This is a genomic window from Psychrobacter sp. ANT_WB68 (assembly GCF_008369115.1).
Classification (GTDB): domain Bacteria; phylum Pseudomonadota; class Gammaproteobacteria; order Pseudomonadales; family Moraxellaceae; genus Psychrobacter.
Genome location: NZ_VOAZ01000001.1, coordinates 980,418 through 1,095,760, shown reverse-complemented (window position 1 = coordinate 1,095,760; position 115,343 = coordinate 980,418). Strand labels below are relative to the sequence as shown.

Below are 115,343 nucleotides of genomic sequence, written 5' to 3'. Positions count from 1 at the left end.
TGACGTGCAAAGCCAATCCGATTTTCAGTATTGGTCAACTCATCCATCAACTCTTTAATCATACTATCCGCTTTTAGCTCAGGATACGCTTCCACCACTGCTGAGAATTGACCTAATGCTTTAGATAACATCCCTTCTGCCTTGGCAAACAGCGCCATGTGTTCAAGCGAATCTGGCTGATGCTTGCTAGAATCCTGCAGACTTTGAGCATGATTACGCGCACTAATCACGCTTGTTAGCGTTTCTTCTTCGTGCGCTAAATAACGCTTGGCTGTCTCAACCAAATTTGGAATTAAATCATGACGACGTTTTAGTTGTACATCTATCTGTGCAAAGCCATTTTTCGCTTGGTTGCGGGCACGCACCAGCTTATTAAAAACGGATACCCCAAAGACCACGACCAATACAGCCACTGCAATGAAGAGCCAAACAAACATTTTCATAAACAGATCCCAAAACGTTTCGTATTAATAATTGATGTTATTGTTAATAAAGGTTACTACATTGTATTTTAACCCATATTTATGGCTCAAAGTTTAAAATCGGGCGAATTGGAGGCGAAAAAAAAGTCCTTTACTATTAAGGACTTATTATTAATATTTAATGACCAAGACTATAGAGAATAGCTATCATCAAATTTTAGGCAAAAAAAAGCGACTCCATCAGTCAGCGTGTTTGATATAGTTTGCAACAGCCTGATAGACCTTGCAACACCACGTGATTATAGGGTTTTTAACTGACTGCTATTGCATACTGTTCCAAACTGTTGCAGTCTATGTCAAATCAAGTGGTAATCAAACGGTAATCGAAATGGCTAACCAAAAATTAAAAGAGGCTGGTATTAAAACCGACTCACAAATCAAGCAAGCTATCAAAGAGCATGACAGCGGCGATGAGGTTTACGCCATCCAAGGATATAAAGGACTGAATCTTTATATTCGAGATAATAAGACTACTACATTTCGCCATCGATTTACCAGTCCTGTCACGGGTAAGCGTAAAAACTTCACTCTGGGCGCCTATCCTGTTTTTACACTCGAGCAAGCCCGTGATATGTACCGCAATAATTTATCATTGCTAGCTGGCGGTATTGATCCCGTATTCCATCATCAAGATGCGCACAATAAAAAGCGAGCTATGCCAACCTTTAGCGAGTTGGCTGAAGAGTGGCTACAATCACAAATAGCGTCAAAACAGTTTGAACATCGTACTATCGAGCAAAAGCGCACGCACATCGCTTATGCTGCAGCATATATCGGGCGCATGCCTATTGATCATATTAAAACGCCTGACGTATTAAGGGCAATTAAAGATATTGAGCGCAAGACGATACCAACTGCTAAGCGCGTGCGCGGCGTCTGTCAGCGTATTTTTGCGCTCGCTATTGGTCAAGGCTATATTGACAACAATCCTGCTATTGCCGTTGCAGACTTAATGTTGCCAAAGCCAAAAACTGAGCACCATCATGCCATCATTGAGCCGGTAGCGTTTGGTCAGTTGCTGCGTGATATAGATAGTGTGACTGATTTTTATGGACACGCTCAGAACATATTAAAGCTGCAATCAATGCTATTTCAGCGCAGCGGTGATATGTGCACCATGCGTTGGGACGCTATCGACTTTGACGCTAAGACTTGGACGTTTAGTCCACAGAAAACAGGCAATAGAGCTGATATGGTCGCTAGTCTAGTAGTGCCATTGCCAACACAAGCTATCGAGCTATTACGAGCATTACATGAGCAAACAGGTCACACTGATTATGTGTTTTATAACAAGAGGCGTAAAGAAAAGTTTGAGCATCAGCAACAGCTTAATAAGTTTCTTTGGCGTTTGGGCTATAAAGACGTTCACACGCCCCACGGTTTTCGTGCGTCTGCTCGAACACTAATGGTTGAGCAATTAGATGTCAGCGAGACATTGATAGAGTTACAGTTAGGTCATAACGTGCGCGACGCTAATGGACGTGCCTATAATCGTGTGACAATGATTGATAAGCGTAGAGACATGATGCAAGCTTGGGCGGATTATCTTGATAGCCTCAAATTTTAAGCAAAAAAAATAAGCCGCCCAATTAAGGACGGGCTTTTATTACTCACTTTCTTTTATTGGCTTGCTCGATTGCTCGTAAGCTGTTGCTAATTCGGTCAGCCGTTTCTGCCATTCCAATATATTGAGTTGAGCACTCTTTGAGTAAGTTTCCTGTTGTTCTGGAATACTCAATTCTAAAGTTGGCATCGGCGGCGGCTGTATCACTGAGTTTGTCGATAGTCTTTGACAAGCTGGCAACAGAATCACGGGCGCTAGCAGCATCAGCAATGATAACCTGCTCACGTTTTTTAGCTTCATTAACTGCTTGTATAGTCTGTTCATAAGCCTGCCTCTCAATATCACGCGCCGTTTCAACATAGCTTGCTTTAAGCGTGGTTAGTTGTAATTCGTGATCGCTTTTCATTAGCGCAATCGTGCTATGTGACTGCCGCAATAAATAAGCGGTAAATACTAGCAACATCGATAAAACGCCAATGACGATATACTTCCAATATCGGGCGAGTAAGATTAGATTCATTTACCAGCCCTCGCTCTTAGCTTTGGCATAAGCTGCTGCTAACTTATTGTCGTAGTCGTTGCGCTGATAATCCTGACCGTTATAACCACGGGCAAACGCCGCCCAATTCTTAGCGCGTAACGCTGCATCTAGCTTATTAACCTGAATGTATCGACACGCCGCTATGAGTTGCTGCCCCTCTGATTCATACATCTTGGTCACAAAGTCGCGTATTGATTCATAACCTAGCGACTGCCAGTTAAAGCCCATCACCTGAGCAAAGCCCCATGATGCTGATTCGTGCGCTGCTTCCCAATTAAGGTTTGCCGCTATTCTTAACTTGTCATACTGTGGGCGCTCATTATACGCACCGCTTGATTTGTGGCAAACATCAGGGTATTTCGCCACCATTTCATTGCGCTTAGTTATCCAATCAATCTTAGTTAGCGCTTGATAATACTTGTGGCGCTCAAATAATATCTTTGGTGTACCGTCTTTATTAAAACCGCCCTTTGGTGATTCAATGTCGGATAACGCTTTAATCATTGCCGCTTCGACATTGATTGCTGCCGCCGCCGCTCGAATATCATCATTCGTTACCCGAGGTGGATTAGATTTAGGTGTTAGTAAAACGTTGTCGGGCTTGGCATCGCTATTAGCTAATATATCAACTGCTTTGCCCGTGTTATCAATTAGATTCTGCACTGCTCGCAATGAGCCGCCGCCAAAGTCACCATCAATCTTATCTGAGTAATAACCTGCTGCTGCTAGTGCTGTTTGCGCTTGTATTACGTGTGTTCTCGCCATATTCCACCCCAAAAAAAGCCCTAATTAAAGGGCTGTATTATTATTTAGTTCTATATCGCCATAGCGCTTTAAAAGATACGGACTTAGGCATTGTTAACTGTTTGATATAAAGTAAGTTATTGATGAGCATAATCAATCTAAAGAGCACGGTTGCAAAAACCGGTATGTGTCCCGTGCCCCAATCAGCCCATAAAAGTAGCAACCAACCGAACGAATATAGGTTTAATTTAGCGATACATATAGACCCTTGAGTATTTACCTTGCGTGTCAACATGACAATTAAACATGTTAGCAACCCTAGCATTGGCAAAGCATAATTAACCGTGCTTAACATTTAACACCTCCTGATAGTCAGGGTTTGAAACTAAGCTGGCGTTGAGCTCGGCTTTCAATTGCGGCAGTACGACAAATGACGCGACTACGCTTGTCAAAACTATGGTGAGCAGTTTTGTTGCGTGCTCAGTAATTAAATCCAAAGCAACCCCTAAAAATTTAACAGCGCGCTGTGCAATAAGGTCAATAACCGCATCTTGCAATTCTTTATTATTAAGCAGTCGCATACAGACATACGTTAAAATTGTGCCGGACAGGCCACCAAAAAACGATGTCACCATCATTAAACCCACGCTTGGCTCACGAATAATTGTCGGTAGAACCACAAACGATACAACCAAGCCCACAGCGATTGCCGTTGTCAACTTGCTTGCTGTTGTACCTCGCGCGCGCATATAGTCTGTTGTCAGTGAGATAAAAGCGCCTAGAAAAGTCAAGACCACCATTGCGGTAAAAAAAATCCACAACGGCAGCTGTAAGTAAAAAAAGGCATGGGTCTGCCCTAATTGTGCGCTGATACCTGCTGCGCTCGCGGCAGTACCAGCAGCAGACAGCGTGAGTAATTGTGCTGTCTTAAAAGCTGCAATATTATGCGGCATCACGCCTCCTCAAAATTTGAACATAAAAAAACCACTCAAAAGAGTGGCTATTGACCTGATAACGCCTTACTTTCTTGTAGCTGCTTAACGAACGCATTAAACAGCGCTTCTTGCGATTCCGGTATAGTTGCATTGACTGTGCCAGTGTTTGACCTTAGCTCTACTACTATGGTTTTTACTGGTGCGTTATTCTGAGAAGCTGCCGCCGTGTTCCCACCTGAGGGATTAAAGCGATTATTGATAGAACCGTCCTTGTCCGCTGCCTTTAATCGCGCCACCTCATTGATTAACTCTTGGCTTGGCGCTGACGTTGTATTGCTAGTAGAGCTGCCACTTTTACTTCGTCTATATTTCATATTGTTAGCCGAAAAACTCTCAGCCTGTTTGTCAACAGCAGCACTGACGCGATTCATATCACGAGCATAATCTGCCATGCTCGACCATTTGAAACCATCTACAAAGCCCATGCTCCTCATAAGCTTTTGATAAGATTCATCAGTGCTATCTGCTGTGCCGCTTAGAGTGTTTAAGGCGCCAATCTTATCTTTAATACCCTCTGTTACTCGTTGCATTACCGCGAGGCTGGCGCTTTCACTCTTAATATTTTCATCGGTTGCAAACTTAGCGTTCCATGTGGCGGTTGACTGTTCTTTTCTAGCAGCCGTATTTTCTCTGATGGCACCTGTGTTTGTATTAGCTACGTTAGCATTGCCATCTAGCGCCAATGTATGCTTGTTTATCGCATCAGACGCAAGTTCGGCCGCCTCAGCGCCACCTTTCATACCTGCTTGCAATATCTTTTGCTGCTCAGCTGTGATAACTGATGACAAGCCATAATGCTTAGTGACTTCATTGAGTGCGTCAAACTCTTCTTTGGTTTTAGCAGCGTTTAAACCCTCGGCAAATAGTGCCGATAGCAACTTGGCTTTCTCAGTAGCGTTATACGTGCTTTCTGCGACTGACTTAGCGCCGTTAGCAATCAAATCAAACGTCTGCTGCGTCTTGGTATTAACGCCATTTAAGTTTTGCTGGACATCAATATTAAGGGCTGAAAATGTACCCTCGATAGCTGCGCGCACTTTCTCGGCTTGCTGTTCAGCTTCCGTGCCCATTTCTTTAATAGAAACTTTGGCTTTTTCAACAGCCTCTTGCGATTTGCCGCCTAAATCACCCGTACCAGCAATCAGGCGATTTATCAACTCAGAACCAACAACTGCCTCTTGGCCTGTCTCAATGATATTCTCAAGCAAGGCGGCAAACTGTTCTGGGGCTGCCATACCATCAATTAACTCTGAGACGTTTTTGCGTATCTGATTAGTTGAGTCGCCTGTCTCTTTACTAGCATCTTCTGCCGCCCTTACAATATCACCAAAGGCGTCTACGGTTTTATTGCCCGCCGTAACCATAGCATTGGCTGTTTCGCCTGCCTTACCCGCTATAGAATCAAACGACTTGTTAATACTTATGCCAGCTTTAGCAATCCCATCAGTACCATAATCTCTAAAAGCCTCGGCAGCCGCTAGAGCACCGCCTAGCCCTGCTGATAGCCTATCTGCCGCCTCTGTAGATATGCCGAAAAACTTAGCGACACTACTACCTCCGTCAACTACCAGTTTAATAATTTCGGCAAAGACAGTGACAACCATCGACATCGCTACGCCGATAGCGAGAAAACCGGCTTTTAAACCATTAGCCGCAATACTCAGCGCTTGGAACGCACCATTAGCCGCGACACTGATACCGCGCAAGCTCTCTAAACTACTACCAACCTTATCAATGACGGCGGCCATATCTATGTTTTTGATAAAATCAACAATATAGACCGTTGCCTCAGTGAACACCTCTCCAATACTAGCGCCTAGCTGCTCAATCTTACCTGAGTCTATCAGCTCACCGATTACCGCCCCAATATCCTTAAATGCTTGTGATAGCGGCTCTAGTATCGGCTCGCCTATCGTATCTTTGACCGACTGCCAAACACTATCTAAACTTGCAAACGCGCCTTGCCATGTATTATTCATGATCTCAGCTTGTTCTGCTGCGGCACCACCAGCATTATTTAGTTTTTCTGTCAGCTCATCAAGTGCGGGCATACCTTGCGATAGCAGCGCTTTAAATGCTGGGCCTGCTTCTAAGCCAAGCGCATTAATTGCTTTTTGACCTTTATCGCCCGATTCTGAAAGCTGTCTAATCGCCTCGTTAAAATCATTGGTTGTGATGCCAATATTTGCAAGCTCGCGCTTAAATGTTGAGGCGCTATTGCCAAACTGCGACAAGATACCATTAAGCGCCGTACCCGCTCGACTGGCATCAACACCAGCATCAGCAAACTTACCAATATAAGCGGCTGTTTCCTCTAACGTAAGCCCTAGCGCGTTTGCAGTTGGCGCAGCGTAGGATAATGCAGCACCTAGTCCTGATACGTCAGTGTTAGCACTTGCCGAGGCTTTAGCAAGTACGTCAGCGACACGCGCTGATTCGCTAAACTCCAATCCCATACCTTGCACAGCTTTGGTAACAAAACCTGCTGCTTCCGATAACCCCAATGCGTTACCTTGCGCCAATGCTAAGACAGACGGAATTGTCTCAAGTGCTTGTTCGGTATTAAGACCTGCACGGGCTAATATCTCAAAGCCTTCGGCGGCTTGCGTAGCGTTATAACGTGTTGACTTGCCAAGATCAACAGACGCCTCTTTGATGCGGTCCATCTGTTCGACCGTTGCACCAGACACCGCTTGTACCGTTGCGAGTTGCTGCTCAAAATCAGACGCGCCTTTTACTGCATCAGATAAAAACCCAGCCACTTTAAATGTCGCAAAGCCTACACCAAGCGCCGCCAGTGCCACTCCTACCTTGCCGATAGCGGAGTTTGCCCTATCAAGCCCTAAAGTGTCGGACGCAAAATTGATGATGTAATCTAAATCAGCCATAGCCTTCTCGCTTTACTGTGGGCAATAAAAAACCCTCACAATGGAGGGTGTGTTTGTTCGAGTTCATTAAACTAAAAAAATAAGACTAAGTTGCTGATAAATATATTGTTATTACCAATAAAAAATCACCACTTAGCCACCGCATCAATGCAAGCTAAATAATTGGTTAGCGCAAACTCCCTGATCGCGTCTTCTTTGTACTTATCAGTACTAAAGTTCGGTTGACGATAAGCATCCGTAATTATTGCAGTGTACATCTTATTGATTTTTACCGCTGCATCGCTGCCATTATTTGAAGAATCAAGCGCCGCTAAGGCTGTCTGAATAGGTACGCCGTTAAGCCGTGCTTTCATTGCGGTTTCTGAAACAGAAGTCACGGAATCGCAAATCTGTTTCTTTGATGCATCAATACTTTCTTTATTAGCTGTATATTTACTGTTTGACGCCTCACGTTTTTCTTTGTTAGCGGCATTAACAATCTCTTTATTGGAGGCGGCCAGTTCAGAATCAGGCACACCTTGTGCCTGACTATCAATAGGCGCTTCAACCGTAACAGGCTGTTGAGCTACTGGCTGCGGAATACTAGCGCGTAAAGCCTCTGTTTCAGCCATACGGGCAGCGCGAGCCTTCTCGGACTGTGCGCTGCTATAGTAATTAAAACCAATAATAACTATTAGTGCTATTGCTGCTATGATTACTATCTTTTTGATGTCCATAATTTCTCTAATAAAGGTGTATTTAGTTAACACAAAAGAACTATTAAGTTTAAGGCTTCATTCTATTAATGTCATAACCTGAGAAATCAAATTCAAACTCTGCATCTGGCAATCCAACAAGTGGAACGGTAATAGATGCCTTGCCTGACGACTTAATCGCCTTTATCAGCTTTTCCATATCTCCTAATGCAAAGCTGTTATCGCTAAATACGCCATTAATGCTTTGGCGGACGCGGTAAATACCACTTGTGCTACCGTTCTTCTTATACCGCAGTTGGCAACTAGTCACGCAATCAGTATCGGCAAACAAGACTGTGATCTTTAGATAGTCTTTTGCTTCTCCCTGACTATCCACAAAATTATGTATCTGCACGGTCATGAGCGCGTTATTGTACTCATTAGATGTGGGGATGGTATTCAATGAATTAATATTGGCAAACCGTGATGTACCTACTTGATTATATTCCCAAAGAGACTCCTGGTCGGGATTGCCGGGCTGATTATTATCCGAGCCATTACTACCAATGCCGCCCATACCCTCTCGCGCTGCGTCCATATCATCATAACCACCGCCGCAAGCACTTAACGCCAATGCTAATCCTACCGCTACCAGTTTTTTCATAGCCAAACACTCGATAAAGTTATATTTACCCAACCTTAACCGATTGGTGAGATTTGAGCAATACTGTCGAGTCCTTCACCACCATCTAATTGACTGAATAAATCCACCCATGACGAATAAGAATAGTATAAACACCAATGCGTTGATTAATCTTCTCACTGTCCGCGAGCTTTCATATCTGTCGAGCATCTTAGCCACCCATTCACCTAAATCTATGTTAAAATTCATCTACGTTGTTCTCCTAAATTGCGCTTAGGGGTTCAAATAAAAAAGCCCACCGGTTACAGCCGATGGGCTTTTTGCTTGTCTGCCCACTGTATGTGAGCAATATATTTAAATTGTCAAAAACTTGCGAACCTTACAGGGGTGTCGCTCTAAACCTCAATCTCCACATAAGTTAAATTAGGCGCATCGCTTACTATTTGACCGTCAGCAATAAAAACCTTGCTGCCTATCTCGTAAGCGGCGCTTGATTGTACGATGGTATTACCGCCACCTTGCATGGTGACGGTATAGTTTGAGCCTTGCCTATCAATGACAGTCGCTAATTGCTTAGCGCCCCGCTCAGTGACGTTTTTGAATAGCTGCCATAAGTTACCACTAGCCACCTGTCACCTCCTTGTCAAAATGACGCTCAACATCAATAGACTGTTCAATCTCTAATGCTCGATTACTTGATAGACGACCTGTGATAGTCGTACCTCTGACCATACCCACCCACGATTCACCATCATTCACGCCAATCAAAGTAGATGGCTTTAATACGCCAATATCAGTATGCAGCGGCATTGATATACCGATGTTACCGATATCTCCCGTATCGCTTAATATCATCTTGCCGCGGCTAATAGCGGCGGCTGTATCGGTCATTAAGTCGCTCGTTACCATTGGCGGCTGATACCCTCCGCTTGTGCCTGTGCGCTTGATTAACGCACCGATGCCGTTATCATTCTCGCCGTATAAAGTCACGCCATTATAACCAGGCTTATTGACACGTCCACGACTGCGGCTGGTGATAAGCGACATTGGCAAGTTAATGCTAGGCGTTTGCGCTGCCCATTCCCATGATGGGATTGGATAGTGTGCTAATACGTGCAAAACATCAGCACTCATATCCGCATTGATAAAGCCACCTGCTGCCTCGGCTATCCATTGCAAGCTATTGATGGGCGTTTTGCCTGTGTAGCTGTAAGTATTGGCTGGAATATTCCAACCGTTTACTCCTGCAAGCTGCCAGTCAAGCGTAAAGCCTGACGGTACGCCACTGCGGTTTAATTCCGCATCAGCTATCTGCCTTGCGCTCATAGCTGTGTCAAACTTAAAGCCGCGTTGTGTCGCGTATGGGTGCGCTAATAGCATAGCGCGTGACTTGCCTTTGATGGTTAAGCTACTTTCACCAAACGATACGCTGTCATCACAACTATCAAGTACAAAGCGCCATAGGTTGCCGTTACAAGTAAAGTCCACGCCAATACGCTGCTCATGTGCCGTATCGACTTTTGATAGCTCAGAGAGTGGCACAGTGGCACTAAACGACCATGTATAGCTATTGCTATCAATTCCCACGGTAAAGGCTAATAACTTAATCTCACGCCCATCATCTGAGCGCACTAATGACACACTGTTTGTCACAAATATGACTCCTGTAGATGGTAAAGGCTCGGGCTGCTCATTGTTGTGATAGCAGATAGTGCCAAAATTCAGATTGGTACTTGGCAACCACTTACAAGCAAAATGCAGATTTGTTGATCTATCAAACGTTTCATCGGGTATCAAATTGCCATGACAGCCAATCCACGGCGGTAATTTTGCAAACTCAATCAACTGCTCAAAGCTGCAACCTGATAGCTTAGCGTACTGGCTATCAGTTGATAACTTGCGGGCTAATAACTCGCTATACTCACCTTTAATTTGTCGCTCAGCTTGGCGTTTAAGCATAGCCTCAAAGCCGTACCACTGACTTTGACCAACCAACCTTGCATCTTCATTTTTTAGCGTATTTTTACTTGCTATAAACGTCTGATATTCTGCTAATTGATTGCTGCTAGTACCAACAAGTTTTGCGGATTCGGTTAATATCTGCTCACTACTTACCAGTTTGGTATTAGCCTCAAACTGCACTTGATTATCCGTACCTATCAGCCTTGATTGCTGCCAATCTGTATTGATATTGGTTGTTAGTTTATCGTTACTCTCGAACTGACCTTGCTTGCTGATGCCCTGTAATTTAGCGTTTTGCATATCACTAGATATATCGCCGATCAAGCCTCTAAATACATTTGAATCGTAATAAATAGAGCTTGCGACAACACCTGTTAAATCATGGTAAACATCACCACTTGCATTGACCGTATTAGGCTCAATCGTAGAATCACCAACACTGCCAAAATTAAGATCAGCACTTGAGTTATCCCAAAGCTGCTCAAAATTTAAGTTAGGATTTGGGATAAAATCAGACATTAAGCGCCTCTATATAGTGATTGATAATGCCTGTATATTCAGATAACCACCCGCTTGCACAGACGGCTTGTCTAGCATCAAATCCACGCCGACCTCCAAATCTAAAGCGGTTGCAGAGCCTATTATCAAGTGAGCGACTGTTGGTATGCCTGACTGCAATATCAACGCCTTTGGTATCGTATTAAATACTAATTTTCCACTAACAATGCTGTATTGCATAGGGGTTGATAGTGGCAAAGATACAAGCTCATTAACCCCATTAGTGACAGACAACCTAGCACCTCTAGTGTTAGCGTCAGCAACTAAGCCTTGCCACATCTGCTGCTTGCCGTACCCTCTTATATTCATGTCGTCATACCTGATTTAAGCCCATCCTGAATAGCGGCGTTATACGTGCGATTAGGGTGTATTGATACCGCATAATACTCACGCCCTGCATCTAATCCATCAAACCTATAAGCGCCTAAGCTGCTTGACCATGTGCGCTGCATTAATTTGTGAGTCATGCGGTCGTATAACAAAACCTCTGCTTTTAAGGGCATCTTTGAATCGCCTGACTTGCCCTGTGTTACTAATCCGCTCAGACTTCCTGACTCGTCGGCACTAAAGACGTTTAAATAATCACTACCATTTACGTCATTAATGTTTAGTTTTTTGAGGTTAACATCAAAATAAGTTAGGCTAGTGGGGTTTTTTATCGGGAAACTGCACTCGATATGTTGATGCGTCTCAAGTGAATTGAATGAGTCACCTGCCTGTATATCAAAGCTTGTCCAACGCTCATTGGGTGCGCCCTCAATATCCGCTTTCATAGCCAAACCAAAACTGACAAGCTCCTGCGGCTCGTCAAACTGGTAGTAGAACCAAAAGTTGCGAGCGTGACCTGAGTTTGGTATGTATCTTGATGACACAATACCAACAACACCATCTAATAAGCTGTCTTTAGGAAAGTTAAGCCCCAAAGCGCTATCATCCCACTGGTTTTTCATTGTGAGCTTAGTGATGTCCGTTGCTCTACCAGTCGTGGTAACAAAATCAACCTCACCAAAAGTAAGGGCGTCATAAATATAACCGGTCTGACAGACTATGTTGTTTATACAAAAGCACTTAAAAGCTGCCATTTTTAACCCCTTAACTCAAATGCAAAGAATGAGGTCATGCCTTCATTATGATAGTTAGCACCTAAAATTAAATACTTGCCTTGCTGCTTATTGAGTACCGCCTTATTGTTGTAAGTCCATCTGTTATTTATCCATTTAATAGTTGGCAATGTGCCACGTATGCCGCTATTTGTTTTGACGTAAATATCATGCAGGATAATACTGTTATCAGGCTTATTAGGGGATGGTAAATTGTCACTGCGTCCACTTACCTGCTGATTATTACCTGTGTTTAAGCTAAATAGCCCGCAAGGCTCGTGCGTATTACCAATGCCCGTGTAATCACGCAAAATAAATTTACCGCTTGTGTCTAGTGACTTCCACTGGCAGTTTGCCGAATTTAGACCAGTAGGGAAGTATTCGCCATTAGCATTAGCAGGTCTCAGTCCGTCAGTTGCAGATAAAAAGCAATTAAAGCTATCAACGTTACTTACTGAGTTGATAGGTGTGAAGGCATAAGTGGCACGGCCATTGCTATTTGTTATTTTTGCCCAAAAGTAAAAACAACTATCATCGCCGACAAGCTCCCACTCAAGGCTCGGTGATTGCCCTGTTGTTGACTGCTCTTTTAGATAAGGGCTTGTCTCGACACCGTGATACCACTTAGCCCAGCCGTAAACACCTGACGCGCCTGTCACGCCGTTGCCTTGCTCATTAGTATTCGTATTGTTTGGCGCTGTAGGGGCTTTTGCGAACGAGCCAAAATTATCAATATCAACCATATATTCAGCTATGGTGATACGCGCAAACTTAGCCCATGTTGTGTCGTAACCTGCAGGTAGTGAGTTATCGACACGCAACACAAAGCGGTTTTTAGTAGTGTCCTTTGCTGTAAACACTGATTTATTTACGCCTGTAAACTTCTCAGTCCAGCCTAGCGGTGCAGTTTTAAGAGTCATCATGCCGGTTGCCGAGGTGATACCAACAACATTAACTGTGATTGTTGTCGTAGTAGCTGATAAAACACGGTGCTCAGTATTAAAAGCTACTTGGTCTGCTCCGCTAATAGCAACCACCTGATGCTCAATAAAGCCATGATTGCTGCCTAGTGTGATAGTGGCTATACCGTCTGCAATCACTACAGACGACACTTGCTGCTCATTAAAGCCATTAAGCAAACAGCCTTTTAATACACTTAACAAGCTACCCCACTCACTAGCAAGATTGGGCGCGCCTTTCATCGTGCTATAAAAAAACTTAGTAAGCATTATTCGCCCCTATCTCTGTCAATGTTGGCGTGATAGCCAATCGTAAAGTCGTAATTATCTTGGCTTGAGCCTTGATGCTGCTGAATCGCATTACCGATCCAAACTGGATACTTAGCCGCACCCGTATTAAACCGCACCACGTTATTAGCCGACCAACCAATGCCCCATGCGCCTTGCGGTATCGTAAAGTATGGCTGTGCTGTCATAGGGTTAAGTGGCGCTGTAATCTCAGCCGTTGAGCCTGTGCCAATCTCACCAACCGTTTCACCGATAATTCTAAACGTGGTAGCAGTGGTAAAGACCAGTGCCCAGCGTTCTTCAATCGCATCACGATTAGTCACCACGATAGGATTGTTGGTTGTTTGTAGTTGTGACGTTGCAGCATCACCGATAAGCGTATTACTAAAAATACTTGTCCACGACTTTTGGCTAAACGTGTTAAACGCTCTCGCTTGCATATCACCAGCTAATAGCATTGAGCTAAAGACGGCTGCTGTGCTGTAGCCATGCGTAATAGGCGTTGATAGCGTCACACGACCTGATATGTCAGTCTCAATCACTAGTGCAATATCCATAATGCGATATTTAGCGGTTAAAGGTGCTGTTAATCCTGTCATCACAAACGCGCTATTTAGCTTCAACGTACCTGCATCTAAGTCAATATCTAGGTAATCAAAATTAACTTTTTTACCGGTACTATCAACAACATTGACATCAGATAAACGCTCAAACCCTAAATCAAAAACATTACCGGCCGCATTGGTTGGTAGCTGCATCATCTTAAGCTCAGTTATCGCAATGCTGTCACCTTTACGCACAAATGGCACACGACCATCACTAGGCAAGCGCACGGGATCAAGTCCGATAAGCTCTTTATCAAGGGGCAAATAGCTGTATGCAATCGCGTTATATCTAACCGTATTGGGTTTAATATAAATCGGCTTATTGATGTAATTCACGCCGTCAGCAATATAAGTATTATCGGCGTCATACCAAGGCTCGCTTGCAATATCAGGATAATCAGCTACTCTTAGCTTTTCAAAAAAGTAAATAACCACTACGCCAAGCTTGTAATCAACAAAGCCATGTGCGTATTGACTACCAGTAATATTTCCCTGTGGGTCTGTCGATAGCGTCAAAGCCGTACCGTTCAACAGCTCGACACTCACAGACAAAGAGTTTTCTTTTAACGGCGCTACTGGTGTTTTGAATACCATATTAAACACGGGCACATCATTAGAGCCGCGCAGCATCGATTCTAATTGCACCAAATTTGTTTTGTTAGCATCCCAGTTCGACAAAGCAATCAAGCCTGACAAATAATCAATTGTGCCAACGCTTGCCGCGTTGCGCTTTATCTGCCCAAAGCCATCAGTTAATCTTGCACCGAACGCTTGCATCAGCACCGAACCGTTTACAATAGGGTCGGCAACCGATGACGGCATATTGATAAACAAACTGCCCGTTTTAACCACCTTGTTTGCGGCCTCAGTGGTATTAACCGTGTTCGCTCTAAGGGTCATCTGAACATTTTTGCTACTAAACTCTCTGTTTTTTAGAGTTGCCTTAAATCCATTCATTTTATACCCTTATTTATCTGTAGCTGCTTGTGTATAAGACCTGTCCATCGATTTGAACATATGATGAATTAGCGGATAATGTGAAGCTAATATTACCGGCTGCCAAATTAACGCTACTGCTCACTAAGACAACCTTAAATGGTGACGGGCTTTGACCTGCAAGTGATAATGATGTTGAGTTAATATTAAGCGTTGCTGTTACCTCGCCTCCGCCCAATATCACCTCAACCGTACCACCCAATATCGCCTCACCTGCTGAAATCGTGCCGCTATAATTACCAATGCCGTTGTAACCGTTAGGCTCGCTTTTGCTAACCGACTTTGTGCCGCCCGCTATAATCTTGTTGTACGTCAGCGTGAAATCAGTGCCAACTTCGACGGTCGTATTAGGTGCAATCACAATCACGTTACCTAATAAATAACCCGTTGCATCACCTGTTATTACGCCATTACTAAGCACCGCCGAACCTGTTGACCAAGTGATAGTAATATTGCCTTTTGGCATATCAGCGCCTAACGATAGCTTGTGGTAGGCTTTGGGTAATGTCGTTGCAGGATATTGCGTGTTACCTAAATCAACGCCAAAGCTATAAGTGATATAACTGCCAGCATCAGGTATCGCCTCAGTGCTTAACAATACTGTTTTGCCCTGTATCGTACCGCGACCGTTACCGCCGTCATCTACAAGCAAGCCACGCCCATTATCATGTACTAGGTAGTTATTCCCCTGAACCGTATAGGATATTTTTAGACTGTTAGGCGTAGGCTCAGATATAAGCTCTCTAACAAAGTTATAACCTGCATTATCACCGACTATCTGATAATCCGTTTGTGCAACACTAACTACTTCGCTAGCAGGTTTATAACTACCTGTAATTGCTTGCTGACCTAATGGCGCATTGCTATACCATGTGACCTGACCAGTGCCGTAGTTAATTGACGCATAAGCAACACCGCTAGACGCGACTAACTCATTATTAATATCAGTAAGCGTTAAGCTGCCCAATGTTAAGCTAAGCGTACCGGCTGACACGCCTGACGATAAGTTAAACGCCGTGTTAGCGGCGACCGTTACCGACTGATTAACCGCAATAACGCCATTACCACGTGCCTGTGTTGTGATTTGATTGGCTGCATCTAGCTGTAGCAGTGGTGTTTCTACCTGTGTGCTTGGCACAACTTGCGTATAGATTGAATCAAGCTTTACCTGACGGCTTGTCATTGCTGTCACCGGCTCAGCCAATCGGCTTGCGCTGTAGTATTTAGCAGCATCAGCCACGCGCGCCTCACGCAAAATAGCGCGTCTATTAGTGTTGGCATTTTGGTAAAACTCAGGAACGGTTAAGCCATTGAATGTTTTGGTTAGCGTATCGCCAAACTCAATCGTCACCACTGTACGTGTTACTGTCTCGCTCACAGTGCGTTGAAATCTACGCTCAACAACATCAACTTTAAGCGGTCTAAGGTATTGATAAAATTCGTCTGATTGCCCCTCGTTTTGCACGATAACCAAGGGCTGACCAACAGCAGGAACTTGATCGCCTTTATCAAGTGAGATTTGAATAACACGTTGACCAGTTAACTGTGTCTCTAATACGTGCCCCGCCCACTTTGAGCCAAAAGCCAGATAGCTTTCAATCTTGTTTTGAGCATCAACCCGTCTATCTGCAAAGCTGCTCGCTTTAAAGGCAAAGACGCTGATATTTGGGTTTTCAGGTAATTCAGTAAACAGCATACGCACTGCTTGCAACAATTCAGCGTTGGCGGTCTTTACTGCTAGCGATACTTTACGCAGACGCACACGACCGATTAAGCGGTCAATATCCGACACATCAGGGAATAAGTTATTTGATACGCCATCGATGACAGCGATACCCGTTGGTAAGCCGCCGCCATCAGGTGTATCAGCCATAATCTCGGACTTTAATATCTCTAAATCGTTTTGAGTAATCGCCATTGTCATCATCCGTCAAATTTTAGGCATTAAAAAACCCACTATATGAGTGGGCTGTGGTTCTGCTGATTGTTATTGTTATGTGCTCGGTATCTCTAAAAACTTAAGTGTCACAATAAATAGGTCGTCCAGTGATGGGCTAATAAACTCTTTAACGGGTCTGGCATTGATAGCCTCGCCTGTCGTGTCAAACATGACTTTTACGCGCTTAACTTGACCATCTGCTCGATAATCAAGCCAAAAGGTTGCGCCTAACTTGTCACGCTCTGCTTTGAGCGCATTGACCGTACTACGAGTTAAAAACCCCATATCGCTAGGCGCTTGCATAGTGTATGGTCTGCCAGCCTTTCGGATTGACTGCTCAACAATCATAGTGCCGTCTAATGCGTACTTAGTGCTTGATACTAGCGATGACCAATCATGCTCATCGCTAGGATATAACTCATCGTCAAGCTCAATAACAGCATTGGTGATGGTATTAGTGAGCTTGGTGTCCATGAGTTATCCTTATGGTGTTTTGATAATGTTGATAATGCGGCCATAACCATCTAGCAGACTGCCATCTGATTGCACTTGATCTTGTACGATAAGCGCCGTACCGCCAAATGATAGCTCGCCAACTTCTTCATTAATAAATTGCATTGAGTTATCAGTTTTTGGGCTGTAACGATACAATTCAAACGACATTGGGTCACCACCGAACGCATCAACACCTTTGAAGAATACATAGTATTCAGCGTTATCAGGCATTGAAAAGAACTCAGATACGCTAATCTCGCCCTCGGTATAACTGGCTTTGAATGGCCCCGTAAACGTTGCCAAGTCTTTAAACGTAATAACGCCATAGTCAGCATCTAACGTGTAGTTAGTGCCCTCTACCAATGGCGCGTCTGCACTATCTTTAATGGTTAGCAGTGATACATTAACACCGTTTAGTTTGACTGACTCACCGGTTAACGCTGTGGCAACCACTTCATCGACAACCGTGTCAATGCCCTTAGTGATTAGCTCAGCACCAAATGCCAATGCTACGTCTGCCGGTACAAGCTCGTTAGTGGTAGCTGATAGCTCGACGGTGCGACCAGTCGTTAAGATTTTGGCATCTGCACGTTTACCGGTCTTAGTTTCTTTGATGGTGGTGCTTTCAGTAGATACGCTTAGCTCAACTGACGTTTGGTTGCCAAGTTCGCGGATTGTGGTGCGCTTGCCATCTACAATACGCGCAATCATCAGCGAGCCTTGTAGCGACTTAAAGTGTTCATTTCTAGCCATGGTATTTTCTCTCTTAATTAGATTTTGCGTAAAATTTCAAACATAAATGGAAAATATGCGAATCCGCTATCGCTGCCATTGGTCACTGGTGAGGCTGTTTTATCAAAGCGACCATAACCTTTTAGCTCTGGATTAAATCCCATCATGCAATCGTGTAGCTGCATGATGTAAGGGTCTGCTAGTGCTCTAATGCTATGGGTATCGACAGACTGAGCGCATGTATCATTGATTTTCAAGACGACTAGCCATTGGTCGTACTGGATTGACTTGGTGCGATTATCACGCCCTACCTGTTCGCTAAAGCGTTCGCCATACCAGATAAGACTGACCGATGGCGCGTTATTGCGATTATCAAGCATCTCCTCGATGCTAAAAGGCGTATCAACATCGATAAGCCCATCGACATTGGTTTTTATATGATCGACCAGTATCGGCTCAACGGCGAAATACTCTAAGGTACTCATACGACCATTGCCCCCGATCTGAAACTGGTGTCGTAAAAATCACCTGTTTTATCAATAACATTGCCTTCATCATCAATCAAAGCCAATTTGCCCGCTGCTATTTTATCGAGCCACAAAACAAGATTTTTATAATCCTCATTAACATCATCAGGGCGCTTGTTTTTAAATAGCTTATAGCGAGCAACCAAAGCGCAAGCATCTTTTAAGGAGCTTGGTATCGTTGCCAGTGGCAAGTAATCGGACACATAGCTGTTGATGTACCTTGTGGCATCAGCGATGCGCGTGACAGTCGCATCAGGGTCTTTAATGTTACGCTCAAGACCTGCGATGTCGTCCTCGCCGTATCTATTCACTAAATCGTCTCTAGTAATCATTATTTCACCCTATATGTTATTGCCTGGCGCATTTGACCTGTATCAATCAGCGGCTTACTTGACCCTTTACGAGCGATAGTAGAGGCTGCTAATGGCGTAAATTGAGCCGTAACCATATACTTTTGTATGTCAGCCACAGCCATCACGCCAATTGTTTGCCATGTATTATTGAGCGATTGCTTACGTCTGATAATAGGCGTGATTTGTTTGCCAGCATACGCAAGATACTTTTTGCGATTGGCCTTAAGTGACGGCTCGATAAACGGACGTTTTGGCACACCTAAACCCAGCTCATGAATAGCCGCTAAGTCTTTTAGTGCAATCGGTCTAGCTGCCTTACTTGTGATAGACGGCTTGTGCATAGCGCCATCAAGATAGCCCACCTCAATTTTGCTAGTAAAATTTCTAGCTGTTGAGCGTATGCGGTCAAGCAAGCCATTATCGCGCCGCGTTACCGATGTGCTAATCATGACTTATCTTTAGCATCAGCCTTTGCTTTAGGTGCTGGCGTCAAATCAGGATTAACCACGGTTTTAGTCGTGGCTTTATCGACTACCAAAGCGCCGTTTGCGAATAGCTTGGCGCCGATGCCGTTTGCTTTAACTTTAGCAAGTTGGTCATCTGCTAACTCGATAGCTTCACCTTTTTTAAAGGCAATATCTGCTACCGTGTAGCTGTCATGTGCGCCCACGTATTTAACCTTTGTCATTTTTAGCTCCTGCTTTCTCAGTTGCTTTAGATTCAACGATAGTGCTGTCATCTAAAAACGCCTTACTAAAAGAATCTGCTTTAAACGCCTTTAATTGCTCAGCGTTTAGTTCGGTTTCAACGCCTTTTTCAAACAAGACACCCGCAACTCTTAACGAGCGATTAGCACCGTTATATGTAAACTTACTCATTGCTTTACCCTCAAATTTTGGACAATAAAAAAGCGCCTTAATAGACGCTTAATTATCGTTTTGTTTAGGTTTTCTTAGTATCGTAATAACGCATTGAGTCAACACGTTTGAGCCATACGCCTTGATAGGTGTATGAACCTGGTACGAATAAATCAAAGCCTTTAGCTTGAGCTGACAAGAATTGTAGTTCTTGCGGAATACGCATCTCAATGCAGTTAGGGTTTTTGTTGTACGATACGATACGGTCAGCAGCAGCAGTGCCCACGCCATTACCACGGCGATTGGCGGTGATTTCAATCTGCTTGCCTTCAAGTGCTGCTTCGTTATTCTCACGAATGTACTTGATAAGCGGTGTTTCATTGGTAGCTGAAACGGTACGACCTGCCAACTCACGCGCAATGGTAGTCGGTAAAATAACCGTGTTGATTGCCACATCGCTATCGAACGCAGACGCATCAGCACTGTCATAAATAATCGTGTTGATTAAATCCATGATAGCCGCTACTGGTGCAGTCGCAAAGTCAAGAGTTCGAGTATCTAGCGCAACGCCATCTTGGTTATAGAAACCCTTAACACCTGTAGCAGCTTCACCATTCCAAGCAACCTTGCTCATGTGACGCTCAAAACCCATCTGAGCCGCGGCGATTTTGTCAGCTTCAAGATTAATACCCATAGCCATAGCGGTTGCAATCTCATGGATTGAATACTGATAACCGATAGCGCCCATCTTGGTAGGTAATGACACTTCATCGAATACGACTTCGGCAAGTGGAATATCCATGCCAGTACCGCTAAACGCTTGACCTTCACCAACGCCTTGCTTACGTTGCAAGCTGTGTGATGTGCCAACTACTGCACTAATATTGTTGTTAACTGGAATATATTTAGCATACTCCATCAATTCGGCCATCTGCGGTGTCATGCCGTTAATGTTTTCTACTTGCACCATTAGACGCGCTAACGATTCAAGATTGAACGCATCGCCAACTTGGGCTTGGATGTGGTCTGCTACGGGTTTTAAACGTAGCATCATGTGTTGTAATTTATTCATTCTTTAAACTCCCAAGATTTCAATAACGGTTAGGTTTTGGCTGCCTACCGATGGACTAGCAAAGCGCATACCCTCAACGGCTGTGGCGGTCGCTGTGATTTTTCCATCAGTAGTAGCACCAACAACAGTAGTTAGGTCGGTAATCTTGGCAACAGATGGCGACCAGATTTTACCTTTAACCATAACTGGCACAACATCACCTTTTTTATAGCTGTCAACTGGACCATAAAGCACGACAATACCGACATAACCAGCGCCTACGTTTTGAACCGTGGTGCAGCCTTTTTTGTCAGCAGTTAGATAAACAACCGAACCATCGACCACTGGATAACTAGGGTCAATCATTAACGGCAAGCTTAATACCTCTTCTGGCATTGATTTAACGCGCATACCTGCAACAGCAATGGCGTCATCGCCTTTTAGTAATGGTGTCATTATTTAGCTCCTTCCCACATTTTGGTTTTATCAAATGGCTTTTCTACACCATCGGCTACGTTTTTATCGTTTAGACCGTTTAAGGCGCTATCAGCAGCAATGACTTGCTTACTATCAGCAGTCGCAAGCAATGCCTTGAACGCCGTATCAATAGCTGATTGATCAGCATCTACCACACTGTCACCAACAATAGCCTTGACTAAGTTGTCATCAGCTTTTGCGGTAATCACATCGCGGCGGATTTGCTCAGATGATTTACCATCGGTCACAATCTTATCGTTTAGCTTTTTGGCATTGCTGATGGTTGCCACACGGTCAGCGACTAATGATTCGATTTGCTCAGTTGTGATCTGCTTAGCTTCTAACTCAGTGCTAAGCTCTGTTAGTGCCGCATTATCAGCTACCAATTTATCAATGGTCGCTTGTGTCGCTGTCAGCTCAGATAAGCTAAACGCTTGGTCGCCCACTTTAAGCTCGCTACCTTTTAGTGCGTCAAGCTCTTGGCTTTGCGCTGTGATGGCTTGTGCAAGCGTCGTGTTATCGCCCACATCAAACTCTAAGTTACCGATTTTTACTTTCATGCTCTTTGCCTCTGGATTAATTACTGTTTGTCTATCGCCTATTTTGCAGTCATCGCCGCATCTGCCCTCACGGACAACAGCAACATGGTCAGCAACCATGCTTACCCATTGCCCGTGATATGCCTGTCCTGTCTCAGTGCTGCCCGCTGTCATATCTAATTCAGCGGCATAGCCTAAAGATATTTGCTTACTATCCTCATATTCGATAGCCTCAATCGCCCACTTATCCTTGATGGTCAAATCAGCAATCAGATAGCCGTTATCAGCTCGCACATTCTTAGCGATACCGATAACGTGTTCTTTGTAATTGTCACTGGTTAGCTGATTACCTTTTGGGTGTTGCATGACCACATCAGACGCGGTAAAGCCGTCTATCACTGGTTGACCAAATAGCACATCAGGCGGCGTGTAGATATTGATAATGTCGGTTGCCTCATAGCCGTCAACAATGCCAAGCTCACCTGCGTAATACTCTTTAACCATTGGCTTAGCGAGCGTTACGTCTTTACAAATCATAAAACCTTGCGGCGTTTTGATACGGCTTGTCGGCTTTAAGTCGATGACTTGATTAATGCGTATTTTCATAATTAGCGCCCATAAAAAAGCCGCTCAATTAAGGCGGCTCGTTATCGTTTTCACTAGATGACAGCTCGTCACTAGCTTTGATTTTTCTGTCCATGTATATCAGTAGGCGCTCAGCGAGCAGCAGCAGTATTAACCTCATGGCATTACTCCATCAAGAAATCCAAATCAGGAATAGCAGTGCATCGGCATTGAATAGCTTGCCCGGGGTGTCCGTCAATTGTTGGCGTATCCCATGCGATTCTGTCACCATCCCATCGTCTATGCCTATCCCTTACGCGCTCGTCATGGCTCGTTGACCAAAAGTAATGTGTAATGCCTAGCGATTGCTGTCTAATCTGTGACAGTCGGCTGTTAATCTTGCCTAACTGGTCACGCGCTATCAGCTTTGCCCTGCTCTTAGTCACGCCCTCAATCTTTAGTAAGTCATCGGCTAAGGTAGCATTAAGCGTACCTGCTTGTAGGCTTGCCATGACCGCCTGTTCTACCCTATCGAGATATTGCTGTGGTATAGAGTTAATCAGCGCTATGTTAGCCGCTACCGCTTCATCTACCGCCTCTTTGAGTACGTTATCACTCATTAAGCCGCTAAAGTCGATACCTGTTTTGCTAAGTATCATCGCGCTTAATTGACCGTCTGAGACTTGACCTTGCTTGCTCACCACTGTTTGAGCCAATGCGCTAGCAATTCCTGACACTTTAGCTTTGACCGTATTAGCTGTCTTACTAAATGCGGTCTTAAAGTCACTGAACAGGCTATCATTTACTATGCGCTTGCTATCACCAACACTAGGCTGCTCAATTAATGGCATGAGCGCCTTTACTGTCTCAGTGTGCATATCATCAACGATAGAGAGCAATGCCCTTGTATAGTCAAGCTCTAGCTTACGTGAGACATAAACAGGACGCGCTTTAGCCTTACGACCTCGTTTACGCTTACTCTGTTGCTGTATTAGCGGCTTTAACTGGTTTAACATCGTCTAGCTCCGCATTAAAGTTAAGACCGCTTAGCAGCGCGATATGCTCGTCATCAATCACCGTATAAGTATCTTGCTCGACAAGCTGCTTAGCCACATGAGCCTCGGTGATAATGCCATTTTCAAGATACTTAATATCACGCTCAGCATTGTTTTTCTCAATCTCGCTCAACGTCTTCTCGTCAATCTGCCATAGCGGGCTAAATATCAAAGTAATATCTTCATTAGGCAATAGATAACCGCCAATCATATTAAGCAGCTTTTGCAACACTGGACGCAGATAATCACGCTGATAACTGCCTACTGTGTCGTAGTAGTTTTTTAAGTCATGCTCACCAGTAGCACTAAGCCCAGATGGTGAACGCCCAAACAATATCGTATAAGGTATGTCTGCCGCGCCTGATAACTGAATGGCAAACTCTTGCATCAAATCAGGCAAGCCACTAAAGTTGTAGGACTTACTTTGAAAATCTTCTTCTTTATCCAATAACACTGTACCGTTATTGCCCTTAAGCATACCGACCAATGCGAACCGCTTAATAATGGATTCTGAGTTTTGCTGAATCTGATTAGCCAAATCGGGCGTTTTGATAATATCAATCTTAGCCTCATGGACTAATGATGCAGCGTTTTCATTGACACTTGCAAAACGGATCAGCTCAGCATCTATCAATGGCTGCAATACGCTTTCACCATCTGACCATTTAATCTCAATGATACGGCTGTGATGGATAATCTCAGTACCAGTCGAACCAATACCTTTTTGTAGTCGATAATAGACAGGTTTGTCATAACAACCGCCCGCCTCTGACGCAGGGCGCATCTCACTACCGGCAGCTAATTGCGATACTGACAGTGTGGTGATGTAGCTTAAGCCTTTAGCGGTATTGATAGGCGTACTAAGCGCCATGTTGTCAGCAGTGGCCAATAAGATGTAAGACTTACCATGCAATCGTGATAAGCGCATAGCTCTGCTTAAATGCACATCAAGTTTAAGCCTGTCTAGCTCAGTATCTAACTTTTTTAGCTCTTTGCCCGCGATACCGCCAAAGTAATAACCTTGACGCATCATGTCCTGTACTGGCTTATCGACAATCTTCGACGCTGTGGCATTGGACTTGTATATATTATCAAGCTCAAATGTCGTTTTAGGCACATGCCAAGCAAACGTATCATGACTCGCTTTGTCTCTACTGGTGCCAAGCTTGCTCACTAGATTAACCAGTGTGCTGTCAGCAATGTTCATTAGTTTATTTAGCATAAAGTTATCTCTTAGCCTACAACGTCAAAGACGGATTTTTTACCCCTGCCAATATGCGGCTCAATGCCGTATCGCAAGCTGTCTGCAAAATGGTTATCAAGGTCTAAAGGTATCGCTGTGATTTCATCAAACTTATCTTTCTTAAAGCTGTATGCGGTCAATTCAGCTTTACAGTCCTCGGCGTCAGGATGTATAACAATTTCATCAAACGACTGTAGTTGAGCGATACCATCTTCAACACAGCCTTTCCACTTCTTACAACCTTTGATAAGTGGTATGGGGTTGTCTTTATCGTGCTTAACCTTACTGATGGTTTCAGGTCGTGAATTATCGGCTCGGCTGGTGTATTGCTTGATTTTAGGTACATGCTTAATCAGCCACTCGGCAGTATCATCAAGCTCAAGACCTACCTTTTTAGCAGCATTTCGAATGTATAGCGTATTACCTTTTACGTAGCTCTCAGTGACCGCGTTAGGGTCATTACTAAAACCCCAGTCAATACCGATCAGTGGATCGCCGTAACTCTCGTCAACCTCAAATTCTCTAGTAACGAGTTTTTTAGCTAAGATACTCGCTTCGGTAATCTGTAGAAAACTGCCTTTCCATATCCACGCATAACGCCCAGCGTCGCCTTTAGCATCGCGCTGTCTTTGCCGTTCAAGTGAAGGAGGAAACCACGGATTGTCTGTGTACTGAATATCAATGACTAACTTGCGCTCGTCACTCTTAGCGACAAACTCTTGATATGTAGGATCATCTTCAAAACGTGGGTTAAATACTACATAGATACGTACAGCGCCATAACGAGGTGTTGGCAGTAAGATATCCCAGCTATTTTGTGATACGTTCTCAGCCTCATCAACCAAAACGACGCGTAGTTTGTTGATTGATTTAATGCTAGTAATATTTGATTTTAGACCCGCAAAAATGAACTCAGCGCCTGTCTTGATATTTGTTATTGAGGTATTAAGCACCTTAAAGTCTTTACTTAATCCCTTATCCTCAATGTAACTAACTAGCATTGAGTAAATACTATCACTTACGGATTTTTGTATTTCACGGCAACATAGGATTACACCGTCATCGATATAACTCTCCAAGATACCAATAGCTGCCAACGCTTGAGACTTGGCAGCGCCACGACCACCTTTCCACACGATAATGTCATAAATAGCTTGCGACAGATTACTGAATGCAGGTAGTAGTTTATTCGGTACTGTCACCTGATGCGCTGTGGTCATCGGGCGACACTCCTACAATATTAAAAACAGGCTTCATCGAACCATCTTCCGACACATGATTGACCGTATCTTTAAACATACCCAAATGTCGTGCCACATTCTCCAAAGCTTTCATTCGGTCCGCTGTTTGTATCTCAATGCCAAACTTCGTTTCTTTGGCACCTTGGTAAAGTAGCTTTGCGGCTGGTGATAGCTTGGTAGTATCTGCAATATGCACATGTGGCGAACCTTCACCCCTACACATTTGGCAGTCAGGATTGGGGTCGCGGGTTGGATCTATATCACGGCTGTCGTCGTTATCGTTATCGTCATCGTCGAGGCTTATTGTGTCGCCGTAGCAATATCCACAAGCAACACGGCGCACACTAGACAGCTCGTTATAGTCAGCGTTAGCAATCTCCCACCATTTTATTAACACTTGGTCTTGGGTGATGTGCATGCGCTTACGTCTGTTAGCGATGGCCTCATCAATTGCGTCAGTGATACGTGTATCTTGTGCCAGTCTATAGGCTTGCTGTGCTGCTCGCTTTGGACTATAACCTGCCCTGATTGCTGCCTCTTGACCATTAAAATCAATGATATATTCATCAACAAACATCTGCATCATTGGCGTGAGCGTTTTAGCTTTTGACATGCTCACCTCCAATCAGCGAGTGTAAAAAATGCCCGGACCATTCAAGGCGGGGCAAAAGTGTTATTTAGTATGTGGTGCGCCCACAGAGAAGCGAACTCAGACCACTACACCCCCTGTGTAGTGCGTGACCATCTGCGCTATAGGCACTTATTTCTTTTCACAAAACTCAATCTTATCTACAAAACCTTGCGCTCCGACTACACCTCTATTTGCTCTATCTCGCAAGAAGTTAAGCCAGTAGTCTTTACCGCTTGGCATCGTCGCCTCTTGATAGTAATCATAGGCCTGTTGGTTGGTCAGCTCACACATAGCAATCCCTTGCCAAAATTTTGATGTAAAAAAGCCCGATATCGGATTTCCGGCATCGGGCAAAAAGGTGCTATCAACTCGTATCATCATCACATGCAAATCAGATAGTCATTGATAGCTCATCGTATGTTGCAGTCGTCATCTGCTAGCGGGTTCTCGTTGGCATGTGCTGACTGTGACTAAATCAATCAGGCATAAAAAAAGCCCTATCGTTAGATAAGGCTCACTGCTATAACTCTACTTCTATTTTTTTAAACTTTGAATCTCTTAAGAACAAATCGATAGCGGTATTATATTTCGTCGTCGCCATCATTATTCGCTGCTTGCGCCTATGGTGAGCCAAGCTAGTCTCATAGCTACTATCGGCTAAGCATGCATCGATATTTTCTTTTTTCAGCTTATTAATAATATCAGCTTGCTTTGAGCAATAGCGTTCAACTATTCGTTGGATCATTAAGACCTCAGTGTAAAAAAGCGAAAGAACCGGAGAAGTGTCTTTCGCTGATAACTTGTTTGGCTTTATTTACAACTTACGCCAGTGTAGGAAATATATCACTAACTGTCAGCGAGGGTCAAGTTATGTTTAGACCTGACTTATTTCTTTTACAGTTAACTCCGTATCACCTTTAGTTACATTACATGATACGGTCAAACCAGGAATAAGCATTACCGTGTAATTTCCTGATAGCACAGCCGCACTAATTTTATTTTTGGCTGTATTAACCCATCCAATCTTGGAACTAACCGTGTTTAGGCCATCATGCATTTTTTCTAACTGGCTGGTTGCTAGAGAACTAAAAGCTATCATCGTAATCTCTCCCCTGTAACTTGTAGTGTCTTATGATCATTACTGGTTACACTAACAAATAAGTATCTTCTTACAGAGTCCTCTGAGATTTCGAAAAAACTCTTATTTCGATTTGCCTCTTCTAGCATTTCTTTTAGTTCGCTTAGTAACCAATGTACGCTAGGTACTCTTTCATCACTATGCATTCTATATTTGTAGCTGTGCTCTTTACCTTCCTCACGCGTTATAATCTCAACAATTAGATCTTCATAATCGTGATTATTGTGACTCCTAGTAACAACATCTAAATTATAAGTGAGAATTTCACTGCCATTAATATTTAACTTATTCATAATAAACACCTCAAAATTTTTAAAAAACTTTAATCGTGTCTTATATAAAAATTGCAAGGGCAAACTAGTTATTTAATTTAAATCGATACTTAGCAACATCATCATTCACTAGCTGTACCAACCCTTCTAAATCATCAAGCATCTTGTCTTGATAGCCGGTCCATAACTGACGATAGCTATTAGCTGGTACTTTTATCCCACTAAACAGCAATCGCCCCTCAACCGTATAGATAGTCCATAAATTATATAACTCAAAATGCAGTGTCATACGTGCTACAAGAGACGATAACTCCTCTAAGGTATGCTTACCGCCCCTAGGTGATTCACGACCATCTACGACGCATCTGTCGAACATCTTAAGCGCAAGATACTCTACAACCATGTCAAATGATTCTGACCAGTCCCATAATTCGTTATCACCCCAAACTAACAAAGACGCCAGCGCTTTAGCGTGACGACTCTCGATCAATCCAATAGCTGCTGATTTATCCTCCCAGTTCACTTCAGGAGGCAATCCGCCTTGTCCAATATCAAACTTTACGGTCTTGGCGCCTAGTCCTTGTTTGAGCCATTCGCCGCTGAGTAACTCTAAGCGTGGACTGGTACCGAATCTTTTAGCTAGTAAGTTGGTCATTTTGAGCCCTCAATTTAATTTATCGATATACTTTTTTATACGTTGTTATCTACCAAAAACAATCATGGCCGCATCCCTGCTGTGCTCATTCGTTCTGCCTTCCCACTTGGTTATTCGCTTAAAGTCTTCCGCTGATTTCTTAAGGCCCTTACCCATCGGTTTAACGAATACCACCTCGTAATCATGTTCTTTGCACCAATCTTCCCAAATCTTGGCATCACGCTTAACGCTGCCGGCACCCTGTAATCTTGCTTGAGTGGCTTTCGTCTTACCGTTGAAGCCAATCCACTGACGCGCATCTTCGATGTATAGCTTGGTTGTTTGATACGGATAAGCGGTTAGTATCTTGCGCATAGCCTTGGTGATTGTCATCGACTCTACAGATTGCAGCTTTCCGTCTTGCCAAACTGCTATGCCAGTATTAACTCCAGTATCGATTCCAATTTTTGCAATGGTCACAACCCTACCCCTTAATAATTTGCTCAAAACTCTTACGGCTCATCGTTTCTTTGGTGCCGTCCGTGTAGGTGATCATGACGGTCTGCGATGTTATCCATTCTTCGCGCTTTACCACTTTGTCGTTGAATCTGTTTGTTTTCATGCTCTGACCTTCCCAATCAAATAAACCAAAAGTAAAAATATCGGTAATGCTAAAACATAGGTTCCCGCCACTCTCTCGTACCACGTAAACCTAACCGAAGCTGCCGTAACTCTTGTTGCTAGATACGCCAAACTTGTGTACCTGTAGACCAAGAAGTAAGAACAAACAAAGTGAGCAATCATTAATCCTGTGACTAGGTCATTCATACCTTGACCACCGCTTTACAGCGCTCAACATCCCATTCAACACCTTTGTTCTCACTCATTATGAAGTTGGATGCCTCGCCTATCGCTTTCCACAGCGTATGCACTGTGTCGGGCTTCTTCATTCTTGCTACGGCCTGTATCGGCTTGCTAAATCCGACCTCGTACATAAAAACCTCAATACGGAATAATCGCGCTTTCTTCATCACCTGCCGCCCTTGTGTCGCCCAATGACCGGTAAATACAGTTGCCGCTTTCATATCCTCAAACGTTTCCTTGTTAAGCGGTACTTGCATAAACCCTTTTTTCGTTGTCTTAAACGGCTTCTTGGCCTCTTCTTCGTTAAGCCATTCAAAGTTTGATAGGTCCAGTAAGGCGAAGGCGTGTTTTAAGTCGTTTTCTAGATTGCTCATACCGCCTCCTGCATCTGGTTTAATAATCTGTCGTATGCTTCGTCCTGCATTTCCCCTGGCGTTTGATACTGCTTGATGTAATCGTAAGTCTGCTGAACACCCATACCAGGCAATGGCTCTCTCCAAAGACCGTTTACAATCACTGATGTATTAGGATCCTGCTTGGCCTGCTTCGTTGGTTTACTGTGACTGGGATGGTACGAGTCATCTGCTGCAGGCTTAGTGGTCTTGGTCCAGTCTTCGTCGTCGATGTTGAATCTTGGTGTAGCTGCTGATTGAGCTTTAATTTTTTGCTGACGGATGTAATCACGCTTGATCCATTCTGTGAGCAAGTCCTTGCGTCTGCCTTCGGTTCTGACGTATGAACCTTCGATCTCTCTTTCAGCGTAGTAATTTTTAAATTTAATTAACTGGTGATCGTAGTCTGCTTGACTGATTGCTGGTACTGGTGGTGCTCCTAGCATGAGCATGGCGTTAATTTCTGTGAGCTCTGGGTGAACCCAATCTGCAATCGAATCAATTACTGAAAAATCACTCGCGCTATTATTATTACTATTAGATGGTTTATGGTTATTGGTTAATGGTTCTTGGTTAGGGTTATTTTGGCTTTCCAGTGGCAACCCATCAGTAACCGACTGGGTTATTTCTGGGTTATTCTTACGAGGTCTACCGCCTTTTTTACCGTTTTCACGGTTTTTCTGAGCATTGCCATGGTATTTAGTGATCTCGCAATCTATGCGTTTATGCTTAAAACCGTCATCACATTCATAAAAGAAGTCATCTAAGACGTTTTTAAGCATGTTTTCGTGTTCTGGGTTATCCAACATTAACCGACGCATAACCCACTGGGTTTTTTTAGGTATTGGCTTTTCATCCATGTAATAGAGGTCTATCAGCATGCGATAGATGTAATGCTCCATCGGTTTTAGGTGCTGAGTATCTTTACGATAGTCTTTGATATTAAAGCTGTAATAGTGCATCACACTGCCTCCAATTCTCTTGCTCGTTCTTGCTGTAATAGTTTGGCTATCTGAGTGACCCCTGAAGTGGTGAACCTAACCTTGGGCGCTGTACGGTCACGACCATCACCACCAACGAAGCAAGATAGTTTCTGTGTGACAAATCCCTGATCAATGCGATGTGAATAGGCGTTTAAGGCGCCTGAATGATCTCGATACATAAAGCGTGCACTCATAGGTTTATCTGGATTAGTGCACCAGGCTACAAACTCGTTCTGACCCATGCCTACCGCTTTTGCTGTCTCACGAATACCGGTTGAGCCTTTTGAGTGGCTGATAGCATCTAACGCAGCGGCTTTAGGCTGTAATAGCTGGATTTGAGCGTTGGCCTGCTCTTTTGCTTCCTCACTCATTACCAGTGCTTTTAGCGCTGATAAGTAGTCTTGTGGCAGCGCAACTGCTAGTGCCGCGGCTTGCTGTTCTAGTTCTGCCCAACGACGGTTTATGCGAATGCGCAAGTTTCTGTTGTAGCCAGTCATCAGATCAATAGTTTGCTCTTTGGTTAGTAGGAACTCCCTGTAGGTCTGACCGTTATCTGCTGTGTAAAACGACTCTCCAATTATGGATAGTGATTCTTGAGCAAGGGTTTCATTAAGCAGCTCGATATCGCGGATGACATGACCATGTTGCTTATCTGTTAACTTTGCTATTTCACGACTGCTCATCGTTTTGTTTGTTGTTTGCATCATCTGAATATTCATCGTATAATTTCCTTCTTAGTAAGCGTTTTAAGTAGTGAACCCATTTCAGTTAGAGCTGATTTGGGTTTTTTATTGCTTGTCTAACTTATAATGCGTTGTACGCGTACCAGCTTTAATGTTTTCAATTGCATAACCTAACTGCCTTGCTTCGTAGATCATCACTTCTAAATACTTGCGTGATAGCGGCCAGTCCGATACCTGGTAAACACCTTCTGATTTAAGTTGGTCCAAAACCTGCTGACCTTTAGCCGTTGGCATTTCTGTTCTAACTTTAGGTCTGCCAACACTTCTTTTGATTGTCTTTTTACTAACCACGTCTTACTCCTTTGGCCTTCCTTACAGCCCTTGCTTGCTGCGCTAATACGATTTGCTTAGTCTTCTTGCTGTAGTGATTGCTGTTGCAGTAAAGACCTGTGTTGTCGAGTGCTGTGAGTTGTTTGATACCGATGTTTTTATCAAACCATTTAATAGCTGATTCATTTATTGACATGACCTACCCCGCAAAATGAATTAGTGTGTAAATAGCGATTGCTGCACAAGTGATTATAAAAATGATTTCTTTCATGCTGTGCCAAAACTGCATATTTACCGACTGCTTGCGGTTGTTTTCATCGTCGATTGTTTTGCGATTCATAGCTCTTAAATCGTCTTGCTTGTTCTGTTCGATGGTTCGCGCTAATTCGATACTTGCTGTGCGTTCATTGAATTTCATCGTCATCACCCTTGTTCTTATCTCGTTTTGATTGCAGTTGGTAATCAGAGGTGGTCCAGTCAATCATTGGATCGACACTTGAAGCGCTGTTTGATTTACGCTGCTTCTGTATCATCTCAGCGTGGCGGTCTGCTTCATCATTCGCTCTTTCATCAAAATCGGTTGTCATAAAGCACCTCTTGGCTGATACGTACCTTCAGCGATTTGCATAGCAGCATCTGCATGTAAAAAATCATCAACATCTAATGACCGATTCATTCCCAGCTTTGCGAGTCCGTAAAGCCAACTCACGTGGTTTTGGTCATAGCATTTCATATCTTTATCAACGACTTTTAAGCCGGTAGCTGCTAATAAATGGCAAAGCCTTTCTATGTCGCTATGTTTGGCAGTGCCATGCGGCTGCTTCATCTTTGTAATAGTGCTGCTATCAACGCCGATGCAATCAGCTACAACCAGTTGCCCGGTAGCATCAATAGCCTGCAATATCTGAGCTTGCATGTTGCGTGACCATGCGGCTTGCTCAAGCGATAATTGCGTTATGGATTTGGTGGTCATGGTTAGGCTTCCTCTGGTTGTTGTTCAGCTTCGCGCTTATCGATAATTTCTTTAATTTGATACTCTCGAAGCTCAGGGATTTTTTCATCATCCCATTGCGAAATGGCAGGATGTTTGATACCAAGCATTCGAGCGAGCTCATTAACGGAACCATTGGCAACTTTGAGCGCCTCATTCTTAGTCATAATAGTTACCTTTTTTCTTAATAAAGTAAGTTAAGTTACCTATTAAAGCACAGAAAACTTACCTTATCAAGTGGTAAGATAAGTTACTTATACTGCAGGGGGAGTTATGAATACTTTAGGTCAAAGACTGCTTGGACTTCGGAAGGAAAAGAAGCTTTCACGCGAAGCATTGGGAGCCAAAATAGGCGTGTCAAAAACAGCCATTAAGAACTGGGAAGATGATGGAAATGCGCCAAAATTAGAATATCTACAATTATTATCTGATTATTTTAAATGCAGTGTTGAATACCTAACTGACGGTACTGGTGATGGCGATAACTTTAAAAAAATACAAGAAAAACCAGTTAGACGTGCACCAGTTTTAAACTACGTTCAAGCAGGTGAGTTTTGCGAGTACCATGATGAGGCCATATCTGACGAGTTTGAACCTGTCATAGGTGATGCTGGTGATAATGTCTATTGGATAGTACTTGAAGGCGATAGCATGGAGCCTGACTTTAAATCAGGTGAGCTTGTACTTATTGATCCTGATATGCAGCCCAACCCTGCCGATTATGTGATCGCTTTGCGGAAAGGTGAAAAGAAAGTTACTTTCAAAAAATGGCGTCCACGTGGTTTCGATGAAAACACAGGTGCGGAATATTCACAGCTAATACCATCCAATGAAAACTATCCAATTATTGATAGTCGTTTCACTCCTTTTTCAATTTGCGGTGTTGCAGTACAGCGCAATCAAATATTGAGAAAAGCATGAAACCATACGAATACCACTGGATCTGCCACTTCCTAAAATTTGCCAAGCCAGTCGACACGCTACCATTGGGATGGTGCGTGTATCGTGAGGCGCTGGATTGGGATTGATAAAGGGAGCTTTAAGGTGAATAAATTATTATTAGCAGTATTACTGATACTACCAATGACCACAATCGCTGAAAACTGGCTAAATATATCTGAAGAAGATGAGTCTCCTTATTATTTTGATAAAGATAGCATAAAGAGTCGTTATAACCCTGACGGGGATCTGATCGTTAGTATGTGGACAATGTACCCAAGCGAACACCCTATCATGGAAGGCACCGTAGCTAATCAAATGCTTAATTATGCTAATTGTAGTGACATGAGCCTGAAGCATGCTGAAATGTTGGAACTTGATAGCGATGGAAATATCTTGTGGAGACTTTCACAGTTTAAAAATAAAGTAGATTTATCCTCAGTTATGCCATTGGATTATTACTATCCTAAATCAAGCAGCGAATATAGTTTGAATTTAGAGGTAATGTGCAATAAAGCTACGATAGAACTAGGTTTTGAGAATGCTAATTCCTGATATTTACAAAACGTCTAGAGAGATAGTTTTATGAAGAAAATACTTATGGTTATCGCAGTACTGCCTATTTTATCTTGTAGCAGCAATCCTAATAGTGAGCCTAAATACGGCGACTCAGGTTTGCCGAGTAACTGTCGTTCATACATTCAAGTTAGCGTAGATGCTTGGCGTGCTGGCGAATATGAAACAGAAGAAACTATGAATGCGATAGAAAGAAACTGTGGAATGTATGGCAATCTATGGGATGAGTGATAAATTTTGTATTTTACTAGACATCAAAGCGCCATACTAATCAATTTGCCCAGGTGGTTAATTAGCCTAGCAGCTCTCTCTATAGCTGCATGCGCACCCGTGCAAGAGGATAATCATAGCTCTGACTTTGTGACAGTGAATGAAAGTGATTGGTATGGCAAATACTATACGGCCTACCCGTTTACCGTATCGGGCGAGATTTCATGCGTTATTCACCCAGAGTATGGACCTGCTATATATTTCTATCCTATTGGTTTTACCGATGAATCTTATGTCGGTACGCCACTTAACAAAGCAGCTGCAGAAGCTGTAAAGCATGGTGGCATGACACCAAACGTGCCTTATAGCGTCAAGAAAGGTGCTGATTTGAGTGAGGCTAGAGAGGTTGGGCTGCGGGTGTGTGATGAGCAGATGGATAAGATTGAGGGTATGTGAGGCACTGGATTGCGATTAACACAAGGATGCAATTATGAAGAGAGCTTTGATATTTGGAGTTATTCTGGCATCAACAGCTGCTAGTTCTGTTGACTGGGTTGATTTAGGCAAGACTGCTGACAAAGAAGTTCAGATTTTCTTGGATTATGATTCTGTCAAAAGACAGAATATTACGGTCTATGGAGGCGCTAGTAGTTTTAGAAGCGCAAAAGAAAAACCAAAATATATTTCAGCTATATTTCAGTCAACATATATCAACAGGAACCCATTAAGAAAGAAAGGTTTTTACTATTCAAAAGAACAATGGTTTATATCATGTGAAGACCAAAATTATTTTGTTAAGGCTCGTATAGTTTATGGGTTTAAAGATGAGGTAATGGAGAGCTGGCAATCACCTAAAGGAACGCTATCAGAGTCTGACTTCTCTTATGCGTTTCCTGAAACTCTGGCTGGTAATAACGTCGAAACAGCTTGTGGTGCAATAGTACTGAAAGAGATTGATAGCACTGAAAGTTATGAAGAGTATCTACAAAAATATATTTATGATGAATAGTGTTCAGTACCAACGGATTGTCGGCTTAAGCGAAGCTAGAGAGATTGGGTTGAGAGCGTGTGAGGCTTTGAATTGGGATTAGATTTAAGTTAAATATTTATTTTTAAGTGTTTATAAAATGAGTCATTCCTTAATGTCTCATATTCTTTTGGCTTTTTTTGTGAGGTATGAATGACTGATTTAATTGAGAATAATAGAGAGTTTTTTACATCTTATAGAGTTCGCTTTACAGTAGAAAATCCAGTACCTGTTAATATCGTTATCGATTCTCTAAGAGCGCATGAAAGACTGATAAAAAGGTCAGGAAAGTTCTTAGAGAGCGTGTATGATGGATTGCATATCACTGCTACCACTGTTTATGTTGAAGAGATAGTAGATGGCAGTTGGGTGGTTGATTTTTTAGTAAAATATGTCGTAGGTGAGGAAAATGAAGAGCAGTTCCGCCAATTGGTCGAGAACGTCCTTGGAGATAATGAGAAAATGAGAACTGCTGTCGCTGTGGCGGTTGGGGCATTACTGAGTGCAGGTATAATATCTGCATATAATGCCTCTACGCCTGATGCAGTTGCTGCACCTGCTATAGAAGCTCATAACTCTGTTGTTATTCAGGCAGCTGGAGATATTAATATTCCTGCAGAAAAGGTACAGGAATTTATTGAAAAAAATAAAGATAATAAACAGGTGGTAAAAGATACCATCGATGCATTAAAACCCGCCTCAGTAACACCGGGGAGTATGATGGAGGTGCAAGGGATTCCTGTTAGTCTGACGATGAGCAGTGAAGCAATTGAATCATTGCCTGCTGACATGTCATTCATTCCACCAAACGAGCAAGACAAAACCTATGACAGTATAGATATTTATATCTCAGCTAGTGATGAGGATAGTGGGAAAAAAGGTTGGGGTGGCTTAGTGCCAGATCTGTTTAATAATAGGGTTAGATTTGTTCTTGATGAAAATGTTGATCCTAAAAATTTACATGGCAAAAGAAAGGTTAATGCGAGCATTACGGTGCATGAGGTCTATAATGCTAATGTCAATAAATATGAAACCAAGTTTGTAACCATAAATGAGGTTAGAAACTAAGTAAGATTAATCTCAGCCTTAATGTCAGAACCCACCTCACAGTGGGTTTTTTGTCGCCTACCCTTTCACCCAACTAGCTAAAAATAATATCTCACTGTATAGTCCATAAAGTCACATAACGTTTTTAATAAATAGGTATAGAATCCGTAGACTAATCACTAGGAATTAAATATGCCTCAGTTGAAGTACTTCTTAATAGCGGCTGCCATAGTCATTGCTTTAACTACTGCCACTATGATCATAATTATTTAGGCTAGCAGTCTATTTTAAGCCTGTGTATTGAGCAATATTCCAGACAATAAAAAACCCACTACTATAGTGGGTTCTTGGTGCTCATTCATAAACCATAGCCTAACTACAAACTTTCTTAGACTGGCTAATCTTACCGTTATTACAAACAAACTTACCATTCTGGCAATGCGATACACCGCCCATGCTTTTAGAGCAAGGTGTATTCTGAGCATTCGCCTGTACGACTGGTGCCATCATAAACATAGAGATAAGAAGTGCTGACCACATTTTCATAGGCTGCTACCTTAATAATCGAATAATATAAATTCGAACCATAGCACCCTAAATCACTTCTCTCAACAACAATTTAACTTATGTTTACTGCCTATTAGATTCCTTCATTAGCCCGTGTTAGTGCAACTAATTTGATTGGTACCGCACACAACCAAGCCATGCCACCTGTACAATGAAACATGCCGTTTTCAAACGATACAATATGGGCTGTGAAATCATTATTATCTAGGTTCGTCATAGCCTCTTTATCGCAACTATCGTCTACAGCACACCATATCTCGTCATGGCCGTCTTCAAGCATTGCTCGAGTTAACTCGCTACCTCTAACTTCCTTAATCATCCTGTTACCTCCCAACCATCCCTGTGATTATTAATCTAAATAACAAAACTGGACAGAAGTTCTTTTATATCTCAGTTAAGGTAACTTAGCAAACGCAATTTTCATAACATTATACACTATACATTTGCATAAATGAATATATAGGAAGCTGTTACCTTGCATTTAAAGTAACAACTCTCTTGATTCAAAATAATCAAATCATACAACTAGGGTGCGAATTGACTAAGGCATCACCTATCTACAATCCTACCTCATTTTGGCTAAGTTCAGCCTTTTTAATTGGTACAGCATATTTCCAAGTGCCGCCCTCTTCGCAAAGGAAACATTCATCTTCAAAAGCAACGATGTGCATCATGAAGTTGATATCGATATTTTTAATAGTATTTATAACGTCCTGTTCACTCTCATTGCTTACAGCGCACCAAACCTGTTCATCGCCACGTTCAAGCATTGCTCGAGTTAAATCACTACCTGTTAATTCAAAACCCATGTCTATACCTTGACTTTCAAACGTTTATTTTAATAATTGATGTTGGCTCTTATTAATGTGCTTTAACATCAGCTATCGTCCATATATCCGCATAAAGCGTATAACCTTAATTAATACAACATCCCCAAGCATTTTCTTATTCTATTCAACATAAGTTGCACGCTGAACTATACACCTAACCCGCCTTGAGTGGGTTTTTTTGTGCTTACAAAAATTAAGGTAAGTTTTCTTACTTTCCTTATTGACACTTAAGGTAAGTTAAGTTACCTTATACACATCAGCCGGCAGTAATAGCCTTGTGAGAAATCACTAAAACTATTTAACAACTTGGGATTAAACAACTACTGGATTAGCAGTAGTACCAAATTTTAGACAATAAAAAAAGCCCTGCAATCCGACCAAAGACAAACAGGGCTTTACTCACAAAGGAGCGAACTGATTATGGCACAGATTATTAGATTAGACAACGATGCGGACAACGAAGCATCAAGCAAAAACGGGCATGCTTATATTCTTATTGATGATAAGTGCGTGCACTTCAAATACGACGCAGATTATGACGAATGCGGCGAACGCAATGAATACTGGGGCGGTCAACTGGCTTATGAAGGTGATAGCTGGATAGAAGTTAACAGCGTGACCAACCTAAAAGTGATTGAGATATTGGACAGCGATGATAACGAGTTACCACTTGATAGCTACACGATGACAGCTGATGACAAGCTACAGATTATCGAAGTTATCAAAGATTTCATCGAAGGCAACATCGAAGCCCGAAAACCCGCCAATAGCTACTACGCAGCATAAGGAGCATGCCATGAAAACTTGGGAATTAGTCTACGTTATAGACGGCTCTTATATCAGCGAACTCATTCAAGGCGTTACCAAGATGGCAGCGCGAAGTGTGATTGTCCAACGCTATAAGCGTCAAATTGATTTTAAGTCAGTTAGTGAGGTGGCCAATGTATAAGATTCTAATCATCACGCTCTTAGCGCCAATGCTAATAACTGGTTGCGCGCTAGACACTGAGCTTCAAAACGATAGCAATGCCAATGCGCGGCACAGACTACAAGTGTCGCTTGCTACTGATCAGCAATACAAGAACGACGCTTACTACGCCTCTGAAGAATATGAAACGGCTAAAAAAGCCAACCAATTTATAGCTACAGCATACGGGAGAAAGTAACCATGGGACTCGCAATCAAGTTTGAACAACATCAAGACGCCAATGCCATTAAGACCAGTGATTTAAGTCGTGAGGATTGGCTCACATTACGTCAAAGCGGCATCGGTGGCAGTGACATAGCAGCCATCATCGGTGTATCGCCCTACGCTACTGCTTACGACATCTACCAGTCTAAAACGCAGCCAGTGAATGAGGAAGCTAATGAGTTTGCATATTGGGGCACCGTACTCGAGGACACAGTAGCACGCGAATTCTCTAAGCGCAGTGGCCTCAAGATTCAGAACGTTAACTTCCTTATGCGTCACCCTGAACATCGCTGGGCCATCGCTAACATTGACCGCGCCATTATCAATCCAGCTATCAAAGGCAATGTGCGCTTTAAAGACGGCAAGCTGACGACTGATCAGATTGTCGAGATTAAGACCGCATCTGAGTACGTTGGTAAAAATTGGGGCTTAGAAGAATCAGACGAAGTGCCGGACCAGTACCAGTGCCAAGCTCAGTGGTATATGGGTGTGACTGATACGCAAGTCTGTCATATGGCTGTGCTGATTGGTGGCAACAAATACCGCCAGTACAAAATTGAACGTCACCAGGACTTTATTGATTACTTGTTTGAAGCAGCTGAAAGCTTCTGGACCAATAACGTATTAGCAGGTGTTGAGCCTGACGCTACCACGCTGCAGAACGCCAAGGATAAGTACCCACGCCACAATCCTGATACGACGCTTGATGTCGAGCCAGATAGCGAAGCTGCCAAAGTTTTTGAGCATTACGAATCATTAAAGGCGCAGGAAAAAGAAGTAAAAGCCGCGCTTGAGCTCGCCCAGACCGACCTAATTTGTCAGATACAAGACAACGAAGCCTTGGCAATCGATGGTGAGGTGGTCGCTACTTACAAGGTCCAAGTCAGCAACCGCTTTGACAGTAGCCGCTTGAAGAAAGATATGCCAGAGCTTGCTGAGAAATATATCAAGCAAAGCGAAAGCCGCGTGATGCGAGTCAAATAACAATTTTATTAAATCATCTAAATAAGGAATAAAACCATGGACAACCACAACGAAATCGCAGTAATGGAAGATCAACAATATTCACCACAGCAAATCACGCTTGATGACAATCTGTTCAATAAGTGTTATCGCCTAGCACAGGTTATGGCTAGTGGTAAGTGCACTATTCCAAAACACTTGCAAGGCAGTGAAGGCGATTGCTTTGCGGTCATCGGTCAAGCTTTACGCTGGGGCATGGACCCATTCGCAGTAGCGCAAAAGACTCACCTAGTCAGTGGTACGTTGGGTTATGAGGCGCAGCTCGTTATCGCAGTTATCAATAACCGCGCCCCTATTAGTGACCGTATCAAGTTTGAATACTTTGGTGACTGGTCAAAAGTTAAGAGCAAAGAAGATAAGTCAGATGACGTTGGCGTGATATGTCGTGCAACAGTGATTGGCGATGATGAGCCGACCGAACTTAGCTTAACCATGGCGCAAGTTGGTACTGTCCGAAACTCACCGCTATGGGCTGCTGACCCACGCCAACAGCTTGCATATCTAGCAGCCAAGCGATTCTCTCGTTTGCACTTCCCTGACGTAATCATGGGTGTTTACACACCTGATGAACTGGCTGACCGCGGTAATGAAGCGCCTCGTAATATCACGCCAAGTGCTAAAAATGCTGGTGCATCTGCCCTACTTGACCGTGTTAAGCCAAAGCAAGCGACCGCTGAAGCACCAGTGATTGAGTATTACGACACGAGCGAACTGTTAGGCACGATTGAGCAAATCACTGATGTTAAGCAGATTGGTCCTATTGGCCAAGAGATTAAAGCCATGGTCGAAAATGAAGCTATCAACATTAAGAGTGAAGATGTTGACGAACTACGCCAAGCGCTTGCTGATCAAAAGCAGTCAATTATCTTAGCTGATGAATACGACAATATCATGAAGCACGTCAAAGCGTGTGAATCACTGGATGATGTTGAGCGCATGCGCGGCTTGATAGATGACAAAAAGCAAGACTTCGACGAAGGCGATATCAAGATGCTAAACGACACGCTGGATGTTGTCGCTGAAGATATTGGTGCCAAAGGTTAATTAGAAATAACGTCAACCGTTTAGGCCAGTAGGTATTAGCTAGTTGGTGAGGTGACGGCTCATAAAATGCGTGTCTGAGTTCAGGCGCACCAAGGCGACGATGCCCACTGTCCTAAACACCTAATTTTAAGGAGTGACCATGAAAGGCTCTTTTGAAAGCAAAGTAACGATGCCAAACGGTGTTGTTTATGAATGTGATGCAAGTAGAAGCAAGCGCGGCTTATTTGGCACCAAGTACGATAAAACAGTTTGGCTAACGCGCCATAACTCAAAGTACAGCGTTGAAAAGCTATTGATGTCTTTAACTGAAACTAATGTATTTATATCGCTTTATATAAATGGCGTAGATGCTACCGGAATACTTCATCCGACTGGTGAACAGATATCAAAGCTACTGGGTAATGAGTTGTCACTTGAAGAGACTTTTGAGTATTGCCGTAAAACGTTCTGCTCTGACCTATCAGGCATTGGTACCAAACCGAAGGCAGAGAAAAAACAGCGAGCAGCGATTGCTCAACCCGACCTATTCGAAATGGCATAAGGAAATGAATTATGAAATACACCGAAGAAGAAATGACCGCCATAGCCGCTGAGCTGCTAGAGATTGATTTAGGGTTACCAAGCGTGTGTCCTACGTGTGGTAGCACTATGCAAAATTTGCATAAAGGAGATTGATTGTGAGTGATTTAGACGGCTGGATAAGCGTTAAAGATAAGCTGCCAACGCATCATCAAGAAGTGATTGTTTATCGACATAATGGCGAAGAAGCTAATATTGAATACTCGTTATATTTTAATGCACCATATTTTAATGATGATGGAATGATTGGATTTGGCGATGTAAAGAATGGCGGTGACTTTTTAACCGATGTTTACTACTGGCAGCCAATAGAGACAAAAGCGCTTTATGAAGCGATGGCGATGCAGTTACAGATAAGCGAGGCGACAGATGATTGAACAAAACGACCAAATCGAAGGATTGAATCCAGACGGATTTACCACAATGGCTAATGTTGCAAAATTGTACGATGTGAGCACATCGACTTTAAGAAGATATTGGACAGACGGAAAGTTTCCAGAGCCAATATTATTATTTAGTAAGAATTATTTTAGGAATAGTGATTTGTTGGAATATAACAGAAGACTTGAACATGAGACCGCTTAGGCGGTCTTTTTTTTGCTTATTTTTTATCGATTGGTAATCAAAGAGGTCATCAAAATATGATTTTTTAGGCTTAATCCTATATAAATCAAGGAATTACAGGCAAAAAAAAGCGACTCCATCAGCACATCCTCGGCACACATTATAACTATTACCGTTGCTACCTTCCGGTCCTGGCGGGATTCATAGAACAATGTTGCGAGGCTACCAATGGAGCCACCAGTTGCAGATTATACAAGAATTTTTTATTATTACAACCCCCATCGTAAAACTGTTTGCCTTAGAGCATAAACAAAACCCTAATTTCATGTAGTAAAGAACTGCTAAAGCTACCTAGCCCGTAACGTAAGTGACAAAATTCTCACAGCAAGCCGTTTAATTTTTGCTATTTTAGTCAAGGCCTGTTGAATAAAAAATGAACACAAACAGCAGCTGATATAAAAATGAGCATCATAACAATGTGACTCATATAAATATGATTACTATTTACTAGGAGATGACTATGAAAAACATTTGGATGAACAAAGCAGTACTTGCTACCGGGACAGCCGCCCTACTGACAGCGATGATGGGTAGCGCCCAAGCAGCGCCAACCGGCTATGACCAACTTACTTTTCAGGCAGAAGTAAAAGAAGAGATTCAAAACGATGAGGTCACTGCCAGCTTATATAAAAAAGCGCAGGCAACCGATGCCAAAGCATTGGCAACCACACTGAACACTTCAATTAATAATGCCTTAAAAATCGCTAAGCGCTACCCGACTGTCACCGTCAGCACAGGACAACAACGTACCTATCCACGCTACGATAAAAATAACAAAATCATCGGCTGGACAGGACAGGCAAATATAGATCTGAAAAGTACCGACTTTGCCGCGACCAGTCAGCTGATTGCAGACCTGCAAGAAACCTTAGTGATGGAAAACCTAAACTTTGGGGTTTCAGATGCTAAAAAAGATGCGCTAGAGCAAAAGCTTATGACGGATGCTTCTCGCGCCTTTCAGCAGCAAGCAAAGAACCTGACTCGTGCATGGGATGCTCGTAGCTATCGTGTGGTCAATGTCAACCTAAACACTGGCAGCAACTACCCTCGTCCTATGTATGGCGCTATGAATATGAAAGCTGAATCGGCGGATGCCTCAGTGCCTAGCCAAAGCTTTGAATCGGGTAACAGTACCATCTCAGTGACTGCGAATGGTACGATTGAACTGGCCAAATAAGCTGAAAATAGATAGGCTTAATAAATATTTTTATAAATATAAAGGCAATCGCTGTAGTCAGCGATTGCCTTTATTTTATATAGAAGAAATTGACTAATAATTTTAATCTATCTGGTATAAGTATCTATACTTATTCATCATTGACACATGTACAACAAGTTATTTTATTACTGGCTGTTCAAGCGTCATGGGTTTATCAGCGATTGGCTTAGTAAATGATTGCATATTCGGTTGCTTGCCGTCTTGACGCATTTTTAGTAGTACTTTTTGATGCCAAGGTAGGCGCTGATACGCCAAAAGCTGTTCTGCTATTTTTTTATTTTTTTGCAAAGTTTGCGTGTTTTGGATGACATAGACGGTACGTTCAACCTGTTTTGATATTTGCCCTTTTTTGTTTTTTATCACCGCCTTGACGCTATGTGTACCCGGCAAAATATCGACGGTTGCAATCGAGGCGCTCAAACCCTGCGCCACTTCGTTACCATCTAAGTAAATGCTCGCAGTATCGCCCGCTTGTAGCGCAGGTTTTACTTGCACCTTCACATCAATACTTTGTACTGGACGACGATACGCCCGTTCTTCGCTAGGCTCTGTCATCGTCAGCTGATAATTAATGGGTGCTTTATTAACGGTTGAGTCACTGTTAGCAGTGGTGCTAGGCGCAGCAGGCGCTTTGGTGGTACTGACAGGCTGATTATTCGTATTACTTGTTTGACTAGAACTGCTTGCACCCACACTATCATTGCCAGTCATCACACTGGTTTGGCTAATTTGTTTGCCAGCTTGCTGTTCGTAGTTTTGCGGTCGGTCGGTAAAGGTCACTTGACCGGTCTTCTCATCGACAACTTTGTAAATAGCGGCGGCATTTGTCATCGGTGCGTAGAGACTAGCTGTGCAAATGAGCAGCCCTGTCAGCAAACTTAGCGGCAACCCTTTATTTAAAACAGTACTTTTTAATGATGCAATCATAGTCAGTTAGCCTAGTAGATATTTATTATTAACATATAGATGAAACCATTATGCGATATTTTTAACATTAAATCAGCAATGACTTCACACTAAATTGACCAATTAAACTCGCACTTTGATTGAACAAAAAAAACCAGCTAAGAATTACTTAACTGGTTTTTTGTTTATCGAGAATTTGGCGTGTTAACTACAGATTAGCAGCTATAGTACAAGTCAAACTCAACAGGATGTACAGTAATGTTGACACGCTGCACTTCTTCTTGCTTCAGTGCAATATAGGCTTCTAACATCTCTTTAGTGAAGACGTCACCTTTTAATAAGAACTCATGATCATCTTTTAACGCCTGTAGCGCTACTTCTAAGTTTTCAGCAACCGTTGGAATGAGTGCTTCTTCTTCTGGTGGCAAGTCATACAAGTTTTTATCAGCGGCTTCACCTGGATGCATTTTGTTTTGAATACCGTCAAGACCTGCCATGAGCAACGCCGCAAACGCTAGGTATGGGTTAGCTGCTGGATCAGGGAAACGTGCTTCAACACGCACCGCTTTTGGGCTGCTAACATGCGGGATACGGATAGAGGCTGAGCGATTAGACGCTGAATATGCCAATTTAATAGGCGCTTCATAATGTGGCACTAGGCGCTTATAGCTGTTGGTCGATGGGTTGGTAATCGCATTTAATGCACGCGCATGTTTGATAACACCGCCGATAAAGTATAGCGCGGTTTCTGAAAGACCAGCATATTCATCGCCTGAGAAAGTATTGACACCGTCTTTTGAGATAGAAATATGCACGTGCATGCCAGAACCATTATCACCAACGATAGGTTTTGGCATAAAGGTTGCGGTTTTACCAAACTGATGGGCAACGTTATGTACTGCGTACTTGAGCTTTTGTACTTCATCCGCCTTGCGAACTAACGTATTAAAAGCAACGCCAATCTCTAGCTGGCAAGGAGTAACTTCATGATGATGCACCTCAATGCAACCTTCGCCAATCATATCTTCGATACGATCGCACATCACCGCACGCATATCTTGTGAGCTATCAACCGGCGGTACTGGTACATAGCCACCCTTAACGCGCGGGCGATGCCCCATGTTGCCCCACTCATAGTCTTTATTGGTCGACCAAGCGGCTTCTTCAGCGACGATTTCATGGCTGACGCCAGACATGTTGACGGACCATTTCACTTCATCAAATACAAAAAACTCAGGCTCAGGACCAAAAAAAGCCGTGTCGCCAATGCCAGTCGATTTTAAATACTCTTCAGCACGGCGAGCGATAGAGCGTGGGTCACGATCATAGCCTTGTAGCGTTGATGGCTCGATAATGTCACAGGTCACAACCACAGTAACTGCATCAAAAAACGGGTCGATAAAGGCGGTTTCTGGATCAGGCCGCAAAATCATATCGGAGGCTTCGATACCTTTCCAGCCAGCAATCGATGAGCCGTCAAACATTTTGCCATCTTCCATCACTTCTTCATCAACGCTGTGCGCCGGAAAAGTCATGTGATGCTCTTTACCGCGCGTATCAGTGAAACGAAAATCGACCCATTTGGCATTGGATGATTTAATCAGATCAAGTAATTTATTTGACATAAATAGTTTCCCTTGTGGTTATCATGGTATTTAAATTAAGACTTAGGATGAAAAAAATCTAAACTGCGAAATTCTTAAAAACTTTAAAATCTATTTATAAAACTGAGCTAAAAATAAATCGTATTGTTCCTATTATGCTGGGACTTAGCGATATATTTAGAACATTCATCATTGGTTAATCAGTGCATTTCTTTATTATCAACGGCTAATTTTTCTTAACCGAATAAAAGCAGGGGCTATTTTAGCAACATCTGACTCATAATGCTGAACTCTTCAAATGCATATTAGTAATTAAACCTTACATTGCTCAGTAGCGGCGGCTACTAACACTTGTGAGAGCTGCAACTCCTATGCCAATTTTGACTGCAGTCATCAAACCCTCAATATAACAAAAAGTCATAGTCCACAAGTATTGATAGCAAATACAAATACTTATAAAAAATATCCTGATGTATTAGCAAGTGATTGGCATCACCACTGTGGTGTTTAACCATCAATTGTAAATGTATAACAAAACAATAACAGCACTATAAATGAGCAGTAATTAGCGCTTTCTTAGTAAATTTCGCACCTTTATGGTGCATATATTATCAATCATAGTGCCACTGAGCGGCATTTGATAGATGGTAAAATAGTGTTAAGATAACGACGTTTAATATAGCAAGATTAAAAAACGATTTAGCATTATAGAAACGGCTTCGCTTTATAAATAACCATAAACAATCCTCATAATTAAGTGCAAGATAGTAAAGTACCAGAAAATCAACGAGTTGAAGATATAATGATTTTGATGATCGATAATTACGACAGCTTTACCTACAATATTGTACAGTACTTCGGCGAATTGCAGCAGGACATCACAGTTTGGCGTAATGATGAGATCAGCATTGATGAGATTAAAGCACTTGCCCCAGATGCCATTGTTATTGGTCCCGGACCCTGCGACCCTGATCGCGCTGGTATATCGTTAGAGGTGATTGAGACTTTTAAGGGCATGATCCCAATATTAGGTATTTGCTTGGGTCATCAGGCTATTGGACAAGCGTTTGGCGGTAAAGTCGTGAAAGCAAGCGAGGTGATGCACGGGCGTTTATCCGCTATTTATCATCATGGACAAGGCGCGTTTGTCAATTTGCCCAATCCAGCACAGTTTACCCGTTATCATTCGCTGGTGCTTGAAAAGTCCAGCTTACCCGACTGCTTTGAAGTCAGCGCTTGGACACAAAATGCGGACGGTAGTATCGAAGCCATCATGGGCATTCGTCACCGTGAGTTCGCGATTGAAGGCGTTCAGTTTCATCCTGAATCGATTTTAAGCGAAGCAGGTTATCAACTGCTTAATAACTTTTTGCAAGCGCATCACTTAGCGGTGATAGCCTCAGATGAGCTACCGCAAGTAGGATAGCTGTTTTTAAGAGCGACTTCATTAAGAGTATGTTGGCTGTTTTAAGATACATACTCTATTTAACCAAATTCATCGATACGATAATTATAAAAGATAATAATAAGTGAGAATATTATGACCACTGCGACAATGCAGGCTGCAAAATTAACTATGAATCACGGTAATCAAGGCGATAAAAATAGTGAAACCCAACAAACCGCTGAAGCCATCAATCAGCTGTCTGATGAGAGTATTCATAAGCTACTAACCACCGCTTTGGGCAGAATTTTTCAGCATATTGATCTGACCTTTGATGAGATGTATCAAGTAATGCTCATCATTATGCAAGGCAGATGTAGCGATGCCATGATGGGAGCGATTTTGACCGGTCTGCGTATGAAAGGTGAGTCGATTGACGAGATTACCGCCTCAGCGAGTGCCATGCGTGCTTTAGCTGCCAATATTAGCCCAAAAGACTGCGAATATATGGTGGATATCGTTGGTACTGGGGGTGATGGTGCCAATTTATTTAACGTATCGACAGCTTCAGCATTGGTAGCAGCCGCAGCAGGTGCCCAAGTTGCTAAGCATGGTAACCGCGGGGTCTCGACCAAATCTGGTAGCTCAGACTTACTTGAGCAAGCAGGCATTAGTCTCTCCCTGACCCCTGAACAAGCGCAGCAGTGTATCGAAAATCAAGGCATTGGTTTCTTATTTGCCCCCAATCATCATAGTGCGATGCGTTATGCCAATCCAGTACGCCGTGAGCTAAAAGCGCGGACGATTTTTAATATTTTAGGTCCACTCACCAACCCTGCTGGCACACCAAATCTTGTCATCGGCGTCTTTACCGCGCAGTTATGTGAGCCTTTAGCAAAAGTGATGAAAAACTTAGGCGCGCGCCATGTGATGGTGGTCGGTGCAAAAGATGGTTTGGATGAAATCAGTCTGGCCACCTCAACCACGGTAGCTGAGTTAAAAGATGGTGAAATCTCCGTCTATGAGATGATGCCAGAAGATGCAGGCGTCGAGTCACAAACTCTTATTGGGCTTGATGTCGATTCCCCATCACAGAGTCTTGAGCTGATTCGTGCCGCTTTATCGGGTGAAGATACTAATGATCGCGCTGTTCTAAAAGCCCGTGATATGATTGCGTTAAATGCCGGTGCGGCGATATATACCGCAGGGCTTGCCAGTAATTATCCCAATGGTGTAAGCCGCGCACAAAAAGTCATTCAAAATGGTGACGCCTTAATGAAGCTTGACGCCTTGGCTCAGTATACTCAGCAACTAGCGGCTGAGGTTTGATGGGCTAATTGCCTAGACTTAACCAAAAAGCACTGTACTCACAACCCTATTAATCGCAGCTATTTATGCAGTCCTTAATTTATCTGCTTAATTGTTACCCTAAATAATGGAATACAGCCATGACCGCCAATCTAAAATCAGATACCGCTATTCCTTCAGTTCTGCAGCGTATCGTCGCCACCAAACATAAAGAAGTTATCGCTGATCGTGCGGTATTATCGCTTGAAGCATTAAAATCGCAAGTCGCTGCTGATACCCAGCCCCGTCGCGGCTTTGCCAAAGCCCTGCGTGCCGCTGATATTGGTATCATTGCTGAGATAAAAAAAGCCTCACCATCTAAAGGTATTATCAATCATAATTTTGCGCCCGCTCTGTTTGCGAAGCAATATGAGCAAGCGGGTGCCAGTTGCCTGTCGGTGTTAACCGATCGTGATTATTTCCAAGGTGATGATAGCTACTTAATCCAAGCACGCGAATCTTGCAGTTTACCGATATTGCGCAAAGATTTTATGGTGGATGTTTACCAGATTTACCAATCTTACTTGATGGGTGCTGATTGCATCTTACTGATTATGGCCTGTCTTGACGACGCCCAAGTGCAAGAGCTACACACACTGAGCATCGAGCTCGGTATGGATGTATTGATTGAAGTGCATACGGCAGGCGAGCTTGAGCGTGCGCTACAATTGCCACATTCAGAACATAATATCTACGGTATCAATAATCGCGATTTAAATACCTTTGATGTGGACTTGCAGACGACCCTTGATTTAAAAAACACGCTATTACGTGAGCTTGCCATTGATGATGCATTTTCTGCCAACCCCAATGACAGTCTACAACGACCACTTATCGTCACCGAAAGTGGCATCCATAGCAGTGATGATATTCGTTTGATGCTCAATAACGATATTCAGCACTTTTTAATCGGTGAGCAATTTATGAAAACTGAACATCCCGGGCAAGCATTACAATCCTTACTTGCGAGCGTCGCAGCACAGGCGTAAAGTAACCTAAACTATTTTTTAAAAGCCATTTATTGGGTTAAATTTTAAAATATTGCAACGAAGCTGATGGAAGTTTTTGAAGCCTTGCATATAAATAAAGCACATGCCGTTTTTTATGTACCCTATAAACTATTGAGCCATTCATTCACTAACCAACGATACGTTAACTATTATGTCAAACTCTCTGTTTTCAAAAGAAATGCAAGATCAGCTAAAAGAGCTTAAAGGACAACTGAGTAAAGGTCGTGATACCAACTCAGCGGATGGCGACAATGAAAAACCAACCGAACCTGTCTCACTGTTGACGCAAAAACAAGTCAAAAAAACGGTCAAGCAATTAGATAGCGAACATATCGACGACGATAAAGTGCTATTTATGCAAGCAATGCATGGCGTCAGTCAGCTAGAAGATAAAAATGTACGCTCGCCTGCCAATGCCTCAAAAGCTGGCAAACTTGATGCCGCGACTCTGTCAAAACGTGCCGCGGCTCAAGGTAGTGAAGCGAGTGATTTAGGTGCAGGCTTATCAGATATGCAAGCGCTATTAAATCCTGTTGCTGGTGAAGCGTACTTGTCTTATAAACAGCCGACCTTGCAGAACAAAATCTTTGATCAGCTCAAAAAAGGCAAGCTACGTTGGTATGATGCGGTGGATATTCATGGCTGCACCATCGAAGAGGCACGCGTAGCGATGACCCAACTATTAAGCCAAGCGAAACAAAACAATGAAACCATGGTAAAAATCGTCCATGGTAAAGGCAGTGAAGCCATTTTAAAAACTTGCGTTAATGGTTGGCTACGTCAATTGCCAGAAGTATTGGCTTTTTGCTCTGCTCCGCCAAAAGATGGTGGCAATGGCGCGGTATTGGTCTTACTTAAAAAGCCTAAAAACGATGGCGAGTAGTTGTTGTTTTTAGCTCAACATCAAAATAAAAAGGACTGCAATTGGCAGTCCTTTTTTATAAAGAAAATCGTACAATTTTTTAATCATAAGCTTCAACTATATATGCCATTATTTTTATATCTCTATTTTTCCGTTTAAAAAAAAGTGAAATCAGAACTATTATGACCATACAGACCATCGAAAAAAGTAGAGAATTACAAGAGCATATAAGTGCTTTGATTGCTATCGAACCTAGATTCGCGCCTGTTTATAAGCAAGTTGGCGTGCCTGATTTACGCCATAATGCTGGCGGTTTTACACAAATAATGAGAGCGATGGTTGGGCAACAGCTGTCTGTAGCAGCGGCAGCCAGTATTTGGCAACGCTTGGTGCATGCAGGCTTAACGATACCGAAAGCGATTATTAAAGCAACTGACGAGGACTTACGAGCGCAAGGGCTATCTAAGCAAAAGATTCGTTATATCCGCTCTTTAGTCGAGCACAATATAGATTTCGCTGCGTTGCAAACCCTGGCAGATGAAGATGTGATCAAAAAGCTGACCGCCGTTATCGGTATTGGGCGTTGGACCGCTGAGATGTATTTGCTATTTTCTTTAAAACGAGCCGATGTGCTGGCGGTTGATGATTTAGCGATTAAAGTGGCGGCGATGGACTTGCTAGGACTAGCAGAACGCCCAACGCCCAAACAATTAAAAAATCTGACTCAAGATTGGTCGCCACATCGTAGCGCTGCCAGCTTATTACTATGGCAATATTATGGTTCTTTGCGTCAAAAAACCGCCGTGCCTTTATAAACGTCTAACTAACAAAACATTAAGCCATTCTTTAAGAAAAATTACCACATCACGCTCTAAGGCTGATTCCAAATAGAAAAACCAAATTTTCTTTTGGCACGTTTAAACTTACTTTTTACCAATGCCTTTTTTCTACGTTGACGCGCTTTATCAGCACTCATTCTTTCATTTTCGGCTGCTTCGTTTGCTTTAATAACAGCAGCTTTATCATCCTTAGCACTGTCCGTCTCTTTGCTTAAATCAATCCCATTCGGCTCACCATCAGTATACTTACTAACATTGTCATCATTATCATCATTATCATCAGTACTTAATTTATCTTCTGCCGACTCAGTACTATTAATATTATCATCAATCTCATTTTGCATTTTAGGCTCAAGCTCAGCTTGATTGACAATCAATTGCTGCGTCGGTAGCGCGTGCTCAACATCGTATTTTTTGACAAGGGTTAGAACATCAACCAACAAACTATCTTGCTTGCCATAAAACTCTATCGAATTGACAGCATTAATATAGGCGCGCAGTTGAATAACGTAGCAGTCTTGACGCAACTCCAAAATATTGGCCTGATTCCATTCTTGATTGGTCAGCTCGTGATCGTCCAAAAACTGATCTAATTTCTTGACCATATTGAAGACAACATCAATATCAGCGTTACGTTTGATATATAAGTTATGTAAAAAATGAAACATATCACGTGAAGTATAGTTCTCGATTTGCATCGATGAGAAGTCACTATTAGGAACAGTGACAATCGTACGGTTCAGCGTCCGCACCCGTGATGAACGAATACCAATATCGACAACGGTGCCTTCATAGGTACCAAATTTACAATAATCGCCGATACGGACAGGCGAATCTGCCACCACCACCACACTACCAACCAAGTTTTCAATCGTCTTTTGCGCACCGAGGGCCAAGGCCAAACCACCGACCCCCAATGCTGCAATACCTGTGGTCAAATCAAAACCCAAATTACCAAAGATGACAATGACGGCAAATATCAATAACAGCGCTTTGACTACTTTACGCATTAGCCCCAAAATTGAAACTCGTTCCGTATAGTTTCTTTTATAACTTAAGTTGACCGCGCGAGTAAATATTGAATCGATAACGCGCAGTAATAACCAGGTCGTCGCCACCCAAGAAGCAATATCAGAAAAGCGTTTAACCGGCTCACGCAATGTCACTGTGATACCAGCATAAACCATCACTTCAGACAGTATTAACGCCATAATAACCACTGCCATTGGTAATATCACATTATCGGGCAAGGGTAAGGCCTCACCACGAACGCGAGGATAAATCAATTTTAATAAATGATATAGCAGCCAAACCAGAATATAAGTCAGTATGAAACCACTGATAATTATGGTGAGCGCCGCAAATACATCCGCCATCTGATAACCAAACAGCTTTTTCCCTTCTAATGAGTCAATGGTATAGCGAGAAACCAACGTCGGCTCATAGTTCTCTATCACCTCTGGTACTGCATCAAGCGTGTCACTCGAAAACTGCCAATACTGCTCCCCTTCCTTAGACACGACCCTCTCAAGCAGCAGCGGTACGCTTTTATCACCGACATTAATCACTCCCACGCTTTCTTGGCTGGGTGGTAACTGATCGGTTAAGTTGCCCTCAGGGGTATTATTAATCTGTAAGTCAGGCTGAAAACGCCCGCCAGCATCTAACGCCTGCTTAAACTGGCGCACAATAGTGGTTGGATTATCAGATTTGGATAAATTTAAATAATTACTTGCCAGCAGATAGTCGTTTTCACCTAACGCCCCGATAAACCCTTGAACAGTATGGCGTGGCGTATCGCGTCCAAATGAGTCTGGTATCGAAGTTTTAGTCGTCTCTTCACTTTGCCCACCCACACCCAGTATGCTGGCTTCGGCGGCAGTCGCACTATGCGGCAAGAGTAAACTTAATATCATCGCAAACATAAACGCCATCATCATAAGCAGCGTTTTGGGAAATGAAACGGATGGAGATGGCGCGGTACGAGCACTCAGATAATGCTGAATAGACAAAACAAACCTCTTAGCTCTATGAATGGCATAACAGAAGAATAAATATATTTTGCCCCTATAATAGCAATTATTTATGACGGCAATGCTTTTGATTATATGTTTTTATCACTCTCTATATTAGCCAAACCTATTTCAAACTCTCGTTGCAAGTGCATCTATGTTATTCAAGAAATGCACATCCCTGTAATCCATCCTTTTAAACAACTTATTCTCTTAAGTTAATCCACTTAAGAGAATAATTAGCTCCTAATCATGAAAGCTGCTCAGCTTATGATGAATAAACATTAGGTTAAAATGGTTTATAAGTAAGGGACTTTTATAGATAATAAGCGCATGTAATATACCTATGAGTTTTTGTAACTTTTAGCGTCTTGGCTTTCGCTTCTGTAACCTTTTTATTTGATCAATTCGGAATTAACTATGGCTTTATCTCGTTCATCTTCGACCACCTATCTTCGCTTGTGTATCTTAAGTGCTTTAGGCGTCTTTGCCATGAGTGCTACAGCCGCGACTGCTGACAGTAGCGCTATTGACGATAGCGAGCTGCCACAAGTTGAGCTTGATAAAATCGTCGTCACAGCCACACGTACGCCAACTAAAACAAGTAATGTCATTGCCCAAACTCGGGTGATTGATAAAGAAGATTTACAGCGTTATCAGGGTCAAACCGTCACTGATATACTGAAGAATCAGCCCGGCATCAATATCACGCAAAGTGGGGGCATGGGTACAGCCAGTAATTTTTATATGCGTGGCTTCGATAGCAAGCAGGTATTGGTGCTTATCGATGGTATACGCTATGGTTCTATCTCTTTAGGTAGCCCATCTCTGAATTTATTATCAGCGGATCAAATTGATCGCATCGAAATTTTATATGGTGCTTCAGGTTCTAGTATCTACGGTTCTGATGCCATGGGTGGGGTCATCCAAATCTTTACCAAGGGCAATAGCGTAGAACAATCCAATGTATCTACGACCGTTGGTTACGGCAGTAATGATCATTATCAAGTCGGCGTAACAGGTCAGCTTAAAAATGACACCTCTTCATTGAGCTTAGGGGTCAGTCGCAATGAAACAGACGGTTTTAACGCGATTGCTAACCCCGAGTCTTATGATTACAACTCTGACGATGATGGTTTTAAATCCACCAATGCTAGTATGGCATTGCAGCATAAGTTTTCAGATTCCCTAAGCGCCGGACTCAGTGCGCTGTATTCTGACTCTACTACTGATATTGACTCGGCAGGAAACGCTTTTCCTAATGCTTATTCAGATCAAAAAAACGGCAGTGCAAATGCCTTTCTTCAATATAAGACACCTTTAACGGTCAGCAAACTTAGCTACGGTCAAAGTGTTGATAAATCCACTTCTCACGATGGTAATTCTATTAACTATCAAGAAGGCAGTCAGTTCGATACTACGCAAGAGCAGGCACGCTTAGAGACCAGCATTAACGCCCAGCCTGGCACAGTGATCGTTGGCGCAGAATGGTTATCACAAAAACTAGAGGCGTCAGATGTTTTAGATTTTTCAGGCTTCCCTGCTCCTGCTGTTCAAACCGCTTATGATCCTGACGATAGAACCGTTAAAAGTGCTTTCGTTGGTTATCAACTATCAGAGTCTTATTATGACCTGCAAGCCAACTATCGTGTAGATGACAACTCACAGTATGGTAATGAGAGCACTTATAATCTGGGGGCAGCTATACGCCCATTAGCTGGCATGCGGATCGGTGCAAACTATGCCACTGGATTTCGTGCACCGACCTTTAATGACTTATACTTCCCAGGCTATGAAAATCCAAACTTAAAACCTGAAAGAACTGAAAACACTGAGATATTTATTGAATATGCCAATGACATGCAAACGTCACGACTAACGGGCTATCACACAAATGCAGAAGACCTGATTTCTAATGGTACAAACATCAGTGAGTCAAAAATCAAAGGATTAAGCTTAACCTCAGACTGGAATATGAATGCATTTATATTTGGTTTGGGTTATGACTACTTAGATGCGAAGGACAAAACATCAAATAGTGCTAACTATGATCAACAACTTGCTTATCGTCCTAAAAATAGCGGTATGGTTTATATTGGTTATCAGCAGCCAATGTTCGATGTTCGCCTTGAGGCCAAACATACTGATGACAGATATACGGCCGAAAACAATAAGCTTGATAGCTACACATTGCTTAATTTGAGTGGCAGCGCCTATATTACGCCTAAGCTTCGCGCTAACTTGCGAGTAGATAATATTACTGATGAGGATTATACCCTTGCCAGTCAATTCGGTAATGAGTACGCTACAGAAGGTACCAGTTATTTTACCTCACTCACCTATAATTGGTTCTAAGTTTATTTAGCAACCCTTATAACTTATGTATTAACAATCAAGGTCATCAATCGATGGCCTTTTTTTATGACTTAACCACTTACTATTTATATCAGCCAATAGGTGACAAATTAACCGCCATCTATTACAATAATGACCCTCCGAGAGGTGTTGCGCCATATGAATTGACAGCTGCGTTGAGATTTTAATCAAAGCTACGCTGATTGATTCGTCATGTTAGGCTCGGTAACTGTTGAATAATCATTTCACTGATTATTGACAGCGCAAATAACGGCACCTGCGTTTTTATTCTTTTTATCATACCTTAACCACTGATAGGAGCATATTATGGACGCAGTGTCTAACACCCCATCTGCCCATACGATCGACCCCTCTTTCACTGACTATAAAGTCGCCGACATTAGCTTAGCTGATTACGGTCGCCGTGAAATCACCCTTGCTGAAGCCGAAATGCCTGCCCTCATGGGTTTGCGTCGTCGCTACGAAGCGGATCAGCCGCTTAAAGGCGCGAAAATCGCTGGCTGTATTCACATGACCATCCAGACTGCTGTGCTTATCGAGACACTAGTCGCGCTAGGTGCTGAAGTACGCTGGACCTCATGTAATATCTTCTCAACTCAAGACCACGCGGCGGCGGCGATTGCTGCTGCTGGTATCTCTGTTTATGCTTGGAAAGGCGAAACAGAAGAAGAGTATGAGTGGTGCTTGCGTCAACAAATTCACGTTGGCGGTGAAGCATCAGGTCAGCTTTGGGATGCCAACTTAATCTTGGATGACGGCGGCGATTTGACCGCTTTGATTCATAATGATTATGCAGAGCTGCTTGATAACATCCATGGTATTTCAGAAGAGACTACCACTGGCGTGCATCGTTTGGTTGAAATGCTCAATAAAGGTACGCTTAAAGTACCAGCTATCAACGTTAACGACGCCGTTACCAAATCTAAAAATGACAATAAATACGGCTGCCGCCATAGCTTAAATGACGCCATCAAACGTGCAACTGACATGTTCCTTGCTGGTCGCCGCGCCCTAGTCATCGGCTATGGTGATGTGGGTAAAGGCTCTACGCAAAGCTTACGCCAAGAAGGCATGATCGTACGTGTCTCAGAAGTTGATCCTATCTGTGCCATGCAGGCATGTATGGATGGCTTTGAAGTATTATCACCGTACATTAATGGCGATAACACTGGCGGCGCAGAAAACATCAATACCCGTCTACTTGAAGACACTGACATGATTGTCACGACTACCGGCAACTATCATGTTTGTGATAGACACATGCTAGCTGCCTTAAAACCTGGCGCGGTCGTTTGTAACATCGGTCACTTTGATACCGAAATCGACACGCAGTTTATGCGTGATAATTGGCGCTGGGTTGAGATTAAGCCACAAGTGCATCAAATTTTCCGCTCAGATGATGAAAACGATTATCTGATTTTGCTTGCTGAAGGTCGCTTAGTAAACTTAGGTAACGCCACTGGTCACCCATCACGCGTGATGGACGGCTCATTTGCCAACCAAGTATTGGCACAAATGTATCTGTTTGAAGAAAAATTCGCTGACTTGCCAGCAGATAAGCGCGCTGACAACTTATACGTTAAAGTCTTACCGAAGAAGCTAGACGAAGAAGTCGCTGCTGCGATGGTTGCAGGCTTTAACGGTACCTTAACGAAGTTGACTGAAAAACAAGCTGAGTATTTGGGTGTGCCTGTCGAAGGTCCGTTCAAGCCTGACGCTTATAAATACTAAAAGGAGCCAGACTGTGACTAAGCCTGCTATCTCCTTTGAGTTTTTCCCAGCCAAAACCGAACAAGGACACGAAAAGCTACTCAGCACTTATGATGAGCTGAACAAGCTGTCACCTGCGTACTTTTCAGTGACCTATGGTGCTGGCGGTTCAACCCGTAGTCGCACTTTAGATATCGTTCAAGCCTTGTGCGCTCGCGGTGAGACTGCTATTGCGCCGCATATGTCTTGTATTGGCGATGATAAAAGTGAAATTGCTGAACTGCTCGATCTTTATAAGAGTTTGGGCATCAAGCGCTTGGTCGCGCTACGTGGTGACTTGCCATCGGGGCAAGTGGGCATGGGGGAACTGCCGTTTGCGTTAGACTTGGTTAAGTTTATTCGCGAATATTCAGGTGATCACTTCCGTATTGAGGTCGCAGCCTATCCTGAAATGCATCCACAAGCGCGTAGCTTTGAGCTTGATGTTGAAAACTTGGTCAATAAATACCAAGCCGGCGCCAACGCATCAATTACGCAGTTTTTCTATAATGCTGATAGCTATTTATATCTGCGTGATAGCTTAGAAAAACGTGGTATCGATACCGTGGCCCAGCCTTTGGTTGCTGGTATTATGCCGATTACCAACTCTAGCAATTTGGTGCGCTTTGCCGACAGCTGTGGCGCTGATATTCCACGTTACGTGCGTAAGCGCTTAGCTGATTTTGGCGATGACCGTACCGCTATTCGTGAATTTGGCTTTGATGTGGTCTACCGTTTGTGTGAGCGTTTAATTAGCGAAGGCGTACCTGCCATGCATTTTTATAGTATGAATAAGGTTGAGCCCAACAAGCGCTTGATCGAAGCGCTAGGCTTAACGGCTTAACCCTTTATCGAATATGTGGCTTAATGACTGGCGTTCCTAGGAGCGCCAGTTTTTTATTGCTAATTTTTTTATCAAATGTTAAATGATTGGCGCTATAACATGCTAACCATCAAAGTAAGCAGATGAGTACAACACTATAATCATTAGAAAATATAAACGACATAAGCGCCTATAATGATGCTTTAGCCATGTCGACAATATTCTGCTAATATGTTTCAAAATAATATATTATTAAATTACAGGAATAAGCGACTGTGCGACGTTTTTTTTATACCATCACCGATGATAACAACCCATCAGAAACCAACTACCCTCAACTTAGCACCTTGCCTATCGGTGCCAGCGTCGAATTGACTGAAAATATCGTCCATCATTGGTGTCGGGTATTACGTGCTAATATTGGTGATAAGGGTATTTTATTCGACGGCTTTGGCGGTGAATACCAGGTACAGCTAAACACCATCAGCAAAAAACACGCCACTGTGACATTATTGGCACACATAGAGGCTGACCGAAGTGCCGCTGTCTTGACTAAAATCGGTCTGGTGATGAGTCGCGGCGAACGAATGGATTATGCCATACAAAAATCCACTGAACTTGGCGTTACCGCTATTCAGTTGCTAAGCAGTCATCATGGTGAGGTCAATCTAAAGCCTGCCCAAGTGGAGAAAAAATTGGCACATTGGCAGCAAGTCGCAATTGCCGCCTGTGAGCAATGTGGACTCAATCGCCCGCCGCTTATTGTCGCGCCTGTCTCTATTAATGACTGGTTAAATAAGACAGCGAGTAGTGATATAGCAATGGCGGTCAGCCCTATGGTATCTGAGCTTAGTCAAGATACGTATTATCAAGTATTACAGCAACCAGCAGATTTGCGGCTGCAACTTAGTGTGCCAGCAGCGGGACAGCCAGCAATGCCTGAAGCGCTACCAGCAGTCTTAAAGCAGCCCTCTCCTTACATAGAATTGTTAATCGGACCTGAAGGTGGGCTCAGCGCTGATGAATGTGCCCAAGCAGCGGATGTTGGTTTTGCACCTTGGCAAATCGGCTTAAGGGTCTTACGTACCGAAACGGCACCCGTGGTTGCCTTGGCGACCCTGCATGCTTTAAGTCAGTAGTGGCCACATCGTTAGCTATTACCAATCCTATTTATCATTTAATTTCGATGTTATGAGTCCCATTATGACCGCTTTCACGCCTATACCAATATCAGACAAACAGCAATTATTGGTCAAATTATGTGAGCAATTTGAAGACGCCATATTCATATTGGACGAAAAATTACGCTATTTATCCGTCAATGCTAACTATGAGCTGATGCTTGGTTATACTGAAAAATTTTTGCTTGGACGTCCGCTTGGTATATACGCTGCTGAGTTTTTGTCAGAAGAAGAGCAAGAAGTGCTCAAAAATCTGATCAACAGTTTAGACAGTACAGGATTTTGTGAAATTGATTTTTCAATGTCAAACCGCTATGGACAGATGCTTGACTGTCATATCACCTATCGAAAAATTTATTTAGAAGAAACCCCTTATTACGTCGGCACCATTCGTGATATGGCCACGCTTGCTAAAAACAAAAAAAAGGTGGTGCACCTGCTTAATTACGACCAGCTTACAGGACTACCCAACCGCAAAGTGTTTTTAAGTCAAACCAGTGAATTGTTGTTAGACAGCTATCAAGAAGTGGTTATTGTACGTTTGAATATTGACCGTTATCGCAACCTTGCAAGTCTATTGGGACCGGATGGTATCAACACTTTGGTAGAAAACTTTGTCTTACGTATTACAGAGTTAGAGCTTGACAATCTACGCTGTTTTTCTCATTTTGGCGGTGACGACTTTGCCTTATTATTTGAATGCAATGATGCCAATATGGTGCGTCATCAGTTAGACAGCTTAATGCAAATGTGCGAACGCCCTTTCTTCTTAAAAGGTAGCACGGCAAAAGGCATCGAGGTTTATTGCCATATTTCTGTTGGGGTGAGCTATTTCCCTGAAAACGGTAAAGAGTTCATAGGCTTGTTGACCAAAGCGGAAAAAGCTTTAAATTATGTCAAGCAGCATGGTGGCGATGATGTATGTTGGTATCACAAAGCCATTAATGAAGTAAATGCGCATAATATACAGTTAGAATCTGAGCTGAGAGCTGCCACTAATGAAGGGCAGTTTATACCTTATTATCAACCAAAATTTGCCTTAGATACCGGTATGATTACGGGTTTTGAAGCCCTAGTGCGCTGGCAACATCCTACCCGTGGCTTACTAAAACCCATCGATTTTATTGATGCAATTATTTCTCATAAACTGTCGCTTGAGCTATTTTCGCAAATGGCGGGGCAAATCGCCGAGCAGCTATCAGTATGGCAAGGTTTGGGCTTTCATCAACACATCTGTATCAATGCAGATGCAACTGAATTTAGTCATCCTGATTTTTTTGATATGGTCAGTAACTTGTTAGTAGAGCATAACATTGCAGCCCACCAACTACACATTGAAGTGACAGAATCTTCTTTAATACAGCGCCATCCCAATGTCAAAAAGCAGCTTGATCTTCTAAAAGAAATCGGCATATGTCTGGCTCTTGATGACTTTGGTACGGGTTATGCTTCGTTAAGCTATTTACAAGAATATCCTTTTGATTTTATTAAAATTGATAAAAGCTTTATCTCAAAAATCGCAGATGACCGTACACAGCGCGCGATTGTCAAAGCGATTTTGGATTTGGCCCAAGCGCTTGATATGCAGGTGATCGCCGAAGGTATCGAAAACAAACAACAACGCGATTTACTCCTCAGCATGGGCTGTCAGTATGGTCAAGGTTATTGGTTTGGTAAACCTATGACGGCTGAAGAAGCAACCAAGATGTTAACGCAGCAACATTTGTCTAAAAACAACCCTTCTTAGCACTGTCTCATCAGAGCATATTGATTGAGTTTTCCTACAGTTATTATTAATAATTTTAGCCTGTAAGGTCGATGATGTATAGGATGCAAGACAGGTTGGTGACTTATCAGTATTGTCACCAAACTTGTATATTTGCCAGTGAACGCCTATCTTTTACCAAGAATTTACGAATACAGTCATAATTCTTTTTACTCTTCTCACTCTATTTCATATGATCGGTGTCATTGTCTGTTATGCAGACAGATTTCATCCCAGTAATACGCGAGCGACTCAGACTTCAATAATGACAGTCAATGATAGTCGCCGCCTTACTGCCGGTCGCACTCTAAAAAAGGACAGGAAGTTATGCAATATAAAGCGCCCCTACGTGATATCCAATTCGTGATGCATGAGTTACTTGACAGCGAAAATCACTATAAAACTTTGCCTGCATTCCAAGAAGCAGATCGCGAGTTGATGGATAGCCTTTTTGAAATGGCTGCAAGCTTTGCTGAAAATGAGCTGTCACCATTGAACCAAAGCGGTGATGCTGAAGGCTGTCAGTTTGATAATGGGACTGTCACCACGCCAAAAGGCTTTAAAGAAGCCTATAAAGCTTATTGTGAGCTTGGCTTCCCTGCGTTGTCTGCTGAAGAAGCATTCGGCGGTCAAAACATGCCGTTTTCATTATCGACAGTCATCAATGAGATGGTTGGTACGGCTAACTGGTCATTTTCTATGTACCCAGGCCTATCGCATGGCGCTATCCAAACCATCGAACACCATGGTACTGATGAACAGAAACAAACTTACCTAGAAAAAATGGTCAGCGGTGAATGGTCAGGAACTATGTGCTTAACTGAAGCCCATGCCGGTTCTGACTTGGGTATTATCCGTACTAAAGCTGAGCCAAAGGAAGATGGCAGCTATAGCATTACCGGTCAAAAAATCTTTATTTCAGCCGGTGAGCACGACCTAACTGACAATATCATTCATATCGTCTTGGCTCGTCTACCAGGCGCGCCTGCTGGTACCAAAGGCATTTCATTGTTTATCGTTCCTAAAGTCATGGTAAATGAAGACAACAGCCTAGGCGAAAACAATAAGGTTGTTTGTGGTTCTATCGAACACAAAATGGGTATCAAAGCATCAGCCACATGTGTGATGAACTTTGATGGCGCAACAGGCTATCTGATTGGTCCTGAAAACCGTGGTTTACAATGTATGTTTACCTTTATGAACGTTGCCCGTATCGGTACAGCGGTTCAAGGTTTAACTGCTGCAGAATACGCGTTCCAAGGCTCATTAACTTATGCTAAAGACCGTCTAGCGATGCGCTCACTATCAGGTGCGAAAGCGCCAGAAAAAGTCGCTGACCCTATCATCGTGCATCCAGCAGTTCGTAACATGCTATTGACTGAAAAAGCCTTTGCAGAAGGCGGTCGTGCTTTGGTTTATTACCTCTCGCATTTTGCAGATACGGTGGCAAAAGGCGAAGGCGATGATCTGAAGTTTGCTGACCAAATGCTGTCACTATTGACACCGATTGCTAAAGCATTCTTGACGGAAACGGGTTTAGAAGCGGCCAATCATGGCGTGCAAGTTTATGGTGGTCACGGCTTTATCAGCGAATGGGGTATGGAGCAAAACGTCCGTGATACGCGTATCGCTTGCTTGTACGAAGGTACCACTGAAATTCAAGCACTTGATTTATTAGGTCGTAAAGTCTTAGGCTCACAAGGCAAGCTGCTTGCTAACTTTATCAAAATCATTCAAACCTTCTGCGAAGAAAATAAAGACAATGATCAAATGGGTCAGTTTATCCGCCCACTTGCCAAGCATCTTAAAGAATGGAGCGATTTAACTGCACGTATCGGCATGCAAGCGACTGAAAACCCTGATGCGGTTGGCGGTGCGGCAGTGGATTACTTATACTTCAGTGGGTATGTCACCCTAGCCTATTTATGGGCTCGTATGGCACTTGTTGCTCAAACTGCTATCGCCGATGGCACAGGTGAACCAGCATTCTATGATGCTAAGATTAAAACCGCACAGTTCTACTACGCTAAACTGTTACCGCGTACCACCACTCATGTACAGCGCATTGCTACTGGCGTAGAGCCGTATATGACGATGAACGTGGATCAATTTGCGTTTTAATAAATAAAACTTTACAAATTTCGCTAATATAGCATGGATTTTAAGATGCAGTTCCTATCGGCAACATGCCCAAGTGTGTTGCCGATTTTCTTAATGTGAATTCAGGGAATGACGCTGCCAAAACAGCAACTGTGCCAAATAATCACTATTTTTGGTGTACGCATAATTCACGAACAAATACACCTGTTCACACACTAATTTGCTAAACTTTAGCTATCTATGCTTAAGCTATACTCAAAAGAACAACTTGATATCTTCACTTCACTTACTTTTATTCATTTGAACCAAAGGAATGTTTATGGCCGTTTATAATGCCCCTCTTAACGACATGCGCTTTATTTTAACTGACGTCTTTAAAGCTCATGAATTTTGGCAAAACAACGAAAACCTCGCTCATGTCGACATGGAAACGGTCGATATGATTTTGGAAGAAATGGCAAAACTGTCAAAAAACGTTTTATTACCTATTAACCGTAGCGGCGATGAAGAAGGCGCCACCTTTGAGGGTAATGGCGTTGTCACTACTCCTACTGGCTTCAAAGAAGCTTATAAGCAGTATGCAGAATCTGGCTGGGTTGGCTTAAGCGGTAATGCTGAATATGGTGGTCAAGGTTTCCCCAAAATGGTCACTATGTTGACCGAAGAGATGGTATTCACTGCCAATCAATCATTTGCTCTATATCCAAACCTAACGGTTGGTGCGACACTTTGCCTAAACGCAGCGGCTTCTGAAGAGCAAAAACAAACCTATCTAGAAAAAATGTACAACGGCGAATGGGCTGGTACCATGTGTTTGACAGAGCCGCATGCTGGTACTGACTTAGGTATCATTAAAACCAAAGCGGTTCCTAATGATGATGGTAGCTATAATATTTCTGGTACCAAAATCTTTATCACCGGCGGCGAGCATGACCTTACTGACAATATCATTCATTTGGTATTGGCAAAAACGCCTAATGCACCAGAAGGCTCAAAAGGTATTTCACTGTTTGTGGTACCAAAGTTCTTGGTTAATGAAGATGGTAGCTTAGGCGAACGCAACACCTTGGCCGTTGGCTCTATCGAACATAAAATGGGTATCAAAGCCTCTGCTACTTGTGTGATGAACTTTGACAATGCTAAAGGCTGGATGGTCGGTGCAGAAAATACTGGTCTGTCTTCAATGTTCATTATGATGAACTATGAACGTGTGACTATGGGCCTACAAGGTCTTGGTGGCTCTGAGCTTGCTTATCAAAACGCAGCGCTATATGCCAATGACCGTGGTCAAGGCCGTAGCGACACGCAGATTCAAAGCCCAGAAAAACCAGCAGATGCGATCATTCACCATGCCGATGTACGCCGCATGCTGTTAAATGCAAAAGCCAACACCGAAGCGTCACGTTGTTTTGCGATGTATGTGGCCAAAAACCTGGATCAAGAGAAATTTAGTACTGACCCAGAGGCCGCTCAAGCTGCTGCTGCGCGCGTTGCCCTACTGACGCCAGTTGCTAAAGCTTTCTTAACCGACAAAGCATTAGAAGCGACTATTGATTGCCAGCAAGTATTTGGCGGTCACGGCTATATCCGCGAATGGGGTATGGAGCAAATCGTCCGTGATACCCGTATTGCACAGATTTATGAAGGCACCAATGGTATTCAAGCGCTTGACCTACTAGGTCGTAAAGTGGCGAAAAATAACGGCAAATATGTCACCCATTTCTTAGGTGAGATTCGTGATTTTGTCAATAATATGCAAGCGGATCATGGTATCAAGCAAGCAACGCTAGATGCGGCCGATACCATCGAAGAGCTAACCACCACTGTCCTTAGCAATATTAGCGCGCGTAAGAGTGAAATCAATGGTTGTGCCGTTGACTATATGCATGCCTTTGGCTATCTAGCGTATTCGTACATGTTTGCGCTAATGGTCGAAGCGGCTAATGGTAAAGAAGGTGATTTCTACACCAATAAAGCCAAGCTTGCCGATTATTTCGTTGGTCGTATCTTGCCGCGTATCGATGCTCATGCACAGATGGTTAAAGCAGGTAGTGACCCAATGATGAACTTTGATTTAAATTACTTTGATGTACCTGCTAGCTAATTTTTTACTTTTATAATAAAGTAAGCCCTACCGCACTAAAATAAAAGGGACAGTTAAGCTACTGTCCCTTTTTTTGCCAAAAATATCGTCCCAGTAAGCAAAACAATCAAAGCAATAATAAAAACTAAAACTGACACAACAATCGACATAATGAGCGTCACAATCTGCACCACAATGCCTGCTAACAAAATAATTGACCGCTGATGCGCGGTTACGATTAAAATAACGCAAAACCAAGCGCATTAAACGTAATAAAAATATCTTAAAATTGATAAATTAGTGCACTGTAAATTAATGATGGCATATATCGCAACAGTGATAACCACAGCCATCACTAGAAGCAAACATATCCTTGCACATACTGAATAATAACAATGATTGAAATAACCACCATAAGGGATACGATGTGTCAGAGATAAAACACATTTTACAACAGATTACTGCCTTAAGTGATGTGCCAGATCCTGCGGTACTCAAACGCTTAATCGATGAGCTACGAGTGAGTGATAAAGAGCCCGCTTTAGCCAATCAAAACATTCAAGAGCTGATTGATATCTTACGTCAACATCCAGAATATGGAGATGGGCTATCAAGTTTCGTCTTAAAACTTATTATTGAATATCGCCAAATTGCCTTATATACCGATACTGGCATTATGTCAGACCAAGGTTTCTTTATCAGCTTGCGCCGTCTGATTGGCCATCGTTTTTTACCACTGTTACCACAAGAAGATTCCATCGTAGAATTGGTTGGCTATTTATTTGATAAACGCTCTGATGAGCAGTGGCTTGCCCATATCGAAAAAGAAAAATGGGATGAGCTGGTCGGGCTACTCAAAGTGAATGAGCTGCATTTAAACTTAGTTGCGACAGCAAAGAACAGTATTTTGAACGCGATTATCATTTTATCGTATCGTATCAGCGGCATTGGCTTGCATCCAGATTTGATGGAATTTTATCCGCAAATGCTGAATTATTCAGCGGCATTTGTGGCGCAAAATCAAGAAGCAGTCTTGTACGTGAATCAGTACCGAGAAGCACATGAGCTTGATACCTTAACCGATATCACTCCCGAAAAAGCCGTAGATCCAGCACCATTATTGGTCATGATTGAGCAATGCGAAGATATCGTTGCCACCATACGCAAGCGCATTTATAAAACCGGTATCTCTATTCGCCTAACCAACATGATGCTACGCTTGGATCAAAGCTTGCAGCGTATGCGCATCTTAACTGAACTGGTAGCAGACAACTACGATAAGCGCGATCAGGCGATCATCGAGTTGATTCAAGCGCTGATTACTACAGCCAGTCGCCGTTATAGCATTGGCTACTTGATTGATAATAATACCAAGCTGCTGTCGCGCAAAGTCACGGAAAACGCCAGCCTCGTCGGTGAACATTATATTAGTACCGATAAATCCGGTTATCAGAAGATGTTTAAAAAGGCGTCTATCGGTGGTTTTATCATTGCTTTTATGGCGACGACTAAGATATTAGCGTATCACCTAGCCCTCGCACCGATGGGCCGCGCCTTTGTAAATAGCATGATTTATGGCTTGGGCTTTGTTTTTATCCATATCGTCCATGGTACAGTCGCCACCAAACAGCCCGCCATGACCGCGGCGGCCATCGCCTCTACCATCTCAGACAGCTCTGGTAAGAAATCACACCAACTGAATAAATTATCCGAGTTGGTGGTCGATATTTTACGTACTCAATTCGTTGCGATTATGGGTAATATTATGATGGCAATTCCCGTTGCCCTTATCATCTCTTTTGCGTGGCTACAATATACCGGCGCCCCGATGATTAATACCGATAAGGCTGCGCACTTATTACATGATCTTGACCCGTTTCATTCACTGGCCTTACCTCATGCAGCAATCGCTGGCGTATATTTATTTTTATCTGGTCTTATCGCCGGCTACTATGACAACTTGGCGGTCTATAACCAAATCGGTGCTCGAATTCAGCGCCACCGCCTCCTTCAATATTTATTACCCAAAGCTTGGTTACAGCGTTTAAGCGGCTTTATAGAAGCCAACCTCGGTGCCATTATGGGTAACTTTTTATTCGGGGTGTTCTTAGGCAGTACGGCAACCATTGGCTTCTTATTTGGGTTACCGATTGATATTCGCCACATTGCGTTTGCCTCGGCAAATTTGGCACATGGTTTATATAATATATCGCCCAACCAGCTAGATTGGCCAGTTGTGCTACTTTCTGTCTTTGGCGTTTTACTGATCGGTATGGTTAACTTGATTGTCAGCTTCTCACTGGCGCTATTTGTAGCATTACGCTCAAAAGAGGTGAAATTTGTCGATTGGAGTCGGCTTACCAAGCAACTTTTAAGCCACTTAATGACCCATCCTTCTGACTTTATTTGGCCACGTGATAAACCGATGAAGTATGCGCGTATTGATAGCCAAGGACAGATGATTTTTGATGATACGGCACTACAAAATAGCAATCAGCCACTTCCCAATAATTATGTTGTACGCCGCTTGTCTGATGTCAAAGTACTACCAAAATCCTTGCAAAAAAAGACGCAAGACAAGCATACGGTCACAGATATTGATTATGATAATAATATATCAAATGGTGACACTGACGCTGCCCTAAAAAGTCGGGAAACCCATAACACCACCAATCACATGAGCACTAAAAAAATTATTGACCTCGACGATGGGCTTATAGATGAGGAGCTTAATAGCATCCCTTATAGTCAGGATATTCAATATGATAAAGCGCATACAGCATTTGATGAAGACAGTCAGGGAACGACTCAGCATCAGAACGATGATAGCAACCCTGAAAGTAAAGCTACTGGCGATGCCAAAACGCCACTGCCTAAACCAAAAAAGCCACCAAATCTACCCAGCTAATGGGACAGTTTTGGTGGCTTAGCTGATTGCTTAACTGAGGGCTTGGATTATTGACTGGACATTTTTTGAGGTAACTATCCAAAAAACAACCAGTCAAGCTATATAGCTCATATTATGAGTCTGGCAGTAAGCAATGCGCACTTGACGTGATGGTTTTTCCATCACCCAAGCGATAAGCTAACAGATGATTGCCCCATATACAGCCACCATCAAGCGCACGCGCGTAAGGTAAGTCGACCTCAGCTTTAAGCGCCGCCCAGTGACCAAACAAAATCTTGCGCGTGCGCGGTACTTGCCATTCAAACCAAGGTAAAAACCCTTTTGGCATCTGCTCTTCTAATCCTGCTGTAAAACTAAATTCCAGCGTGCCGTCTTGTTTGCATAGACGCATACGCGTGAAATAATTGGCAATCGCGCGCATTTTGGTAAAGCCATTAATGCCTTCATGCCACTCATCGGCTGTTTTACTATAGAGATTGGGTAATAAACGATCCAGCTGCTTTAAACTGCCTTGCAGCTGTGCCTCTAACTGCTGCGCATGGTCTGCTGCCGCCTCAATCGTCCAATGCGGTGGAATGCCAGCGTGTACCAATACCGTATGCTCATCAGGGTAAGACAGTAGTGGCTGATGACGTAGCCATTCAAGCAACTCATCACAATCATTAGCTGCGAAAATGGGGGCTGTCTGATCCTTTTTCTTAATCTTTGCGGCACCGCGCCAGACAGCAATCAAATTAATATCATGATTGCCAAGTACTGTCGCTGCTGCGCCTTGTTCACAAAGTGCTTTGACATGACGCAACGTACTTAATGAGTTTTCACCACGTGCCACCAAATCACCAGCAAACCATAGCTTGTCTTGCGCAGGATCAAAATCCAAGGTTTCAAGTAAATGCAGATACGCCGCATAACAGCCTTGCAGGTCACCGATAACATACTGATGGCGAAAACTCATAAATCCTCAATCTTTTTATGTGGCATTTCTTATATAAAAATTTTATATCATCATTTTTATGTGAAAAGCATTTATATTATAATTTCTATATAAGTACTCTTGACGATTGATTGGCAGTAGGTCGATTTAAACCTCTATTTTGCGTGCCTGATTGCTCAAATTGACAAAGTCTTTCACACTTAAAACCTCAGGACGCGCTTGTGGATCGATAGCACAAGCCGCAAAATCGTCTTCGCTCAATGTTGGCAATAAGGTTGATTTTTTGAAAATAGCACGTAGCGTCTTACGACGATGGTTAAAGGTTTCTCGTACCACAAGCGCAAAATACTCTTCATCTTCTGCTACGACCGGCTTATTGATATGCGGCGTCAGTCTAAATACGGCGCTGGTCACTTTTGGTGGCGGATTAAAAGCACCGCGTGGTACGGTCAGTAAATAATCGGTATCACAGTGATATTGCATGATGACCGACAAGCGACCATAAGTTTTGCTACCAACATCAGCCGTGATACGCTCAACCACTTCTTTTTGCAACATAAAATGCATGTCTTGAATCACATCGGCATAGCTGAGCAGATGAAAGAGTATTGGTGTAGAGATATTATAGGGTAGATTACCAACCACGCGTAGCTTGCCACGCTCAGGGCTATACATCTGGCGATAATCGACATGCATGGCATTGTCTTTGATAATCGTGAAATTTGGATGACTGTTGGCGCCGATACGAATACGTAAGCTATCGGCCAAGTCACGATCCAGCTCTACCACGGTCATCGCATCGACTTCTGTCAATAGCGGCTCAGTTAGCGCGCCCATCCCTGGCCCAATCTCAATTAAATTATCATCACGCTCTAGGCGAATGCTATCAACGATTTGGCGAATGACACTGCCATCGTGCAAGAAGTTTTGACCAAAACGCTTACGCGGTTGGTGTTTGGCAGCGCGCAGGCTGTTAGAAATAGATTGAGCATCAAACGTAGTTTTGGACATAAAAAAGTCTTAATGGATAAAAGATAAATGGGCTACAGCGCTATGGCAGCAATATACTGGATTTATATGCGCTTTTATTTGCTGGCTTTGTAATACGAAATTATACCACAGCTCATAATTGCACTGTATTTTTGAGACGTTTTATTAGTAAACCACCTACACCTTGGCACAACCGACACATCGCTTTTTTTGTTCTTAAACCATTTGCTATAATGTTGGTTATATATACGGTACCCTAGTGAGAACTCGAAACTTGGGCTGTAGGCTAATGGTATCAAGGTTTCAACTTACGGAATAGTCACAGTGTACTTCATTGTGTACTTACCATACATATTCTATTCGTGATCGGTGCGCTATACAGGCACCGAACAGGATTTATCATAAATAAGCTTTAGCTTATTTTAAATAGTTTATCTAAATAATTGAGATATGCTACCGTATTTACTTTTTATCAGCCAAATATTTTTTAACAATTTCGGGTAAGAGAAAGTAAGAATACTGTTTAAAAAACATTGGCATGTTCATGTAACTTCTACTCATAGTGCTTTAAAAACTTAAAGTGCATTAGCAGCGTCATAAGCGGTTTTGGTTGCATACGAGATATCAGCCACTTTGTCACAGTCTCCAACTTCGATAACCTCAATACCATTAGCAATGAATTCTGCGGTATCAAACCCCACTGAACGCGCACCACTAGCAATGACTACATAGTCGTAGGGGATTTGCACGATATCTCTATTCTTAATTTCACAATGTACTTCATTTTCGGTAATGGCCGTGACCTTGTGTTCCATATACGTCTCAACATCAAATTGCTCATAGTTCTCCAGCATTGTAGGTACAATCGTCACACTTATATCGTTAGTAATACTATCCGACATCTCGACTATCGACACTTTACAGCCAAGCTCAGCGAGATATTCAGCAGTCTCGCAACCGACGACCCCGCCACCGATGATAACGACACGATCAGAAACTGTTTGTGAGCCCGCCAGCACTTTCCATGCATCTTTGACATTCACATTATCTATGCCTGAAATTGCTGGAATAAAGCTGTTCGCACCAACCGCTACAATCACCGCATCAGGTTCTAATGCTGATATGCTTTTTACAGTTGCTATTTCATTTAGACGTAAATTCACACCCTCAGATTTTACCGCGTGTATTAAGTCATCTGTAAGGCGTTGCAGCTCAATTTTACGCGGTGGTACATCGGCTATATTTAACTGACCACCAAGCTTATTCTCTTTTTCAAACAGCGTTACATGATGCCCTTTTACTGCAGCGACACGAGCGGCTTCAAGTCCAGCAGGGCCACCACCGACAACGACTACCTTTTTCTTAATCTTGGCAGGTGTGATAGTTCGAGTCTCTTCATAGCCGTTCTCCGGGTTAACCGTACAAATCATAAAAGATCGATTCATGACTGCATCAACGCAGACATTACAACTGATACAACGACGAATATCTTTATGCTTGCCAGCCGCTGCTTTGTTTGGCCAGTCAGGGTCAGCCAATAGGGGACGACCTATGCCAATCATATCAACCTTATCTGTTTCCAGCACTGCTTCAGCCATCTCAGGGTCAATAATACGCCCCGAAGTGCTTACAGGAATAGTGACCACTTGCTTAACTGATTGTGCGATGTCTGCAAAAAAACAATAGGGCTGCACTCCCATTGGCGGGATAGTGTCGGCTAAGTTGACCGTATGATTGGCTTGACCGACATGAATCATGTCTACACCAGCACCTTCAAGCCACTGCGCAAATTGCGGTGCATCAATCTCATCAACACCGCCTTTACCACGCGTAGGCGTGACTACTGACAGCTTATAATCGATAACCATGGTTGGCACAGCTTTCTTCAATGCTTGTACTAACAGTAAGGCAAAACGTGTACGGTTTTTAAGAGAGCCACCAAATTTATCAGTACGGGTATTGAGCTGAGTGCTACATAGAGCACCTACTAATCGATCACCATGGACTTGTATGACATCAATCCCTGCTTGTTGCGCACGTTTGGCACACGCACACATTTTATCAATGATCACCATCAAGCTATCTTCGCTTACTTCATTGACGAAGTGCTGCATATCATAATCTAATCGCTCCCGAACCTTATTCTGTTCGCCATTAGCGAACATTTTGTTAATGGCCTCAACATCGTATTCAGGATGAAATACCTGTATGCCAATTTTCGCCCCATAACTATGTACGCTATCGGCAATCTGTCGAAAACCATCAATTTGGCTATCGTCAAATAGTTTAGGGGTTTGCGCAAAGCTAGGTATCGGAGCAACATCACCGAGCACAATGTAACCTACGCCCCCTTGCGCTAAACGGCGATAAAAAGATAGGCTTTGTGAGCTGATGCTACCGTCCTTTGCTTCATAGCCTGTGGTAAGCGGTGGCAGCATTAGGCGGTTTTTAAAAGTCACTCCACCAATAGTGATAGGTTGTAGTATTTTCATAGTATGGCTTCTATAGCAGTAGTTTTATAGTGGTTAATACGTTAATACTAGGGTCTGTTTAACACTCGACCGTGGCACTAACAGTGACTATTCTTTAGACTATTCGCAGATAAAGATTGTAAATTCAGTCATTCTAAGCATCTGTTTCTGGCAATGAAGTAGCAAAAAGTAATCCTGTCCCTGTTGTTGTAGTGAAGGCTGATGCTAAAATCGCTCTACTCAAAGTAACCGTCTAGCTAAAATCAGCTAGCCGAAGCAATGAGCGTTACCTGCAATTTTCACTTAGACTAGAACTATTTTAGCTATCAGCAGTGCGCATTTGTGAATGTTCAACAGACTCTAACAATTTTACTTATTCTCTTAATACTGTAAACATGAACGAAGAATACTTTGTTCGACCAGCTCGAAGGAAGATAATAATCAAAGGATATTCGTTTCAGCGTATTCATACCCAATCTCATTTGAAATTTCGTTTAACTATCTAATAGGGTATACCCCAAGGGAACCAACTATTTCACCCTTCAAACCTATTAACAGACCACTTAAAATAGACCGCTATAATGGAACCACTTATATTAGACCGTGTTTGATGATTCATAAATAGCCATTATTCACACTAAAATTACCCAATACTGCGTGACAAACTTCAAATGCACCAGTTTTATATAAGAGGTCTATTAATCAGCGATTTATCCGCCATCTCATTAGCCATCAGTAGTGCTTGGTATAAGCTGGTAGCACTTGCGCCACCACGTCCTGCTAAGTCAAGTGCAGTGCCATGATCAACCGAGGTGCGAATATACGGCAAGCCCAAGGTAAGATTGACCGTATCGCCAAAGCCATGTGATTTGAGCACTGGCAAACCTTGGTCATGATACATAGCAATCACCGCATCGCAACTCGCCAAATGTCTTGGAGTAAATAAAGTATCTGCTGGCATCGCCTCTGATATATCGACGCCTGCATCAATAAACTTACGTAATACAGGATTGATAATCTCAATTTCCTCAACGCCCAAATGCCCACCCTCGCCTGCATGTGGGTTAAGACCGCACACCAAAATACGTGGCTGCGTTAAGCCGAATTTCTCACGCATATCATCGATGACAATTTGCACCGTTTGGCGTACATTATCAGCGGTGATAGCAGCAGGAATGTCCTTTAATGCTAAATGCGTGGTAACAAGCGCCACTTTCATGGCTTGATTGGCAAGCATCATCACCACTTTTTCACAGCCACTTTGCTGCATAAAAAACTCGGTATGACCACTAAACATAGTGCCATCGAGCAGCTTAATATCGGCATCTATCAGTGCGGACTTTTGCAATGGCCCTGTGACGATAGCAGCAACTGTTTTGTTGGTAGCGAGTTGATGCGCGATGTCTAATTGTTTGGCAACCATGGCCGAATTGCGAGTATCAATTTGCCCGCAAACGACTGGTTCAGCACAAGGAGTATTAATCAAGAGAAAAGTATTATCACTGTTAACAATTTGCTGTGATATATGATCCAAAAAATCATCGGCTTCTATATTTGTATTCATAGTTTGCCAAAGTGGACAAACTTTTAATACGCCAGCAGTCACCAACTCGTCTGCCCGCGTTTGCATCGCCTTGCTATCTGCCGTGACCCAAATCGGACGGTTAAAATCTTGTAATTTACCCTCAGCCGCTAATAGCAGCACGATATCCATACCAATGCCAGCAGGCTCACCGGTTGTGACTAATAATGGTAATTTTTTTTGCATAGCAACAATACCCTAGTATGATATTAAGAGATTGATTTAATGATACTTTTTATTATAAAAATGCGCATTTAAAGTTGTCTGAGACGTCGCCCATTTTATGCCATAGCAGATGGCATTTTTATAGATAGTTACTTATAGCAGCCGAAAAAACTGCATAATGTGTTAAACTTTCGCTTTTCATTGTAGCATTTACCAGCAAGCGCTGAGACCACGTTTTGGTACTTCTATCGTAGAGGTATGTCGCGCTTGCTTGGCTGCATCACTACTAAAATAAATACTTATACCAAATTTCCATTTATACCGACTTTTAACACATTAGGCACCCATGGCAGACAACGAAAAAACCGACGACTTACTCAATCAGACACCGCCGCATAATATCGATATTGAGAAGGCTTTGCTGGCGTCTTTGATGAGTATCGAAGAGGCTTACGATAAGATTGCAGATATCGTGACTAAAGACGATTTTTATGCAGGACGACATCAGTATATTTTTGATGCCATCGCGCATTTAGCGGCGGTCAACGAGCCTTATGATACGGTCATGGTGCATGACTGGTTGGAAGCACAAAAACTACTGAAAAGTGCCGGTGGTGATAGCTACTTGGCAGATATTTTAAGCCAAAGTCCGGCAACTTTGTTTAACCTCACCGCTTATGCCCAGCGCGTGCGAGAGCTATCGACCCTACGCCAGCTGATTACCACTGGCAACGATATGCTTACCCTTGCCTACAATCCTAAAGACCAAACGGTCAGCGACATTTTAGACAGTGTCGAGGCAAAAATATTTAGTATTAATGAGCAACATAACAAACGCGCAGAACAGCGTGGGCCTGTTGGCATTACCTCTGTACTGACCAATGTCATCGATAAAATTCAAGAGCTAAAATCCAATCCCGACGGCATGATAGGTTTGCAAACGCCCTTTGTTGAGCTCAATAATAAAACCCAAGGTTTACAAGCAGGGGATTTAATCATTGTTGCCGCCCGTCCTTCTATGGGTAAAACCACCTTTGCTATGAACTTAGCAGAAGGTATTTTATTTAATGAAGATTTACCCGTGGTGGTGTTCTCGATGGAGATGCCAGCCGAATCTATCGTTATGCGTTTGCTGTCTTCATGGGGGGCGATTAATCAGACGCACCTGCGTTCTGGTCAAATGAATGAAGATGAATGGGCAAAAATGATGAATGCCATTCAGCATCTGCAGTCTAAACACTTATATATTGATGACAGTACTGCCCTGCCGCCCTCTGAGCTGCGTTCGCGCTGTCGCCGTATCGCCAAAAACCATGATGGCAAGCTTGGCGCTATCATTGTCGATTATCTACAATTAATGAAAGTGCCTAATCTTGATGGTAACCGTGTGGGAGAAATCTCCGAGATTTCTCGTAGCTTAAAAGCCTTGGCTCGTGAGCTTGAATGCCCAGTCATCGCCTTATCACAGCTTAACCGCAGTCTGGAGAACCGTCCTAATAAGCGTCCTATTATGTCGGATTTGCGTGAATCAGGTGCGATTGAGCAGGATGCCGATTTGATTATGTTTATTTATCGCGATGAGGTTTATAATGAAAACTCGGACCACAAAGGCGTGGCTGAAATCATCATTGGTAAACAGCGTAACGGCCCTATCGGCACCATACGCTTGGGCTTTGAAGGGCAATTCACCCGCTTTATCAATCTGACGCCAGAATACTATCAAAACGTCAGCTTTGAGAATGACGAATAATTGACTTATTAAACGATAAACACAACAAGCCCTACGCTTAACAAACGACTATGCATAAAAAATAGCCAGTGAGTCATCAACCGGATTGATGACTCACTGGCTTTATCAATTCACCACTTTACTAATAAAACAATTTTGCTAATAAAGAAGGCAATTATGCGCACCATCACAATCAAACCAGCAGCCATCACTCATAACTTGGCTCAAGTTAAAAAACTGTCACCAAAGTCCAAAGTGCTCGCTATGGTCAAAGCCAATGCCTATGGTCATGGCGTGGCAGCTGTCCTGCCAGCGTTACAACAAGCCGAACAACAGGCAGATGGTATCGGCGTCGCAACCTTGATAGAAGCATTAGAAGCTCGGCAATTGGGCTGGGATAAAACCATTGGTCTAATCGAAGGCGCATTTACTAAAGATGAATGGCAGTTGGCGATTGAGCATGATATTAGCTGTGTGATTCATCATGAGCCACAGTTAACGTGGGCATTAGAAAATACCCCACCTACAAATAGCGCCACTCGAGTGGTTTGGCTTAAATACAATACTGGTATGAACCGCTTAGGGTTTAATGACCAAACCCTTATTCCAGCAGCCAAACGCCTGCATGAAGCCGGTTATCAGCTGATTTTGACCACCCACTTTGCCAATGCCGACGACCGCGCTCATCCCCTAAACGCCATTCAAATCCAGCGTTTCAATGATATGCTGCACACCCTAAAAGAAACGGTCAGCAGCGATGTAAAAGGCTCCTTATGCAACTCAGCTGGTATTGTCAATTTTTCAGAATATCATTACGACTGGGTACGTCCGGGTATCATGTTATACGGGAGCACGCCTGTCATTGACAAAAGTGCGCATGATTTAGACTTACAGCCAGCGATGGAATTTAGCGCGCAGATTATCGCCTTACAAACAGTCAACGCCGGTGACGGCATTGGTTATGGGAGCCGCTGGACCGCTACACATAATACTAAAACCGCCTTGGTCAGTATCGGCTATGGAGACGGCTATCCACGGGTAGTTAATAATGATGCGTATGTCTCTGTCATTGATGCCAGCAATCATCAAAGCTATCCATGCGCGGTACTTGGGCGAGTGGCCATGGATATGATTGTCATTGATGTCAGTGCCGTACCAGAGAGCGTGGCTTTAAATAGTCAGGTGATACTTTGGGGCGACGCGCCGCATGTCGATGAAGTCGCTGCCCATGCTGATACCATTAGCTATGAGTTACTATGCCGCCTAAGCGCTCGCCCGACTCGGACAATAGCATAGTCATAGTCGATAGAGATTAATGTGATGACTGTTTGCGAGACTGATAAACATGGCAAATTGGACATTTACATTAAGCCCAATTGCGCTATACTAAAAGTTTGTTGTCACCCCAGTATACGCACTGACGCGATGCTATTGAAGAATGATAACGTTTCACTGACTGCGATCGACTGCTAGGATTACTATGAGTTTGCGCCATTTTTTGACCCTATCTGATTTAACCAAACAAGAACTAGAAAACCTAATCAAACGCGCGAGCGAACTGCGTAAGATGCAACACGCTGGCGAGATATATCAGCCCTTCGTGGGTCGTACGCTTGGCATGATATTTGAAAAATCATCCACCCGTACGCGCATCTCATTTGAGACTGGCATGGGTCAGTTTGGCGGCAGCGCTATTTTTTTATCGCCAAATGACACCCAGCTTGGGCGCGGTGAGCCGCTAGAAGACTCCGCTCGCGTCATCTCCAGCATGGTCGATATTATTATGATTCGCACCTTTGGCCACGAAAAAGTTGAGACCTTTGCCGAATACTCTAGTGTGCCTATTATTAACGCACTCACTGATGAATTTCATCCATGCCAGTTGCTTGCTGATATGCAGACCTATTATGAGCATCGCGGTAGTATCGAAAACAAAATCGTCACGTGGGTCGGAGATGGTAATAATATGTGCGCATCCTACATGCAAGCGGCCAATCAGTTTGGCTTTGAGCTACGTGTAGCAGCCCCATATGGTTTTGAGCCTGATCCTGAGCTGATGAAACGCTTCTCACATTGCGTGAGTATCGTTGAAAATGTGCAAGAAGCGGCGAAAGATTCGAGCTTAATTGTCACCGATGTGTGGGCAAGTATGGGACAAGAGTCCGAGCAAAATACCCGTGCACGCCGCTTTGCTGCTTATCAAGTCACGCCATCACTGCTTGATAAAGCGGATCCTGAAGTCGTCTTCATGCATTGCTTGCCGGCGCATCGCGGCGAAGAAATCTCGCATGATATGCTCGATGATCCACGCTCTGTGGTGTGGCATGAAGCAGAAAACCGCTTACATGCGCAAAAAGCCTTGATGGAGTTTTTATTAAAAGACAAAATTAAGCTACCTGCCTAAAAACAGGCTTCTAAAAAGCTTAACGTGGAATATTGATAAAATAGTCCATACAAAAAAGGCAGAGCCCATTTATGGCGCTCTGCCTTTTCATTCTTTATAGCTTTATCATTTAGTGCCACATTCTAGCATTAAAGGACTAACGCGTTACAGTCGTCACGCCATTACTTCCCGCTTTGAGCAATACATCTGCTTGATTGGCCGCAAAGATACCATTACAGACCACACCAACGATATTGTTTAATTGCTGCTCTAGCGCTAGCGGGTTACTGACATCCAAATCATAGGTGTCTAAAATCACGTTGCCATAATCGGTGACGAAATTCTCACGATATACTGGCTCACCGCCTAAAAGAGCTAACTGCCTTGCCACATACGAGCGCGCTTGTGGGAGCACCTCTATCGGCACTGGAAACTCACGTCCCAGCCATTCCACAATTTTACTTTCATCGACCATGCAGACAAATTTATTCGAAGCTGCGGCGACAATTTTTTCGCGTGTCAGCGCGCCGCCACCACCTTTGATCAATTGCAAATGTTCGTTTACCTCATCGGCGCCATCAATATACACATCAAGCTGACCAGCAAAGTTTAAATCGACGATTTCGATACCAAGGGCACGGAGTTTATCTTCGGTGACCTGTGAGCTTGCAACCGCGCCAGCAAGCCTTAACGTCGGCAACAACTCAATCAAACAGTTAACCGTACTGCCCGTTCCGACCCCAAGTATCATGTCATCTTCGATATAGCTTAGGGCAGCTTTGGCTGCAGCTTGCTTTTGTGCTTGCTGATCACTCATCATAAATCCTTGGAAAAATAAACGTATCACTCTAAAACAGGCAGAATGATAAAAGAGGTAAAATGCGCGCTTATTATAACCGATGGCTTTATGGGATGTTAGCGTAAAACCCATTCTAAATACTCATTCTCCGCCCTCATTGCTCATACTTACTTTAATATATCGATGACTTGGCTAATATCGCTTGACTGAGATTGTGTGATTCCCATTTTACGATCATATGTCTGTTAGGATTTAGTTTTTAACCTTTAACGCTCATAAAAAACTTAAAAGCTTAAAGTCATGATAAAAAACCTTTATAAAAAACTCTCTACAAAATTTGCAATTGTGTCTTGCAAGATAGTCAAAATCAGCATAGGCTAATCTATTTCGTTTTTAGGCTAATCTATACGGGTTTATGGCTATTTATAGCTGATGATTTATAAACACTGACTTTATAGCCATTTGCACCTCTTTTATTCATCTTCACTCAATTTAGGAATCATTATGCTGTCACACTGGGTACGAGCCATCTTGCAAGCCACCGTCTATGACGTTGCTATTCAAACACCACTTGAATCGGCACCCAAGCTGACCCAACGTTTTGCTAATGATATTCGATTTAAGCGTGAAGATTTACAGCCAGTAAAATCCTTTAAATTACGCGGCGCTTATAACTGCATTAGCCAACTGAGCGATGCGCAAAAAGCGCGCGGCGTCATTTGTGCCTCAGCGGGCAACCATGCCCAGGGCGTTGCTTATTCTGCCCGTAAGCTTGCCCTCAATAACATCATCGTAATGCCAACCACCACCCCAGATATCAAAGTAGATGCTGTCAGAGCACTGGGCGGCAATGTCGACTTATATGGCGATAGCTTTGATGAAGCCAACCGTTATGCAATCAATCGCGCTGAAACAGAAGGCTTGACCTTTATTCCTCCTTACGATGATGAATTGGTGATTGCTGGACAAGGCACTATTGGTCTGGAGTTGACCCAGCAGTGGCGCAATATGGATTATGTGTTCGTTGCTGTGGGGGGCGGCGGGCTTATCTCAGGGGTTGCAGCCTTTTTAGGTGAAGTCGCGCCGCATGTCAAAGTCATCGCCGTAGAAGCAGAACAATCAGCCTCCCTCAAAGCAGCGCTTGAAGCAAATGAGCGGGTCAAACTGAAACAAGTCGGACTGTTTGTTGATGGTGTCGCAGTCGCCCAAATTGGCGAACTCCCTTTTGATATTGTCCGTATGCAAAAGAGTGATAAATCAGGTCCGTTGGTCGAGCCCGAAGTGGTCACTTGTACCAACGATGAAGTCTGTGCCGCGGTCAAAGATATCTTTGAAGAAAACCGTAGCATTGTTGAACCTGCTGGCGCATTACCCGTTGCAGGCATGAAAAAATATATCGAAGCCAATAACTTACAAGGTAAAAATTGCGTCAGCATCATCTGCGGTGCCAATATGAACTTTGACCGCCTACGTTATATTGCTGAGCGTACTGAAATTGGTGAGAAAAAAGAAGCCATCTTTGGCGTGACGATTCCTGAGCAAACGGGTGCTTTCTTAAACTTCTGCCGTAGCTTACATGGACGTAATATCACCGAGTTTAACTACCGTGCTGATAGCAAAAAATCACCAGACTCGATGGAGCCTGCGGCAATTTTTGTCGGTATTGCTCTAAAAGAAGGCGACAAAGAGCGTCAAACCATCAGTAAGCAATTGGCAGACGATGGTTATACGGCACATGACCTAACCGATGATGATATCGCCAAATCACATATCCGTCATTTGATCGGTGGTCATGCTCATGTTGAAAACGAGCAATTATTAAACGTGGTATTTCCTGAACGTCCGGGCGCACTGCTTACTTTCTTAGAGAAACTTGGCGACGACTTTAACATCACCTTATTCCATTATCGCAATCATGGCGCTGCTGAAGGTCGCGTGCTGGTCGGCGTACAAGCCTCTGAAGGTAACTCTCGTCAGCTGCAAGATGCGCTTCTTGATATCGGCTACGACTGCACCATGCTCAATGACAATATTGGTTATCAGTTGTTTTTAAAATAGTTAGTGTAGAGATAAACTTTCATTCATCAGGGCGGTGTTTTCATTGCTAAACAACCGCCACTGATGGATCAATAGCGATTATTCATTGGTAGCAATTATTAATTGGTAGCGACCATGATTAAGTAGTGAGCCATGATAAAAAAGATATTGATGTTTGTATTGTTACTGGTTTTAGCACTTGTGGGTTATAACATGCTTCAACCTAAAAGCTCTACAAGCAATCCTAGCACTGATATTGCGGCTGATACTTCAATTGCTGCTTTTACCTCTGCTGATTTTGATGACATACCGCCAACGTACGTCGATTTAGAGGCAGCTTCAGATACAACTTCAAATGCAGCTCCGGCAGCAATTCCAGTTGTAATATCACAGCAAGCAGCGCCAAGCTTTGCCTGTGATGGGAGACAACATTGTTCTCAGATGACCTCATGCGCAGAAGCCACTTACTTCTTACAACACTGCCCTAATACAAAGATGGATGGTAACCATGACGGTATCCCTTGTGAGCAGCAGTGGTGTAACTAATTTTATATCACGCATAAATTGAGAACGTCATGCATATCCCTGCTGTTTTTACCGAAGAAAATTTTGATAACATCATTGAATTTATCTCCATTAATCCGTTAGCGACCTTAGTTGCCCAAACTAAAGATGGTATCGAAGCCTGTCATATACCGTTGTTTTGGCATAATGACCACGCTAAATTCAATGCAGATTTTGGTTCCGATTTTGCTTCTGACGAATCACACGGCTATCTTTATGGTCATTTTGGTCGTAAAAATCCTATTTACCAAAACACTTTACCAAACGGTTCGTGGTTAATTATTTTCCAAGATTCTGGACAATACATCAGCCCTAACTGGTATCCTAGCAAAGCAAAAACCCATAAAGTAGTGCCTACATGGAACTATCAAAGCGTCCATATTCAGTCTAAGATTGAATTGATTGAAGATAGTGACACCCTTAAATGGATATTAGCAACCATGACCGCGCAGCAAGAGGTAATATCCGACAACCCTTGGTCACTAAATGATGCACCAGCTGCTTATATCGATGCCATGTGTCGCGGTATTATTGGCTTTAGACTGCCTATCGATTCGATACAAGCTCAGTTTAAATTAAGCCAAAATAAAACCGTAGAAGACATCACAGGGATCATAAATGGTTTAGAGCAGGTAGAGAATAATAGTGCTGCTGTGATGGCTGTCAAAGTTGCTAATCAGAACAATGGCTAACTTGAGTTCTCTGTACCCATCATAATCACCTACTTTTAAACACTTTAATCGCGCACCGCTCTTTTAATCAATAAAAACGACACCATTATTATGTTACTTTATTGATATCTATGAGGTTTTGATGAGTAAACATAATAAAAACCACAATCAGCCGAGCCATAGCCAACCAGATGCGGTGCGTATGCGTCTTGATAAATGGTTATGGGCAGCTCGCTTTTATCGCACCCGTACCCTTGCCAAAGAAGCCATCGAAAGCGGACGTGTCCATTATGCAGGGAGCCGCGTCAAAACCAGTAAAGAGATTGCAGTCGGAGATGAGCTCAGTATTCGCCAAGGCTCAGCTACTGCCATGACTGAGAAAACAGTCTTGGTTGAAGCGCTAAGCGCACAACGTGGTAATGCGATTGCCGCACAAGCATTATATTCAGAAACTGAGGAGAGCGAAGAGCGCCGCGCTTATTACGCTGAGCAGCGCAAACTTGCCAATCTTGCCCGCCCTGATAATAAACCCAATAAGAAAGAGCGTCGAGATTTACAACGCTTCAAAAATAAGCAAGACTAAAGTTATTATTCACTTTTATACGGCAATATCCCTAGCCCTAACTATGAATAGCATTCATTAAGAGGATTAATACAGACTATTAGGGTCGGCAGCTTTTTATTATTATTGCCTAGTGTGACCACATTGTCTTACCTCTACCCTTGCCATTCAACACATTAACCGTTACGCTGACAGCTAATTAATTTACTCGATAACATGCTAATAAACCGCATTACCTATGCTGGTCTTGATAGCATGTTTTTTTGTTGTGATAAAAGGTCCTTATATGCCAATCAAAGCGTCTACTCCCTCATCCGTTCTATTGGTTTGTTTGGGAAATATTTGCCGTTCACCGACCGCCGAGGAGATTTTCCGTCAGCAAACCGCCATTGCAGGGCTAGCGATGAAAGTGGATTCGGCAGGGACTGGGGACTGGCATATTGGTCATGCACCCGATGTGCGGGCACAGCGCCATGCTAAAGCCCATGGTTATAACATCAGTAAGCTGGTCGCCCGTCAAGTAAGCGCTGATGACTTCCGCAAGTTTGATTTAATATTGGCGATGGATGCACAAAACTTAGCTGACCTGCAAGCCATTAAAGATAATATAACCAACACAGATGGTAAGCTTGCCAAACTGGCGCTGTTTAGTGAAGAAGATCCAACCTACGGCGGCGACGATGTCCCAGACCCTTATCAAGGCGATGGCGATGCTTTTGAAGAGGTCATTGAACGTATAGAATCCAGTGCACAAGCTTGGATTGAAAGTTGGAAAACTGCTTAGCAATGCTTAGGGCTTAGTAGCACTTAATGCTTAACAATGTTTAATAGTACTTGGTAATAAAGCGCCATATTTGTGCTACTTTTATGCCGTGCATCCTTTATAATAAACACCGTATTACCTCTTGTTTATTTGCCATATAGGCTATGTTATGACCTCAGCTTTACGCCATGATTTCAACGCTTCACATACGACATCGACCAATTTTGCGGTGAATTTACCACAGGCTACATCGGTCGATTTGTCCCATAGTAATACGATGGCATTGGCATGCATGGCAGATGTTGTCGTGACACTCACGGATGAGGCGCAGCTTGACGCTTTTATGGCACGCTACATAAAAGACACAGAGCCTAATAAGCCGTTATTCGTGCTCTCTGGCGGTAGTAATGTTCTATTGCCGGCATACTTGAATGCTATCGTTTTACGTCCACAAATGCGCGGCATTACTATTACGGCGCAAACAGACTGTTATGTCGATATCGAAGTGATGGCAGGTGAAAACTGGCATGACTTGGTGCTGCATACGGTGGCTCAAGGTTGGTACGGACTTGAAAATCTGGCATTGATACCAGGTTTGACTGGAGCGGCACCTGTACAAAATATTGGCGCTTACGGTGTTCAATTAGAAGACTGCTTAGAGTACGTACGTGCTTATCATCTGCCTAGCCAAACTTGGCATCATCTAACAGCGGCAGACTGCCAATTTGGCTATCGTGACAGTATTTTTAAGCGAGCCCCTAATACTTGGTTGATCAGCCGTGTCGGATTTAGATTGCATACCAATGCCAGCAAAATCCTTGCCAGCTATGGTGATGTTCAGACAGTCGCACAGCGTTATGCAGAGCAGCAAGGGCGCCCGCAGCCTATGCCCGCTGATGTCATGCAAGCAATTATAGATATTCGTCAGCAAAAACTGCCCGACCCTAAGCAACTCCCTAATTGCGGGAGTTTTTTTCAGAACCCTATTATCCCTCAAGCGCAATTTACAGAGCTACAATCAGCTCACCCTACCATCGTTGGCTATCCGATGCCGAATGCCATGATTAAAGTTGCGGCTGGTTGGTTGATTGAACAGTCTGGTCTAAAAGGCGGCGGTCTCGCTCCGATTATCACTCATCAACAGCAAGCGTTAGTGTTGACCAATCACAGTCCTTATCACGCGACCCAAGCAGATGTGGCAAAAGCCCAATGTCATATTGCTGATGTTGTGTATGAGACATTTGCGATTCAATTATCGCGTGAGCCAGTATGGGTAAATGCTGACGGCTCTATTGGATATGATGAGCATGTGGTCTAAACGATCATGGTCCAATCGATTATGGCGGTCTTACTTACGTTCCGCTGAGCGTATGATAAAGCTATTCCGTATTATTAATGCTACTTTTTTGCTTGGCTCTACGGCGGTCATTCTCGTAATTATCAGCTTATTTACTCCACTGTTTTCGCATGCGGTTGTGTATCTTTTAGCTCATTTACCTTTACCAAAGATGCCGTCAGCAGCCATGAGTTCTCCGCCGACCGCGTATGTGGTATTAGGCGGTGGTCTGACCAATGACAATAACAATCAAATCATCCTAAATAATTATAGCCTCAACCGCGCTCGTACAGCAGCAACCGCCTATCACGACTTGCCACTCCCTATCGTGCTCAGTGGTGCTGAAGCACCCTGGCTCGGTCAGTGGCTTATCGAACACGGTATCGATGGTTTAATCAGCGAAAACGCCAGTATGAATACCTGTGAAAATGCCCGTTTTACTGCTAAGCGTATTCCTCTACATCATGTATACCTCATTACTGATAGCTATCATATGGCGCGGGCAAGAAGACAGTTTGCCTTAAACGGTATTAATAGCACCCCGATTAATGCCCCTTTACCGGTGAGACGTGATTGGATGGAACCGGCACAGAACTTGAGTCATTCGCGGCGTGCGGTTTATGAAGTTGCCGCCTACTTGCGCGATGTGATACGCCCGCAAGCAAACTGTCGAAAAGCCAATGATGTAACCTCGCAGCAACTATTAACCCCTAGAGGTAACGCTGTCAAGACGCCTACTGAATAAAGCGCATCTTGTATTTTCTCACCCTAGCATCATCATATTGTTATTATTGCCCGTTATTCACTGTCTCACTTTGAATGTTTATAGAGTATTTATAACACTTGCAATAAGTGTATAATATAAAAAACTGCTATTGAAGAGGTTTGCCATGCTCAGTATATTTTTATTAATTCCCTTAAGTTTAATGCTGTTTGTGGTCGCCATCTGGGCAATACGTTATGCGGTCAGATCAAACCAGTTTGAGGACTTAGATAATGCTTCTCAACGCATTATCTTGGATGACCGTCAAGAACGTCGGCAAACGATTCAAGCTCATAAGCCTAATGACAATATACCGCAAACTAATGATACGCAGTCGTCTGACAAAACTGATGATTGAATCGTGATCGCGCAGATATCGTATCGGTTAAACCAATAGATATAAATAACATTCAAAAATACAACCTTCCCCATCTCATTTATACGTGACTGCCTTATCACTTTTTCGTCTTATAAAATGGTGACAGTAGGTTCACGCTTTACTATTTTTAGGAGAGACTCCCCATGACCACAGCTCTACTTGTTGCGGCATTGCTAATGGGTTTTTTTGGTTCACCTCATTGCTTAGGCATGTGTGGTGGTCTAGTGACTGCCTTTGGTCTGTCAATGAAAGATGTCAGCCCTGCCAAGCGCCGTGCGTTGGTAGCGACCTATCATTTCGGTCGCCTGACCAGCTATGCGTTTTTGGGTTTGGTCGCAGGATTGATAGGCACAGCCGTATTACAGCCATTGATGCAAGGCAATAGCACACCGCGTATTTTACTTGGTTTGGTATTGGTATTTGTCGGCGTAACCATGCTTGGTGCACCATTTTTAAACAAGCTCGAACGTTTTGGCATGCGATTTTGGCAATACCTAAGCCCTATTCGTCAAAAAGTATTCCCACTCAATACCTTTCCGCGGGCTTTATCTGCCGGTCTTCTATGGGGATTCTTACCTTGCGGCTTAGTCTATGGCGCTCTGTTAATCGCTGTGGTCGCGCACAACCCACTCAGTGGTGCTGCTTTGATGTTCGTCTTTGGCTTAGGAACCGTACCAATGCTGGTCGCGACTCACGAAACCGTCGGCTGGTTACGGGATAAAATTGGACGTTTTCGTTTAAGACAGCTCAATGGTGCTGTGATGGTATTATCTGGTTTAGCCGTCGTTTTCGTGCCTATCGCCATGTCCAGTATGCATGGCGACCATGGCGGTGGTCATAACATGAACATGGAGCATGGTGAGCATACCATGATGATGAATGACACAGGTAATACCACCAACCACGATATGAGCCAGATGGACCATAGTATGCACAATATGAATGATGACTCAGAAAACATGGAACCTCATCACTAACTAATTGCTGTTTAATATTCCTTTAAATTGATGGCATCTAAAAACAGACGTATAAAAAAGCCCTTAATCATTCATTAAGGGCTTTTTGCTGTTTAAATGCTTTAGAACTTCATTAAAAAAATTTATTAAGGCTGCCACTGCTCGAGGCTAAACTTGGTATCTAAATGCTTTTCTAATGCTGGGATATTAAAGGCATCATCTTCACTGACGAAGCTGATACTGATACCGGTTTGTCCCGCGCGTCCAGTACGCCCAATACGATGTACGTAATCATCTGGCTGATCCGGCAAGGTATAATTAATCACATGGCTGATATCATCGACATGAATACCACGCCCCGCCACATCGGTTGCGACCAAAACAGAAGCATGACCATCTTTAAAGCGTTGCAGATACTTTTCACGCTTTTGCTGAATGACATCACCTGACAGCATCACAATTTTATGCCCCTGACGCAGCTTATGATACAAGCGCTTAACCTGATCTTTACGGTTGGCAAAAATAATCACCTTCTCTACTGTGCTATCAGTGATGATACGCTCAACCGCTGCGAGTTTTTGATCTTCGGTCAATAAGTAAAAATGCTGATCGACCAATTCGCTGGTTTTATGCTCAGGCTCAATCTCTACAAACTCTGGCTCATGCAGCCAGCGATAAGCCAAATTCATTACATCTTGATTAAAGGTAGCAGAAAATAGCAAGCTTTGACGATCGGTATTCGGCGGCATACGACCGACCAAACGCTTGATATCTGGAATAAAACCCATATCGAGCATACGGTCGGCTTCGTCTAATACCAACACTTCTACTCGATCCAAATAAACCATGCCTTTGTGCATCAAGTCAATCAAACGCCCTGGCGTGGCAATTAAGATATCCACATATTGGCGTTCAAGCTCATGCTGCTGGGTTTCATAATTGGTACCACCCATGATACAAACGCTATGCAGCGAAGTATATTTGGTCAGAGCGAGGCAATCATCAAATATTTGCTGGGCAAGCTCACGCGTTGGCGCCATAACGACGGCGCGTGGCTCACCTAAATAACGTTCTTCATCAGTGGTAAAAGGACGTTTGAGTAACGCCTCCATAATGGTCACTAAAAACGTTGCCGTCTTGCCAGTACCCGTTTGCGCCTGTCCGATCGCGTCGTGATTGGCCAATGTATGTGGTAGTATTTGTGCTTGAATGGGCGTCAATTCAGTAAAACCTAAATCACTCACGGCACGTAAGGTGGGGGCTGAAAGCGGCAAATCCGTAAACGTCTTAAAAGTACTCAAAAAAATATCCTTGTGTATGAATCGATTATCTATCATTGATAAGTAATGGCTTATGATAAGCGTTGGTTGTATAGAGCGACTATCTATGGTGATTAAATAACTGAAGTCCGTAATCGCTAGTCAGGCAAATTATAAAACCCATAAGCATAAAAAAGCCAAGCCCAACGCCTAAACTTACCCAGTATGCTGCGTTCAACTCAACATAGGTAAGACAAGACGGGCTTGACTCAGTAGTATATCAGTAGTTTATACAGACATTATAGCTGAACGGCGCTAATGACTGTATCGATTACTCTTCTACTTTTCTGACTTCTTCAGCTTGCAGGCCTTTATCGCCTTCTACAACACTGAACTCAACCTTCTCGCCATCTTTTAGAGAGCGATAACCATCACCTTGGATCGCGCGGAAATGGACAAAAATATCTTCGCCGCTATCACGTTGAATGAAACCAAAGCCTTTTGAGTCATTAAACCACTTAACGATACCTTGCTCACGAGCTGACATAATATTACTTCCTAAAAAGTCACTTAACCCCAAATTCCTTTGCGAGATTGCATATAAACGGGGTTTAAGATTATGAAATCAAAATGTAAGAGTACTACTCTACATACCATCATCTGAACATAAAGCGTGTTATCACCCTCTTTATGATGCAGCGTACAGTAAATTTACTATGACCAATATAAGCAAATACTAAAATAATTTTAATCAATTTAATAGATAGCCCAATTGGCATCAGCAACAAATAGGTAATATATGTTGCGTAAAAAATATCATAGCACGGGTTTTTAGCAACATAAAGACTTTTAACATGATTTTTAAAGCTTGGGGTAATTTTTCATGTTATTTTTTATAACACGACTGACAAACTGTTATCATAAAGGGTTAAGGGGTCTTATATTTTATTCATTTCATTTATTGAAAACGTATAGTAAGTTTATCTTATACGATCCTTTATTATAATTATAAAAACTAATCTCACTTAATAACGATAGAGAGCATTATGACCACTCCTTCTCAGTCAGCAGTAACCGACAAGCCTTCTCAACAACAAGCTGGTATAAATGTAAATGGTAAAACGCGTAAGTTGTTGCTCCTTAATGGCGTTAACTTAAACTTATTGGGTAAACGTGAGCCTGAGATTTATGGTCATAAGACACTTGCTGATATTGAAAAAAAATTGATCGAGCGTGCAGCCAAATATGGTGTTGAGCTGATTTGCACCCAATCAAATTATGAAGGTAATCTTGTCGATGAGATTCAACATTATGGTCTGTTAGCAGAGCCAGTAGCGCAAGTAGATGCGATTATTATCAATCCTGCTGCCTTTACTCATACCTCGGTTGCTATCCGTGATGCGCTATTGGCAACACAAAAACCTTTTATAGAAGTACATTTGTCCAATGTCCATGCGCGTGAAGCGTTCCGGCAGCATTCCTATTTAAGCGACGTAGCAGTCGGCGTTATTTGTGGCTTAGGAGATTTAGGTTATCAGATGGCATTGGATTATTGGTTGACTCATATTTATGCTTTAAAATTAGATGATTAATGATTCATGGTTAAATCGTTAGCATTTAAATCCTATTTATTAGCCAATAAAAAACCGTCATACTATTCAGTCATAAGCTACAAGCTATAACCTACAAGCAGTATTAAGATACGTATCATGTTGCCTTTGGCACATTAGTCAAACAGCAATCGCTTGCTTAAAACAATAACATTAGGGCTTAGAAAATAAACCCACTATATGGTGATATGAATGGCAAAATCGTCCGGAAAACGCTTTATGAAACTTGCTGGCATGACCGCCAGTATTGCCGGCAAAGCCGCAAAAAACTCATTAAAGCATCTCTCAAGTGACGAAGAAAAACGTCTACAAGCGCGCTCAGAACTGATGCAAGACGTTGGGATACAAATAGCCGAGACGCTTGGAGAAATGAAAGGCGCCGTGATGAAAGTGGGTCAAATTGCCTCACAATATAAGGATGTCTTTCCGCCTGAAGTTGCGACGGCTTTAGAGAAGCTACAAAAAGATGCGCCGCCGATGCCTTATGCGCAGATACGCGCACAAGTTGAGCGTGAGCTTAACGCACCGGTTGCTAAGTTATTCACTGAGTTTGAAGAAGCGCCATTTGCGGCCGCCTCTATCGGGCAAGTGCATAAAGCTGTGCTGCCATCCGGGCAAAGAGTGGTGGTAAAGGTTCAGTATCCTGATGTCGATGAAAACTGTGATAGTGACCTGAAGCAAGTACGCATGGCGCTAAGAATAGCGGGCGTGCTCAATATGAGTAAGCAGTTACAAGAGCAGTTGTTTAACGAGATTCGCCAAAGTTTGCATGACGAGCTCGACTATATTAAAGAGGCGCACAATCTACAAGTATTTGGTGCATTTCATGCAGACGACGATGGTCTTATCATTCCGAAAGTGATTGGAAGCCACTCATCCAAGCGGATTTTGACCTTGACCGAAGAGATGGGTGAAACGCTCGCAGTGGCAGCGACATGGGACAATGCGATTAAGCAAAAAATTGCGACGCGGCTGTTCCATTTTAGTGCAGGACAGCTATTTGGTTTATACCGGATGCACTGTGACCCCCACCCTGGGAACTTCGCCTTTCGCACCGATGGCAGTGTCGTCGCTTATGATTTTGGCGGTATTCGCAGTTATAGCGATAGTGAAGTACAATTATTTAGGCGTTTTGCTAAACATGCCTTAAAAGGCGACGTAACCGCACTTGAGCAAGACTTAATTGCCCTCGATATTCGCCGTGATGACGATAAGAATGTACCGGGTGAGTTTTATGAGAAATGGCTAGAAATCGGTCTCAAGCCTCTATCAATAAAACCTCATCAAGAAGGCGCGTTTGACTTTGGCAGCAGCCAAACCCATCATGAAGCCATCGCCCAAATGCGTACCTCGTTGAAGTATTTTGGGCAATTTCAGCCCTCAGCGACCACGATGATGCTCGACCGCACCATTTCTGGTCAGTATTGGAATTTAGTCAATCTAGGTGTGGTGATAGACTTATCACCATTGGTTGCAGAATATATAGAATATTAAAGCTTAGAAGCCTAATAATTTTAAAAAGCCATATAAACATTAAACATGCAGGGCATGACCGCAGCGATCACAGAAATCCGCTCCTACAGCGTGCCCGAATTTTCCACAATTTGGGCACGCGATAGGATTCAGCTGTGGGCGCATATTACGCGCCAGTTCAGCCGTAAAAATACCCGTCGGTACAGCAATAATCGCGTAACCGGTAATCATCACCATAGATGCAATCGCTTGCCCGATTGGCGTTTTTGGTGACATATCGCCATAACCGGTGGTGGTGACCGTTACCACCGCCCAATAAATAGAGATGGGAATACTGGTAAAGCCATTTTCCGGCCCTTCTACCACGTAGACGACCGCACCAAAAATAGTCACGAGCAATACCAATGATAAGAAAAACACCGTGATTTTCTGTTGACTGGTTTTAAGCGCTGAGGCGAGGAAGCCCGCTTGCTGCATGTAAGTATTGAGCTTGAGTACACGAAATATACGCAAGATGCGCAGTATGCGAATAACCAGCAGATACTGCACACCGCCAAATATTAAGCTTAAATAGCTTGGCAATACCGACAATAAATCCACGACGCCAAAAAAGCTAAAAACATAACGAAAGCGATTGGGCGCTGAAAATAGCCTTAGACTATATTCGATGGTAAACAAAATGGTAAAAAACCATTCTGCATAACGAAATAGCGTGCCATATTGCAAACGCATGTACAGCACACTATCGAGCATCACCACAGCGACACTGGCCAAAATTGCAATCAACAATACAATATCAAACAGCTTACCCAAACGGGTATCCGTGCCTTCGATAATGATATGAATGCGGTTACGCAAATGAGTAATGGCTTCGGCGGTTGGTTGCTTCATAGAGTCAATAAAGTCACAAAATCAATGGTTATATAAAACCGAACGTTTTAGGCTGGCATGGACAAGCTTAGGTTGGTCAAAATGCGCTAAAGTGGTTTATAATATTGCAAATATTATTGCTGTCGACCGTTATTATGAGAATCAATAGTAGGTCAAAAGATAGAAAATAGCAGTGTAGCAAAAAAGCGCGCCAAACGACATACAAATCGTTAACTTGCCGATAGGCCGATTACACTGCATTAACAGCACAATCATATAATAAAAACACCTCATCAGGTATAAAAGGTTGTCATTGGGGCATGCCCTAACAACTTTTTTACCCGCACTATCAATAACACGTAAAACGTAAGGATGTTATATGGCAGGCCATTCAAAATGGGCAAATATCAAACACCGTAAAGCCCGTCAGGATGCGGTAAAAGGCAAAGTGTTTACCAAGATTATTCGTGAAATTGTTTCTGCTGCCAAGCAAGGTGACCCTGACCCTGATAAAAACCCACGCTTGCGTGCCGCTATCGAAAAAGCACTGTCAGTCAATATGACCCGAGATACCATCAACCGTGCAGTTGCTCGTGGGACAGGCGGCGATGACAATGACAATATGGATGAGGTCAGCTATGAAGGCTATGGCGTTGGTGGCGTCGCGGTATTGGTCGAAACCATGACTGACAATCTGAACCGTACAGTCAGTGAAGTGCGACATGCTTTTACTAAAAACGAAGGCAATCTTGGCACCTCAGGCTCAGTGGCTTATCTATTTACCAAGCGCGGTGAAATCACCTTTAATGACATCAGCCTAGAGGAAGATGTCATGCTTGCGGCCTTGGACGCTGGGGCACTTGATATCGAAAACGATGGCGAGTCACTACTGGTCATCACCGAATGGGAAAATTTCGGTAAAGTAAAAGATGCGCTTAATGCAGCAGGCCTTGTCTCTGACAATGCTGAAGTGACCATGTCACCATCTACTAGCGCTGAAATAGACAACGTCGAAGATGCAGAAAAAGTCATAAAGATGATCGATATGCTAGAAGATATTGACGATGTGCAAGAAGTCTATAGCAACGTCAATTTTACAGATGAAGTCATGGCGCAGCTTGAACAGTAGTTAAGTATAAGCTAGCTTAGCCGCAAAGTGAGTGTCAAAAAATATTCATTTTAATAAATAGCTGACTTATCGGCATCAAAACCCGCATCAAAACATGAGAACCAGACAGTTTTATACTGTCTGGTTTTTTCATTTCAATCACCCACCTGCAGTATTGTATTTTTTCTAATCGAGGAATATAATCGGATTCAATAGTAACAATTATCATTAACATATAAGAACGGATAAGGACTCTTTATGAGCACGACTCTTTCACCCTCCTATCCCACCCCTACTGCTGCTAATATCAACACTCTTAATGCCAATGCTGCAAATAATACCCATGCTGAAAATCTGTGCTCCTTACTCGATTTGGCTAAATATCAAACCGCTATTATTGATGAGATTATCACTAATGACCGCTTTGGTGATATCGATGGCGTCATTAGTCAAAGACTCAAAGATTTGGGCTTTCTGCCTAACACCAGCATTCATATTGTTGCCAAAGGTCTGTTTGGAAAGCCGCCTTATGCGGTGCAGCTTAGTACTGGAGCACAGTTTAGCTTACGTGCCGATGAGCTAATAAAAATCAGATGCCGCGCTATCACTGTAGATTTAACATAAGCCTTAGGTTCACTGCAGTGGCTTATTCATAACATCCTTATTAATAAACCACTTACTACTCACCTATTTCATTAAAGCTATTTTGTAACCTTAATAACTCGTAAACCGATTCATAAGTGATGCCCTATTAAATGCCAAGCATGCAAATAAAAGCAGTGACTAAGTCTATCAATCTTGCGCTCGTGGGTGCACCTAACTGTGGTAAAACGGCCACTTTTAATGTACTGACAGGGTCTAAAGCGAAAGTGGCAAATTATTCTGGCGTTACCGTTGATAAACGCACTGCCACTATGCTTGGATACTCTGCTGTCAATATTGTAGATTTGCCCGGCACATATAGCTTAAAAACCACCAGTCTTGATGAAGAAGTAACTCGCAAAGTGCTCTTCGGTCAGATGCCAGGTGAGCCGATACCCGACGGGATGATTTTCGTGGCTGATGCGACCAACCTGCGGATGTCACTACGTATGTTGTTAGAGCTGAAAAGCTTAGGTTTGCCAATAATAGTCGCCCTCAATCTGAGCGATGTGGCCGAGAGTCGGGGTTTAGTGGTTGATGAGGTTATATTATCAGAGGAACTGGGCGTTCCTGTTGTTAAGACGGTTGCCATCAAACGTCAAGGCTGCGAGCAGTTGCTGACTTTAGCCAATGAGTTTATTGACCATATCGATAACAAAGCTCAACCCGTACGTTTTTTTTATGGGGATAATCATGTCAATACCGATGCACAAGGTATGTACCAAAAGGCGGATGACATTCTGAGCCGAGCGGTGATAAAGTCACAACGTTTGCCAAAATGGCATGAACGCATAGATTATTTGGCATTGCACCCCGTCATCGGGGTCATTATCCTATTAGCGATTCTTTTTATTATCTTTCAAGCCGTCTATGCGTGGGCAGAGCCCCTTATGCTAGGCATTGAGTGGTTGGTCGCGAGTATTGGGGCCCTATTAGTCGAATGGCTACCGGATGGCATATTACAAAGCCTTCTCGTCAATGGCGTCGTGGCTGGGGTCGGTAGCGTCGTGGTATTTGTACCGCAAATTACCTTGCTATTTTTATTCTTATTAATCCTTGAAGACTCAGGCTATCTACCTCGTGCCGCTTTTTTATTAGACAACTTATTGGCTAAAGTGGGCCTATCTGGACGCTCATTTATTCCCTTACTATCAGGTTTTGCTTGTACGGTACCAGCCGTTATGTCAACTCGCACTATCCCCAACCATAAAGAACGTTTTGTGGCGATTGCTGTTTTGCCCATGCTGACGTGTTCGGCGCGTTTACCGATTTATGCCCTGATTATTGCGGCGGTGATACCCAATCAAACTGTCCTAGGTATTTTCAACTTGCAGGGTGTGACTTTATTTATATTGTATATCGCGGGTATTTGTTCGGCGGCGTTTGTATCTTGGTTATTTAAACGCTTTCATAGCACAGAATCGAAAGCGGCGGCATTTCCATTATTGATGGAGCTTCCCACTTATCGTCTGCCTAATATCAAACATATTGCCAGTGAACTTTGGGACAAAGTGAGCGCCTTTTTAATGAGAGCCGGCACAGTGATTTTTGCGCTTACGGTTGTATTATGGGTCTTGGTCACTTTCCCAGCAGCGCCTATTGGAGCTACGAATCCAGCGATTGATTATAGCTTCGCTGGCATGCTCGGGCATGTTATCGAGCCAGTTTTTGCGCCCATTGGTTTTACCTGGCAGATGTGTATTGCTTTGATTCCGGGTCTAGCTGCCAGAGAGGTAGTGATTGCCGCTTTAGGTACGGTATATGCGGTAGGTAGTGTTGGCGACGAGGCCATCAATCAAACGCTTATCCCTATCATTCATACTCAATGGGGACTAGCCACTGCGTTTTCATTTTTGGCATTTTATGTGTATGCGCCGATGTGTTTGGCCACGCTGGCGGTTATTCGCCGCGAAACCAATTCTTTGAAACAAACTGCAGCCATTGCTGGTTATCTGTTTATATTGGCTTATTTAATGGCGTGGCTAACCTATCGCGTGACAGGTCAAATTTTCGGATTTTAAAGGTATGATGATGAGTACATTCTTAGAGTATTTATTGGTATTTATAATAGTTATTTTATCTTTTTATTATGTATGGACAAAGGTGATATTTAAAAAGTCGAAGGATTGCAACGGCTGTGGTAAATGTTCTAAATAGCCAAATGTTATTCAGAAGTTCTAGTGTCTGCTTATTGGTAAAGGCCTGTTCTAAACACGAAAAGGCCAAACGTTTTCAGTGTTTGGCCTTCTTGGTTGCATATGATATATCAGCAACCTCACAACAATCACCTACTTGAACAACCTCAATACCTTTAACGCTCAAAGCCTCCGTGTCGAAGACTACGGGGCGCGCACCACTAGCGATAACGACATAGTCGTATGGAATTTGGGCAATACTGCCATTTTTATCTTTGCAATTCACTTCACCGCTGTTAATGCTTGTTACCATATATCCAGTATACTGTTCTACACCGTATGCCTTATAATTTTCGAGCATGCTAGGTAAAACAGTCACGCTGATATCACCACCAATCTGATCACCCATCTCTATTATCGATACCTTGCAGCCTTGTGTAGCAAGATATTCAGCGGTTTCACAGCCGACCACACCACCACCGATTACCGCCACGCGTCCAGATACTTTATACTTACCTGCCAGCACCTGCCACGCATCATAGAGGTTTTTGCCATCTATACCTGGGATTGGCGGTATAAAGCTTGACGCACCGACTGCGACGATAACAGCATCAGGCTCTAGCGCTAGTATACTTTGAATATTCGCTGTTTGACCCAATTTTAGCGTTACACCCTGAGTATGTACAGCATGCACCAAATCTTCTATAGCTCGGCATATTTCATTTTTACGCGGCGGGACAGCAGCAATGTGCAACTGCCCACCCAGCTCAGTAGCGGTTTCAAACAGCGTTACACTATGACCTTTCTTTGCAGCCACACGGGCAGCTTCCATACCTGCAGGACCGCCACCGGACCACAACATTCTTCTTCATTTCAGCAGGCGTAATAAAACGCGTCTCTTCAAAGCCATTTTCAGGATTGACCACGCAAGCAATAAACGAGCGATTTAGGACATTATCAACGCAGCCTTCGTTACAGCATATACAGCGAACGATATCAGTGGCTTTATCCGCACCCGCCTTGTTCGCCCAATCAGGATCCGCTAAGAGCGCACGGTCAATCCCAATCATATCAGCCTTGCCATTTTGCAGTATACCCTCACCCATCTCAGGATCAATGATACGCCCTGAGGTGCTAACCGGGATGGAGACCTCTTGCTTAACGGCACCTGTGATATCAGCAAAGAAGCAGTAAGGCTGCACGCCCATCGGCGGGATCGTGTCTGCCATATTACCAGTATGGTTCGCTTGCCCAACATGCAACATATCCACGCCTGCTGCTTCAAGCCACTGTGCAAATTCTGGCGCGTAGATTTCATCAACACCACCTTTACCACACTCAGGTGTGACAACCGATAATTTATAATCGATAATCATATCTGGTACGACTTTTTTTAGGGCCTGTACTAACATCAAAGCAAAGCGTGTACGATTCTCAAGAGAGCCGCCAAACTTATCTGTGCGCGTGTTCATTTGTGTGCTGCATAGCGCGCCGACCAGTCTGTCGCCATGCACCTGGATGACATCTATCCCCGCTTTTTGTGCACGCACTGCACAGGCACACATCTTGTCGATAATATGCATCAAAGCGTCTTCTGACACCTCATTGACGAAATATTGCATGTCATGATTGAGCTGGGTGCGTACCTTTTGCATCTCGCCAGCAGCAAACAAGGCGTTAAGGACATTAACGTCATACTCAGGATGAAAAATCTGCACGCCAAGCTTGGCTCCGTAGGTATGCACATTGTCAGAAAGTAGCCGGAAACTGTCTATTTGGCTATCATCAAATAATTTAGGCGTCGGCGCAAAACTACGGACAGGCGCGACGTCGCGTAGCACGATATAGCCTGTGCCACCCTTGGCAAGACGAGTATAAAAGGCACGGCTTTGCGAGCTGATATTGCCGTCTTTATCTTCATAGCCAGTCGTCAATGGTGGAAACATCGTACGGTTTTTAAAGATGACACCACCAATGGTGATAGGTTATATTATTTTCATAGCCGATATTTTAGTGGTCGTATTATTCATAATATTCTACTTTTAGCCTATCCTTTGCACGAATGCTATTGATAGTATTTGTATCGAAAATTTGTATCGGAAAAACAATATTGGACTTGTACAATCAAAAGAACTAACGCTTAACCTCGACACCTTCGAGCGCTAGCAAGTACTCTTTTTTGTCTAAGCCGCCGGTATAACCACCTAGTTTGCCATCGCTAGCAATAACACGGTGACAAGGAATGATGATACTAAACGGGTTTCTGCCATTGGCATTGGCAACGGCGCGGTAACCTTTAGGATTACCGACTCGCTGCGCAAGTGTCGCATAACTAATCGTTTCGCCATGCGGTATCTTTTGCAGCTGTTGCCAGACACGTTGCTGAAAATCAGTGCCTAAACTTATATCTAATGGCAAGTCAAATGCTTGACGCTCACCTTTAAAGTACGCTGTTAATTGCTCAAGCGCTTCTATAAGTAGCGCCTCGGTAGGCTCGATTTTGCTTAGGCTATTCTGAGCGATAAAGGTAAAATCTTGATCGACAAGTCCATAATGCTTTTTAAGCTTGGGAATAGATTTTGAGCTGTGCCAAGAATCGCCCATCTGCAGCCAATTGACTTCGACCAGCTTAGGACTGCTATGGCTACTAGCAATCAGTGCTAACTGGTGCGACTCAGCAGCTGCTATGGTGACTATCATGATCCTTTCCTCTAAAAACCCATGTTTTTAAAACTTATTTATTCATTGAAAAAAAACCTATCAAGCATTACTCTTTATCATCGGTCTCAAATAAGGCGGCGACGAACTGCTTCGGACTAAAGGCACGCAAATCATCAATCGACTCACCGACACCAATATAACGAATAGGAACATCCGTGGTTTCAGCGATATTGAACACCACGCCACCTTTTGCCGTACCATCAAGTTTGGTAATGGTAATACCGGTTAATGGTACGACTTTGTTAAACAACTCAACTTGGTTGATGGCATTTTGACCTGTGCCCGCATCAAGCACAATCATGCCTTCATGCGGCGCGCTTGGATCGGCTTTACGCATCACGCGCACCACTTTTTCAAGCTCGGCCATTAAGTGGGTTTTATTTTGCAAGCGTCCTGCAGTATCAGCGATTAATACATCGATATTTTTTGCTTTGGCAGACTGCATGGCATCAAAGATAACAGAGGCACTATCAGAGCCATGACCTTGGGCGATGACTGGAATGTCATTGCGCTCACCCCAAATTTGCAGCTGTTCAGTCGCGGCAGCACGGAACGTATCGCCAGCTGCCAACATGACGGATTTGCCTTCACCTTGCAGACGCTTAGCAAGTTTACCAATAGTCGTCGTTTTACCAACACCATTAACGCCTACGACCAAGATAACAAAAGGCTGTTTGCTGGTATCAATGACGAGTGGCGCAACTTTTGGCGTTAAGATATCAACCAGCTCAGTTTGCAATGCTTTATACAATGAATGGGCATAAATCAAATCACCACGAGCGGTTTGCTCGGTCAGACTTTTGATAATACGGTTGGTTGCATTGACACCGATATCAGCCACTAACAGCTGGTCCTCAACTTCTTCTAATAACTCATCATCAATCTCTTTGCCACCGATAAGGATACTAACCATACCTTCGGCAAGATTTTTACGCGACTTACTCAGCCCCGTCTTCATACGATTAAACCAGCTGCCTTTTTTCTTGTTTTCCTGAGTCTCTTGCGACTCTTCTAACGCTGCTGAGGGCTGCTGTAGCTCGCTCTGTGCTTTACTTTCTGTTTGCGCTTTATTTATAGCACTGGTATCGCTATTTGTAGATGAGACGCTTGCACTATCGCCTAAATGAGCTTGCAAAGGCATCGTAGGAATTTCGGTTGTAGACTGCGACGGAGCAGCAGTTGTTTGATCATTATTTGAAGTGCTTGATGCGCTACTTTCTACCGTACCTTTTACAATACTTTCGGCTGGGCTTTGTTTTTCTGTCTCAACAATGGACGTACCTAAAGCTATGTCTGCCACTTCCGCTGCGGCATTACTACTTGCAACATTGGCAGGCGCATCGATGATGGGCACCGTTTGCGCTGGCAGACTGGGTAAGGTAATATCATCGTCATCCAAATCATCAAGACCGCCGTCAAGGTTGATGACCACACGATTGCTATTATTGGGATTATTCATAAGCTTGCCCTAAAAGTTATCATTATCAGTAATTTATTTTAAAGTGATTGTTTTTAAAGTGACGCTGCCACCCGCTTTTTATTATTTAACGGACGATTATTTTTAGCCTAGTTTAGCATAATTCAAGTGGTGCTTAGCCTTTAGCATTGTAGAGCGCTGTCAAATGATAAAAACCCATGAATCAATAACAAACACCAATGCCTAAAACAATGCCAAAATAGATGGCTGTACGCAATACAAAAAATCATGCTAATAAATTTATAGTAAAGCGTCTGCTGGTCTAAGCAAGTTTCGCTTAAGGTTTGGACACAAAAATCTGACCTTCGTCACGCCGAACTTCGCCTACTCTTAGCGAGTATTAAACAGTTGTACTTTATTTGTTTTACTCCACCACTTATATTGGGAATGCCTTATGTTATCACTATCGAATAAATATAAAAAAACTATCCAGACGGGCGCCGCTTTGGTTCTCGTTACCATCGCATTGTCATCGACAGGCTGTAGCACCACACAAGAATTTAAGCCTACCGCTAGCGTAATGGTTGGGGCGCATAAGTCTTTATAATGGCTTTTTGGTCATCAAAAAGGCTCATACTAATGTACGCCTTAATATGCACACTGCTCATTTTATAAATCAGTCACTTACCCGCTGTCTTTTTATATAAGTAGAACACATCATGTCACTACCTTTATCACTGTCTTTATCATTATCTGCTAACTCTTTACGCCTAGCCTGCGCTTTAGCCATAGCAACTACTCTTGCTGCTTGCCAAACTAATGCTGTTTCTTCGGCGAATAAAGTTGCCGCTATTGAAAATGCCGCGACTACAGAGTTAGTGAATAAAAACCAAGCGGTTAAAGATGCTGAGCAATCGTCAGCGCTGACCATGGATATGTCCGGTCGCCATGAGTATCAGTTAGCAAATGGTTTAAAAGTAGTGGTAAAAGAAGACCACCGCGCGCCTGTAGTGATGACACAGATTTGGTATCGCGTCGGGTCAGCAGATGAGCCACTTGATAAAGGCGGTATCTCTCATGTGCTCGAGCATATGATGTTTAAAGGCACTACTAATGTGTCAAGCGACGACTATGAGCGTTTAATTGCTAAGTTTGGCGGCGTTAATAATGCCTTTACCAGTTACGATTATACCGGTTATTACGAGCTTTTCCCGGCCAACCGCTTTCCTTTAGCTTTAGAGCTTGAAGCGGATCGTATGACCAATTTAGTTTTTGATAACAAAGAATTTGTCAAAGAACATCAAGTGGTCATGGAAGAACGTCGTCAGCGTACTGATGACAATCCTCTTGCCAAAGCTTATGAGTCCTTTCGCTTGCTTGCCATGCCGAACAGCCCCAAAGGTGAATCGGTCATCGGACCGATGGCCGAGCTTGAATCAATCACTCTTGCTGATTTAAAAGACTGGTATAAAACATGGTACGCACCCAATAATGCCACCTTAGTCATCGTAGGAGATGTCGAGCCAAACGACGTCTTAACTCAGGTCAAACGTTACTTTGGTGAGCTAAAACCAAGTGCATTACCCAAGCGTCCTGCAGTCAATCAAAAGGGGTTCCGCGGTTATCAGCAAGTAGAATCTGAACAAGCGGTACAAGTGCCGGTTTTACTGATGGGTTATAACGTGCCCAGTCTAGTGACAGCGGGCGCTGATAATGAAAAGCAAGCTTATGCCCTCTCGCTTGCGCAAGATGTGCTAGATGGTGGTCTATCAGCACGTCTCGAGAGCAGACTGGTACGCGAACAAGGGTTACTCACCACAGTGGGTACCTCTTATGATTTGCTTGATCGCGGCGATGGACTGTTTTTGATACAAGCAACCCCGCGTGAAGGCGTCAGCTTAGCGCATGCACAACAAGCCGTTATTAATGAGATTAATAAGCTTTCTACCGACCCGATTGCTGCTGATGAGATTGAGCGCGCCAAAACCAACACCGTCACTGGTCTGGTGTACGCACAGGACAGCATGGAAGGTCAGGCACGTATGATTGGATCACTACAATCTATCGGTCTTGACGATAGGCTGTTGGCTAAATTGCCAACCAAGCTTGATAGCGTGACGATTAAAGATATCCAAGCGGCAAGCAAAAAATATTTGGTGAAAGACAATTTAACGGTGATGCATATTATCCCGCCTAAAGAGACTGCCAATATAGATAAAGTCAGCCAAGATAAGACTAGTAAAAATACCGCTAGCAAAGACGATGCTAATAAAGAGACGGCGAGCAAAGCTAAATAACATCACTATGCGATTCAGTTATCTTAGTAAGAACCCAATATTCGTGACATTAATAAGAAGAAAGACATGACTCAGACACCTTTTCTCATGAAAACAAAAAAGCCCGCTTTAACATCATCCATCAAACCAACAGCACTCACAAAACCCAAATTCAAGCCTCGTTTTAAGCAGCTATCTTATCTGAGTGCCGGTGTATTTTTGGGGATGATGACATTGACCACCATAGCGCAGGCAGATATAGCGGATGGCGAAGATACTCGTACGCCCGCAGCAGTCGATACCAGCGCCCCTATTGCCGCTCTATCTAAGCTTAGCAGTCTTGTCGATGCCAAACCTTTAAAAGTCACTGTCCCAAAGATTCAGACCTTTAAGACCAAAGCAGGGGTTTCTGTACTTTTTGTACCGACGACTACCTTACCCATTGTCGATATTGATTTACGCTTTAATGCTGGTAGTGCGCGTGATGGCAGTATTAGTAAGTCAGGCTTTGGTATCGCCAATATGACCGCGACGATGCTTGAACAAGGCTCCAAACGCTTAGACGAAAATGAATTCACGCGGGCGGTAGAAACCTTGGGTATTAATCTAAGTAGCAGCGCTTATAAAGACATGTTTACTGTCTCGTTGCGTAGCTTATCTGACGATAAGCACTTATTACCTGCTATCGATTTAATGACCCAAATGCTCACTGAACCCAGCTTTGATGAGCAAATCTTGGCCCGTAACAAAGCACGCTTATTGGTCGGTTTGCAACAGCAGAAACAAGACCCCAATAGTCTTGCTAGTATCGCCTTTAGCAAGGCACTCTATGGCGACCATCCTTACGCCCATCCATCGGTTGGTACACTAGAAACAGTCCCTAACATCACAAGACAACAGCTAATCGATTTTAAAAACCGCTATCTAGTCGCCGCAAATGCTTCGCTTGCCATGACCGGTAATTTGACTTTGGCACAAGCAAAGCAGTTGGCTGAGGAGATAACAGCAGACTTACCAGCTGGTCAAGCCGCGACTATCTTACCTGAGCCAAAACCGCTGACCCAATCTCAGCACATCCATATTCCGTTTCCTAGTACCCAAACCACGGTATTAATGGGGCAATTGGGCGATAAGCGTGCCACTGATACCCAAGCACAGCAAAAACAAACCAACTTTGCCGTCGGTAATGAAGTGCTAGCAGGGGGCGATTTTAATGCGCGCTTGATGACTGAAATCAGGCAAAACCTTGGTTATACCTATGGCATTTCAGGTTCAATGAACCCGATGCTAGCGCGTGGGCCTTATCAGATTGGTTTTTCAACCCGTAATGATAAAGCGCGAGCCGCAATTGATGCCAGCTTAGACGTGATTAATGAGACGTTAGATAAAGGTATTACCAGTGATGAGATGAGGTTAACGACGGATAATTTAAAAAACAGTTTCCCGATGGGTTTTGCCAGTAATGCGGGAATCAACAGCCTCCTTGGCATGATGAATTTTTATCAGCTCCCTACCAGCTACTTGACCAATTATGTCAATCGTATCGAACAGGTCAAATTGTCAGAGGTCAATCAAACCTTACGCGATACGCTAAAACCCGATGACTTTTTAATCGTCACTGTCGGACAAGACAACCCGTGGGAAGAGAAGAAGTCTAAGAAAAAGCCATAAACCTAACAGCCTTTTTTGCAGGCGTTTAAACATATCGATTAAGTTCTGCTATGCTTTCATTAATAATTTATAAAAAAAAGCTCAAAAAACAAGCTCAGTCAGTAAATATTACTGACTGAGCTTGTTTTACATTTTACATCCAGCTTATTGCATTAATAGCGGCAAGCAGAGCTGCTACTGGCATGGTTAAAGCCCCATTTACGATAACCATCGGTATCAAGATGAATAGCGCCCGTAGAGTATAATCCTAGCCCAAACCTATGAGACTGACCTTGATATTGCCAAAACTCGCATAAGCTGTCTTGCATTTGACTCAGCTGCCATGGACTACCTTCATATTCAGGCACCCAAATATCCATGGCACCTGCGGTCATATGCTTACTAGCACCTGCCCCGCCCGCACAGTCATTCAGCCCTGGACTGCGATACACTGAACGTATCTCAGTATTAGGAGGTAAAATCCCTTGGGTTTTTAGCTGGCTGTAGAGCTGTAATGTCGGCACAATATTTGCCCATAGTTCCTGCGGTGGTAGCTGATAAGGCTCATAGCCACATTTATCCCAGCTACGAGCGGTTGTCAGTAGCTGCGATAAAGGCGGCACATTTCGTGCCCCCACTCGTGAGCTTAAATAGCGCTGATAGTTGGCCACTTGCTCGGCGCGATAGCTATTACTATTTAGCCAGGTATTAAAGTCCATACTGGTAAAATCATTATAATTACTATTTCCGAAGTTATTATTACCAGTACTATAAGTGGTGTTATAACGTGGCGTAACTTTATTGGTAATGACGCGCTTGCTCTCTTCTATCGATAAACCACTATCAAAATTAAATTCACGCTGTTTTTGTTGAATGAGGCCTTGCATACTGTCGCTGCCTAAGCCATTTGACCCACTTCTACCCTCGCTTAATATAGTCACGCCACCACTATAGGCACTTCCTTGACTAGCGTTATTTCTAGCAGGCGTGATATAGGCGTTGGAAGTGCTATCCATAGTGCTACTGCCATGACGGATCTGAATGCGGCGCTCACTATTGTCACTTATAATAGCGGCATAAGCAGAGACACTGCTGGTACAAATACATAGGGCTATAATAGGCTTATAGATTTGCCTATAAACAGATTTTTTTGTCTTTATCATTATAAGAAACTACCGCTAAAAACGTTTTATCGATACTATCAAATTTTAAGCAAGCAGGCTAAACTATCGCAACGAATCAGCGGTCACCCATTCGTTATTAACACTTATCCTTATAATGTTAATATTAACGTTACTTTATTACTGGCAAGTTAATTTATTCGCTATTATCCGGTTGAATGAACGCCTTATAATCGCTGATTGCTTACTTACTATCTGTCAAGCCAGACTTTTCTTTCACACCAACTGCCAGTCACATTCTGCCTATGTCTCCTAACCCGCAATACCGTTTTTCACGTCAGAGCCATCATTTAGGTCAAGGTCATGCGCCGACGCTATGGCAACGTACTCATATTGATCCATGGCTGACCCTACTACTATTAACGGTTTGCTGTATTGGTTTGACGATTTTATATAGCGCAGCCGGTCAAGATAGCGACATGGTCATACGCCAAATAATCAGCTACAGCGTTGCCTTTACGGTGATGTTTATCATGGCACAGATACCACCTAGCCTCTATCGTACTTTCACACCCATCTTTTATGTGTTAGGACTGATTTTATTGGTACTGGTTGATATCATTGGTGAGGTGCGTATGGGTGCACAGCGCTGGATTAATTTACCAGGATTTGGCAGTGTACAGCCTTCAGAGTTTATGAAACTTGGCATGCCCATGATGTGTGCGTGGTTTTTATCCAAACGGGACTTACCGCCATCATTATCAAGCATTGCCATCACTTTGGCGTTAATAGTGGTGCCTGTATTATTAATCGCTAAAGAGCCTGACCTTGGCACTTCATTATTGGTCGCAGCCAGTGGCATCTTCGTGTTGTTTTTAGCTGGCCTATCATGGCGATTGATTGCGAGTGCGGCGGCTTTGGCAGTGCCACTTATCGCCTTCGCTTGGAACTTCTTATTACATGATTACCAACGTACGCGCGTCTTAACCTTATTTAATCCTGAGGCTGACGTACAAGGGGCTGGCTGGAATATCATTCAATCCAAAACAGCGATCGGTGCAGGCGGTCTCACCGGAAAAGGATATCTAGAAGGCACACAGTCTCATCTACATTTTTTACCAGAAGGTCATACTGACTTTATCATTGCCGCATTTTCTGAAGAATTTGGCTTGTTCGGTGTGATATTACTCATATCTATTTATGCATGCGTGCTGACTCGTGCTTTATATATCGCTTTCACTCATCCTGACACATACAGTCGATTATTGGCAGGCGCGATTGCCATGTCCTTTTTTGTCTATGTCTTCGTCAATGTCGGTATGGTAGGCGGCATTCTACCGGTCGTCGGTGTACCCTTACCTTTTATTAGTTATGGCGGTACGGCCATCGTTACTTTGATGGCTGGTTTCGGCTTATTAATGTCAATCCATACTCATAAATCTGACTAACGCTGTTTTTTAAACAACTTATCAGGTGAGTTTTTTATAGCAATTTTTATGCTTAATAGCGGTCTTAGCTTTCGCTAAAATAAGTAACTACCCAAGCTACTAAACATCCTATAAAGTTATTTATCACATTATTAATTAATAAATTAATGGGTAAATCCAAGCAAAACTCATCGTACTCGTTAAGCTAACATCACGACAGAATATCTAAAATCAAGCCACTATTTACTGTCTTAACGTGCCTTTATTTGTAACCAATGCTACACAGATTGTCATAAAAACCCTAACATCAACAACTTATATATAAAAACAAGTTATTGATTTTAATATAAATTACTTCAATATCCCCTCCGTAATTAACCATTAAAAATCTAATATAGACCTATTGATACTTAGAGGTTTTATTGCTTGTTTTTTACAAATAATTGCGTTAACCTCGTTTTACTGTAGCTATGATACATAACCCGTACATAGCTACTAACAAAGTTATCATTCGATTATATTATCGTTGTAGCTCATCCGTATAGTTAGCAACTTGTAGATTTCGGACTTTCAAAGTCACTACTTAATTAACGGTTTAATAACAAAGTACTACGTAATAGTCTTTAAACTCCTTATTAATTTAGCATTGTGTGAAAGTTTTTTTATCGAATATCAGTATCCCATTTTAGTGGTTGATTCGTTATTTAATTAACATTGTTAACTATCATTTGAGCGTGTCATAAGTCTGTTTGGTGATTTGTACCTAAATCATAAACGCCTACTCACTTATGATGATGGAATGAAAAATTACCATATGTTTGAACTTATAAAAGCCCGCATTTATTATTATCATTATGAGAACATCAGATGATAAAGAGGCTTTAGAGTTTGCGGCACTGTTAGATTGGTCTAACGTTGTCTCGCTCAATCTAAGATTCTTTAGAGTTAGGTTCTAATGTATCAGTTATAGAGGTATTTATGAATAAGCGTTTATCTGGTTTACTTACAATGTCAGCAGTTTTATTTGCTGGCTCTGCAATCGCTTCTAATGCAAATGCTGTAGAATCAAAAACCTCCCTTGCAATGGTCTCGCAAGATAACGCCTCCCGTATCGACCGTGTGCTAGGTGAACTGAGTCGTCAACATGATGGCGCATCAAGCTTAGTTAAGTCTGCTCGCCAACCTACTTCATTAGCGCTGAGCAGCTCACTGTTAGCCAGTGACACGGCACAAGTATCCAATGACGAAGACGTTTTAGAGCGCCTGACAGCAGTCGCGTCTAACTCTGTCAGCAAATTTAAACAAACAGGCTTAGCCTCTTGGTATGGTCGTCAGTTTCATGGTCGCAAAACCGCTAGCGGTGAGACCTTTGATATGAATGGCTTAACGGCTGCTCACCGCTCACTACCCCTTAACTGCTACGTCAAAGTCACCAATAACAACAATGGTAAAAGCGTGGTCGTTAAAGTAAATGATCGTGGTCCATTCCACGGCAATCGCGTCTTAGATTTATCTTACGGTGCTGCCAAAAAACTCGGTATTACGGGTAAAGGTGTGGGTAACGTTGCTATTGAACGTGTTTCAGGCCCATCCTCTTAAACCATCAACGTTTTAGACCATTAGCGGTTTAAGCCTTTAACGGTTTCGTATGATAAAGACGACAATTCCTTAGAGTCGTATTGTAGATATAAATAAAAAGCGCCTAACTCATTCAACGTTAGGCGCTTTTTTATTGTTTAACGTTCAGTAAGGAGTGTTAGATAGTTTGTTTGTAGATAATTATAACTCGAATGCTCTTTCAATCGCATCGTCTAAGCGTTCTACTGCAATCACATTGATGCCTTTAAACTGCGGTGCATCTTTAACAGGCGCATTGGCTTTAGGGATAATGGCGTGTTTAAAACCATGCTTCATCGCTTCTTTTAAGCGTTCTTGACCATTGGGAACAGGGCGGATCTCCCCAGACAAACCAACTTCACCAAAAACGGCCAGTGATGACGGTAAAGGCTTTTCTTTGATACTAGAAGCACAAGCCAAGAGTACTGCCAAATCAGATCCTGTTTCTATGACCTTAACGCCGCCAACAACGTTGACGTAAACGTCTTGTCCGCTAGTATGGATACCGCCATGGCGATGCATGACCGCCAGCAGCATTGATAGTCGTTGAAAATCTAATCCCAACGCCATACGTCTCGGTGAGCCTTGTGAATCATCAACCAAGGCCTGTACTTCGACCAGTAGCGGTCTAGTACCTTCGCGGCTTACCATCACCACAGAGCCAGCCACAGGTTTGTCATAACGGCTCAAAAATATCGCTGAAGGATTGGCAACCTCTTTAAGCCCCATATCAGTCATGCCAAAAATACCTAACTCGTTCACCGCGCCGAAACGGTTTTTGACGGCGCGTATCATGCGAAAACGCGAGTCAGACTGACCTTCAAAGTATAAAACCGTATCGACCATATGCTCAAGCACACGTGGCCCAGCAAGCGTGCCTTCTTTGGTTACATGCCCCACTAAGAACAACGCCGTACCGGTTTGCTTCGCATAGCGGGTCAAAATAGCTGCCGACTCTCGAATCTGACTGACACCGCCCGGTGCAGAATTGATCGCATCGGTATAAATGGTTTGAATCGAGTCAATAATAGCAATAGCTGGCTGCTCTTGCGTCAAGGCAGCGCAAATAGTCTCTACATTGGTTTCAGCGAGCACACGAAGTCTATCAGCCGGTAAATCTAAGCGTTTTGCACGCATAGCCACCTGTGCCAACGACTCCTCACCAGTCACATACAGCGCACTACCTGCCAATGAATCAGCTTTTGCCATATTAGTTGCTGTTTGCAATAGAATCGTCGATTTACCAATACCCGGGTCACCGCCTATCAATACAACAGAACCGGCAACCAAACCGCCGCCCAATACCCGATCAAACTCACTGATACCTGTTGGTAAACGGGTATCTAAACCTACGCTCACCGCATTGAGCGGCATGACCGCACTATGTGTACCGGAGTAGTTTCCAGCGGGCGCCCCCGCACTACCAGAAACGGCGCGACTGGGATTAGGTTTTGCCATATTTTTGTTATGGTGTGGCATACTGACATTTGGCGCTTCAACTAAACTGTTCCATTCGCCGCAATCTGTACATTGCCCTGCCCACTTACCGAAATGCGCACCGCAATGTTGACAAACATAACTGCTTTTATTTTTTGCCATAACCTATAAACCTTATTCAGCTGGTCAATCGAGAATAATAAATAGAGTTTCGTGAGGCTTTGTAAAAGTTTTAATATAAGAGTAAGAAATGATATACCAGCCTGTAGAATCAGGCCGTACTTTATAGAGGAATGTGCTTACAAAAACTGTGATTACAAAGAAGGAATAGCCAAATATTAGTTGGACACCTATAGAGTCCTGCCCAATGACAAAATAGTCGGCTAAAAATACAGATAAGGACTTAAAAAGAAGGATATCGGCTAAGCATCAATATGAATATGGCTTTATACTTGGAAATCTTTACCAAGGTAGACAGATTTTACCAATTCATTCTCCAGTACTTCAGACGATGTACCTTCAGCAATGATAGCACCTTCTGAGACAATGTACGCTTTTTCACAAATCGCTAAAGTATCACGAACATTATGGTCAGTGATTAAGACGCCAATACCACGATTTTTCAGGGTTAAAATAACATCTTTAATATCCCCAACAGAGATAGGATCGACACCCGCAAAAGGTTCATCCAGTAGGATAAATTTAGGATCGGCGGCCAAAGCGCGGGCAATCTCACAGCGACGGCGCTCACCGCCTGAAACACTCATGCCCAGAGATTTGCGCACATGTTCTAAATGAAACTCGCCTATCAGTTTTTCAAGCTCTTGGCGTTGTTCACTGGCGCTCAATTCTTTACGAGTTTGCAAGATGGCTAGAATATTGTCTTCAATCGATAACTTACGAAAGATAGACGCTTCTTGCGGCAAATAGCCAATGCCGGCGCGCGCACGCTCATGCATGGCATATTTTGATAAATCCATCTTCCCTAAAGTAACACGGCCCTTGTCCATGTTGACCAGACCTACCACCATATAAAAACTGGTGGTTTTGCCAGCACCGTTTGGACCTAGCAACCCAACGACTTGTCCTTGTTCAACAGAAAATGACACATCTTTCACAACCCAGCGTTTACCATAGCGCTTCCCTAAATTTTGCATCGTTAAACGGGCGACAGAGTCAGAGTTGTTCATTGACGCGACAGAGTCATTATTAAGCTCATTATTATTAAGAACATTACTTTTAATATCACTCATAACTTACTCATCACTTACTGTTAAAGTTGCAACACTCAAGCGCTAATAGGAATGGCTGAGAGGTTTAACGATTTCTATTCATTCAGCGTTATTAGCCAATTAACCCATTAGTTAATAGGTTATTTGGTTAAGTCACTTAGCGTATGCTGCTTTGATTGGTACCATTATTGGGCGGAAAAACCAGCTCCACACGCTGATTACCACCAGCAGTTGCTTCTACATCACCCGCTTTTAGGCTGTAACGAATGACATTACCGGCAAAACTTGCGCCATTCTGCACCAGCTTTGCATTACCAGTGAGCGTAACAATGCCTGTGACGGCATTGTAGTCGATTTTGTTCGCCTGACCTTTTGCTAAGCCTTTTTCTTGCGTCACCACTTGTTGCATCGTTGCTGGACGACCAGTTGCTACGGCCGAGTTGATACTACGCCCCTGCGATAAATTGACCGTAATATTATCAGCAGTCATCTTAAACGTACCTTGAGTAATCACCACACTACCTGAATAGCTGGTAATTCCTGTACGTTCACTATAAGTGGCTTTATCGGCCAACAGCTTAATTTCTTGATTGGCATCTGATGGTAAGGCATGGCTATATAATGGCAAGGCTAACAGCATAACCATCGCCAACGTACGTAGTCCGTTTGATACTTGGATAGAGCGCGTCGATAGCAAGCGTAAAGTAGGCAAAAAAGTGAATTTCATAAAAGTTACTCGTTTCATTATGGGTAGTAGAGTTTGCAAACTTCCTGCTAGGTGCTGCTGCTAATAAGAATGTAATATCAATAGGCTGGTTAAAGCAGTCAGGCGATTAAAACAATATTCAAGCTTAGGTTAATGTTAAAACAAGGCTTTGTCTTGACGCTTTGCTGGCATAAAGGCAACAGCGACTTTACCAAATTCATATTCGCCTGTTTCGAGATTGGCAGTCATACTCGATGCTTCAAAGCGATTCATACCTTGTTCGACTTTGACCGCTTCATCACTATAGACTTTACCAGACTTGGTATTGCCTTTTAATGTAGTACCTGTGACTTTAATAGGTTCAACATCAGACTCGCCCGCCTTACCTTCGCTGACTAGCGAGAAACCGCCTGATAAACTCATTTCACCCGTCTGTTGACTGATTGCAGCATTACCCGCTTCAATACGATAACGCTGCTCGTCTGAAGGCTCCCAATTCATGGTAATGCCTTTCATCTCATCTTTATCGGTCACAGGATTGTGCGTTAGTGATTCAGCACTCAATTCATACTCAGTCTCACCTTTCTCGTTAGTCTGCACGGCCTTAATATCTGTGGCTTCGTAGTCAACATCCGTCGCTTCAATATTAACAGGTGGCGCAATCTCTCCTTGCTGCTTAAAAAACCAGCCAGCAATCACAGCAATAATCAACGCAAGAACGATTAAAACACGAGTATTCACGACAAGTTATCCCCAGGCTTTGCTTCATCAAGCGTATAGTGCGCAATAAAGTCTTTATAGTGTCCATGACCTTTTAAAATCAGATCACATATTTCACGTACAGCGCCGGTACCGCCTGCGCGCGTGGTCACCATATGACTACGTTTTATGACTTCTGCATGTGCATTAGGAACAGTCGCAGCAAAGCCAACGGTTTGCATCGCTTTGATATCGGGTAAATCATCACCCATATAAGCACAATCGGCAGCGGTGATATTGAGCGCGGGATCAAGGGTGGTTAAGAGCTCCTGTAAAGCAATCAGCTTGTCATCCCGACCTTGTACGATATAATTCACACCCATCTCAGAAGCACGCTTATCTACCATAGGACTGCTACGACCGGTGATAATAGCAGTTAAAATACCATAACGTGCCAACGACTTAACGCCTACGCCATCTTGTACTGAAAAGGCTTTGGTCTCAATGCCATTGGCATCATAGATAATTTGACCATTTGACAAAATACCATCAACATCCATGACCAATAGCTTTACTTGTCCGGCTTTTTTTATTAAGTCTTGCATCAGTGCTCTCTTATTAAAGGCTGTTTTTTAATATACTACTTATTAGTATAGTACTTACTTCACACCGGCTTGTAATAAATCATGCACCGTAATGACGGCTTCCAAGCGCTCTGCATCATCGATAATCAGCAGCTGGCTAATCCCATTTTCATTCATCACACTCAGCGCATCTGAAGCCCGCATGCTTTTACTAACGCGGCGTGGATTGCTTACCATCAGCTCACCCATAGGCGTCTGCAAATCAATGCCTTTTTCTAAGCCTCTGCGCAAATCACCATCAGTAAATACACCAACCACTTTTTGTTCGTCGTCAGTCACCACTGTCATACCCAAACGCCCCGCAGACATGGTAAATAAAGCTTCTTGCAATGGCGCCTGTTGGTTGATAAGTGGCAAATCTCCAGAATTGGTATGCATCAAATCCTCAACCCGCGTCAGCAGTTGCCGTCCTAGGGCTCCGGCGGGATGCGATAAAGCAAAATCTTCTGAAGTAAAGTTACGGGCATGTACCAAAGCCACTGCCAACGCATCGCCTAATGCCAAAGTCGCCGTGGTACTGGAAGTTGGTGCCAAATTGAGCGGACAAGCTTCCTGTGATTTGCCCAGCGTTAAGACGATGTCAGCCGCTCGTGGTAGCATACCGCGCTTGTCTCGGCTGATACTAATCAGCGGGATATTTAAGCGTTTGACTACTGGCAGTAGCATTCTAATCTCATCCGACTCGCCCGAGTTTGAGATGGCAAGTAATACATCACCCTTTACCAACATCCCTAAATCGCCATGCCCTGCTTCACCAGGATGCATAAAAAACGCTGGCGTGCCCGTAGAAGCAAAAGTCGCCGCTATTTTGCGCCCAATCAATCCTGACTTACCCATACCCGTCACTACTACGCGTCCTTGACAGGCCAAAATAATGTCGCAGGCTTGGGCAAATCTATCATCGATTTGCTCAGTCAATAATGCGAGCGCGGCTATCTCAGTATTAATCGCTTCGATAGCAGTACTAATGAATTGTTCGTGGGTCAGATTGCATTGGGGATTACTCATACAGCAGCTCTATTCTATATTCAGTGACTTGAGGTTTATTGATGTAATATTTTAAATGAATCAATAAAACATTTTACTATACTATGCTCGATATTAATAATATAGCGCACGATGACAGCCATAATTTTAGCACTAACTTCATCATTGCCAGATAGATTATACGTCTATTCATACAAAAAAAACCCACTATAATAGTAGGTCTTAATCAGATATAGGGCATTTTAATAAATGATTTATCAAATGAGCAAGGCTATATGATAGGGTTAAGCATTGTTCTTAGATTTAAGCATCGTATTTCAAGCACAGTATTCCAACTATAGTGTTTTAAGAATCATATTTAAATCATAGCGCTTTACGCCTAGACTTTAATGATTACTGTCATCAGAGTCAT

The 115,343-nt window shown here is 43.1% G+C and carries 119 protein-coding genes, 1 tRNA gene, 1 other RNA gene and 1 pseudogene (2 of these 122 cut by a window edge); 53 read left to right on the top strand and 69 right to left on the bottom strand.

Annotated features, from left to right (window positions below):
- A protein-coding gene (locus tag FQ084_RS04660; RefSeq protein WP_149489434.1) for a LemA family protein crosses the window boundary here: on the bottom strand, positions 1 to 443 show its 5' portion. Its footprint begins 154 nt before the window's first position; 443 of the gene's 597 nt are visible here — the first part of the coding sequence; the start codon lies at positions 441 to 443; its stop codon lies off the left edge, out of view.
- 367 nt (positions 444 to 810) lie between these two features.
- On the opposite strand from FQ084_RS04660, the gene FQ084_RS04655 reads away from it, so the two are divergent.
- Entirely contained in the window at positions 811 to 2,049 is a 1,239-nt protein-coding gene (locus tag FQ084_RS04655) for a tyrosine-type recombinase/integrase (RefSeq protein ID WP_262880653.1), read from the top strand.
- A 43-nt stretch (positions 2,050 to 2,092) separates the two neighbouring features.
- Here the strand turns inward: FQ084_RS04655 and FQ084_RS04650 are convergent, their stop codons facing one another.
- From FQ084_RS04650 to FQ084_RS04490, 33 genes are all read right to left on the bottom strand, one after another.
- Entirely contained in the window at positions 2,093 to 2,566 is a 474-nt protein-coding gene (locus tag FQ084_RS04650; protein ID WP_149489432.1) for a hypothetical protein, read from the bottom strand.
- A complete protein-coding gene (locus FQ084_RS04645) occupies positions 2,567 to 3,352 on the bottom strand; it encodes an N-acetylmuramidase domain-containing protein (RefSeq protein WP_149489431.1) in 786 nt (261 codons plus the stop codon).
- 317 nt (positions 3,353 to 3,669) lie between these two features.
- Positions 3,670 to 4,284, bottom strand: coding sequence for a hypothetical protein (locus tag FQ084_RS04640; RefSeq protein WP_149489430.1), 615 nt, complete (start codon positions 4,282 to 4,284; stop codon positions 3,670 to 3,672).
- Between the two features lie 47 nt (positions 4,285 to 4,331).
- Positions 4,332 to 7,214: a phage tail tape measure protein gene (locus FQ084_RS04635; protein WP_149489429.1), complete on the bottom strand. Its 2,883-nt coding sequence runs from the start codon at positions 7,212 to 7,214 to the stop codon at positions 4,332 to 4,334.
- 125 nt (positions 7,215 to 7,339) lie between these two features.
- A complete protein-coding gene (locus FQ084_RS04630) occupies positions 7,340 to 7,825 on the bottom strand; it encodes a hypothetical protein (RefSeq protein WP_149489428.1) in 486 nt (161 codons plus the stop codon).
- A 154-nt stretch (positions 7,826 to 7,979) separates the two neighbouring features.
- Positions 7,980 to 8,585 carry a hypothetical protein gene (locus tag FQ084_RS04625; protein ID WP_149489427.1) on the bottom strand — a complete coding sequence of 202 codons (606 nt, stop codon included), beginning with the start codon at positions 8,583 to 8,585 and terminating at the stop codon, positions 7,980 to 7,982.
- A gap of 341 nt (positions 8,586 to 8,926) precedes the next feature.
- Positions 8,927 to 9,160 carry a hypothetical protein gene (locus FQ084_RS04620; RefSeq protein ID WP_149489426.1) on the bottom strand — a complete coding sequence of 78 codons (234 nt, stop codon included), beginning with the start codon at positions 9,158 to 9,160 and terminating at the stop codon, positions 8,927 to 8,929.
- The gene (locus FQ084_RS04615) at positions 9,153 to 11,012 is read right to left on the bottom strand and encodes a hypothetical protein (protein ID WP_149489425.1); all 1,860 of its coding nucleotides are present in this window, start codon (positions 11,010 to 11,012) and stop codon (positions 9,153 to 9,155) included. Before FQ084_RS04615 ends, FQ084_RS04620 begins: the two co-directional genes overlap by 8 nt.
- A 9-nt stretch (positions 11,013 to 11,021) precedes the next feature.
- Positions 11,022 to 11,360, bottom strand: coding sequence for a hypothetical protein (locus FQ084_RS04610; RefSeq protein WP_149489424.1), 339 nt, complete (start codon positions 11,358 to 11,360; stop codon positions 11,022 to 11,024).
- A complete protein-coding gene (locus FQ084_RS04605) occupies positions 11,357 to 12,133 on the bottom strand; it encodes a hypothetical protein (protein WP_149489423.1) in 777 nt (258 codons plus the stop codon). Before FQ084_RS04605 ends, FQ084_RS04610 begins: the two co-directional genes overlap by 4 nt.
- Positions 12,134 to 12,135: 2 nt before the next feature.
- On the bottom strand, positions 12,136 to 13,380 hold the full coding sequence (locus FQ084_RS04600) for a hypothetical protein (RefSeq protein WP_149489422.1): 1,245 nt from the start codon (positions 13,378 to 13,380) through the stop codon (positions 12,136 to 12,138).
- The gene (locus tag FQ084_RS04595; protein WP_149489421.1) at positions 13,380 to 14,960 is read right to left on the bottom strand and encodes a hypothetical protein; all 1,581 of its coding nucleotides are present in this window, start codon (positions 14,958 to 14,960) and stop codon (positions 13,380 to 13,382) included. The genes FQ084_RS04600 and FQ084_RS04595 overlap by 1 nt, the downstream gene beginning before the upstream one ends.
- 13 nt (positions 14,961 to 14,973) lie before the next feature.
- Positions 14,974 to 16,917, bottom strand: a complete 1,944-nt coding sequence (locus FQ084_RS04590) for a hypothetical protein (RefSeq protein WP_149489420.1) — start codon at positions 16,915 to 16,917, stop codon at positions 14,974 to 14,976.
- 75 nt (positions 16,918 to 16,992) lie between these two features.
- Positions 16,993 to 17,412, bottom strand: a complete 420-nt coding sequence (locus FQ084_RS04585) for a hypothetical protein (RefSeq protein ID WP_149489419.1) — start codon at positions 17,410 to 17,412, stop codon at positions 16,993 to 16,995.
- A gap of 9 nt (positions 17,413 to 17,421) precedes the next feature.
- Positions 17,422 to 18,186 (bottom strand): hypothetical protein, encoded by a 765-nt coding sequence (locus FQ084_RS04580; RefSeq protein ID WP_149489418.1) that lies wholly within the window; start codon positions 18,184 to 18,186, stop codon positions 17,422 to 17,424.
- Positions 18,187 to 18,203: 17 nt separating this feature from the next.
- The gene (locus FQ084_RS04575; protein ID WP_149489417.1) at positions 18,204 to 18,650 is read right to left on the bottom strand and encodes a hypothetical protein; all 447 of its coding nucleotides are present in this window, start codon (positions 18,648 to 18,650) and stop codon (positions 18,204 to 18,206) included.
- Complete coding sequence (locus FQ084_RS04570) at positions 18,647 to 19,024, bottom strand: DUF1320 domain-containing protein (protein ID WP_149489416.1); 378 nt, start codon at positions 19,022 to 19,024, stop codon at positions 18,647 to 18,649. Before FQ084_RS04570 ends, FQ084_RS04575 begins: the two co-directional genes overlap by 4 nt.
- Positions 19,024 to 19,494 (bottom strand): hypothetical protein, encoded by a 471-nt coding sequence (locus tag FQ084_RS04565; RefSeq protein WP_149489415.1) that lies wholly within the window; start codon positions 19,492 to 19,494, stop codon positions 19,024 to 19,026. The genes FQ084_RS04570 and FQ084_RS04565 overlap by 1 nt, the downstream gene beginning before the upstream one ends.
- On the bottom strand, positions 19,491 to 19,733 hold the full coding sequence (locus FQ084_RS04560; RefSeq protein ID WP_149489414.1) for a hypothetical protein: 243 nt from the start codon (positions 19,731 to 19,733) through the stop codon (positions 19,491 to 19,493). Before FQ084_RS04560 ends, FQ084_RS04565 begins: the two co-directional genes overlap by 4 nt.
- On the bottom strand, positions 19,720 to 19,923 hold the full coding sequence (locus FQ084_RS04555) for a hypothetical protein (RefSeq protein ID WP_149489413.1): 204 nt from the start codon (positions 19,921 to 19,923) through the stop codon (positions 19,720 to 19,722). Before FQ084_RS04555 ends, FQ084_RS04560 begins: the two co-directional genes overlap by 14 nt.
- 64 nt (positions 19,924 to 19,987) lie before the next feature.
- Entirely contained in the window at positions 19,988 to 20,974 is a 987-nt protein-coding gene (locus tag FQ084_RS04550) for a major capsid family protein (RefSeq protein WP_149489412.1), read from the bottom strand.
- A 3-nt stretch (positions 20,975 to 20,977) separates the two neighbouring features.
- Positions 20,978 to 21,409 (bottom strand): hypothetical protein, encoded by a 432-nt coding sequence (locus tag FQ084_RS04545; RefSeq protein WP_149489411.1) that lies wholly within the window; start codon positions 21,407 to 21,409, stop codon positions 20,978 to 20,980.
- Positions 21,409 to 22,575 carry a DUF2213 domain-containing protein gene (locus FQ084_RS04540; protein WP_149489410.1) on the bottom strand — a complete coding sequence of 389 codons (1,167 nt, stop codon included), beginning with the start codon at positions 22,573 to 22,575 and terminating at the stop codon, positions 21,409 to 21,411. The genes FQ084_RS04545 and FQ084_RS04540 overlap by 1 nt, the downstream gene beginning before the upstream one ends.
- A gap of 143 nt (positions 22,576 to 22,718) precedes the next feature.
- On the bottom strand, positions 22,719 to 23,549 hold the full coding sequence (locus tag FQ084_RS04535) for a phage minor head protein (RefSeq protein ID WP_149489409.1): 831 nt from the start codon (positions 23,547 to 23,549) through the stop codon (positions 22,719 to 22,721).
- Positions 23,509 to 24,810: a DUF1073 domain-containing protein gene (locus FQ084_RS04530; RefSeq protein WP_149489408.1), complete on the bottom strand. Its 1,302-nt coding sequence runs from the start codon at positions 24,808 to 24,810 to the stop codon at positions 23,509 to 23,511. Before FQ084_RS04530 ends, FQ084_RS04535 begins: the two co-directional genes overlap by 41 nt.
- A gap of 11 nt (positions 24,811 to 24,821) precedes the next feature.
- Positions 24,822 to 26,051: a PBSX family phage terminase large subunit gene (locus FQ084_RS04525; protein ID WP_149489407.1), complete on the bottom strand. Its 1,230-nt coding sequence runs from the start codon at positions 26,049 to 26,051 to the stop codon at positions 24,822 to 24,824.
- On the bottom strand, positions 26,017 to 26,685 hold the full coding sequence (locus FQ084_RS04520; protein ID WP_149489406.1) for a terminase small subunit: 669 nt from the start codon (positions 26,683 to 26,685) through the stop codon (positions 26,017 to 26,019). Before FQ084_RS04520 ends, FQ084_RS04525 begins: the two co-directional genes overlap by 35 nt.
- A 72-nt stretch (positions 26,686 to 26,757) precedes the next feature.
- Positions 26,758 to 26,832, bottom strand: a tRNA-Pro gene (locus tag FQ084_RS04515).
- Complete coding sequence (locus FQ084_RS04510) at positions 26,833 to 27,084, bottom strand: hypothetical protein (protein WP_149489405.1); 252 nt, start codon at positions 27,082 to 27,084, stop codon at positions 26,833 to 26,835.
- Positions 27,085 to 27,577: 493 nt separating this feature from the next.
- Positions 27,578 to 27,802, bottom strand: a complete 225-nt coding sequence (locus FQ084_RS04505; protein WP_149489404.1) for a hypothetical protein — start codon at positions 27,800 to 27,802, stop codon at positions 27,578 to 27,580.
- Positions 27,799 to 28,134 (bottom strand): hypothetical protein, encoded by a 336-nt coding sequence (locus FQ084_RS04500; protein ID WP_149489403.1) that lies wholly within the window; start codon positions 28,132 to 28,134, stop codon positions 27,799 to 27,801. The genes FQ084_RS04505 and FQ084_RS04500 overlap by 4 nt, the downstream gene beginning before the upstream one ends.
- Before the next feature lie 64 nt (positions 28,135 to 28,198).
- Positions 28,199 to 28,768: a hypothetical protein gene (locus FQ084_RS04495; protein ID WP_149489402.1), complete on the bottom strand. Its 570-nt coding sequence runs from the start codon at positions 28,766 to 28,768 to the stop codon at positions 28,199 to 28,201.
- Positions 28,769 to 28,813: 45 nt separating this feature from the next.
- Positions 28,814 to 29,122 (bottom strand): hypothetical protein, encoded by a 309-nt coding sequence (locus FQ084_RS04490; protein WP_316619851.1) that lies wholly within the window; start codon positions 29,120 to 29,122, stop codon positions 28,814 to 28,816.
- Between FQ084_RS04490 and FQ084_RS13220 the strand changes: the two genes are divergently transcribed.
- The gene (locus FQ084_RS13220; RefSeq protein WP_188032904.1) at positions 29,115 to 29,393 is read left to right on the top strand and encodes a hypothetical protein; all 279 of its coding nucleotides are present in this window, start codon (positions 29,115 to 29,117) and stop codon (positions 29,391 to 29,393) included. The two genes, FQ084_RS04490 and FQ084_RS13220, sit on opposite strands and share 8 nt — an antisense overlap.
- Before the next feature lie 178 nt (positions 29,394 to 29,571).
- Here FQ084_RS13220 and FQ084_RS04485 read toward each other — a convergent pair whose 3' ends face one another.
- From FQ084_RS04485 to FQ084_RS04445, 8 genes are all read right to left on the bottom strand, one after another.
- Positions 29,572 to 29,985, bottom strand: a complete 414-nt coding sequence (locus tag FQ084_RS04485) for a hypothetical protein (RefSeq protein WP_149489400.1) — start codon at positions 29,983 to 29,985, stop codon at positions 29,572 to 29,574.
- Positions 29,982 to 30,965 (bottom strand): YdaU family protein, encoded by a 984-nt coding sequence (locus FQ084_RS04480; protein WP_149489399.1) that lies wholly within the window; start codon positions 30,963 to 30,965, stop codon positions 29,982 to 29,984. The genes FQ084_RS04485 and FQ084_RS04480 overlap by 4 nt, the downstream gene beginning before the upstream one ends.
- On the bottom strand, positions 30,965 to 31,705 hold the full coding sequence (locus FQ084_RS04475) for a phage antirepressor KilAC domain-containing protein (RefSeq protein ID WP_149489398.1): 741 nt from the start codon (positions 31,703 to 31,705) through the stop codon (positions 30,965 to 30,967). The genes FQ084_RS04480 and FQ084_RS04475 overlap by 1 nt, the downstream gene beginning before the upstream one ends.
- A 69-nt stretch (positions 31,706 to 31,774) precedes the next feature.
- The gene (locus FQ084_RS04470) at positions 31,775 to 32,020 is read right to left on the bottom strand and encodes a hypothetical protein (protein ID WP_149489397.1); all 246 of its coding nucleotides are present in this window, start codon (positions 32,018 to 32,020) and stop codon (positions 31,775 to 31,777) included.
- A gap of 178 nt (positions 32,021 to 32,198) precedes the next feature.
- Positions 32,199 to 32,417, bottom strand: a complete 219-nt coding sequence (locus tag FQ084_RS04460; protein WP_149489395.1) for a hypothetical protein — start codon at positions 32,415 to 32,417, stop codon at positions 32,199 to 32,201.
- On the bottom strand, positions 32,404 to 32,586 hold the full coding sequence (locus tag FQ084_RS04455) for a hypothetical protein (RefSeq protein WP_149489394.1): 183 nt from the start codon (positions 32,584 to 32,586) through the stop codon (positions 32,404 to 32,406). The genes FQ084_RS04460 and FQ084_RS04455 overlap by 14 nt, the downstream gene beginning before the upstream one ends.
- A complete protein-coding gene (locus tag FQ084_RS04450; RefSeq protein WP_149489393.1) occupies positions 32,583 to 32,972 on the bottom strand; it encodes a hypothetical protein in 390 nt (129 codons plus the stop codon). Before FQ084_RS04450 ends, FQ084_RS04455 begins: the two co-directional genes overlap by 4 nt.
- 2 nt (positions 32,973 to 32,974) lie before the next feature.
- Entirely contained in the window at positions 32,975 to 33,157 is a 183-nt protein-coding gene (locus FQ084_RS04445; protein WP_149489392.1) for a Cro/CI family transcriptional regulator, read from the bottom strand.
- 106 nt (positions 33,158 to 33,263) lie between these two features.
- On the opposite strand from FQ084_RS04445, the gene FQ084_RS04440 reads away from it, so the two are divergent.
- The 6 genes from FQ084_RS04440 to FQ084_RS04415 all read left to right on the top strand — a co-directional run bounded on the left by FQ084_RS04440 (position 33,264) and on the right by FQ084_RS04415 (position 36,810).
- Positions 33,264 to 33,911: a LexA family protein gene (locus FQ084_RS04440; RefSeq protein ID WP_149489391.1), complete on the top strand. Its 648-nt coding sequence runs from the start codon at positions 33,264 to 33,266 to the stop codon at positions 33,909 to 33,911.
- 123 nt (positions 33,912 to 34,034) lie between these two features.
- On the top strand, positions 34,035 to 34,484 hold the full coding sequence (locus FQ084_RS04435) for a hypothetical protein (RefSeq protein WP_149489390.1): 450 nt from the start codon (positions 34,035 to 34,037) through the stop codon (positions 34,482 to 34,484).
- Positions 34,485 to 34,514: 30 nt separating this feature from the next.
- The gene (locus FQ084_RS04430) at positions 34,515 to 34,736 is read left to right on the top strand and encodes a kynureninase (RefSeq protein ID WP_149489389.1); all 222 of its coding nucleotides are present in this window, start codon (positions 34,515 to 34,517) and stop codon (positions 34,734 to 34,736) included.
- A gap of 99 nt (positions 34,737 to 34,835) precedes the next feature.
- Positions 34,836 to 35,171 (top strand): hypothetical protein, encoded by a 336-nt coding sequence (locus tag FQ084_RS04425; protein WP_262880651.1) that lies wholly within the window; start codon positions 34,836 to 34,838, stop codon positions 35,169 to 35,171.
- A 34-nt stretch (positions 35,172 to 35,205) separates the two neighbouring features.
- Entirely contained in the window at positions 35,206 to 35,724 is a 519-nt protein-coding gene (locus FQ084_RS04420) for a hypothetical protein (protein WP_149489388.1), read from the top strand.
- A gap of 171 nt (positions 35,725 to 35,895) precedes the next feature.
- Complete coding sequence (locus FQ084_RS04415; protein WP_149489387.1) at positions 35,896 to 36,810, top strand: hypothetical protein; 915 nt, start codon at positions 35,896 to 35,898, stop codon at positions 36,808 to 36,810.
- 351 nt (positions 36,811 to 37,161) lie between these two features.
- On the opposite strand, the gene FQ084_RS13215 is transcribed toward FQ084_RS04415, so the two are convergent.
- The 3 genes from FQ084_RS13215 to FQ084_RS04405 all read right to left on the bottom strand — a co-directional run bounded on the left by FQ084_RS13215 (position 37,162) and on the right by FQ084_RS04405 (position 38,165).
- Positions 37,162 to 37,335: a hypothetical protein gene (locus FQ084_RS13215; RefSeq protein ID WP_188032886.1), complete on the bottom strand. Its 174-nt coding sequence runs from the start codon at positions 37,333 to 37,335 to the stop codon at positions 37,162 to 37,164.
- A 94-nt stretch (positions 37,336 to 37,429) separates the two neighbouring features.
- Entirely contained in the window at positions 37,430 to 37,675 is a 246-nt protein-coding gene (locus tag FQ084_RS04410; protein ID WP_149489386.1) for a hypothetical protein, read from the bottom strand.
- Positions 37,676 to 37,913: 238 nt separating this feature from the next.
- A complete protein-coding gene (locus FQ084_RS04405; RefSeq protein WP_149489385.1) occupies positions 37,914 to 38,165 on the bottom strand; it encodes a hypothetical protein in 252 nt (83 codons plus the stop codon).
- A gap of 441 nt (positions 38,166 to 38,606) precedes the next feature.
- Here FQ084_RS04405 and FQ084_RS04400 point away from each other — a divergent pair, with 441 nt between their 5' ends.
- From FQ084_RS04400 to FQ084_RS04370, 9 genes are all read left to right on the top strand, one after another.
- Positions 38,607 to 38,972: a hypothetical protein gene (locus FQ084_RS04400; protein WP_149489384.1), complete on the top strand. Its 366-nt coding sequence runs from the start codon at positions 38,607 to 38,609 to the stop codon at positions 38,970 to 38,972.
- A 10-nt stretch (positions 38,973 to 38,982) separates the two neighbouring features.
- The gene (locus FQ084_RS13210) at positions 38,983 to 39,135 is read left to right on the top strand and encodes a hypothetical protein (RefSeq protein ID WP_188032885.1); all 153 of its coding nucleotides are present in this window, start codon (positions 38,983 to 38,985) and stop codon (positions 39,133 to 39,135) included.
- Complete coding sequence (locus FQ084_RS04395; protein WP_149489383.1) at positions 39,128 to 39,352, top strand: hypothetical protein; 225 nt, start codon at positions 39,128 to 39,130, stop codon at positions 39,350 to 39,352. The genes FQ084_RS13210 and FQ084_RS04395 overlap by 8 nt, the downstream gene beginning before the upstream one ends.
- Before the next feature lie 2 nt (positions 39,353 to 39,354).
- Complete coding sequence (locus tag FQ084_RS04390) at positions 39,355 to 40,362, top strand: YqaJ viral recombinase family protein (protein ID WP_149489382.1); 1,008 nt, start codon at positions 39,355 to 39,357, stop codon at positions 40,360 to 40,362.
- Between the two features lie 36 nt (positions 40,363 to 40,398).
- Positions 40,399 to 41,445: a recombinase RecT gene (locus FQ084_RS04385; protein WP_149489381.1), complete on the top strand. Its 1,047-nt coding sequence runs from the start codon at positions 40,399 to 40,401 to the stop codon at positions 41,443 to 41,445.
- Between the two features lie 139 nt (positions 41,446 to 41,584).
- Entirely contained in the window at positions 41,585 to 41,986 is a 402-nt protein-coding gene (locus FQ084_RS04380) for a hypothetical protein (protein WP_149489380.1), read from the top strand.
- A gap of 11 nt (positions 41,987 to 41,997) precedes the next feature.
- The gene (locus tag FQ084_RS13380) at positions 41,998 to 42,120 is read left to right on the top strand and encodes a hypothetical protein (RefSeq protein WP_262880650.1); all 123 of its coding nucleotides are present in this window, start codon (positions 41,998 to 42,000) and stop codon (positions 42,118 to 42,120) included.
- Positions 42,121 to 42,122: 2 nt separating this feature from the next.
- Positions 42,123 to 42,401, top strand: coding sequence for a DUF551 domain-containing protein (locus FQ084_RS04375; RefSeq protein ID WP_188032884.1), 279 nt, complete (start codon positions 42,123 to 42,125; stop codon positions 42,399 to 42,401).
- A complete protein-coding gene (locus FQ084_RS04370; RefSeq protein ID WP_149489378.1) occupies positions 42,394 to 42,609 on the top strand; it encodes a helix-turn-helix transcriptional regulator in 216 nt (71 codons plus the stop codon). The genes FQ084_RS04375 and FQ084_RS04370 overlap by 8 nt, the downstream gene beginning before the upstream one ends.
- 113 nt (positions 42,610 to 42,722) lie before the next feature.
- Here the strand turns inward: FQ084_RS04370 and ffs are convergent.
- Positions 42,723 to 42,819: signal recognition particle sRNA small type (gene ffs / locus FQ084_RS04365), an RNA gene on the bottom strand.
- Between the two features lie 289 nt (positions 42,820 to 43,108).
- Here ffs and FQ084_RS04360 point away from each other — a divergent pair.
- On the top strand, positions 43,109 to 43,825 hold the full coding sequence (locus FQ084_RS04360) for an SIMPL domain-containing protein (protein WP_149489377.1): 717 nt from the start codon (positions 43,109 to 43,111) through the stop codon (positions 43,823 to 43,825).
- Positions 43,826 to 43,984: 159 nt separating this feature from the next.
- Here FQ084_RS04360 and FQ084_RS04355 read toward each other — a convergent pair whose 3' ends face one another.
- Positions 43,985 to 44,794 carry a DUF4124 domain-containing protein gene (locus tag FQ084_RS04355; RefSeq protein WP_262880649.1) on the bottom strand — a complete coding sequence of 270 codons (810 nt, stop codon included), beginning with the start codon at positions 44,792 to 44,794 and terminating at the stop codon, positions 43,985 to 43,987.
- 194 nt (positions 44,795 to 44,988) lie between these two features.
- Entirely contained in the window at positions 44,989 to 46,398 is a 1,410-nt protein-coding gene (gene glnA / locus FQ084_RS04350) for a type I glutamate--ammonia ligase (RefSeq protein WP_149489375.1), read from the bottom strand.
- Between the two features lie 781 nt (positions 46,399 to 47,179).
- Here glnA and FQ084_RS04345 point away from each other — a divergent pair.
- From FQ084_RS04345 to FQ084_RS04325, 5 genes are all read left to right on the top strand, one after another.
- Positions 47,180 to 47,803: an anthranilate synthase component II gene (locus FQ084_RS04345; protein WP_149489374.1), complete on the top strand. Its 624-nt coding sequence runs from the start codon at positions 47,180 to 47,182 to the stop codon at positions 47,801 to 47,803.
- A 150-nt stretch (positions 47,804 to 47,953) separates the two neighbouring features.
- Positions 47,954 to 49,090 carry an anthranilate phosphoribosyltransferase gene (trpD, locus tag FQ084_RS04340; RefSeq protein ID WP_149489602.1) on the top strand — a complete coding sequence of 379 codons (1,137 nt, stop codon included), beginning with the start codon at positions 47,954 to 47,956 and terminating at the stop codon, positions 49,088 to 49,090.
- 119 nt (positions 49,091 to 49,209) lie between these two features.
- Entirely contained in the window at positions 49,210 to 50,097 is an 888-nt protein-coding gene (trpC, locus tag FQ084_RS04335; protein WP_149489373.1) for an indole-3-glycerol phosphate synthase TrpC, read from the top strand.
- A 172-nt stretch (positions 50,098 to 50,269) separates the two neighbouring features.
- Positions 50,270 to 51,001 (top strand): Smr/MutS family protein, encoded by a 732-nt coding sequence (locus tag FQ084_RS04330; protein WP_149489372.1) that lies wholly within the window; start codon positions 50,270 to 50,272, stop codon positions 50,999 to 51,001.
- Between the two features lie 161 nt (positions 51,002 to 51,162).
- A complete protein-coding gene (locus FQ084_RS04325) occupies positions 51,163 to 51,795 on the top strand; it encodes a DNA-3-methyladenine glycosylase family protein (protein ID WP_149489371.1) in 633 nt (210 codons plus the stop codon).
- A gap of 56 nt (positions 51,796 to 51,851) precedes the next feature.
- On the opposite strand, the gene FQ084_RS04320 is transcribed toward FQ084_RS04325, so the two are convergent.
- Complete coding sequence (locus FQ084_RS04320; protein ID WP_262880648.1) at positions 51,852 to 53,831, bottom strand: mechanosensitive ion channel family protein; 1,980 nt, start codon at positions 53,829 to 53,831, stop codon at positions 51,852 to 51,854.
- A 420-nt stretch (positions 53,832 to 54,251) separates the two neighbouring features.
- On the opposite strand from FQ084_RS04320, the gene FQ084_RS04315 reads away from it, so the two are divergent.
- The 8 genes from FQ084_RS04315 (at position 54,252) to FQ084_RS04280 (ending at position 68,816) form a co-directional block, all read left to right on the top strand.
- The gene (locus tag FQ084_RS04315; RefSeq protein WP_149489370.1) at positions 54,252 to 56,186 is read left to right on the top strand and encodes a TonB-dependent receptor domain-containing protein; all 1,935 of its coding nucleotides are present in this window, start codon (positions 54,252 to 54,254) and stop codon (positions 56,184 to 56,186) included.
- Positions 56,187 to 56,513: 327 nt separating this feature from the next.
- Complete coding sequence (ahcY, locus tag FQ084_RS04310) at positions 56,514 to 57,938, top strand: adenosylhomocysteinase (protein WP_149489369.1); 1,425 nt, start codon at positions 56,514 to 56,516, stop codon at positions 57,936 to 57,938.
- A gap of 13 nt (positions 57,939 to 57,951) precedes the next feature.
- Positions 57,952 to 58,800, top strand: coding sequence for a methylenetetrahydrofolate reductase (locus FQ084_RS04305; protein ID WP_149489368.1), 849 nt, complete (start codon positions 57,952 to 57,954; stop codon positions 58,798 to 58,800).
- Between the two features lie 254 nt (positions 58,801 to 59,054).
- Positions 59,055 to 59,918 carry a 16S rRNA (uracil(1498)-N(3))-methyltransferase gene (locus tag FQ084_RS04300; protein WP_149489367.1) on the top strand — a complete coding sequence of 288 codons (864 nt, stop codon included), beginning with the start codon at positions 59,055 to 59,057 and terminating at the stop codon, positions 59,916 to 59,918.
- A gap of 64 nt (positions 59,919 to 59,982) precedes the next feature.
- Positions 59,983 to 61,707, top strand: a complete 1,725-nt coding sequence (locus FQ084_RS04295; protein ID WP_149489366.1) for a sensor domain-containing phosphodiesterase — start codon at positions 59,983 to 59,985, stop codon at positions 61,705 to 61,707.
- 345 nt (positions 61,708 to 62,052) lie between these two features.
- Positions 62,053 to 63,846 carry an acyl-CoA dehydrogenase C-terminal domain-containing protein gene (locus FQ084_RS04290; RefSeq protein ID WP_149489365.1) on the top strand — a complete coding sequence of 598 codons (1,794 nt, stop codon included), beginning with the start codon at positions 62,053 to 62,055 and terminating at the stop codon, positions 63,844 to 63,846.
- 298 nt (positions 63,847 to 64,144) lie between these two features.
- Positions 64,145 to 65,929: an acyl-CoA dehydrogenase C-terminal domain-containing protein gene (locus FQ084_RS04285; RefSeq protein ID WP_149489364.1), complete on the top strand. Its 1,785-nt coding sequence runs from the start codon at positions 64,145 to 64,147 to the stop codon at positions 65,927 to 65,929.
- 406 nt (positions 65,930 to 66,335) lie between these two features.
- Positions 66,336 to 68,816, top strand: a complete 2,481-nt coding sequence (locus tag FQ084_RS04280) for a site-specific recombinase (protein ID WP_149489363.1) — start codon at positions 66,336 to 66,338, stop codon at positions 68,814 to 68,816.
- A 112-nt stretch (positions 68,817 to 68,928) separates the two neighbouring features.
- On the opposite strand, the gene FQ084_RS04275 is transcribed toward FQ084_RS04280, so the two are convergent.
- The 4 genes from FQ084_RS04275 to pdxA form a co-directional block, all read right to left on the bottom strand.
- Positions 68,929 to 69,771 carry a symmetrical bis(5'-nucleosyl)-tetraphosphatase gene (locus FQ084_RS04275; protein ID WP_149489362.1) on the bottom strand — a complete coding sequence of 281 codons (843 nt, stop codon included), beginning with the start codon at positions 69,769 to 69,771 and terminating at the stop codon, positions 68,929 to 68,931.
- Positions 69,772 to 69,897: 126 nt separating this feature from the next.
- Complete coding sequence (rsmA, locus tag FQ084_RS04270; protein ID WP_149489361.1) at positions 69,898 to 70,761, bottom strand: 16S rRNA (adenine(1518)-N(6)/adenine(1519)-N(6))-dimethyltransferase RsmA; 864 nt, start codon at positions 70,759 to 70,761, stop codon at positions 69,898 to 69,900.
- Between the two features lie 554 nt (positions 70,762 to 71,315).
- On the bottom strand, positions 71,316 to 73,232 hold the full coding sequence (bilR, locus tag FQ084_RS04265) for a bilirubin reductase, long form (RefSeq protein WP_149489360.1): 1,917 nt from the start codon (positions 73,230 to 73,232) through the stop codon (positions 71,316 to 71,318).
- Positions 73,233 to 73,893: 661 nt separating this feature from the next.
- Positions 73,894 to 74,979 carry a 4-hydroxythreonine-4-phosphate dehydrogenase PdxA gene (gene pdxA / locus FQ084_RS04260; RefSeq protein ID WP_149489359.1) on the bottom strand — a complete coding sequence of 362 codons (1,086 nt, stop codon included), beginning with the start codon at positions 74,977 to 74,979 and terminating at the stop codon, positions 73,894 to 73,896.
- Positions 74,980 to 75,304: 325 nt separating this feature from the next.
- Between pdxA and dnaB the strand changes: the two genes are divergently transcribed.
- The 3 genes from dnaB to argF all read left to right on the top strand — a co-directional run bounded on the left by dnaB (position 75,305) and on the right by argF (position 79,091).
- Positions 75,305 to 76,708 (top strand): replicative DNA helicase, encoded by a 1,404-nt coding sequence (gene dnaB / locus FQ084_RS04255; protein WP_149489358.1) that lies wholly within the window; start codon positions 75,305 to 75,307, stop codon positions 76,706 to 76,708.
- 156 nt (positions 76,709 to 76,864) lie between these two features.
- The gene (gene alr, locus FQ084_RS04250) at positions 76,865 to 77,983 is read left to right on the top strand and encodes an alanine racemase (protein ID WP_149489357.1); all 1,119 of its coding nucleotides are present in this window, start codon (positions 76,865 to 76,867) and stop codon (positions 77,981 to 77,983) included.
- Positions 77,984 to 78,167: 184 nt separating this feature from the next.
- Positions 78,168 to 79,091: an ornithine carbamoyltransferase gene (gene argF / locus FQ084_RS04245; RefSeq protein ID WP_149489356.1), complete on the top strand. Its 924-nt coding sequence runs from the start codon at positions 78,168 to 78,170 to the stop codon at positions 79,089 to 79,091.
- A 136-nt stretch (positions 79,092 to 79,227) separates the two neighbouring features.
- Here argF and rpiA read toward each other — a convergent pair whose 3' ends face one another.
- The gene (gene rpiA / locus FQ084_RS04240; RefSeq protein ID WP_149489355.1) at positions 79,228 to 79,887 is read right to left on the bottom strand and encodes a ribose-5-phosphate isomerase RpiA; all 660 of its coding nucleotides are present in this window, start codon (positions 79,885 to 79,887) and stop codon (positions 79,228 to 79,230) included.
- Between the two features lie 486 nt (positions 79,888 to 80,373).
- Between rpiA and ilvA the strand changes: the two genes are divergently transcribed.
- The 9 genes from ilvA to FQ084_RS04195 all read left to right on the top strand — a co-directional run bounded on the left by ilvA (position 80,374) and on the right by FQ084_RS04195 (position 87,921).
- The gene (gene ilvA / locus FQ084_RS04235) at positions 80,374 to 81,927 is read left to right on the top strand and encodes a threonine ammonia-lyase, biosynthetic (protein WP_149489354.1); all 1,554 of its coding nucleotides are present in this window, start codon (positions 80,374 to 80,376) and stop codon (positions 81,925 to 81,927) included.
- Positions 81,928 to 82,119: 192 nt separating this feature from the next.
- On the top strand, positions 82,120 to 82,452 hold the full coding sequence (locus tag FQ084_RS13440) for an excalibur calcium-binding domain-containing protein (RefSeq protein ID WP_410477322.1): 333 nt from the start codon (positions 82,120 to 82,122) through the stop codon (positions 82,450 to 82,452).
- 29 nt (positions 82,453 to 82,481) lie between these two features.
- A complete protein-coding gene (locus FQ084_RS04225; RefSeq protein ID WP_149489353.1) occupies positions 82,482 to 83,162 on the top strand; it encodes an FMN-binding negative transcriptional regulator in 681 nt (226 codons plus the stop codon).
- A 121-nt stretch (positions 83,163 to 83,283) separates the two neighbouring features.
- On the top strand, positions 83,284 to 83,724 hold the full coding sequence (locus FQ084_RS04220) for an RNA-binding S4 domain-containing protein (protein ID WP_149489352.1): 441 nt from the start codon (positions 83,284 to 83,286) through the stop codon (positions 83,722 to 83,724).
- 265 nt (positions 83,725 to 83,989) lie between these two features.
- Complete coding sequence (locus FQ084_RS04215; protein WP_149489351.1) at positions 83,990 to 84,487, top strand: low molecular weight protein-tyrosine-phosphatase; 498 nt, start codon at positions 83,990 to 83,992, stop codon at positions 84,485 to 84,487.
- A 148-nt stretch (positions 84,488 to 84,635) separates the two neighbouring features.
- Positions 84,636 to 85,784: a UDP-N-acetylmuramate dehydrogenase gene (murB, locus tag FQ084_RS04210; protein ID WP_149489350.1), complete on the top strand. Its 1,149-nt coding sequence runs from the start codon at positions 84,636 to 84,638 to the stop codon at positions 85,782 to 85,784.
- A complete protein-coding gene (locus FQ084_RS04205) occupies positions 85,774 to 86,547 on the top strand; it encodes a YdcF family protein (protein WP_149489349.1) in 774 nt (257 codons plus the stop codon). The genes murB and FQ084_RS04205 overlap by 11 nt, the downstream gene beginning before the upstream one ends.
- Before the next feature lie 145 nt (positions 86,548 to 86,692).
- Positions 86,693 to 86,923 carry a cbb3-type cytochrome oxidase assembly protein CcoS gene (gene ccoS, locus FQ084_RS04200; protein WP_149489348.1) on the top strand — a complete coding sequence of 77 codons (231 nt, stop codon included), beginning with the start codon at positions 86,693 to 86,695 and terminating at the stop codon, positions 86,921 to 86,923.
- A 164-nt stretch (positions 86,924 to 87,087) separates the two neighbouring features.
- Positions 87,088 to 87,921, top strand: coding sequence for a sulfite exporter TauE/SafE family protein (locus FQ084_RS04195; protein ID WP_149489347.1), 834 nt, complete (start codon positions 87,088 to 87,090; stop codon positions 87,919 to 87,921).
- Between the two features lie 125 nt (positions 87,922 to 88,046).
- Here FQ084_RS04195 and FQ084_RS04190 read toward each other — a convergent pair whose 3' ends face one another.
- Both FQ084_RS04190 and FQ084_RS04185 read right to left on the bottom strand, forming a co-directional pair.
- Positions 88,047 to 89,237 carry a DEAD/DEAH box helicase gene (locus FQ084_RS04190; protein WP_188032883.1) on the bottom strand — a complete coding sequence of 397 codons (1,191 nt, stop codon included), beginning with the start codon at positions 89,235 to 89,237 and terminating at the stop codon, positions 88,047 to 88,049.
- A gap of 253 nt (positions 89,238 to 89,490) precedes the next feature.
- Complete coding sequence (locus tag FQ084_RS04185) at positions 89,491 to 89,706, bottom strand: cold-shock protein (RefSeq protein ID WP_011513806.1); 216 nt, start codon at positions 89,704 to 89,706, stop codon at positions 89,491 to 89,493.
- 499 nt (positions 89,707 to 90,205) lie between these two features.
- Here FQ084_RS04185 and aroQ point away from each other — a divergent pair, with 499 nt between their 5' ends.
- A complete protein-coding gene (gene aroQ, locus FQ084_RS04180; RefSeq protein ID WP_149489345.1) occupies positions 90,206 to 90,751 on the top strand; it encodes a type II 3-dehydroquinate dehydratase in 546 nt (181 codons plus the stop codon).
- A gap of 210 nt (positions 90,752 to 90,961) precedes the next feature.
- Positions 90,962 to 92,263 carry an ABC1 kinase family protein gene (locus tag FQ084_RS04175; protein ID WP_149489344.1) on the top strand — a complete coding sequence of 434 codons (1,302 nt, stop codon included), beginning with the start codon at positions 90,962 to 90,964 and terminating at the stop codon, positions 92,261 to 92,263.
- Positions 92,264 to 92,302: 39 nt separating this feature from the next.
- On the opposite strand, the gene FQ084_RS04170 is transcribed toward FQ084_RS04175, so the two are convergent.
- Entirely contained in the window at positions 92,303 to 93,133 is an 831-nt protein-coding gene (locus FQ084_RS04170) for an ion transporter (protein WP_149489343.1), read from the bottom strand.
- A gap of 358 nt (positions 93,134 to 93,491) precedes the next feature.
- On the opposite strand from FQ084_RS04170, the gene FQ084_RS04165 reads away from it, so the two are divergent.
- The 3 genes from FQ084_RS04165 (at position 93,492) to feoB (ending at position 96,883) form a co-directional block, all read left to right on the top strand.
- Positions 93,492 to 94,241, top strand: a complete 750-nt coding sequence (locus tag FQ084_RS04165) for a YebC/PmpR family DNA-binding transcriptional regulator (protein ID WP_149489342.1) — start codon at positions 93,492 to 93,494, stop codon at positions 94,239 to 94,241.
- Positions 94,242 to 94,478: 237 nt separating this feature from the next.
- Positions 94,479 to 94,844, top strand: a complete 366-nt coding sequence (locus FQ084_RS04160) for a ferrous iron transport protein A (RefSeq protein WP_149489341.1) — start codon at positions 94,479 to 94,481, stop codon at positions 94,842 to 94,844.
- Positions 94,845 to 94,999: 155 nt separating this feature from the next.
- Positions 95,000 to 96,883, top strand: a complete 1,884-nt coding sequence (gene feoB, locus FQ084_RS04155; protein WP_223144855.1) for a ferrous iron transporter B — start codon at positions 95,000 to 95,002, stop codon at positions 96,881 to 96,883.
- A 211-nt stretch (positions 96,884 to 97,094) separates the two neighbouring features.
- Here feoB and FQ084_RS13300 read toward each other — a convergent pair whose 3' ends face one another.
- From FQ084_RS13300 to ftsY, 4 genes are all read right to left on the bottom strand, one after another.
- Positions 97,095 to 97,859, bottom strand: coding sequence for an FAD-dependent oxidoreductase (locus tag FQ084_RS13300; protein ID WP_223144842.1), 765 nt, complete (start codon positions 97,857 to 97,859; stop codon positions 97,095 to 97,097).
- A complete protein-coding gene (gene bilR, locus FQ084_RS13295) occupies positions 97,792 to 98,943 on the bottom strand; it encodes a bilirubin reductase (RefSeq protein ID WP_223144841.1) in 1,152 nt (383 codons plus the stop codon). Before bilR (FQ084_RS13295) ends, FQ084_RS13300 begins: the two co-directional genes overlap by 68 nt.
- A 187-nt stretch (positions 98,944 to 99,130) precedes the next feature.
- Complete coding sequence (locus tag FQ084_RS04145; protein WP_149489340.1) at positions 99,131 to 99,697, bottom strand: methylated-DNA--[protein]-cysteine S-methyltransferase; 567 nt, start codon at positions 99,695 to 99,697, stop codon at positions 99,131 to 99,133.
- 67 nt (positions 99,698 to 99,764) lie between these two features.
- Positions 99,765 to 100,676, bottom strand: a complete 912-nt coding sequence (gene ftsY, locus FQ084_RS04140) for a signal recognition particle-docking protein FtsY (RefSeq protein ID WP_262880670.1) — start codon at positions 100,674 to 100,676, stop codon at positions 99,765 to 99,767.
- 913 nt (positions 100,677 to 101,589) lie between these two features.
- On the opposite strand from ftsY, the gene FQ084_RS13205 reads away from it, so the two are divergent.
- The 3 genes from FQ084_RS13205 (at position 101,590) to FQ084_RS04130 (ending at position 105,082) form a co-directional block, all read left to right on the top strand.
- Positions 101,590 to 101,742: a hypothetical protein gene (locus FQ084_RS13205; protein ID WP_188032882.1), complete on the top strand. Its 153-nt coding sequence runs from the start codon at positions 101,590 to 101,592 to the stop codon at positions 101,740 to 101,742.
- Positions 101,743 to 101,854: 112 nt separating this feature from the next.
- Positions 101,855 to 103,432 carry a M16 family metallopeptidase gene (locus FQ084_RS04135; RefSeq protein WP_149489339.1) on the top strand — a complete coding sequence of 526 codons (1,578 nt, stop codon included), beginning with the start codon at positions 101,855 to 101,857 and terminating at the stop codon, positions 103,430 to 103,432.
- Positions 103,433 to 103,498: 66 nt separating this feature from the next.
- The gene (locus FQ084_RS04130; RefSeq protein ID WP_149489338.1) at positions 103,499 to 105,082 is read left to right on the top strand and encodes a M16 family metallopeptidase; all 1,584 of its coding nucleotides are present in this window, start codon (positions 103,499 to 103,501) and stop codon (positions 105,080 to 105,082) included.
- 152 nt (positions 105,083 to 105,234) lie between these two features.
- Here the strand turns inward: FQ084_RS04130 and FQ084_RS04125 are convergent, their stop codons facing one another.
- Positions 105,235 to 106,224 (bottom strand): D-Ala-D-Ala carboxypeptidase family metallohydrolase, encoded by a 990-nt coding sequence (locus FQ084_RS04125; protein WP_149489337.1) that lies wholly within the window; start codon positions 106,222 to 106,224, stop codon positions 105,235 to 105,237.
- 263 nt (positions 106,225 to 106,487) lie between these two features.
- Here FQ084_RS04125 and rodA point away from each other — a divergent pair, with 263 nt between their 5' ends.
- A complete protein-coding gene (gene rodA, locus FQ084_RS04120) occupies positions 106,488 to 107,630 on the top strand; it encodes a rod shape-determining protein RodA (RefSeq protein ID WP_149489336.1) in 1,143 nt (380 codons plus the stop codon).
- Between the two features lie 1,230 nt (positions 107,631 to 108,860).
- Positions 108,861 to 109,208: pseudogene (locus tag FQ084_RS13435) on the top strand (septal ring lytic transglycosylase RlpA family protein); the annotation flags it as partial.
- 180 nt (positions 109,209 to 109,388) lie between these two features.
- Here FQ084_RS13435 and radA read toward each other — a convergent pair.
- The 7 genes from radA to hfq all read right to left on the bottom strand — a co-directional run.
- Entirely contained in the window at positions 109,389 to 110,825 is a 1,437-nt protein-coding gene (gene radA / locus FQ084_RS04110; RefSeq protein WP_149489334.1) for a DNA repair protein RadA, read from the bottom strand.
- A 284-nt stretch (positions 110,826 to 111,109) separates the two neighbouring features.
- Positions 111,110 to 111,853 (bottom strand): LPS export ABC transporter ATP-binding protein, encoded by a 744-nt coding sequence (lptB, locus tag FQ084_RS04105; protein ID WP_262880669.1) that lies wholly within the window; start codon positions 111,851 to 111,853, stop codon positions 111,110 to 111,112.
- A 199-nt stretch (positions 111,854 to 112,052) separates the two neighbouring features.
- Entirely contained in the window at positions 112,053 to 112,541 is a 489-nt protein-coding gene (gene lptA / locus FQ084_RS04100; RefSeq protein ID WP_188032901.1) for a lipopolysaccharide transport periplasmic protein LptA, read from the bottom strand.
- A gap of 216 nt (positions 112,542 to 112,757) precedes the next feature.
- Positions 112,758 to 113,342, bottom strand: coding sequence for an LPS export ABC transporter periplasmic protein LptC (lptC, locus tag FQ084_RS04095; protein ID WP_149489331.1), 585 nt, complete (start codon positions 113,340 to 113,342; stop codon positions 112,758 to 112,760).
- On the bottom strand, positions 113,339 to 113,905 hold the full coding sequence (locus FQ084_RS04090) for a KdsC family phosphatase (protein ID WP_149489330.1): 567 nt from the start codon (positions 113,903 to 113,905) through the stop codon (positions 113,339 to 113,341). Before FQ084_RS04090 ends, lptC begins: the two co-directional genes overlap by 4 nt.
- Before the next feature lie 54 nt (positions 113,906 to 113,959).
- Positions 113,960 to 114,952, bottom strand: coding sequence for an SIS domain-containing protein (locus FQ084_RS04085; protein WP_149489329.1), 993 nt, complete (start codon positions 114,950 to 114,952; stop codon positions 113,960 to 113,962).
- Positions 114,953 to 115,317: 365 nt separating this feature from the next.
- On the bottom strand, positions 115,318 to 115,343 hold the final stretch of the coding sequence (hfq, locus tag FQ084_RS04080) for an RNA chaperone Hfq (protein ID WP_149489328.1). It continues 502 nt past the right edge of the window; 26 of the gene's 528 nt are visible here — the last part of the coding sequence; the start codon falls outside the window, past its right edge — the gene reads right to left on this strand; the stop codon is at positions 115,318 to 115,320.

Bases quoted from the DNA above. Each gene is read 5' to 3' on its own strand.
- FQ084_RS04655 (WP_262880653.1), top strand. From the start codon at position 811: ATGGCTAACCAAAAATTAAAAGAGGCTGGTATTAAAACCGACTCACAA.
- FQ084_RS04650 (WP_149489432.1), bottom strand. From the start codon at position 2,566: ATGAATCTAATCTTACTCGCCCGATATTGGAAGTATATCGTCATTGGC.
- FQ084_RS04645 (WP_149489431.1), bottom strand. From the start codon at position 3,352: ATGGCGAGAACACACGTAATACAAGCGCAAACAGCACTAGCAGCAGCA.
- FQ084_RS04640 (WP_149489430.1), bottom strand. From the start codon at position 4,284: ATGCCGCATAATATTGCAGCTTTTAAGACAGCACAATTACTCACGCTG.
- FQ084_RS04635 (WP_149489429.1), bottom strand. From the start codon at position 7,214: ATGGCTGATTTAGATTACATCATCAATTTTGCGTCCGACACTTTAGGG.
- FQ084_RS04630 (WP_149489428.1), bottom strand. From the start codon at position 7,825: ATGGCTGAAACAGAGGCTTTACGCGCTAGTATTCCGCAGCCAGTAGCT.
- FQ084_RS04615 (WP_149489425.1), bottom strand. From the start codon at position 11,012: ATGTCTGATTTTATCCCAAATCCTAACTTAAATTTTGAGCAGCTTTGG.
- FQ084_RS04610 (WP_149489424.1), bottom strand. From the start codon at position 11,360: ATGAATATAAGAGGGTACGGCAAGCAGCAGATGTGGCAAGGCTTAGTT.
- FQ084_RS04605 (WP_149489423.1), bottom strand. From the start codon at position 12,133: ATGGCAGCTTTTAAGTGCTTTTGTATAAACAACATAGTCTGTCAGACC.
- FQ084_RS04600 (WP_149489422.1), bottom strand. From the start codon at position 13,380: ATGCTTACTAAGTTTTTTTATAGCACGATGAAAGGCGCGCCCAATCTT.
- FQ084_RS04595 (WP_149489421.1), bottom strand. From the start codon at position 14,960: ATGAATGGATTTAAGGCAACTCTAAAAAACAGAGAGTTTAGTAGCAAA.
- FQ084_RS04590 (WP_149489420.1), bottom strand. From the start codon at position 16,917: ATGGCGATTACTCAAAACGATTTAGAGATATTAAAGTCCGAGATTATG.
- FQ084_RS04585 (WP_149489419.1), bottom strand. From the start codon at position 17,412: ATGGACACCAAGCTCACTAATACCATCACCAATGCTGTTATTGAGCTT.
- FQ084_RS04580 (WP_149489418.1), bottom strand. From the start codon at position 18,186: ATGGCTAGAAATGAACACTTTAAGTCGCTACAAGGCTCGCTGATGATT.
- FQ084_RS04575 (WP_149489417.1), bottom strand. From the start codon at position 18,650: ATGAGTACCTTAGAGTATTTCGCCGTTGAGCCGATACTGGTCGATCAT.
- FQ084_RS04570 (WP_149489416.1), bottom strand. From the start codon at position 19,024: ATGATTACTAGAGACGATTTAGTGAATAGATACGGCGAGGACGACATC.
- FQ084_RS04565 (WP_149489415.1), bottom strand. From the start codon at position 19,494: ATGATTAGCACATCGGTAACGCGGCGCGATAATGGCTTGCTTGACCGC.
- FQ084_RS04560 (WP_149489414.1), bottom strand. From the start codon at position 19,733: ATGACAAAGGTTAAATACGTGGGCGCACATGACAGCTACACGGTAGCA.
- FQ084_RS04555 (WP_149489413.1), bottom strand. From the start codon at position 19,923: ATGAGTAAGTTTACATATAACGGTGCTAATCGCTCGTTAAGAGTTGCG.
- FQ084_RS04550 (WP_149489412.1), bottom strand. From the start codon at position 20,974: ATGAATAAATTACAACACATGATGCTACGTTTAAAACCCGTAGCAGAC.
- FQ084_RS04545 (WP_149489411.1), bottom strand. From the start codon at position 21,409: ATGACACCATTACTAAAAGGCGATGACGCCATTGCTGTTGCAGGTATG.
- FQ084_RS04540 (WP_149489410.1), bottom strand. From the start codon at position 22,575: ATGAAAATACGCATTAATCAAGTCATCGACTTAAAGCCGACAAGCCGT.
- FQ084_RS04535 (WP_149489409.1), bottom strand. From the start codon at position 23,549: ATGTTAAACCAGTTAAAGCCGCTAATACAGCAACAGAGTAAGCGTAAA.
- FQ084_RS04530 (WP_149489408.1), bottom strand. From the start codon at position 24,810: ATGCTAAATAAACTAATGAACATTGCTGACAGCACACTGGTTAATCTA.
- FQ084_RS04525 (WP_149489407.1), bottom strand. From the start codon at position 26,051: ATGACCACAGCGCATCAGGTGACAGTACCGAATAAACTACTACCTGCA.
- FQ084_RS04520 (WP_149489406.1), bottom strand. From the start codon at position 26,685: ATGTCAAAAGCTAAAACGCTCACGCCAATGATGCAGATGTTTGTTGAT.
- FQ084_RS04510 (WP_149489405.1), bottom strand. From the start codon at position 27,084: ATGATGATACGAGTTGATAGCACCTTTTTGCCCGATGCCGGAAATCCG.
- FQ084_RS04505 (WP_149489404.1), bottom strand. From the start codon at position 27,802: ATGATAGCTTTTAGTTCTCTAGCAACCAGCCAGTTAGAAAAAATGCAT.
- FQ084_RS04500 (WP_149489403.1), bottom strand. From the start codon at position 28,134: ATGAATAAGTTAAATATTAATGGCAGTGAAATTCTCACTTATAATTTA.
- FQ084_RS04495 (WP_149489402.1), bottom strand. From the start codon at position 28,768: ATGACCAACTTACTAGCTAAAAGATTCGGTACCAGTCCACGCTTAGAG.
- FQ084_RS04490 (WP_316619851.1), bottom strand. From the start codon at position 29,122: ATGCGCAAGATACTAACCGCTTATCCGTATCAAACAACCAAGCTATAC.
- FQ084_RS04485 (WP_149489400.1), bottom strand. From the start codon at position 29,985: ATGAGCAATCTAGAAAACGACTTAAAACACGCCTTCGCCTTACTGGAC.
- FQ084_RS04480 (WP_149489399.1), bottom strand. From the start codon at position 30,965: ATGCACTATTACAGCTTTAATATCAAAGACTATCGTAAAGATACTCAG.
- FQ084_RS04475 (WP_149489398.1), bottom strand. From the start codon at position 31,705: ATGAATATTCAGATGATGCAAACAACAAACAAAACGATGAGCAGTCGT.
- FQ084_RS04460 (WP_149489395.1), bottom strand. From the start codon at position 32,417: ATGAAATTCAATGAACGCACAGCAAGTATCGAATTAGCGCGAACCATC.
- FQ084_RS04455 (WP_149489394.1), bottom strand. From the start codon at position 32,586: ATGACAACCGATTTTGATGAAAGAGCGAATGATGAAGCAGACCGCCAC.
- FQ084_RS04450 (WP_149489393.1), bottom strand. From the start codon at position 32,972: ATGACCACCAAATCCATAACGCAATTATCGCTTGAGCAAGCCGCATGG.
- FQ084_RS04445 (WP_149489392.1), bottom strand. From the start codon at position 33,157: ATGACTAAGAATGAGGCGCTCAAAGTTGCCAATGGTTCCGTTAATGAG.
- FQ084_RS04440 (WP_149489391.1), top strand. From the start codon at position 33,264: ATGAATACTTTAGGTCAAAGACTGCTTGGACTTCGGAAGGAAAAGAAG.
- FQ084_RS04430 (WP_149489389.1), top strand. From the start codon at position 34,515: ATGAAGAAAATACTTATGGTTATCGCAGTACTGCCTATTTTATCTTGT.
- FQ084_RS04420 (WP_149489388.1), top strand. From the start codon at position 35,206: ATGAAGAGAGCTTTGATATTTGGAGTTATTCTGGCATCAACAGCTGCT.
- FQ084_RS04415 (WP_149489387.1), top strand. From the start codon at position 35,896: ATGACTGATTTAATTGAGAATAATAGAGAGTTTTTTACATCTTATAGA.
- FQ084_RS13215 (WP_188032886.1), bottom strand. From the start codon at position 37,335: ATGAAAATGTGGTCAGCACTTCTTATCTCTATGTTTATGATGGCACCA.
- FQ084_RS04410 (WP_149489386.1), bottom strand. From the start codon at position 37,675: ATGATTAAGGAAGTTAGAGGTAGCGAGTTAACTCGAGCAATGCTTGAA.
- FQ084_RS04405 (WP_149489385.1), bottom strand. From the start codon at position 38,165: ATGGGTTTTGAATTAACAGGTAGTGATTTAACTCGAGCAATGCTTGAA.
- FQ084_RS04400 (WP_149489384.1), top strand. From the start codon at position 38,607: ATGGCACAGATTATTAGATTAGACAACGATGCGGACAACGAAGCATCA.
- FQ084_RS13210 (WP_188032885.1), top strand. From the start codon at position 38,983: ATGAAAACTTGGGAATTAGTCTACGTTATAGACGGCTCTTATATCAGC.
- FQ084_RS04395 (WP_149489383.1), top strand. From the start codon at position 39,128: ATGTATAAGATTCTAATCATCACGCTCTTAGCGCCAATGCTAATAACT.
- FQ084_RS04390 (WP_149489382.1), top strand. From the start codon at position 39,355: ATGGGACTCGCAATCAAGTTTGAACAACATCAAGACGCCAATGCCATT.
- FQ084_RS04385 (WP_149489381.1), top strand. From the start codon at position 40,399: ATGGACAACCACAACGAAATCGCAGTAATGGAAGATCAACAATATTCA.
- FQ084_RS04380 (WP_149489380.1), top strand. From the start codon at position 41,585: ATGAAAGGCTCTTTTGAAAGCAAAGTAACGATGCCAAACGGTGTTGTT.
- FQ084_RS13380 (WP_262880650.1), top strand. From the start codon at position 41,998: ATGAAATACACCGAAGAAGAAATGACCGCCATAGCCGCTGAGCTGCTA.
- FQ084_RS04370 (WP_149489378.1), top strand. From the start codon at position 42,394: ATGATTGAACAAAACGACCAAATCGAAGGATTGAATCCAGACGGATTT.
- FQ084_RS04360 (WP_149489377.1), top strand. From the start codon at position 43,109: ATGAAAAACATTTGGATGAACAAAGCAGTACTTGCTACCGGGACAGCC.
- FQ084_RS04355 (WP_262880649.1), bottom strand. From the start codon at position 44,794: ATGATTGCATCATTAAAAAGTACTGTTTTAAATAAAGGGTTGCCGCTA.
- glnA (WP_149489375.1), bottom strand. From the start codon at position 46,398: ATGTCAAATAAATTACTTGATCTGATTAAATCATCCAATGCCAAATGG.
- FQ084_RS04345 (WP_149489374.1), top strand. From the start codon at position 47,180: ATGATTTTGATGATCGATAATTACGACAGCTTTACCTACAATATTGTA.
- trpD (WP_149489602.1), top strand. From the start codon at position 47,954: ATGAATCACGGTAATCAAGGCGATAAAAATAGTGAAACCCAACAAACC.
- trpC (WP_149489373.1), top strand. From the start codon at position 49,210: ATGACCGCCAATCTAAAATCAGATACCGCTATTCCTTCAGTTCTGCAG.
- FQ084_RS04330 (WP_149489372.1), top strand. From the start codon at position 50,270: ATGTCAAACTCTCTGTTTTCAAAAGAAATGCAAGATCAGCTAAAAGAG.
- FQ084_RS04325 (WP_149489371.1), top strand. From the start codon at position 51,163: ATGACCATACAGACCATCGAAAAAAGTAGAGAATTACAAGAGCATATA.
- FQ084_RS04315 (WP_149489370.1), top strand. From the start codon at position 54,252: ATGGCTTTATCTCGTTCATCTTCGACCACCTATCTTCGCTTGTGTATC.
- ahcY (WP_149489369.1), top strand. From the start codon at position 56,514: ATGGACGCAGTGTCTAACACCCCATCTGCCCATACGATCGACCCCTCT.
- FQ084_RS04295 (WP_149489366.1), top strand. From the start codon at position 59,983: ATGACCGCTTTCACGCCTATACCAATATCAGACAAACAGCAATTATTG.
- FQ084_RS04290 (WP_149489365.1), top strand. From the start codon at position 62,053: ATGCAATATAAAGCGCCCCTACGTGATATCCAATTCGTGATGCATGAG.
- FQ084_RS04285 (WP_149489364.1), top strand. From the start codon at position 64,145: ATGGCCGTTTATAATGCCCCTCTTAACGACATGCGCTTTATTTTAACT.
- FQ084_RS04275 (WP_149489362.1), bottom strand. From the start codon at position 69,771: ATGAGTTTTCGCCATCAGTATGTTATCGGTGACCTGCAAGGCTGTTAT.
- rsmA (WP_149489361.1), bottom strand. From the start codon at position 70,761: ATGTCCAAAACTACGTTTGATGCTCAATCTATTTCTAACAGCCTGCGC.
- bilR (WP_149489360.1), bottom strand. From the start codon at position 73,232: ATGAAAATACTACAACCTATCACTATTGGTGGAGTGACTTTTAAAAAC.
- pdxA (WP_149489359.1), bottom strand. From the start codon at position 74,979: ATGCAAAAAAAATTACCATTATTAGTCACAACCGGTGAGCCTGCTGGC.
- dnaB (WP_149489358.1), top strand. From the start codon at position 75,305: ATGGCAGACAACGAAAAAACCGACGACTTACTCAATCAGACACCGCCG.
- alr (WP_149489357.1), top strand. From the start codon at position 76,865: ATGCGCACCATCACAATCAAACCAGCAGCCATCACTCATAACTTGGCT.
- argF (WP_149489356.1), top strand. From the start codon at position 78,168: ATGAGTTTGCGCCATTTTTTGACCCTATCTGATTTAACCAAACAAGAA.
- rpiA (WP_149489355.1), bottom strand. From the start codon at position 79,887: ATGAGTGATCAGCAAGCACAAAAGCAAGCTGCAGCCAAAGCTGCCCTA.
- ilvA (WP_149489354.1), top strand. From the start codon at position 80,374: ATGCTGTCACACTGGGTACGAGCCATCTTGCAAGCCACCGTCTATGAC.
- FQ084_RS13440 (WP_410477322.1), top strand. From the start codon at position 82,120: ATGCTTCAACCTAAAAGCTCTACAAGCAATCCTAGCACTGATATTGCG.
- FQ084_RS04225 (WP_149489353.1), top strand. From the start codon at position 82,482: ATGCATATCCCTGCTGTTTTTACCGAAGAAAATTTTGATAACATCATT.
- FQ084_RS04220 (WP_149489352.1), top strand. From the start codon at position 83,284: ATGAGTAAACATAATAAAAACCACAATCAGCCGAGCCATAGCCAACCA.
- FQ084_RS04215 (WP_149489351.1), top strand. From the start codon at position 83,990: ATGCCAATCAAAGCGTCTACTCCCTCATCCGTTCTATTGGTTTGTTTG.
- murB (WP_149489350.1), top strand. From the start codon at position 84,636: ATGACCTCAGCTTTACGCCATGATTTCAACGCTTCACATACGACATCG.
- FQ084_RS04205 (WP_149489349.1), top strand. From the start codon at position 85,774: ATGTGGTCTAAACGATCATGGTCCAATCGATTATGGCGGTCTTACTTA.
- ccoS (WP_149489348.1), top strand. From the start codon at position 86,693: ATGCTCAGTATATTTTTATTAATTCCCTTAAGTTTAATGCTGTTTGTG.
- FQ084_RS04195 (WP_149489347.1), top strand. From the start codon at position 87,088: ATGACCACAGCTCTACTTGTTGCGGCATTGCTAATGGGTTTTTTTGGT.
- FQ084_RS04190 (WP_188032883.1), bottom strand. From the start codon at position 89,237: ATGATAGATAATCGATTCATACACAAGGATATTTTTTTGAGTACTTTT.
- FQ084_RS04185 (WP_011513806.1), bottom strand. From the start codon at position 89,706: ATGTCAGCTCGTGAGCAAGGTATCGTTAAGTGGTTTAATGACTCAAAA.
- aroQ (WP_149489345.1), top strand. From the start codon at position 90,206: ATGACCACTCCTTCTCAGTCAGCAGTAACCGACAAGCCTTCTCAACAA.
- FQ084_RS04175 (WP_149489344.1), top strand. From the start codon at position 90,962: ATGGCAAAATCGTCCGGAAAACGCTTTATGAAACTTGCTGGCATGACC.
- FQ084_RS04170 (WP_149489343.1), bottom strand. From the start codon at position 93,133: ATGAAGCAACCAACCGCCGAAGCCATTACTCATTTGCGTAACCGCATT.
- FQ084_RS04165 (WP_149489342.1), top strand. From the start codon at position 93,492: ATGGCAGGCCATTCAAAATGGGCAAATATCAAACACCGTAAAGCCCGT.
- FQ084_RS04160 (WP_149489341.1), top strand. From the start codon at position 94,479: ATGAGCACGACTCTTTCACCCTCCTATCCCACCCCTACTGCTGCTAAT.
- FQ084_RS13300 (WP_223144842.1), bottom strand. From the start codon at position 97,859: ATGTTGTGGTCCGGTGGCGGTCCTGCAGGTATGGAAGCTGCCCGTGTG.
- bilR (WP_223144841.1), bottom strand. From the start codon at position 98,943: ATGTTTCCACCATTGACGACTGGCTATGAAGATAAAGACGGCAATATC.
- FQ084_RS04145 (WP_149489340.1), bottom strand. From the start codon at position 99,697: ATGATAGTCACCATAGCAGCTGCTGAGTCGCACCAGTTAGCACTGATT.
- ftsY (WP_262880670.1), bottom strand. From the start codon at position 100,676: ATGAAGACGGGGCTGAGTAAGTCGCGTAAAAATCTTGCCGAAGGTATG.
- FQ084_RS13205 (WP_188032882.1), top strand. From the start codon at position 101,590: ATGTTATCACTATCGAATAAATATAAAAAAACTATCCAGACGGGCGCC.
- FQ084_RS04135 (WP_149489339.1), top strand. From the start codon at position 101,855: ATGTCACTACCTTTATCACTGTCTTTATCATTATCTGCTAACTCTTTA.
- FQ084_RS04130 (WP_149489338.1), top strand. From the start codon at position 103,499: ATGACTCAGACACCTTTTCTCATGAAAACAAAAAAGCCCGCTTTAACA.
- FQ084_RS04125 (WP_149489337.1), bottom strand. From the start codon at position 106,224: ATGATAAAGACAAAAAAATCTGTTTATAGGCAAATCTATAAGCCTATT.
- rodA (WP_149489336.1), top strand. From the start codon at position 106,488: ATGTCTCCTAACCCGCAATACCGTTTTTCACGTCAGAGCCATCATTTA.
- radA (WP_149489334.1), bottom strand. From the start codon at position 110,825: ATGGCAAAAAATAAAAGCAGTTATGTTTGTCAACATTGCGGTGCGCAT.
- lptB (WP_262880669.1), bottom strand. From the start codon at position 111,853: ATGAACAACTCTGACTCTGTCGCCCGTTTAACGATGCAAAATTTAGGG.
- lptA (WP_188032901.1), bottom strand. From the start codon at position 112,541: ATGGTTATGCTGTTAGCCTTGCCATTATATAGCCATGCCTTACCATCA.
- FQ084_RS04090 (WP_149489330.1), bottom strand. From the start codon at position 113,905: ATGCAAGACTTAATAAAAAAAGCCGGACAAGTAAAGCTATTGGTCATG.
- FQ084_RS04085 (WP_149489329.1), bottom strand. From the start codon at position 114,952: ATGAGTAATCCCCAATGCAATCTGACCCACGAACAATTCATTAGTACT.